The organism is Flavobacterium salilacus subsp. salilacus (assembly GCF_004634195.1).
Classification (GTDB): Bacteria; Bacteroidota; Bacteroidia; order Flavobacteriales; family Flavobacteriaceae; genus Flavobacterium; species Flavobacterium salilacus.
In genome coordinates, this window is record NZ_SKBP01000002.1 from 57672 (window position 1) to 173014 (window position 115343).

The 115343-nt window shown below is 38.5% G+C and carries 103 protein-coding genes, 1 tRNA gene and 1 pseudogene (1 of these 105 only partly in view); 45 read left to right on the forward strand and 60 right to left on the reverse strand.

All coding sequences use genetic code 11. The features are described from left to right. A protein-coding gene (gene nhaA, locus E0W68_RS03325; RefSeq protein ID WP_135217996.1) for a Na+/H+ antiporter NhaA crosses the window boundary here: on the forward strand, positions 1 to 487 show its end. The gene continues 713 nt to the left of window position 1, outside the view; 487 of the gene's 1200 nt are visible here — the last part of the coding sequence; its start codon lies beyond the left edge, outside the window; the stop codon is at positions 485 to 487. Here the strand turns inward: nhaA and E0W68_RS03330 are convergent. The 3 genes from E0W68_RS03330 to E0W68_RS03340 all read right to left on the reverse strand — a co-directional run bounded on the left by E0W68_RS03330 (position 484) and on the right by E0W68_RS03340 (position 3266). Beyond that, complete coding sequence (locus E0W68_RS03330; protein ID WP_135217997.1) at positions 484 to 1827, reverse strand: DUF389 domain-containing protein; 1344 nt, start codon at positions 1825 to 1827, stop codon at positions 484 to 486. The genes nhaA and E0W68_RS03330 overlap by 4 nt on opposite strands. A 166-nt stretch (positions 1828 to 1993) precedes the next feature. Then, on the reverse strand, positions 1994 to 2485 hold the full coding sequence (gene ribH / locus E0W68_RS03335; RefSeq protein WP_135217998.1) for a 6,7-dimethyl-8-ribityllumazine synthase: 492 nt from the start codon (positions 2483 to 2485) through the stop codon (positions 1994 to 1996). 1 nt (position 2486) lies between these two features. Then, positions 2487 to 3266 carry a tetratricopeptide repeat protein gene (locus E0W68_RS03340; RefSeq protein ID WP_135217999.1) on the reverse strand — a complete coding sequence of 260 codons (780 nt, stop codon included), beginning with the start codon at positions 3264 to 3266 and terminating at the stop codon, positions 2487 to 2489. Between the two features lie 144 nt (positions 3267 to 3410). On the opposite strand from E0W68_RS03340, the gene recF reads away from it, so the two are divergent. The 5 genes from recF to E0W68_RS03365 all read left to right on the forward strand — a co-directional run bounded on the left by recF (position 3411) and on the right by E0W68_RS03365 (position 8000). Beyond that, a complete protein-coding gene (gene recF, locus E0W68_RS03345; RefSeq protein WP_135218000.1) occupies positions 3411 to 4490 on the forward strand; it encodes a DNA replication/repair protein RecF in 1080 nt (359 codons plus the stop codon). A 48-nt stretch (positions 4491 to 4538) separates the two neighbouring features. Further along, entirely contained in the window at positions 4539 to 5210 is a 672-nt protein-coding gene (locus E0W68_RS03350; RefSeq protein WP_135218001.1) for a DUF2461 domain-containing protein, read from the forward strand. A 34-nt stretch (positions 5211 to 5244) separates the two neighbouring features. Continuing rightward, the gene (gene murB, locus E0W68_RS03355) at positions 5245 to 6258 is read left to right on the forward strand and encodes a UDP-N-acetylmuramate dehydrogenase (protein ID WP_135218002.1); all 1014 of its coding nucleotides are present in this window, start codon (positions 5245 to 5247) and stop codon (positions 6256 to 6258) included. A gap of 69 nt (positions 6259 to 6327) precedes the next feature. Further along, complete coding sequence (locus tag E0W68_RS03360; RefSeq protein WP_135218003.1) at positions 6328 to 7434, forward strand: glycosyltransferase; 1107 nt, start codon at positions 6328 to 6330, stop codon at positions 7432 to 7434. Further along, positions 7425 to 8000 carry an RNA polymerase sigma factor gene (locus tag E0W68_RS03365; RefSeq protein WP_135218004.1) on the forward strand — a complete coding sequence of 192 codons (576 nt, stop codon included), beginning with the start codon at positions 7425 to 7427 and terminating at the stop codon, positions 7998 to 8000. The genes E0W68_RS03360 and E0W68_RS03365 overlap by 10 nt, the downstream gene beginning before the upstream one ends. On the opposite strand, the gene bla is transcribed toward E0W68_RS03365, so the two are convergent. Then, positions 7997 to 8713, reverse strand: coding sequence for a BlaB/IND/MUS family subclass B1 metallo-beta-lactamase (gene bla / locus E0W68_RS03370; RefSeq protein ID WP_135218005.1), 717 nt, complete (start codon positions 8711 to 8713; stop codon positions 7997 to 7999). The two genes, E0W68_RS03365 and bla, sit on opposite strands and share 4 nt — an antisense overlap. A gap of 145 nt (positions 8714 to 8858) precedes the next feature. Between bla and E0W68_RS03375 the strand changes: the two genes are divergently transcribed. The 4 genes from E0W68_RS03375 to gap all read left to right on the forward strand — a co-directional run bounded on the left by E0W68_RS03375 (position 8859) and on the right by gap (position 12486). After that, positions 8859 to 9713, forward strand: a complete 855-nt coding sequence (locus E0W68_RS03375; RefSeq protein WP_135218006.1) for an energy transducer TonB — start codon at positions 8859 to 8861, stop codon at positions 9711 to 9713. Positions 9714 to 9815: 102 nt separating this feature from the next. Next, entirely contained in the window at positions 9816 to 10706 is an 891-nt protein-coding gene (gene lipA, locus E0W68_RS03380) for a lipoyl synthase (protein WP_135218007.1), read from the forward strand. Between the two features lie 7 nt (positions 10707 to 10713). Beyond that, the gene (locus E0W68_RS03385; protein WP_135218008.1) at positions 10714 to 11442 is read left to right on the forward strand and encodes a DUF1796 family putative cysteine peptidase; all 729 of its coding nucleotides are present in this window, start codon (positions 10714 to 10716) and stop codon (positions 11440 to 11442) included. A 3-nt stretch (positions 11443 to 11445) separates the two neighbouring features. Further along, entirely contained in the window at positions 11446 to 12486 is a 1041-nt protein-coding gene (gene gap, locus E0W68_RS03390) for a type I glyceraldehyde-3-phosphate dehydrogenase (protein WP_135218009.1), read from the forward strand. Here the strand turns inward: gap and E0W68_RS03395 are convergent. The 3 genes from E0W68_RS03395 to E0W68_RS03405 form a co-directional block, all read right to left on the reverse strand. Then, positions 12483 to 13295, reverse strand: coding sequence for a purine-nucleoside phosphorylase (locus tag E0W68_RS03395; protein WP_135218010.1), 813 nt, complete (start codon positions 13293 to 13295; stop codon positions 12483 to 12485). The genes gap and E0W68_RS03395 overlap by 4 nt on opposite strands. Beyond that, positions 13267 to 14292: a tetraacyldisaccharide 4'-kinase gene (lpxK, locus tag E0W68_RS03400; RefSeq protein ID WP_135218011.1), complete on the reverse strand. Its 1026-nt coding sequence runs from the start codon at positions 14290 to 14292 to the stop codon at positions 13267 to 13269. Before lpxK ends, E0W68_RS03395 begins: the two co-directional genes overlap by 29 nt. A gap of 98 nt (positions 14293 to 14390) precedes the next feature. Next, positions 14391 to 14819: a lipocalin family protein gene (locus E0W68_RS03405; RefSeq protein WP_135218012.1), complete on the reverse strand. Its 429-nt coding sequence runs from the start codon at positions 14817 to 14819 to the stop codon at positions 14391 to 14393. Positions 14820 to 14985: 166 nt separating this feature from the next. Between E0W68_RS03405 and E0W68_RS03410 the strand changes: the two genes are divergently transcribed. From E0W68_RS03410 to E0W68_RS03430, 5 genes are all read left to right on the forward strand, one after another. Then, positions 14986 to 16080 (forward strand): Nif3-like dinuclear metal center hexameric protein, encoded by a 1095-nt coding sequence (locus tag E0W68_RS03410; RefSeq protein ID WP_135218013.1) that lies wholly within the window; start codon positions 14986 to 14988, stop codon positions 16078 to 16080. Between the two features lie 2 nt (positions 16081 to 16082). Continuing rightward, complete coding sequence (locus tag E0W68_RS03415) at positions 16083 to 16862, forward strand: zinc ribbon domain-containing protein (RefSeq protein WP_135218014.1); 780 nt, start codon at positions 16083 to 16085, stop codon at positions 16860 to 16862. 41 nt (positions 16863 to 16903) lie between these two features. Beyond that, positions 16904 to 17749 (forward strand): alpha/beta hydrolase, encoded by an 846-nt coding sequence (locus E0W68_RS03420; RefSeq protein WP_135218015.1) that lies wholly within the window; start codon positions 16904 to 16906, stop codon positions 17747 to 17749. 74 nt (positions 17750 to 17823) lie between these two features. Further along, complete coding sequence (gene bshC / locus E0W68_RS03425) at positions 17824 to 19413, forward strand: bacillithiol biosynthesis cysteine-adding enzyme BshC (RefSeq protein ID WP_135218016.1); 1590 nt, start codon at positions 17824 to 17826, stop codon at positions 19411 to 19413. Positions 19414 to 19504: 91 nt separating this feature from the next. Beyond that, entirely contained in the window at positions 19505 to 19924 is a 420-nt protein-coding gene (locus E0W68_RS03430) for a nucleoside-diphosphate kinase (RefSeq protein WP_135218017.1), read from the forward strand. A 54-nt stretch (positions 19925 to 19978) separates the two neighbouring features. Here E0W68_RS03430 and E0W68_RS03435 read toward each other — a convergent pair whose 3' ends face one another. Further along, positions 19979 to 20275, reverse strand: coding sequence for a DUF721 domain-containing protein (locus tag E0W68_RS03435; RefSeq protein ID WP_135218018.1), 297 nt, complete (start codon positions 20273 to 20275; stop codon positions 19979 to 19981). Continuing rightward, complete coding sequence (locus tag E0W68_RS03440) at positions 20275 to 20691, reverse strand: hypothetical protein (protein WP_135218019.1); 417 nt, start codon at positions 20689 to 20691, stop codon at positions 20275 to 20277. The genes E0W68_RS03435 and E0W68_RS03440 overlap by 1 nt, the downstream gene beginning before the upstream one ends. Before the next feature lie 118 nt (positions 20692 to 20809). On the opposite strand from E0W68_RS03440, the gene E0W68_RS03445 reads away from it, so the two are divergent. After that, positions 20810 to 21880: a serine hydrolase domain-containing protein gene (locus E0W68_RS03445; RefSeq protein ID WP_135218020.1), complete on the forward strand. Its 1071-nt coding sequence runs from the start codon at positions 20810 to 20812 to the stop codon at positions 21878 to 21880. Positions 21881 to 21925: 45 nt separating this feature from the next. Here the strand turns inward: E0W68_RS03445 and E0W68_RS03450 are convergent, their stop codons facing one another. From E0W68_RS03450 to E0W68_RS03520, 15 genes are all read right to left on the reverse strand, one after another. Further along, a complete protein-coding gene (locus E0W68_RS03450; RefSeq protein ID WP_135218021.1) occupies positions 21926 to 22234 on the reverse strand; it encodes a hypothetical protein in 309 nt (102 codons plus the stop codon). A gap of 8 nt (positions 22235 to 22242) precedes the next feature. After that, positions 22243 to 23196, reverse strand: coding sequence for a signal recognition particle-docking protein FtsY (ftsY, locus tag E0W68_RS03455; protein ID WP_135218022.1), 954 nt, complete (start codon positions 23194 to 23196; stop codon positions 22243 to 22245). Positions 23197 to 23292: 96 nt separating this feature from the next. Then, positions 23293 to 23445, reverse strand: a complete 153-nt coding sequence (locus tag E0W68_RS03460) for a DUF4295 domain-containing protein (protein ID WP_135218023.1) — start codon at positions 23443 to 23445, stop codon at positions 23293 to 23295. An 11-nt stretch (positions 23446 to 23456) separates the two neighbouring features. After that, entirely contained in the window at positions 23457 to 23639 is a 183-nt protein-coding gene (gene rpmG / locus E0W68_RS03465; RefSeq protein ID WP_026981158.1) for a 50S ribosomal protein L33, read from the reverse strand. 27 nt (positions 23640 to 23666) lie between these two features. Continuing rightward, a complete protein-coding gene (rpmB, locus tag E0W68_RS03470) occupies positions 23667 to 23903 on the reverse strand; it encodes a 50S ribosomal protein L28 (RefSeq protein WP_135218024.1) in 237 nt (78 codons plus the stop codon). A 79-nt stretch (positions 23904 to 23982) separates the two neighbouring features. Further along, a complete protein-coding gene (locus tag E0W68_RS03475; RefSeq protein WP_135218025.1) occupies positions 23983 to 25230 on the reverse strand; it encodes a CinA family nicotinamide mononucleotide deamidase-related protein in 1248 nt (415 codons plus the stop codon). 8 nt (positions 25231 to 25238) lie between these two features. After that, positions 25239 to 25583 carry an Hpt domain-containing protein gene (locus E0W68_RS03480; RefSeq protein WP_135218026.1) on the reverse strand — a complete coding sequence of 115 codons (345 nt, stop codon included), beginning with the start codon at positions 25581 to 25583 and terminating at the stop codon, positions 25239 to 25241. Further along, positions 25583 to 26194, reverse strand: coding sequence for a fumarylacetoacetate hydrolase family protein (locus tag E0W68_RS03485; protein WP_135218027.1), 612 nt, complete (start codon positions 26192 to 26194; stop codon positions 25583 to 25585). The genes E0W68_RS03480 and E0W68_RS03485 overlap by 1 nt, the downstream gene beginning before the upstream one ends. A gap of 18 nt (positions 26195 to 26212) precedes the next feature. Next, positions 26213 to 26989, reverse strand: coding sequence for a 3'-5' exonuclease (locus tag E0W68_RS03490; RefSeq protein ID WP_135218028.1), 777 nt, complete (start codon positions 26987 to 26989; stop codon positions 26213 to 26215). 98 nt (positions 26990 to 27087) lie between these two features. Continuing rightward, the gene (locus E0W68_RS03495) at positions 27088 to 27732 is read right to left on the reverse strand and encodes a M15 family metallopeptidase (protein ID WP_135218029.1); all 645 of its coding nucleotides are present in this window, start codon (positions 27730 to 27732) and stop codon (positions 27088 to 27090) included. Between the two features lie 79 nt (positions 27733 to 27811). Further along, the gene (locus tag E0W68_RS03500) at positions 27812 to 30370 is read right to left on the reverse strand and encodes a lectin-like domain-containing protein (RefSeq protein WP_135218030.1); all 2559 of its coding nucleotides are present in this window, start codon (positions 30368 to 30370) and stop codon (positions 27812 to 27814) included. 380 nt (positions 30371 to 30750) lie between these two features. After that, a complete protein-coding gene (locus E0W68_RS03505; protein ID WP_135218031.1) occupies positions 30751 to 32040 on the reverse strand; it encodes a dihydrolipoamide acetyltransferase family protein in 1290 nt (429 codons plus the stop codon). Positions 32041 to 32147: 107 nt separating this feature from the next. Further along, complete coding sequence (locus E0W68_RS03510) at positions 32148 to 33302, reverse strand: glycosyltransferase family 2 protein (protein ID WP_135218032.1); 1155 nt, start codon at positions 33300 to 33302, stop codon at positions 32148 to 32150. Positions 33303 to 33623: 321 nt separating this feature from the next. Further along, positions 33624 to 33857 carry a hypothetical protein gene (locus E0W68_RS03515; RefSeq protein WP_135218033.1) on the reverse strand — a complete coding sequence of 78 codons (234 nt, stop codon included), beginning with the start codon at positions 33855 to 33857 and terminating at the stop codon, positions 33624 to 33626. A gap of 102 nt (positions 33858 to 33959) precedes the next feature. After that, entirely contained in the window at positions 33960 to 34397 is a 438-nt protein-coding gene (locus E0W68_RS03520; protein ID WP_135218034.1) for an Hsp20/alpha crystallin family protein, read from the reverse strand. Between the two features lie 174 nt (positions 34398 to 34571). Here E0W68_RS03520 and E0W68_RS03525 point away from each other — a divergent pair, with 174 nt between their 5' ends. Together E0W68_RS03525 and E0W68_RS03530 are read left to right on the forward strand one after the other, a co-directional pair. Then, positions 34572 to 36446: an ABC-F family ATP-binding cassette domain-containing protein gene (locus E0W68_RS03525; RefSeq protein WP_135218035.1), complete on the forward strand. Its 1875-nt coding sequence runs from the start codon at positions 34572 to 34574 to the stop codon at positions 36444 to 36446. Positions 36447 to 36456: 10 nt separating this feature from the next. Next, positions 36457 to 37089, forward strand: a complete 633-nt coding sequence (locus E0W68_RS03530; RefSeq protein WP_135218036.1) for a hypothetical protein — start codon at positions 36457 to 36459, stop codon at positions 37087 to 37089. On the opposite strand, the gene E0W68_RS03535 is transcribed toward E0W68_RS03530, so the two are convergent. Both E0W68_RS03535 and E0W68_RS03540 read right to left on the reverse strand, forming a co-directional pair. After that, positions 37086 to 37340, reverse strand: coding sequence for a Rho termination factor N-terminal domain-containing protein (locus E0W68_RS03535; protein WP_135218037.1), 255 nt, complete (start codon positions 37338 to 37340; stop codon positions 37086 to 37088). The two genes, E0W68_RS03530 and E0W68_RS03535, sit on opposite strands and share 4 nt — an antisense overlap. A gap of 156 nt (positions 37341 to 37496) precedes the next feature. Continuing rightward, positions 37497 to 38159 carry a hypothetical protein gene (locus tag E0W68_RS03540; RefSeq protein WP_135218038.1) on the reverse strand — a complete coding sequence of 221 codons (663 nt, stop codon included), beginning with the start codon at positions 38157 to 38159 and terminating at the stop codon, positions 37497 to 37499. Positions 38160 to 38396: 237 nt separating this feature from the next. Here E0W68_RS03540 and E0W68_RS03545 point away from each other — a divergent pair, with 237 nt between their 5' ends. The 6 genes from E0W68_RS03545 (at position 38397) to E0W68_RS03575 (ending at position 48194) form a co-directional block, all read left to right on the forward strand. Beyond that, positions 38397 to 41153, forward strand: a complete 2757-nt coding sequence (locus tag E0W68_RS03545) for a class I SAM-dependent DNA methyltransferase (RefSeq protein ID WP_135218039.1) — start codon at positions 38397 to 38399, stop codon at positions 41151 to 41153. 217 nt (positions 41154 to 41370) lie between these two features. After that, entirely contained in the window at positions 41371 to 42093 is a 723-nt protein-coding gene (locus tag E0W68_RS03550) for an ABC transporter ATP-binding protein (protein ID WP_135218040.1), read from the forward strand. Positions 42094 to 42159: 66 nt separating this feature from the next. Continuing rightward, complete coding sequence (locus E0W68_RS03555; protein ID WP_135218247.1) at positions 42160 to 42732, forward strand: cob(I)yrinic acid a,c-diamide adenosyltransferase; 573 nt, start codon at positions 42160 to 42162, stop codon at positions 42730 to 42732. Positions 42733 to 42896: 164 nt separating this feature from the next. After that, positions 42897 to 43118, forward strand: a complete 222-nt coding sequence (locus tag E0W68_RS03560) for a DUF2795 domain-containing protein (protein WP_002986941.1) — start codon at positions 42897 to 42899, stop codon at positions 43116 to 43118. Between the two features lie 94 nt (positions 43119 to 43212). Then, a complete protein-coding gene (gene secA, locus E0W68_RS03565) occupies positions 43213 to 46575 on the forward strand; it encodes a preprotein translocase subunit SecA (protein WP_135218041.1) in 3363 nt (1120 codons plus the stop codon). A gap of 377 nt (positions 46576 to 46952) precedes the next feature. Further along, positions 46953 to 48194, forward strand: a complete 1242-nt coding sequence (locus E0W68_RS03575) for a cation:proton antiporter (protein ID WP_135218043.1) — start codon at positions 46953 to 46955, stop codon at positions 48192 to 48194. On the opposite strand, the gene E0W68_RS03580 is transcribed toward E0W68_RS03575, so the two are convergent. The 3 genes from E0W68_RS03580 to E0W68_RS03590 all read right to left on the reverse strand — a co-directional run bounded on the left by E0W68_RS03580 (position 48187) and on the right by E0W68_RS03590 (position 51302). Next, complete coding sequence (locus E0W68_RS03580) at positions 48187 to 49596, reverse strand: FAD-binding oxidoreductase (protein WP_135218044.1); 1410 nt, start codon at positions 49594 to 49596, stop codon at positions 48187 to 48189. The genes E0W68_RS03575 and E0W68_RS03580 overlap by 8 nt on opposite strands. A gap of 70 nt (positions 49597 to 49666) precedes the next feature. Continuing rightward, complete coding sequence (locus tag E0W68_RS03585; protein WP_225990328.1) at positions 49667 to 50101, reverse strand: DoxX family protein; 435 nt, start codon at positions 50099 to 50101, stop codon at positions 49667 to 49669. A gap of 289 nt (positions 50102 to 50390) precedes the next feature. Beyond that, positions 50391 to 51302, reverse strand: coding sequence for an AEC family transporter (locus E0W68_RS03590; RefSeq protein WP_135218045.1), 912 nt, complete (start codon positions 51300 to 51302; stop codon positions 50391 to 50393). 127 nt (positions 51303 to 51429) lie between these two features. Between E0W68_RS03590 and E0W68_RS03595 the strand changes: the two genes are divergently transcribed. Both E0W68_RS03595 and meaB read left to right on the forward strand, forming a co-directional pair. Beyond that, the gene (locus E0W68_RS03595; RefSeq protein WP_135218046.1) at positions 51430 to 51837 is read left to right on the forward strand and encodes an Rrf2 family transcriptional regulator; all 408 of its coding nucleotides are present in this window, start codon (positions 51430 to 51432) and stop codon (positions 51835 to 51837) included. 46 nt (positions 51838 to 51883) lie between these two features. Next, the gene (meaB, locus tag E0W68_RS03600) at positions 51884 to 52969 is read left to right on the forward strand and encodes a methylmalonyl Co-A mutase-associated GTPase MeaB (protein ID WP_135218047.1); all 1086 of its coding nucleotides are present in this window, start codon (positions 51884 to 51886) and stop codon (positions 52967 to 52969) included. A 117-nt stretch (positions 52970 to 53086) separates the two neighbouring features. On the opposite strand, the gene E0W68_RS03605 is transcribed toward meaB, so the two are convergent. After that, positions 53087 to 53317: a hypothetical protein gene (locus E0W68_RS03605; protein WP_135218048.1), complete on the reverse strand. Its 231-nt coding sequence runs from the start codon at positions 53315 to 53317 to the stop codon at positions 53087 to 53089. Between the two features lie 50 nt (positions 53318 to 53367). Then, positions 53368 to 54744, reverse strand: coding sequence for an MATE family efflux transporter (locus E0W68_RS03610; protein WP_135218049.1), 1377 nt, complete (start codon positions 54742 to 54744; stop codon positions 53368 to 53370). A 234-nt stretch (positions 54745 to 54978) separates the two neighbouring features. Here E0W68_RS03610 and E0W68_RS03615 point away from each other — a divergent pair, with 234 nt between their 5' ends. The 5 genes and pseudogenes from E0W68_RS03615 (at position 54979) to E0W68_RS13940 (ending at position 59970) form a co-directional block, all read left to right on the forward strand. Then, complete coding sequence (locus E0W68_RS03615; RefSeq protein WP_135218050.1) at positions 54979 to 55347, forward strand: response regulator; 369 nt, start codon at positions 54979 to 54981, stop codon at positions 55345 to 55347. A gap of 71 nt (positions 55348 to 55418) precedes the next feature. After that, positions 55419 to 56261 carry a DUF6929 family protein gene (locus tag E0W68_RS03620; RefSeq protein ID WP_135218051.1) on the forward strand — a complete coding sequence of 281 codons (843 nt, stop codon included), beginning with the start codon at positions 55419 to 55421 and terminating at the stop codon, positions 56259 to 56261. 165 nt (positions 56262 to 56426) lie between these two features. After that, positions 56427 to 56939, forward strand: coding sequence for an RNA polymerase sigma factor (locus E0W68_RS03625; RefSeq protein ID WP_135218249.1), 513 nt, complete (start codon positions 56427 to 56429; stop codon positions 56937 to 56939). Positions 56940 to 57003: 64 nt separating this feature from the next. Continuing rightward, positions 57004 to 58194, forward strand: a pseudogene (locus E0W68_RS13935) (carboxypeptidase-like regulatory domain-containing protein); the annotation flags it as partial. Next, on the forward strand, positions 58189 to 59970 hold the full coding sequence (locus tag E0W68_RS13940; protein WP_368856527.1) for a vWA domain-containing protein: 1782 nt from the start codon (positions 58189 to 58191) through the stop codon (positions 59968 to 59970). The pseudogene E0W68_RS13935 and the gene E0W68_RS13940, both read left to right, overlap by 6 nt. Positions 59971 to 60058: 88 nt before the next feature. Here E0W68_RS13940 and E0W68_RS03635 read toward each other — a convergent pair whose 3' ends face one another. Then, complete coding sequence (locus tag E0W68_RS03635; RefSeq protein ID WP_135218053.1) at positions 60059 to 62602, reverse strand: T9SS type A sorting domain-containing protein; 2544 nt, start codon at positions 62600 to 62602, stop codon at positions 60059 to 60061. Between the two features lie 226 nt (positions 62603 to 62828). After that, positions 62829 to 64460 carry an ABC-F family ATP-binding cassette domain-containing protein gene (locus E0W68_RS03640; protein WP_135218054.1) on the reverse strand — a complete coding sequence of 544 codons (1632 nt, stop codon included), beginning with the start codon at positions 64458 to 64460 and terminating at the stop codon, positions 62829 to 62831. Between the two features lie 115 nt (positions 64461 to 64575). Between E0W68_RS03640 and E0W68_RS03645 the strand changes: the two genes are divergently transcribed. Then, positions 64576 to 64770, forward strand: coding sequence for a hypothetical protein (locus E0W68_RS03645; protein ID WP_135218055.1), 195 nt, complete (start codon positions 64576 to 64578; stop codon positions 64768 to 64770). A 1-nt stretch (position 64771) separates the two neighbouring features. Beyond that, the gene (locus E0W68_RS03650; RefSeq protein WP_135218056.1) at positions 64772 to 64972 is read left to right on the forward strand and encodes a hypothetical protein; all 201 of its coding nucleotides are present in this window, start codon (positions 64772 to 64774) and stop codon (positions 64970 to 64972) included. Here E0W68_RS03650 and E0W68_RS03655 read toward each other — a convergent pair. The 10 genes from E0W68_RS03655 to E0W68_RS03700 form a co-directional block, all read right to left on the reverse strand. Further along, complete coding sequence (locus tag E0W68_RS03655) at positions 64969 to 65484, reverse strand: GNAT family N-acetyltransferase (protein ID WP_135218057.1); 516 nt, start codon at positions 65482 to 65484, stop codon at positions 64969 to 64971. The two genes, E0W68_RS03650 and E0W68_RS03655, sit on opposite strands and share 4 nt — an antisense overlap. 13 nt (positions 65485 to 65497) lie before the next feature. Beyond that, positions 65498 to 65701: a putative signal transducing protein gene (locus E0W68_RS03660; RefSeq protein WP_135218058.1), complete on the reverse strand. Its 204-nt coding sequence runs from the start codon at positions 65699 to 65701 to the stop codon at positions 65498 to 65500. An 11-nt stretch (positions 65702 to 65712) separates the two neighbouring features. Then, a complete protein-coding gene (locus E0W68_RS03665) occupies positions 65713 to 66363 on the reverse strand; it encodes a DEAD/DEAH box helicase (RefSeq protein WP_135218059.1) in 651 nt (216 codons plus the stop codon). 24 nt (positions 66364 to 66387) lie between these two features. Then, positions 66388 to 67551 (reverse strand): sigma-54-dependent transcriptional regulator, encoded by a 1164-nt coding sequence (locus E0W68_RS03670; RefSeq protein WP_135218060.1) that lies wholly within the window; start codon positions 67549 to 67551, stop codon positions 66388 to 66390. A gap of 111 nt (positions 67552 to 67662) precedes the next feature. After that, the gene (locus E0W68_RS03675; protein ID WP_135218061.1) at positions 67663 to 68961 is read right to left on the reverse strand and encodes an ABC transporter permease; all 1299 of its coding nucleotides are present in this window, start codon (positions 68959 to 68961) and stop codon (positions 67663 to 67665) included. 1 nt (position 68962) lies between these two features. Then, complete coding sequence (locus tag E0W68_RS03680) at positions 68963 to 69889, reverse strand: ABC transporter ATP-binding protein (protein WP_135218062.1); 927 nt, start codon at positions 69887 to 69889, stop codon at positions 68963 to 68965. Between the two features lie 187 nt (positions 69890 to 70076). Continuing rightward, a complete protein-coding gene (gene dnaJ / locus E0W68_RS03685) occupies positions 70077 to 71207 on the reverse strand; it encodes a molecular chaperone DnaJ (protein ID WP_135218063.1) in 1131 nt (376 codons plus the stop codon). A gap of 32 nt (positions 71208 to 71239) precedes the next feature. Beyond that, positions 71240 to 71833 (reverse strand): nucleotide exchange factor GrpE, encoded by a 594-nt coding sequence (locus E0W68_RS03690; RefSeq protein ID WP_135218064.1) that lies wholly within the window; start codon positions 71831 to 71833, stop codon positions 71240 to 71242. 210 nt (positions 71834 to 72043) lie between these two features. Then, entirely contained in the window at positions 72044 to 72952 is a 909-nt protein-coding gene (locus E0W68_RS03695; protein ID WP_135218065.1) for a TIGR01777 family oxidoreductase, read from the reverse strand. Between the two features lie 113 nt (positions 72953 to 73065). Continuing rightward, entirely contained in the window at positions 73066 to 73518 is a 453-nt protein-coding gene (locus E0W68_RS03700; protein WP_135218066.1) for a DUF4442 domain-containing protein, read from the reverse strand. A gap of 157 nt (positions 73519 to 73675) precedes the next feature. On the opposite strand from E0W68_RS03700, the gene E0W68_RS03705 reads away from it, so the two are divergent. The 6 genes from E0W68_RS03705 (at position 73676) to E0W68_RS03730 (ending at position 78745) form a co-directional block, all read left to right on the forward strand. Then, positions 73676 to 74128 carry a DUF4870 domain-containing protein gene (locus E0W68_RS03705; protein ID WP_135218067.1) on the forward strand — a complete coding sequence of 151 codons (453 nt, stop codon included), beginning with the start codon at positions 73676 to 73678 and terminating at the stop codon, positions 74126 to 74128. A gap of 73 nt (positions 74129 to 74201) precedes the next feature. Next, positions 74202 to 74951, forward strand: coding sequence for a GIN domain-containing protein (locus E0W68_RS03710; RefSeq protein WP_135218068.1), 750 nt, complete (start codon positions 74202 to 74204; stop codon positions 74949 to 74951). A gap of 58 nt (positions 74952 to 75009) precedes the next feature. After that, the gene (locus tag E0W68_RS03715; RefSeq protein ID WP_135218250.1) at positions 75010 to 75342 is read left to right on the forward strand and encodes a PadR family transcriptional regulator; all 333 of its coding nucleotides are present in this window, start codon (positions 75010 to 75012) and stop codon (positions 75340 to 75342) included. Between the two features lie 2 nt (positions 75343 to 75344). Beyond that, positions 75345 to 77033 carry a PspC domain-containing protein gene (locus tag E0W68_RS03720; RefSeq protein ID WP_135218069.1) on the forward strand — a complete coding sequence of 563 codons (1689 nt, stop codon included), beginning with the start codon at positions 75345 to 75347 and terminating at the stop codon, positions 77031 to 77033. A 7-nt stretch (positions 77034 to 77040) separates the two neighbouring features. Then, positions 77041 to 77808 (forward strand): head GIN domain-containing protein, encoded by a 768-nt coding sequence (locus tag E0W68_RS03725; RefSeq protein WP_162845794.1) that lies wholly within the window; start codon positions 77041 to 77043, stop codon positions 77806 to 77808. Between the two features lie 106 nt (positions 77809 to 77914). Further along, complete coding sequence (locus tag E0W68_RS03730) at positions 77915 to 78745, forward strand: GIN domain-containing protein (protein WP_135218071.1); 831 nt, start codon at positions 77915 to 77917, stop codon at positions 78743 to 78745. A 68-nt stretch (positions 78746 to 78813) separates the two neighbouring features. Here E0W68_RS03730 and trxB read toward each other — a convergent pair whose 3' ends face one another. After that, complete coding sequence (gene trxB, locus E0W68_RS03735; protein ID WP_135218072.1) at positions 78814 to 79773, reverse strand: thioredoxin-disulfide reductase; 960 nt, start codon at positions 79771 to 79773, stop codon at positions 78814 to 78816. A gap of 246 nt (positions 79774 to 80019) precedes the next feature. Here trxB and E0W68_RS03740 point away from each other — a divergent pair. Then, positions 80020 to 80094, forward strand: a tRNA-Pro gene (locus E0W68_RS03740). Between the two features lie 61 nt (positions 80095 to 80155). Here E0W68_RS03740 and E0W68_RS03745 read toward each other — a convergent pair. The 3 genes from E0W68_RS03745 to E0W68_RS03755 all read right to left on the reverse strand — a co-directional run bounded on the left by E0W68_RS03745 (position 80156) and on the right by E0W68_RS03755 (position 92233). Next, positions 80156 to 84934, reverse strand: a complete 4779-nt coding sequence (locus tag E0W68_RS03745) for a T9SS type B sorting domain-containing protein (protein ID WP_162845795.1) — start codon at positions 84932 to 84934, stop codon at positions 80156 to 80158. A 170-nt stretch (positions 84935 to 85104) separates the two neighbouring features. Then, entirely contained in the window at positions 85105 to 89217 is a 4113-nt protein-coding gene (locus tag E0W68_RS03750; protein ID WP_135218074.1) for a T9SS sorting signal type C domain-containing protein, read from the reverse strand. A gap of 556 nt (positions 89218 to 89773) precedes the next feature. Then, positions 89774 to 92233, reverse strand: a complete 2460-nt coding sequence (locus tag E0W68_RS03755) for a T9SS type A sorting domain-containing protein (protein ID WP_135218075.1) — start codon at positions 92231 to 92233, stop codon at positions 89774 to 89776. Positions 92234 to 92664: 431 nt separating this feature from the next. Between E0W68_RS03755 and E0W68_RS03760 the strand changes: the two genes are divergently transcribed. After that, the gene (locus E0W68_RS03760) at positions 92665 to 92988 is read left to right on the forward strand and encodes a hypothetical protein (protein WP_135218076.1); all 324 of its coding nucleotides are present in this window, start codon (positions 92665 to 92667) and stop codon (positions 92986 to 92988) included. Between the two features lie 10 nt (positions 92989 to 92998). Here E0W68_RS03760 and E0W68_RS03765 read toward each other — a convergent pair whose 3' ends face one another. The 4 genes from E0W68_RS03765 to dapF form a co-directional block, all read right to left on the reverse strand. Beyond that, entirely contained in the window at positions 92999 to 93646 is a 648-nt protein-coding gene (locus E0W68_RS03765; RefSeq protein ID WP_135218077.1) for a peptidoglycan-binding protein LysM, read from the reverse strand. Between the two features lie 276 nt (positions 93647 to 93922). Beyond that, a complete protein-coding gene (mltG, locus tag E0W68_RS03770) occupies positions 93923 to 94963 on the reverse strand; it encodes an endolytic transglycosylase MltG (RefSeq protein WP_135218078.1) in 1041 nt (346 codons plus the stop codon). A 12-nt stretch (positions 94964 to 94975) separates the two neighbouring features. Beyond that, positions 94976 to 95506 (reverse strand): GNAT family N-acetyltransferase, encoded by a 531-nt coding sequence (locus E0W68_RS03775; protein WP_135218079.1) that lies wholly within the window; start codon positions 95504 to 95506, stop codon positions 94976 to 94978. Then, a complete protein-coding gene (dapF, locus tag E0W68_RS03780; protein WP_135218080.1) occupies positions 95500 to 96282 on the reverse strand; it encodes a diaminopimelate epimerase in 783 nt (260 codons plus the stop codon). Before dapF ends, E0W68_RS03775 begins: the two co-directional genes overlap by 7 nt. 122 nt (positions 96283 to 96404) lie before the next feature. Here dapF and E0W68_RS03785 point away from each other — a divergent pair, with 122 nt between their 5' ends. Continuing rightward, positions 96405 to 97796: a S1C family serine protease gene (locus E0W68_RS03785; protein WP_135218081.1), complete on the forward strand. Its 1392-nt coding sequence runs from the start codon at positions 96405 to 96407 to the stop codon at positions 97794 to 97796. A 162-nt stretch (positions 97797 to 97958) separates the two neighbouring features. Continuing rightward, positions 97959 to 98324, forward strand: coding sequence for a hypothetical protein (locus E0W68_RS03790; RefSeq protein WP_135218082.1), 366 nt, complete (start codon positions 97959 to 97961; stop codon positions 98322 to 98324). Between the two features lie 34 nt (positions 98325 to 98358). On the opposite strand, the gene E0W68_RS03795 is transcribed toward E0W68_RS03790, so the two are convergent. After that, positions 98359 to 101109 (reverse strand): T9SS type A sorting domain-containing protein, encoded by a 2751-nt coding sequence (locus tag E0W68_RS03795; protein ID WP_135218083.1) that lies wholly within the window; start codon positions 101107 to 101109, stop codon positions 98359 to 98361. 300 nt (positions 101110 to 101409) lie between these two features. Between E0W68_RS03795 and E0W68_RS03800 the strand changes: the two genes are divergently transcribed. Then, positions 101410 to 102858 (forward strand): glyceraldehyde-3-phosphate dehydrogenase, encoded by a 1449-nt coding sequence (locus E0W68_RS03800; protein WP_135218084.1) that lies wholly within the window; start codon positions 101410 to 101412, stop codon positions 102856 to 102858. Between the two features lie 470 nt (positions 102859 to 103328). Then, complete coding sequence (locus tag E0W68_RS03805; protein WP_135218085.1) at positions 103329 to 103688, forward strand: hypothetical protein; 360 nt, start codon at positions 103329 to 103331, stop codon at positions 103686 to 103688. A gap of 96 nt (positions 103689 to 103784) precedes the next feature. Here E0W68_RS03805 and E0W68_RS03810 read toward each other — a convergent pair whose 3' ends face one another. The 8 genes from E0W68_RS03810 to E0W68_RS03845 all read right to left on the reverse strand — a co-directional run bounded on the left by E0W68_RS03810 (position 103785) and on the right by E0W68_RS03845 (position 115312). Continuing rightward, on the reverse strand, positions 103785 to 106052 hold the full coding sequence (locus E0W68_RS03810; protein ID WP_135218086.1) for an aconitate hydratase: 2268 nt from the start codon (positions 106050 to 106052) through the stop codon (positions 103785 to 103787). Between the two features lie 323 nt (positions 106053 to 106375). Then, a complete protein-coding gene (locus E0W68_RS03815; RefSeq protein ID WP_135218087.1) occupies positions 106376 to 106765 on the reverse strand; it encodes a hypothetical protein in 390 nt (129 codons plus the stop codon). Between the two features lie 208 nt (positions 106766 to 106973). Beyond that, positions 106974 to 107927, reverse strand: coding sequence for an AAA family ATPase (locus E0W68_RS03820; RefSeq protein ID WP_135218088.1), 954 nt, complete (start codon positions 107925 to 107927; stop codon positions 106974 to 106976). A 106-nt stretch (positions 107928 to 108033) separates the two neighbouring features. After that, entirely contained in the window at positions 108034 to 109449 is a 1416-nt protein-coding gene (locus E0W68_RS03825) for a peptidylprolyl isomerase (protein ID WP_135218089.1), read from the reverse strand. Continuing rightward, on the reverse strand, positions 109433 to 110284 hold the full coding sequence (locus E0W68_RS03830; RefSeq protein ID WP_135218090.1) for a hypothetical protein: 852 nt from the start codon (positions 110282 to 110284) through the stop codon (positions 109433 to 109435). Before E0W68_RS03830 ends, E0W68_RS03825 begins: the two co-directional genes overlap by 17 nt. Before the next feature lie 4 nt (positions 110285 to 110288). Continuing rightward, on the reverse strand, positions 110289 to 112259 hold the full coding sequence (locus tag E0W68_RS03835; protein ID WP_135218091.1) for a peptidylprolyl isomerase: 1971 nt from the start codon (positions 112257 to 112259) through the stop codon (positions 110289 to 110291). Positions 112260 to 112430: 171 nt separating this feature from the next. Further along, the gene (locus tag E0W68_RS03840; RefSeq protein ID WP_135218092.1) at positions 112431 to 114368 is read right to left on the reverse strand and encodes an OmpA family protein; all 1938 of its coding nucleotides are present in this window, start codon (positions 114366 to 114368) and stop codon (positions 112431 to 112433) included. A gap of 11 nt (positions 114369 to 114379) precedes the next feature. Beyond that, positions 114380 to 115312, reverse strand: a complete 933-nt coding sequence (locus E0W68_RS03845) for a PorP/SprF family type IX secretion system membrane protein (RefSeq protein ID WP_135218093.1) — start codon at positions 115310 to 115312, stop codon at positions 114380 to 114382. Between the last annotated feature and the right edge of the window lie 31 nt (positions 115313 to 115343).

Here is a 115343-nt window from a genome sequence, read left to right on the forward strand (position 1 = left end):
CGCCCTTACATTACCTACAACTCCTGATGCTACCGAATCGCCATTGGAAAAACTGGAACATATGCTTGCCAAACCTGTCAACTTTTTGATAATGCCCATATTTGCAATAGCGAATACCAATATTACTTTTGAGGACGGCATGATTGAAGGGCTGAACAGTAACTTGGGTTTAGGTATTATATTAGGATTGTTTTTAGGAAAACCGGTAGGTATATTCCTGATGTCATGGTTATCGGTCAAGTTAAAAATAGCGCAGCTCCCGGTAGGGGCTAATTGGACTCATGTTCTCGGGCTTGGTCTTTTGGGCGGTATTGGTTTTACCATGTCTATATTTATAGCTTTACTATCGTTTGATGATATATTTTACCAAAAAGAAGCGAAATTTGCTATATTAATAGCATCTATAATTTCAGGTATTTGCGGTTACTTGCTTTTAAATATTTATAACAAAAAGAAAACTAAGAAAAAAGAGGCAACTATTGTTTAATTTTTCTTTGACTTTTCAGGTGGCACAGGTATAGTTTGCTTTCGCCTGAAAATTGCTACATTTTTTACTGACAATCGCTCATTAAGCCAGTTAGTGAGTTTTTCGCTGTCCTCTATCTGTAAGTCTTTATTGCTTTCATATATTACTGCGGTAACAGTTACGGTACTGTCTTTTTCGGTTGCCATACTATGATTAGAAACCGATAATGATGTTATGGCAGGAAATATGGCGCGAGCCTCTTTCAGCATCTTTTTGCTATCAAAAGTATTCTTGACTATCTCATTTTCAAGCTGCAATATGCGAAGGTCTTTTCGGCTCACCTCATTTTTGCTGCTTTTTATTTCGTTAAGTATATCCCCCTTTAGCACACTTAGCCTGTCAGTAGTATCTTGTCTTATTATAAGCTCTGCACCCCTCAGGTATTTATTTTCGTTTATCTCCTTCTGAAAGTTGTCTATCTGGTTTTTCTCAAAACGGGTAGAAAGAAAAGCAAGCTCTATAACTTTTGGCTTATAACTGGTTTTTTTATACACTACCGTACATCCCTTATTTGTAAAATGGCTTTCTATAAATATGTTGGTATTATTTTTAAACTGTTGCTCTCTGTATAACGAATAGGCAAGATAACTGCTGGGGACTATCATAACTACAATAAGTATAGTTATAATAGTTCGCACCTGTTTTTGCTGGCGATGGTCAACGTGCTGTTTAGGGGCGTAATTGAGATATTTAACAATAAGAAATGTGGATATACCTATAAATACACAATTAATGCAGTATAAATAAAAAGCACCTAAAAAGTATGACCATTGCATGGTTGCCAAGCCATAGCCTGCCGTACACAGGGGTGGCATTAATGCTGTGGCTATTGCCACACCGGGTATCGGGTTACCTTTCTCGGTACGGGTAACGGCAATAACTCCTACTATACCCCCAAAAAAAGCTATCAGGATATCATATATATTGGGAGAGGTTCGTGCCAGTAGTTCTGACTGCACGTCTTTAAAGGGGCTCAAAAAAAAATAGAGCGTAGATATTGTTAAACTTACCGCTGTAGAAGTTAGCAAGTTCATCAGCGATTTTCGCAGCAAGTCAAAATCATACACGCCAAGTGCAAAGCCTGCCCCCACAATAGGTCCCATAAGGGGTGATATTAACATTGCCCCGATAATTACTGCGGTAGAATTTACATTGAGCCCTACAGAAGCTATAAGGATGGCGCAAGCCAATATCCATAGGTTTGCCCCTTTATAACTAATATTTCTCTTTACGCTTTCAAAGACCTTTTCTCTGTCGTCTTCACCATCGTGAAGGTTAAATAACGATGTAAGTTTATTCATGTATAATTTGAGCTATAAAAAACTATATTGTCATAAAAATAGAAAATTATAAGACAGCTACAACTATTATGTAACAGTAGTAGTAAAATATTTTATGCTTTTAACATTAAAACAAAACCCTCTCCCCTGAAGCGGGAAAGGGTTTTTATAATTAAAAGCCTTTTATTTATGCTGTTTGTTGCCTCAGGTAAGCCATTTTTATGGCAGCTATGGCAGCCTCTGTACCTTTGTTGCCGTGTACTCCCCCGCTCCTGTCTATAGCCTGCTGTAAGTTATTATCTGTAAGCACGCAAAAAATAACAGGTACATCGGTTTGTACATTCAGGTCTTTAATACCTTGTGCCACACCTTCGCACACAAAATCAAAATGTTTGGTTTCACCCTGTATTACACTGCCTATGGCAATAACAGCGTCAACCTTTTGTGTTTGTATCATGCGTTTGCAGCCGTAAATAAGCTCAAAACTGCCCGGCACGTCCCATCGGGTTATATCGGCTTCGTTAACATCATTTTCCAATAATGCTTGCAGCGCGCCATTATAAAGCCCATAGGTAATGTTACTGTTCCATTCTGAAACAACAATCCCAAACCGAAAACCTTTCGCGCTTGGGATTGTGTTTTTATCGTATTGTGATAAATTTTTATTTGCTGTTGCCATACTATTCCTCTGTCATTGCAACATAGGCATCTATACTAACACCTTCTTGCGATGTACTGTAGTTGTCTTTAATTTCTTTGAAATGTTTATGCGCTTCCGATTTTTTATCAAGTGCCAGTGCAGCTTCTCCGGCTTTAAAAAGAAAACGCGGTGTAGTAAGCTCATTTTTACTTGCATTTGCAGCTTTCACATAATATTCAAGAGCGTCTTCGTTTTGTCCCAATTGTGCAAAAGCATCTCCTGTAGCACCTATAGCCATTGCTTTTAATACATCATCATCTGTACTGAATTCATCAAACTGTTTTACGGCTTCAAGATATTTACCTGTATTCAGGTAAGCCATTCCTGAGTAGTAATGCGCAAGGTTGGCAGCATCAGTACCCGAATAGTTTTCTATAATTCCTAAAAAGCCCAGTTTACCTTCGCCTCCGTTAAGAGCAAGGTTGTATAATGAGTCTTTTGCAGTTTGTGTATCAACAGCTTCTGCAAAGTACTGTTCTGCCTGAAACATTTCGTTGGCAGCTTCTTCTTCTTTAGGTTCAACCAAAAACTTGCTGTATAACATATAACCGATTGCTATAACTGCTATGGTACCTACCAGAGTAAAGATAATTTTTTGGTTCTTTTCAAACCATTCTTCCGTTTTTGATGCACCTTGGTCTAACGTATCAAAAACTTCAGCTGTTGTGCTGTGCCCATCAAAATCTTGTTCTGTAGGTTCCGCCTCATTTACATCTTTCGGTTTCGGAGCTTTATATCCTCTTTTGTTATAAGTTGCCATTTATATTATTTTAGTGAGCCGCAAAAATAAAATTTTTATTGAAAATTAAAATATCTTTTTGTCGTTATTTTTCGATAATTTGCACGTTCTTTAAAAAACACTCCCAATTTAGCAAGGTTCTCACAATCAGAAGCCATTTTTCAAATGTACTTAAAGAATTTATCAATACTCAATTATAAGAACATTGCCGAGTCAGATTATGAATTTGACGCTAAGATAAACTGTTTTGTCGGAAAAAACGGTGTAGGCAAAACAAATGTGCTCGATGCCATCTATCATTTGGCATACGGCAAGAGCTATTTTAACCCGTTGGCCGTACAAAACATAAGGCACGGCGAGGATTTTTTTGTAATAGACAGTGCTTTCGAAAAGGGCGACAGGACGGAAAATATAGTGTGCAGCCTGAAAAAAGGTCAAAAAAAAGTATTGAAACGCAATGGTAAGCCTTATGATAAATTTTCAGAACATATAGGGTTCATACCATTGGTAATAATATCTCCATCTGATAACGACCTTATTGTAGAGGGTAGCGAAACCCGCCGTAAGTTTATAGACAGTGTAATTTCTCAACTGGATGCTGCTTACCTGCAACAGCTCATCAATTACCAAAAAGTACTCTCGCAACGCAATGCCCTGTTAAAATATTTTGCTTTAAATCATACTTTTGATAAGGATACACTCAGTATATATAATGAACAGTTGAATGGATTGGGACAGGGGATTTTTGAAAAACGTAAAAAATTTTTAGAAAGCTTTATTCCTATTTTTAACCATCATCATGAAACCATCACAGGGCAGGCAGAAAATGTGAACTTAGTGTATCAAAGTCAACTGCACGAACAAAGCCTTGCAATATTATTAGATGAAAACCTGCAACGCGACCGCGTATTGCAATATACCGGTGTAGGCATACATAAAGATGATCTTTCATTCGAGATTGATGAGCATCCCATAAAAAAATTTGGCTCGCAGGGGCAGCAAAAATCGTTTCTTATTGCCCTAAAGCTGGCACAGTTTGAATTTATAAAAAAACAAAGCGGTATGTTGCCTATACTGCTGTTTGATGACATTTTTGATAAGCTCGACGAAACCCGCGTAGCCAAAATAGTGCAAATGATAAACGATAAAACCTTTGGACAAATATTTATAACTGATACACACCCCGAGCGTACCGAAGAAATAGTAAAAGCTACCCATCAGAGCTATAAGATTTTTAATTTTTGAGTGAGTATATTAAGATTAAATATTTATTTTTAAATAAAATTTGCAACCATGCTGTCACAACAAGTATTTGATTTCCTCGAAGACCTGAAAGAAAATAACCATCGTGATTGGTTTCAGGCACACCAAGACCGTTATGCCGATTATAAAAAAGCCTATAAAAATACCGTTGAGGCTTTTATAGCCGAAATGAGCAAAGGCGATGAGTCTTTAAAAAATCTTGAATTTAAAGATTGCTCTTTCCGTATAAACCGCGATATACGTTTTTCTAAAGATAAATCGCCGTACAAAACCAATCTGGGCATCTGGATGTCGGCAGGAAGCAAAAACACCAACTTGGGCGGCTACTATATACATATCGAAAAAGGAGCAAGTTTTATAGCCGGAGGCATTCATTATCCTGACTCGAACGACCTAAAAAAAATGCGCAGAGAAATAGCAGGGTTTTATGAAGACTTAGAAAATATAGTTGAAGATAAAAACTTTAAAAAAATATATGGCACACTGGATCGTGATGAAAATAACAGCCTGAAAACATCGCCAAAGGACTATGACAAAGACCATCCTGCTATAGAATTCTTAAAGTTAAAAAGTTTTACGGCAAGCGCAAAAATGGATGATAAGGAACTTACGGATAAAAATTTTGTAGAAAATACTTCCAAAAAACTCCTTGTATTAAAACCTTTAGTCGAATTTATAAACCGTGCGTTAACTACCGAATAAAACTTTACTTTTGCGGCATTGCAAAAATTACCTGATGGAGATACTTACACACTATCCGCTAAAAGCATATAATACATTTGGCATTAGTGCCTTTGCTAAAGAATTTATAGCGGTGCACACCACCGAAGAACTTGTCGAAGTACTTAAAGAAAACACGGGAAAAAAACTTTTTATACTGGGCGGAGGCAGCAATATGCTGCTGACACAGGATATTGATGCACTGGTTATCCATATTGATATAAAAGGTAAAAGAGTTGTAAAAGAAGAGGGCGACTATGCACATATAGAAGCTATGGCGGGCGAAAACTGGCATGAGTTTGTGTTGCATTGTATTGATAATAACTATGGCGGGCTGGAAAATCTTTCGCTGATACCCGGCAATGTAGGCACTACCCCCATCCAGAATATCGGGGCTTATGGTACAGAGATAAAAGATACTTTTGTTTCGTGCCAAGCTATGGATATTGCCACACAAGAGCTTGTAACTTTTACTAAAGAAGAATGCGAATTTGGCTATCGCGAAAGTGTTTTTAAAAACAGGCTAAAAGGCAAGTATATCATCACTTCGGTAACATTCAGGCTTACCAAAACCAATCATAAAATAAATACAGCTTACGGCGATATCACTGATAAATTAATTGATAAAGGTATAATAGTGCCCACTATTAAAGATGTGAGCAATGCCGTGATAGCCATAAGGCAAAGCAAGCTCCCCAACCCTAAAGAACTGGGTAACAGCGGCAGTTTCTTTAAAAACCCAATACTACCCAAAGTAGATTTTGAAAAAATTTATGCACAACATCCGCTAATGCCGCACTATATACTATCGGATACCGAAGTGAAAGTACCTGCCGGCTGGCTGATAGAGCAAAGCGGTTTTAAAGGAAAACGTTTTGGCGATGCCGGTGTACACACTAAGCAGGCATTGGTATTGGTTAATTATGGTACTGCCACAGGGCAGGAACTTTTAGCACTATCCAAAAACATACAGGACACTGTTTATAAAAACTTTGGTATCAACATAGATGCAGAGGTTAATATTATTTAAAAGTTTTTATAGTACAAATTAATAATTGAGCGTAAATTTGTCGTTACAATTCAAAGAGGAAAAGCCTATATGGTAACCATTATTTTTTATGTGTTTGTTGGTGTCAGTATAGTACAACTGGTGTATTACTTAGCTATATTCGGGAAATTTGCTTTTGCCAAATCTAAGCCTGCAACACCAAAAAAAATTCCAATTTCGGTAATAGTATGTGCTAAAAATGAAGCTGAAAAAGTAAAGCAGTTTGTGCCGCTGCTGGCTGCACAAAACTATCCTGATTTTGAAATTGTGTTAATTGATGACGCCTCTGCTGACGATACCCTTGACATTTTCGAAGAATTTGAAAAGCAGTACAGCAATGTAAAACTTGTAAAGGTAGAAAACAACGAAGCCTTTTGGGGTAATAAAAAATATGCCCTTACACTGGGAATAAAGGCTGCAAGCAAAGAATACCTGCTTTTTACGGATGCTGACTGCTACCCCGCCACTACCGACTGGATTACGCAAATGAGTTCGCACTTTACGCTGAACAAAACTATAGTGCTCGGCTATGGCGGTTACGAAAAAGTAAAAAACTCTTTCCTTAATAAAATTATACGGTTTGATACAATGCTTATGGCAACCCAATACTTTGCCTGGGCAAAACTGGGTAAGCCTTATACCGGCGAAGGCAGAAACCTTGCCTACAAGCGCGAAGAGTTTTTTAAAGTAAACGGGTTTATAGACCACATGAATATCCGTACGGGAGAAGATGCTTTGTTTATCAACCAGGCGGCAACACCAAAAAATACTACGGTATGTTATTCACCCGAAAGTTTTACCTATTGCGAGGCTAAAAAAACCTTTAAAGACTGGTTTGCCCAAAAACGCAGACACGATTATACCACTGCGTTTTTCAGTACTTCCGATAAATTGCAACTAAGGGTTTATACCATAACACAGGTTTTATTCTTTATACTGGCAATACTGTTACTATCACTTCAATACGACTGGAGGTTTACAGTGCCCGTTATTGCGCTGCGTTATCTTGCAAGCTGGGTAACTATTGGGTACAGTGCCGCAAAACTTAAAGAAAAAGATGTAATATACTGGTTTCCCATTATAGAAATAATTATTACCTTCACAAAGATTAATGTTTTCTTTACCAATATGTTTTCAAAACCGGTACATTGGAAATAAATTCGCAGCTTATACGAAGCAACATAGAAAAAGCCCAAAAAGGCGACCAGGTTGCCTTTACATTTCTGCTCGATTTCTTTTGGAACGAGGTGTATGGCTTTATGCTGAAACGTACCCAAAATGAAACCGATACTGAAGATATTGTTATTGAAACTTTTGCAAAAGCTTTCGACAGAATTGCAACCTACAATCCTGATTATGCCTTTAATACCTGGTTGATTGCCATTGCCAAAAATGCACATATCGATATGCTTCGTAAAAAAAAATCTTCTCTTTTTATAGATATCAACGAAGATGATGACAGGCAAGCCTATAATATTGCCGACGACTCCCTCTCGGCAGAAGATGAGCTGATACAGGAGCAAAACCTTTCCCGCCTGTTAGAATGTATCAAAAAACTGAAACCGCAGTATCAGGAAGTAATACAACTCAGGTATTTTCAAGAGCTAACTTATCAGGAAATAGCCGAGCAGTTGGGCGAACCTCTTAATAACATCAAGGTAAAACTGCTGAGAGCCAAAAAATTGCTTTCAGAAATTATCAAAAATAAAAAAGAAGACTGTTAGTCTTCCTCATGCTTTCGCAGTAACTTAATGGTATGCTTTAATGATTTTCTCCCTTTGCTCCACCCAAAGTGCCCGGGTATCACATACGCTATACGCGGATATTTCTCAAGCAGGGTTTCAATAGTATCATCCCACGCCTCAAGGTTGGCATCGCCTATATACCCCAGGCTGTTGTTTTCAACACTCTTTACCAGGCACCCGCCATACAGCACTTTATCTTTTGCAAACCATACGGTAATATTATCTTTTGTGTGCCCCTCTCCGGGATAAAATGTATCTATTTTATACCCTCCTACGGTAAAGGTGGTATCTTTTGTAAAATAATGCGCCGCCTGCTTCTCCTTATACTCGGCGCACAAATCATAGGTTGGTTTAGAGGAATAGGTTGCTATACCCCTTTTCCTGAAAAATTCTAACCCCGCCGTCCTATCGTCATGATAATGTGTGACAATGCAAAGTACCACATTTTTACTATGCCTCTTTTTAATACTGTCCAGCAGGGGCTCGAACTGTGCCTCATCCCAGGGTGTATCAATCAGCACTACCCCGTCATCTGTTACCATATATAAACTGTTGGAAGGGAAAAGGCTTCCCGAAAAGAGTTTATAAGTAGTATATATATAAATATTGCCCGACAGATGATTTATTTTCAGCTTAGAATGCTGGGCATGTACACCCGTAACCCATAACAAAAGGGATAGTAGATATTTCATCTTTATAATTTTTTCAAAAGTAAACTTTTTCACTAAATCAAAACTTTAAAAATTCATGAACATTTATGATTTTACCTACAATAAATGAATCAACTACAACGTTTTAGTAGCATATCTTTTACTAACAAACCTAAATCATCGTATTATGTCAAAAGTAAGTGTTTTCGACCAAGGATGGATTGACCTCGTTTTTGAGGGTCGTAATAAACAATATGGCGCATACCAACTACGCCAAGAACAATCAAGAACAACCATTGTAGCCCTCATTTCGGGTATTGCCCTAATTTTAGCATTAGTAAGCATTCCTGCCGCCATAAACTATTTTAACCCGCAACAAGCTGTTGCCGGCGGCGATTCAGAACCTACTATAATTGAACCAAAAATTATAGATGAAATTATTTATAAAATGCCGGAGCAGCCAAAACCAAAAGCTCCTGAGCCAAACCCTCAGCATACAGCAGCAGCCCCCGCCAGAACTCCTGAACCCACAATAAGGCTGCGACCTGTTGTGGCAGTTTCAACCCCGGTTATAGAAGAAATACCTACTACCGAGCAAGCAATAGCAACACAAACCTCATCCGTTACAAGCGAAGGCGATGGCAGTAATAATTTTTCAACAGGAGTAACAAGTCCTACAGGTATAGAAGGCGGTACAGGTACAGAAGCGAGTGGAGAAGGAACGGGTACTATAGATTCTACATTGCTTGAAGAAGCACCGGTTTTTCCCGGTGGTATGAAAAAATTTTATGAAAAAGTAGGAAGAAGTTTTAACATTCCTGAAACAGGAAACGCTACTACACTAAAAGTATATGTATCTTTTGTTGTGGAGAAAGACGGAACCATGTCTAACATACAAGTATTGCGCGATCCGGGTTATGGTGCAGGTGAAGAAGCTATACGGGTATTAAAATCGATTAAAACAAAATGGAAACCCGGCAAGATGAAAGGTAAACCGGTAAGAACATCCTACAACCTCCCGATAACCCTTAACATAAAATAACAAAAAGCTCCCAAAAGGGAGCTTTTTTTAACCCCTGTATAAAAGGTGACTTTTCGGCAAATCCATAAATAAACCTTATCTTTGCACTCTAAAGTTTTGAGTATGGAAAGCATTTTAGATACCGTAAAACCAACAGCCGTAAACGGACAATATACCCAGAAACCAAAATGGTTGAGAGTAAAGCTCCCTACCGGTAAAAAATATACTGAACTTCGTGGGCTTGTAGATAAGTATAACCTGCATACTATATGTACCTCCGGTAGTTGCCCTAACATGGGCGAATGCTGGGGCGAAGGCACGGCAACCTTTATGATACTGGGTAACGTTTGTACCCGTTCATGCGGTTTTTGCGGTGTTAAAACCGGAAGACCTGAAACCGTAGATTGGGATGAGCCTGAAAAAGTGGCACGTTCTATAAAAATCATGAATATTAAGCACGCCGTAGTTACCAGTGTAGATCGTGACGACCTTAAAGACGGTGGCTCTATCATTTGGGCAGAAACCGTTAAGGCTATCCGCAGGATGAACCCAAATACTACGCTTGAAACGCTTATTCCTGATTTTCAGGGTATCGAGAGAAATATAGACCGAATTATCGAAGTAGCTCCCGAAGTGGTTTCGCACAATATGGAAACTGTAAAAAGGCTTACCCGCGAGGTGCGCATACAGGCAAAATATGAGCGTAGCCTTGAGGTACTGCGCTACCTGAAAGATAACGGCATTAACCGTACAAAATCGGGTATAATGCTGGGGCTTGGCGAAACCGAAGAAGAAGTGATACAAACCATGCACGACCTGCGCGATGTAAAACTTGATGTACTTACCATTGGGCAATATTTACAGCCCAGTAAAAAACACCTCCCTGTTAAGGAATTTATTACACCCGATCAGTTTAAAAAATATGAAGAAATAGGGCTTGACCTTGGTTTCCGCCATGTAGAGAGCGGTGCTTTGGTACGCTCATCATACAAAGCGCAAAAACATATACTGTAATCATCTAATGAGAATACCATTAGTATATATTCCTAAAACCAGGATAAAGCTATTTTTAAATATTGATAAAAACTATAGTGCATCGCGGCAGGTTATATCTATAGGCTGTGATTGCCACCCCGCCTATTGCCTGCAAAAACTGCACATACGTCAACAAAGTTTTCCTTTTGACTGGCTCAATACAGTACCCGAAAAAGGCTTGCAATATGTGGTGGATAATATCGATACCAATTTTAGCAGGTTTACAGAGAATATAATAACTAATAAAGAAGGTAACCCGGTTGCTGCATCCTATCCTTATGCGGAGTTTATCCATGAAAGAGAACTGAATACCGATAAAGAGGCGCAACACAAAATGAAACGAAGGGGAGAACGGTTTATAAAAGCCTTACATCATGAGCCTGTCGATTTGTTATTTAACTTCCCTGCCTCGGAGATAAAAAGTGAAGAGTCAGTAAATTCAGTGGTTGCATCAGCACAAAATTTAAGTTCAAAAATTAAGGATTCCGACCGTATTTGTATTTATATACGATATGACGAAAACACAGATGAAAATGCTGTTTTAGCCAATAACCTCATTCAAAATTTAAAGAAAGTAAAGAAAATTACAGTAGCTAAATACTGTCGTAATTTAAGTAAGCAAGGTATATGGGGTAATCCTGCCGAATATCCTGCATTACTAAAATCATTAAACATTAAAATTGCTGTAAAATTTCCAAAAATATACATCCGTTAACGAATGAAAACAAAAATAGCCATTAATGGTTTCGGTCGTATAGGACGTAACCTTTTCAGACTCTTACTTAACCACCCTACTATAGAAGTTGCTGTTATTAACGACATTGCCGATGCTCCCACTATGGCACACCTGATAAAGTATGACAGCATACATGGTGTACTCCCCTTCGAGGTTTCCCATACCGAGAGCAGTATTATAATAGCCGGTAAAAGTTTTCCTTACACGAGGACTAAAAATATAGCTGATATTAACTGGAGTGAATTTGATGTTGATGTCGTAATTGAAGCTACAGGAAAGTTTAAAACCTATAAAGACGCTGAAAAACATATTGCTGCCGGAGCTAAAAGGGTTATCCTTTCTGCGCCGCCCGAAGACGACCGGATAAAAACCGTTGTATTGGGGGTAAATGAGGATATACTGGACGGTAGCGAAACCATAATATCTAACGCGAGTTGTACTACTAACAATGCCGCGCCAATGATGAAAATTATTAACGAACTGTGCGGTATAGAACAGGCATACATTACTACGGTACACTCCTACACTACCGACCAAAGCCTGCACGACCAACCGCACAAAGACCTGCGCAGGGCGCGCGGTGCATCACAATCCATAGTGCCTACCACAACAGGAGCAGCTAAGGCATTAACTAAAATATTTCCGGAGTTTAACGGTAAAATTGGTGGTGGCGGTATTCGTGTTCCTGTACCTGATGGTTCGCTTACCGATATTACCTGCTATGTAAAGCGCGAAGTTTCTATTGAGGAAATTAATAGTGCGTTTAAAAAAGCTGCCAATAATGAACTGAAAGGCATATTGGCTTATACGGAAGACCCCATAGTATCGGTAGATATAATAGGGAATACCAATTCCTGCCTGTTTGACTCATTATTAACTTCGGTTATCGACAAAATGGTAAAAGTTGTAGGCTGGTATGATAACGAAATTGGCTACTCATCCCGAATAATAGACTTGATAACCTATATTGAGAAAAATAACAGTTCCGGTAAAAAACAGGAAGAAATTGCAACTATTGATTAAGCAGTTGTTATAAATTCTTTAATCAGCAGGCGTACTTTGGGCTCTGCTTTTTGGGCAGCCTGTAATACTTCCTGATGGTTTACGTTTTCAATGGCCTCTTCGTTACCCATATCGGTAATAACCGAAACACCAAGGCATTGCATATCCATGTGGCGCGCTACGATAACTTCGGGTACGGTTGACATCCCTACACAGTCGCCCCCCATAGCTTTTACCATTCGATATTCGGATAACGTTTCAAACGTAGGACCTTGCAAACTAAGGTACACCCCGTCTTTAACCTCAATATCAAGTCGGTTGGCTATGGCTTTGGCTTTAGCTATCATATCGCGGCTGTATGGTTCGCTCATATTTACAAATCGAGGACCAAAACGCTCATCGTTCTTACCTCGCAGCGGATGTTCGGGCATCATATTGATATGGTCGTACAGCAATACAATATCGCCTACTTTATAGGAGGGGTTCACTCCGCCCGAAGCATTGGACACTATCAATTTATCAACACCCAGATGTTTCATTACCTTTATCGGGAATGTAACTTCTTGCATACTGTACCCTTCGTAATAATGAAAACGTCCTTGCATGGCTACTACCTTTTTAGTGCCAACAGTACCAAACAGCAATGCCCCTTTATGCCCTGCTACCGTAGAAACGGGAAAATTGGGTATGTCGCCATATGGCAAAGAAAACTCCACATTTATATCATTGGCAAAACCGCCCAGCCCAGATCCAAGTATTACGCCATATTCCGGTTTAAAGCCTGTTTTGTTGTTTATAAAATCAACCGTTTGTTGTACCTTTTCCCACATAGTCTAAAATAGTTTTATCAAATTCATTGCCTTCGCTTATAAAAGTACTTTTTATAGGCAAGTAAAACAACCTGTCGTCAGGCAGTTTACCGGCAAGGCGCATGTAATCTTTCTCGGTAGTTATAATAAGTTTATTTCTTGAAATGGTTTCCAATTCCTTTAGTTCCTTTTCGGTAAAATAATGATGATCCGGATAGGTAAGACAAACATCGTTGTCCTGTTTTAAATAATCGAAAAAGGGCTGTGGTTTGGCTATACCTGCCACAATAATTTTGGGTTGTGCTTTAATGCTCTCTATACTCATTTGTGTAGTAGTATTATACACCCTATCATCATAAGCGATATAAGAAAAATATACTTTTTGTCCCGACTTGGGGTTTAGCTTTTTGATTATCCGTTGTCGCTCCTCTACAGAAAGGTCGCGGGGACATTTCGTAACTATAATGCTATCGGCACGATTCGCCCCGCTCCTGCCCTCTCGCAAATTACCTGCGGGCAGTACATAATCATTGGCATAGAGGTCGCCATAAGCGGTAAGCACTATATAAAATCCTGCTTTTACACGGCGATGCTGATAGGCATCATCAAGGAGTATTACCTGAGGCTTTGGCAATAATTCCAGCAGCTTTTCAATACCGTTTTTCCTGTCGGCATCAACGGCAACGGTTATGTGAGGAAATTTTTTATAAAACTGATAGGGCTCATCACCCAGTATTTCAGCATCGGCAGTTGCATCTGCCAATACATAGCCTTCCGATTTTCGTTTGTACCCCCTGCTTAATGTAGCTACTTTATATGTATCGCTTAAAAGGCGAATAAGATACTCTGTTTGGGGCGACTTACCCGTACCCCCGGTACTAAGGTTACCAATAACTATTACCGGAACATTAAATGTATAGGATTTAAAAATTCCTGTATCATAAAATAAATTCCTGAGGCTCACTATGAATAGGTATAATAAGCTAAACGGTAATAGTAACAGCCGAAATATCTTCATAAATACAAATGTACTGCTTAGTTATATATCATAATATAACGTAATAAAAAAAAGTGTCCCTTACAGGACACTTTTTTAAAGATATGAATATAAATAAATTATTCTCTTGTGTACACAGTTACATAATTAAATGTCTGCCCTTCAAATGTTTCAGAAACAGTTATTTTTAGCGTAGAACCTGAAAGCGTAGCGATGTTTTCTGTTACTGCATCAGTACCTGTACCAATAGTAAGGGTATTACCATTCCTGGTCCATGTAGAAGTCTCAGTATCAAATTCACAATCACTATTAAAGAAGTCAACGTCTCTAAATACGCCTCCTTCTACAAACTCGATATAATCTTTCTCACAACCAGCTTCATGATCATCATAATCGCTAAGATCTTCTTGTCCAACAGCCGAAAAACCTTCTTCAGAGTAATACCATTTTCCTTCAATAGAGGCACTTCCTCCATCGTCATCGCTGCTACAAGAAGTAATTGTTAAACCTGCAAATGCAATCGCAGCAAGTAAAAATACTTTTTTCATAAATGTTTATGTTAATGTTAAGTTTGGAGCAAACATAAGTTATTATTTTTAAAAATCTAAATAAATCTCACAAACAATAATCATCATTATGTATCTTTTTATTAGATACAGGTTAAATTTTGGGCAATGATAGTGTAATAGCTATATTTGATTTAAATTCTACTTCATGAAAATTAAAGACATACTCGATATACTGGAAGAAATGGCTCCGCTTGCCTACGCGGAAGATTTTGACAACGTAGGATTACTAACCGGAAACCCTGACGATAATGCTAAGGGAATATTGGTATGCCATGATGCTTTGGAAAATGTTATTGACGAGGCGATTGCCAAAAATTGCAATATGGTAGTGTGCTTTCACCCCATAGTATTTTCAGGGTTAAAAAAAATAACAGGTGCAACCTACGTAGAGCGCGCTGTGCTGAAAGCTATTAAAAATGATATAGCCCTATATGCCGTGCATACAGCACTGGACAATCATAAACACGGTGTAAATAAAATATTTTGTGATGCTTTAGGGCTAATTAATACTAAAACACTTGTACCTAAGGAGGGTTTTATTCGAAAGTTGGTTACGTTTACCACCCCTGAAAATGCCGAAAAACTGCGTAATGCCCTTTTTGATGCCGGAGCGGGAAACATTGGCAATTATGAAAATTGCAGCTACAGCTCTCAAGGGATGGGAACGTACCAGGGAACTGCCGAAAGCAACCCAAGCATAGGCGAACCGGGCGAATTTGTAGAAGCGCGCGAAATAAAAATAGAAGTTACTTTTGAAAAGTATCTTGAAAGTAAAATTCTTAAAGCATTATTCAGCAACCATATATATGAGGAGGTGGCTTATGAGGTATATAGCCTCGAAAACCGCCACCAGAATATCGGTTTGGGTATGGTAGGAGAGCTGGAATCCGAGATGGATGCGAGAGAGTTTTTACTGTTTGTAAAAGAAAAAATGCAGGCAGGGGGCATCCGGCATAGTGCATTTACAGGAAAACCAATAAAAAAAGTAGCAGTATTAGGCGGATCGGGCAGCTTTGCCATAAAAAATGCAATAGCAGCAGGCGCAGACGCTTACCTGACTGCCGACCTAAAATATCATAACTTTTATGAGGCAGAAAACAAACTACTGCTTGCCGATATAGGGCACTTTGAAAGCGAACGCTACACAAAAAATTATATAGTTGATTATCTTACGAAAAAAATCGTTAATTTTGCAATCATTTTATCACAAGAAAATACAAATCCAGTTAAGTACTTATAAATATGGCGAATACCAAGGAGTTAAGTGTTGAAGACAAGCTAAGAGCACTTTATGATTTACAGTTAATTGATTCAAGAATAGACGAGATAAGAAATGTGAGAGGTGAACTTCCACTTGAAGTGGACGATTTGGAAGATGAAGTAGCAGGACTTACCACAAGGCTTGAAAAACTGAAAACCGACCTTGAATCTATCGAAAATCAGATTAAAGAAAAGAAAAACGCTATTGATGAGCACAAAGCAGCTATAAAAAAATATACTGAGCAGCAAAAAAATGTGCGCAATAACCGTGAGTTTAATTCGCTGACTAAAGAAATTGAATTTCAGGAACTTGAAATTCAGCTTGCCGAAAAGCACATTAAAGAGATGAAAGCCAGTATAGAGCACAAAAAAGAAGTAATTGAACAATCTTCTGAAAGGCTTGATGCTAAAAGAACTCACTTACAGCATAAAAAATCAGAATTGGATGCAATTATGGCTGAAACTGAGAAAGAAGAAAATTTCCTTATTGAAAAATCAACTGAGTATGAAGCGGCTATCGAACCAAGGCTTATTGCTGCATACAAAAGAATAAGAGGCAGCGTAAGAAACGGTCTTGCAGTAGTATCTATCGAAAGAGGCGCTTCGGCAGGTTCATTCTTTACTATACCGCCACAAACCCAAATGGAGATAGCTTCGCGCAAAAAAATCATTACCGATGAACACAGCGGAAGAATATTGGTAGATAGTGCACTGGCTGATGAAGAAAAAGAAAAAATGGAGCAATTATTTGCTAAAATGTAATATCTGAAAGCCTCCGCCACAACGGAGGCTTTTTTACTACTATGCAGAAAGTATTTACCTATCTTCTTACCAAACTAATAGGACTGTATATTAATATTATAAGCTACATCTCGCCTGATAAGGCAAGAAAACTTGCTTATAAATTTTTTAGTGAGCCACGCGAAGGACGACTCACGACAGAATTACTGCCAAAAATATTGCAGGAAGCCGAAGCCGAAATGGTAACCCATAACGAATATGTTTTCCAAATGTACACTTGGTTGGGCGGGAGTAAAAAAATATTGCTCGTACATGGTTGGGAAAGCAACTCGTCCCGCTGGGAGCAGTTTATACCCTACCTGCAAAAAGAAAATTATACCATTGTGGCACTTGATGCTCCGGCACACGGGCTTTCGTCAGGAAAAGAATTTAACATACCCCGCTATGCAGAGTTTATCAATATAATTATAAATAAAATTCAGCCTGCCTATATGGTGGGACACTCTGTGGGCGGAGCCACTGCCATATACTACCAATGGCGTTACCAAAGCAATTTTATTAAAAAAATGGTAGTACTGGGCGCACCAAGCGACCTTAATACCTTGCTTGCAAATTACAGGGGCTTACTAAGCCTTAACAACAATGTGTCCTTATTGCTCGAAAAGCATTTTATAGAGCATTTCAAAATAAAACCTCAAGAGTTTTCAGGAAGCCTGTTTGCTTCTGCCATAACGATTCCGGGACTGCTTGCGCATGATACCGAAGATGAGGTAGTTGATTTTACCGAAGGTGAAAAAATTGCACAAGCATGGCAAAGTGCAGAGTTTATTGTAACTCAAGGGCTCAAACACAGTATGCACGATGAGGGTTTATATCATAAAATCTGTGCATTTTTAAGCGAAGAATAGTTTTTGCATCATAACAAAGCATTAAGAATACAGCTTAAATTTTTTCTGTAATTTTACGGGAAAATAAATATTCAATGCCATCAGACTGTATAAGCTATCAAAGTTCAGGATATTTTACGCCTCTAATTGTAGATTACCTTAACCAAAAGGAAAACCTGAAACCGCTATACCACCGTTTCCCTACACTCGAAAATTTTAAAAATCAGCTTGAAGAAAAACAGCAAAGTTATCCTGCTTCCTTTCGCAGTGTATTGGTAAATGTGCTGTTGGAGCAATATAAAAACAGTGAAACCTCTGCGGTTACACTGCAAAACATACAACTGCTTACCGAAGATACTACCTTTACTATTACCACAGGGCATCAGTTAAACCTGTTTACAGGGCCATTATATTTTTTATATAAAATAGTTTCGACCATAAACCTTAGCCGTGAATTAAAATCGGCATATCCCAATCATAATTTTGTGCCTGTATATTGGATGGCTACCGAAGATCATGATTTTGAAGAGATTAACTACTTTAACTTTCACAGCAAAAAAATAAAATGGCACTCCGAAAGCGCCGGCCCTGTTGGCAGGCTTTCAACCAAAGGGCTGGATACCGTATTGGATGTTTTCAGCAAAGAACTTGGCGCAGGTAATACTGCCGAAACATTAAAATCACTTTTTAAAACAGCATATCTCAATCATGATAATTTAGCCGATGCTACCCGTTACCTTGCCAATGAGTTATTTGGCAAAGAAGGGCTGGTAATTATAGATGCTGATAATGCCGATTTAAAAAAACTGTTTGTCCCTCATATAAAAAAGGAGTTATTGCACCAAACATCGCACAGCAAAGTAGCGGAAACGACGGAGAAACTTAGCGAATATAACATTCAGGTAAACCCAAGAGAGATAAACTTGTTTTATATAGAAAATAACCTTCGGGAACGTATTATTTTACAGGATGGTATATACTATATCAATAATACCGACTTACAGTTTACCGAAAGTGAAATGCTGGAAGTATTGGAAAAATATCCTGAAAAATTTAGCCCGAACGTAATTATGCGTCCGTTATACCAAGAGGTTATATTACCTAACCTTTGCTATATTGGCGGGGGTGGCGAACTTGCTTATTGGCTGGAACTTAAAACTTTTTTCGAGGCTTCGGCTATCCCTTTTCCTATATTATTGTTGCGTAACTCTGTACTACTTGCTACACAAAAGCAAGCGGACAAACTGGATAAGCTTAACCTTAGTTGGGCAGACGTGTTTATGAAACAACAGAAGCTCATGAACAATAAAATTCAGCACTTTTCGAAGTTTCAACTGGACTTTACGGAGCAAAAAGAATTTTTAAAGCAGCAGTTTAAAAAACTGAACGAAATAGCCTCAAAAACTGATACCACATTTGCAGGGGCGGTAAAAGCACAGGAAGCCAAGCAACTAAAGGGGCTTGATAACCTTGAAAAACGATTGCTGAAAGCGGAAAAACGCAATCATGCTAATGCGTTGGGACGTATTGCTGCCATACAAAACGAGCTTTTCCCATCGCAAAGCTTGCAGGAACGAAAAGCAAATTTTGCCGAATTTTACCTTGATTATGATAAGCAATTAATTGATAAATTATTACAACAGTTAAAGCCTCTTGAACAGGAGTTTTCGATAATTGTGCTTTAAATTGGCTTGCATTAAAAAAATGGAAACATTAATAATTATTTAAAATTATTAATTATAAAACCACTATTTTTGCACCAAATTTAAACAAACTATGGCAACAAACAGAACTTTTACAATGATTAAGCCGGATGCTGTTGAAAAAGGACACATCGGTGGTATTTTATCAATGATAACAGAAGCGGGTTTCAGAATTGTATCGCTAAAACTTACACAACTTACAGTAGCTGATGCAAAAGCATTTTATGCTGTACACAGCGAAAGACCTTTTTATGGTGAGCTTGTAGAATTTATGTCGAGAGGTCCTATAGTAGCTGCTATCCTTGAGAAAGATAATGCTGTTGAGGATTTCAGAGCACTAATAGGTGCTACTAATCCGGAGAATGCTGCAGAAGGTACTATCCGTAAAAAATATGCTACCTCTATGGGCGAAAATGCTGTTCACGGTTCTGACAGCGATGAGAACGCTGCTATCGAAAGTGCATTCCATTTTGCAGGCAGAGAGCAATTCTAATAAATAGAATATCTTTTATATAAAAAATGCCGCTTGTACAGCGGCATTTTTATTTTATCGTAATATAACCTCTTTTACTACTTCTCGACCAAGTTCTTCATTAATCATCTTTACAATTTTTTCCTTACCATAGCTCAGCTCCTCTCGCAGCACCGCCGAAGTAAGAGCAACATACAGCGTACTGTTTTTCAGCATAATTTCGCTGGTGTAATTGTTCACTCCATTTCCCATAAGGTTTTTCCAGGCATCACGTACATTTATTTTATCAATACCTGACTGTAATTTATTCGCCTGAATAAATTCTTTCAGCACATCGCTTATAGCGTTATTATCGTTCAGTCGTTTTGCCATTATTTTATACTAAAGGGTTCTGGTTTTTTATAATGATATTCTATATTTTGCTCATTTTTCAATACAAGATGCTCTTCATCAATATCAAGTATCTGCTCTTTCCATTCAGAAAAATCAGTGGTGTAGCTGATATACGTTTTATCATCTTCCTTGATTATTGTTATATCTTCCGAAGTATCATTTACACGATACGTACCGTCAAACTGTGGCATTACCTTTTTACGAATTCCTTTATTATCTTTTACTTCAAAATAATCAATTATAGGATTCACTTTATATTCTTTTTCCGTACCGTCGGGCATTAGGGCCGTTTCTATTTCCCAGTATCCGTTTAAATGAACTATATCTTTATCTGCAATAGTTTTGCCACACGAAACAATTATAACAGCCAATAAAAGTAAAATACATTGCTTCATCCCCTTGATTTTTTTAGTACCCACAAATTTACTTAAAATAAAATACCTAAAAATTAAAAACATAATGAATATCAATTAAACTATTTAATACATTTATTGTCATATAACTAAAATAGATATGAAAAATATTTTATTACTGCTGAGCGTGTTTTTTATACTGTCCTGCAATTCTGATGATAACAATACTCCTGCTGTGGAAGGAGAAACGGAAGAAATGTATTTTCCGGATAATAATACGGATGTTTGGGAAACAAAATCACTTACCGAGCTTGGATGGGACGAGAGTGCCAAAAATGAATTGTTTACTTTTTTGGAAACAAAAAACAGTAAATCGTTTATGGTACTGGTAAACGGGCGTATAGTAATAGAAGAATATTTTAATGGGCATACGGCTACTACCCCTTGGTATTGGGCAAGTGCCGGTAAAACGCTTACCACTGCCCTAACAGGTATAGCCGAGCAGGAGAACTACTTGGATATTGATAATAAAGTAAGCGATTATTTGGGTACAGGATGGACAAGTGCATCTCTTGAAAAAGAAAACCTTATAACATGCAAACATTTACTTACCATGACATCGGGACTTGATGACAGCTTGGGAGATGATGTATCACCCGCTAACTTGCAATATATAGCCGATGCAGGCACACGGTGGGCATACCACAATGTATATGTAAAACTGCAAGATGTTGTTGCTGAAGCTACCGGGCAAAGCTGGAGCAACTATTTTGACAGTAAGCTAAAAAACCCAACAGGAATGACAGGCGCATGGATACAAACGGGCGACCTTAGCGTGTACTGGAGTACTACAAGAAGTATGGCACGTTTTGGGTTACTCGCCCTCAATAATGGTAAATGGAAAGAGAACCAAATAATAAACAGCAACTATTTTGCAAATGCTGTTACACCTTCGCAAAATATTAATAAAGGATACGGTTACTTGTGGTGGATAAACGGGGAACAAAGCTACCACCTGCCCCAATCGCAATTTGAATTTTCGGGTAGCATTATCCCTGACGGTTCTGATGATATGTATATGGCTTTGGGTAAAAACGACCAAAAGATTTATGTAATCCCCTCTAAGAAAATGGTTATTATCCGCATGGGCGAAGCTGCTGATGGAGAAAACTTTGCGCTATCAGGATTCGATAATGACCTATGGGTAAAAATAAATGCGATGATAAATTAAAACCAAGTCTTTTTTATCATCGCAGGATTATATTTATCAACTACATTATTTTATAAAATATTGGCGAAAGTGCTCATCTGCCAAAGCAGGAATAATGAATGTCAATGCAAGAAAAGCAATTATAACCCAAAAAAATCTTTCGGTTACTATGTAAAGGATAGAAAGTAATATTGCAAACACATAAATACCTGTAAGTAAAACTGTATAATCGTAAATGCCTTCTAATATAGACCTTGGAATAAGTGGGTTGTCAAGATTATAACTTGTTTGAAAATAGGAAGCCCAAAGAGTAATAATTTTGAGCAGAAAAATACCCGCCATTACTAAAACGAATATTTTTCTTTTCCCATTCATAATATTTATTACTTAAAGAATGAATCTACAAACTCATATTTGTTGAATACCTGTAAATCTTCAATTCCTTCACCAACGCCAATATACTTCACAGGAATTTGAAACTGATCTGATATCCCTATTACTACACCGCCTTTAGCAGTACCGTCAAGTTTGGTAACCGCCAGTGATGTAACCTCTGTGGCTGCGGTAAACTGCTTAGCTTGTTCAAAAGCATTTTGCCCTGTAGAACCATCAAGCACCAGCAATACGTCATGCGGAGCATCGCCTATTACTTTTTGCATTACTCTTTTTACTTTAGTAAGCTCATTCATAAGGTTCACTTTGTTGTGCAACCTTCCGGCGGTATCAATAATTACTACATCAGCATCTTGCTTTACCGCTGAATGCAATGTGTCAAATGCTACCGAGGCCGGGTCGCTGCCCATCTGTTGCCTTACAATAGGCACGCCTACCCTGTCTGCCCATACCTGCAACTGGTCTATAGCTGCCGCCCTAAAGGTATCGGCTGCACCAAGTACTACCTTGTACCCTGCTTTTTTAAACTGATAGGCAAGTTTACCAATGGTAGTAGTTTTACCTACGCCATTTACGCCTACAACCATAAGTACATATGGTTTTTTATCCGCAGGGATTTCAAAATCAGTTGCTTCTCCTGAATTGGTCTCTGAAAGCAATGCTGCAATTTCCTCTCTTAATATTTGGTTTAATTCATCTGTACCCAAATATTTATCACGAGATACGCGCTCTTCAATGCGCTCAATAATTTTTAGTGTAGTATTAACACCAACATCCGAAGATACCAGTACTTCCTCTAAATTATCAAGTACTTCATCATCTACTTTGGATTTTCCCGCTACGGCTTTAGAAAGTTTCGAAAAAAAAGAACTTTTTGTTTTTTCAAGCCCCTTATCCAACGTTTCTTTCTTTTCCGATGAAAATATTTTTTTAAAGAAATTCATATTATAAATAGTGTGTTTTTTCCAAGGGTAAATATAGAAAATAAAAAAGCTACTTTCTTTAACGGAAAGTAGCTTTTCTATATATGTTGGGGATTATTATTTCTTCTTAAGAAAATTATCCACTTCTTCAGGAGCCATCACGCTCTCAACAAAAGTATAAGCACCTGTTTTAGGTGATTTTACCATTTTGATAGCTTTGGTTAACCTCTTTGAAGATGTTTGTAACGTTGCTACGGTTTTCTTTGCCATGACTCAATAAATTATTTGATTTCTTTATGAACAGTCACTCTCTTCAAGATCGGATTAAACTTTTTAATCTCTAATCTGTCCGGAGTATTTTTCTTGTTTTTAGTAGTGATATACCTTGAAGTACCCGGTACACCGGAAGCTTTGTGCTCAGTACACTCTAAAATTACCTGGATTCTATTGCCTTTCTTTGCCATTTTTACTAATATATTATTTAGTGCGGATTATTTAATAAATCCTTTTGCTTTAGCTTCTTTCAAAACTGCAGCAATACCATTTTTGTTAATCGTTTTGATAGTAGAAGCGGCTACTCTAAGAGTTATCCACCTGTCTTCTTCAGGAAGATAAAAACGCTTCTTCACTAAGTTTACACTAAACTTTCTCTTAGTCTTGTTCATTGCGTGGGAAACATTATTTCCTACCATCGCTTTTTTACCTGTAAGGGCACAAACTCTTGACATTATATTTCGCTTTTATATCGTTATTCAAAATCAGGGTGCAAAGAAACGAAAAAGAAATATATTACACAAACATAATCAGTTAGTTTTTTAAAATTTCTTTATAAATTTTCTCCAGTGCTTTATTAACTGCCCTGTCTATTACTTTTTCGCGTGGTTGCCCTAGTTTAAACTCTTCGCTATAAACTCCTCCGGGTGTTGCAAACCCTATAAAAACAGTGCCTACATCGGCGCTGCCTTCTTCTTTTGTGGGACCTGCATTTCCTGTTGTGGCAAGTGCATAATCAGTACCAAAAAGAGCTTTGGCGCTTGCTGCCATAGCCTGTGCAACTTCGGCACTTACCACATCATTTTTATCTATAAAATCTTTATCAATACCCAGCAAAGCAACCTTACTTTCTATGGAGTAAGTTACCACTCCGCCTCCAAAATAGTTAGATGCTCCGGGAGCAGCGGTAAGTACCTGGGCAAGTTTACCACCTGTACAGCTCTCGGCCACCGCTATGGTTTTCTTTTGTTCTGTAAGTAGCTTACCTACTACTACTTCAAGCGTTTCATCTTCTTCATACCCCACAATAATATCGCCTATAAGGGCTTTTAGTTTTTCTGCTTCGGCAGCAATACCGGTAAGCAAAATAAGCTCATCTATTCCTCTGGCGCTAAGCCGTAAGCGCACTCTGCCCGGACTTGGCAGGTATGCCAGTTTTATATAATCCGGCAGGTTATTTTCCCAATCTTCTATACGTTCGGCTACAATACTTTCTCCCTGTCCGTATGTAAGTATTGTTTTGTGCAGTATATAGGGGCGTTTGTATTTGGCTATCAATCTTGGCAATACCTCTTTTACCATAATCTCTTTCATTTCATAGGGTACGCCCGGAAGGGATATAAATACGGTTCCTTCCTTTTCCATCCACATGCCGGGTGCTGTACCCACATTGTTAAACAGTACTGTGCTTCGTGATGGTACAAGAGCCTGGTCTTTGTTCATTTGCGAGGCTGCGCGTTGCAATACCTGCTCTATAAGTGTTACAACATGGGTGAGTACTTCCTGATTAATAACCAGCTCGTCATCAAAATACTCGCAAAGTGTTTTTTTGGTAATGTCGTCTTTTGTAGGTCCTAATCCGCCTGTAATAATTACAACTTCTACATGGTTTTGTAATGTGGAAAGTGTATTGAGTATATGCTGCCTTTCATCACTTACCGATCGCATTTCATAAACTCCTATTCCTATTTTATCTAAAGCCTTGGCAATATACCCCGAGTTAGTATCTGTTATCTGCCCAATGAGTATTTCGTCGCCTACCGTTACAATGGCTGCTCTCATATTGTATTTTAAAGATTAAAATCTTTTTTAAGTTCTTTGATGGTGAGGCTTACATAATCTTTCAGATTCTTGACTACCTCTTTTATCTCTTTCTTTTTCCCTTCTGCTCTTGTCCATTCTTCTATTGTCAAAACATCATGATAGGCAATATCCATGCCCAACAAATCAAGCGTAGGCTTTATTTTATGGGCAGCATAATATACTTTTTTATGATTCTTTTCTTTTAAACCTTCTTTTATATTTTGTATTTCCACAGGTACTTCTTCTATAAATAAAATCACTATCTGCTTTGCGAAATCTACATCATTGTCAGAAATCGCATATACTTTCGATAAGTTATAATTTAAAGCCATTATTTTACTTGTATCCTAAATAATTTTCTCCCTTCTAAATACCCTTCCAGCACATCATTATGGTTTACTTTTGCCACACCTTTTGGAGTACCTGTAAAAATGATATCGCCTTTTTTCAGTGTAAAGTATTGTGATACATAGGCAATAAGCTCATCTATTTTCCATAGCATTTGCTGTGTATTTCCTGTTTGTACCACACTATCATTATTGGTTAATTTAAAATTAAGATTATTTACATCTCTTAATTCTGATTTACTTATAAATTGACCTACTACGGCAGAACCGTCAAATGCTTTTGCTTTTTCCCAAGGCAAGCCCTTTTCTTTCAGTTTAGCCTGAAGGTCGCGCGCTGTAAAATCGATACCCAACCCTATTTCATCATAATACTTATGGGCAAACTTGGCATCTATATATTTTCCTACTTTATGTATTTTTACGAGCACCTCTACTTCATGGTGTACATCATTACTAAACTCCGGTATTACAAACGGAAATTTTTTGAGCACTACAGCCGTTTCGGGCTTCATGAAAATAACGGGCTCATCCGGTCGTTCGTTTTGCAATTCGCTTATATGGTCGGCATAATTCCTACCTATACAAATAATCTTCATCTTTATGCTCGAATTCGTTTATGCTAATTTATTATTCAATTTTCGCAGCTTTATAGCCGTCAGCACTTTTTTAGTATAAAGCGGAAAATCAGCATTTTGCATCCAACCATAATATCCGGGTTCTTCCTCCAGCACTTTTTCTACTTTAGCTCCTTTATTTTTACCAAAGCTAAATATTTCGTCGCCATCTTTATCAAGTGTAATAAACCCTGCAAAATCTACTGCTATCTTTCGGGTAGTAAATTCTGAAAGTGCTTTAATATCATTGGGCAAATCATCATAACGGTCGAGTTGCGATTTCAGTATCTCGTATGTAGCGTTGGTATCTGCTTCGGCACTGTGGGCATTTTCTAATGTTTCCCCACAATAAAATTTATAAGCCGCACTAAGGGTACGCTCTTCTTTTTTATGAAAAATGGTCTGTACATCTACCGAAACACGGTTTTTCATATCAAAATCAACTCCGGCACGAAGTAGTTCTTCCGCCAGTAGCGGAATATCAAATCTGTCCGAATTATATCCTCCCAAATCAGCGTCTTTCATCATATTATACACTTGGGCAGACAGTTCTTTAAAAGTAGGTTCATTAGCTACTTTTTCATCAGTAATACCATGAAACGCTGTTGTTTCGGGCGGTATCGGTCGTTCGGGGTTTACAAGCCACGTCCTGCTCTCTTTATTGCCGTTAGGATATACCTTTAGTATCGAGATTTCAACAATTCTGTCTTTAGTAATATCAGTACCCGTCGTTTCAAGATCAAAAAAGCAAATGGGTCTGCGTAGTTTAAGTTCCATATCTAATATTGTATAATTACAAATATAGCCTTAGAATATTTTAAAAAGAAACGGTATCAGTAATTTATTATCGTTTTGCACAGTAGTACCAAAAAACGCTACTCATCACAATCCCACACAAAATCGGCAACCGGATATTGTTTTTTTACATAATCAAAATGCCACCATTCATTATCATATGGGGTAAAGCCCGCCCGAATCATAATTTTACGGAGCAATTTTCTGTTTTTTTTAGCTCCTTTAGAAATGGCTTGTGCAGCGTAATGCGAAAGTTCTGAGAAATCGTCAAACTCATTACCCATATCCAATAAATTCCCCTCCTCGTCAGCCAAAGCTATATCTACCGCCAATCCTCTGTTGTGATTAGAGCCTTTACCCGGCTTGGCTACATAGCGCGGATTGTTTACTATTTCATACATTTTGTATTGAAACTGGTAAGGGCGGTAACAATCATAAATAACCAGTTTAAGGTTTCTTCTTTTAGCCAATCGGTTAGCATTATTCAACGCTTCGGCTGCTTCGGGACGTAAAAAACAGCGCGCACACGGGTAAATTTTTTGGTGCATAAAGTTAGCCGTATCAGCATACGCCATTTTATTTATAACATCAACACTGTCAAAACGTATTTCACTCCACTCTGTAGAAACAGAATCGACTATAGCGATATAAGGCTCCACAGGTACAGCGGATCTTCTGGGAGCATTCCCTATACTGAGCAGAATAAATATCCAATGAAAATCCATAATTACGTTTTTGTTATTCAAATATAGCCATAAAAAAGCCTGCTATTTAAGCAGGCTTTTTGTTTTATATAGTAAATCACTAATTAATCTCTCTGTTTATATATATCCAACCTGTTTTTTGCTCTCCGGACATTTGAGTTCCATTAGTATAACTCATACTATAAAAGTATGTGCCTGTTGGCAGTTCATTCCCGTTATCAGACTGCCCATGCCACTCATTCGTATAATTGGATGCGGTATAAACTTTTACGCCATATCGGTTAAATACGGATATTTCTTTTACATTGAAGCCTGTAAGATCGAAAGAATCGTTCATACCGTCGCTGTTAGGCGAAATACCTCTCTGAATGAAACATTTATTGACAATTATATCAAAACTTACAGATGTGCTGCATCCTAAGCTGTTCTCTGCGCTAATCCATATAGTCTGACTATCAGCTGTTGTATTTTGAAAAGCCTCAGGAGAACTAATTGTTATAAGCTCTCCATTATCCTCATAAGCATACGTAAGCGTGATATCGGGGTTATTACCTGTTACCTGGCTTTCTATTGTAGTTAAATCAAAAGTTATGAAGCCATCATTATCATCATCACAATCTTCAATGCTATCAGCCTGAGCAAGTACAGGTAATGGTTCTGCTATCAACTGTAAAGCTACTGTAGTGTAACATGCTGTTGCATTTTCAACACGCACCCATATCTGGCTTTCCTGAGCCGTTGTTGTATAAAGCAAAGGCAGTTGTGTTGCCAAATTTCCTGTTTCTGCTTCTGCTTGCGTTGCATAAAATGTTACTATAGTATTTGGATTTGTAGCTAAAACCTCATCCTGTGCTAAAGTAAGGTCGAAATCAACAGAACCATCATTATCGGTATCGCAGGAAATAAGGTCATTAAGCGCATTAACCACAGGAACAGGCTCTACTGTTACTTGCATGCTTTCTATAGCATAGCAGCCTGTATTTGAATTTTCGATTCTCACCCATATCATTTGATTAAAAGGAACTGTATTAGTAAATGCCACAGGGAGCTGATCTGTCGCAGTATTATTTTCAGCCTCAGTTTCGCTTTCATAAAAAGTAACAACAAGGTCAGTATTGCCACCTTCTATCTGATCAGCGGCTGTATTAAGATTAAATTCTGCGAAGCCGTCATTTTCATCACTATCACATACCATCAAATCTGAAGGTGTATTGTAGCTTACCGGAGGAAATAAAGTTACTGACTCAATAGTACTGGCGAGGCAACTGCCGTTTACAGTATATTCTACAAAATAAGTTGCACCGGGAGTTCCGCCGGATATTGTTCCGGTAGTACTATCAATTACAGATCCGTCAGCAGGTACAGGATTAAAGGCAAATGTACCTCCTGCATCTCCGGTTACTGTGGCTGTAGCTCCCTCGCAATCAGGAGTCATAGCGAATGAAGCACTGCCTGCTGCAATAGTAACTGTAGCACTGCCTGTGACATCAGCTTCGCAAAACGGAGCTTCTGTAAGCGCTACATTTACAAGCTGTACTATTTGTTGTGATGAAGCAGTTACCGCCAGGCTGGCTGCACCTGTATCATCAAGAAGTATGGTTTGTTCGTCTCCGCCATTAAGTGTATAAGTCACTTCACTATCCGGAGTACCGCTAAAATTGAAAACAGCATCTTCCCCACTACAAACAGGCGAAGCGGCAGCGGTAACGGTAACATCAGGGTTAGGTATAACAGTTATAGTAAAACTTTCTTCTGTAACCACTCCGCAGTTATCCGTTATGGTAAGGGTATAGGTTGTAGTGGCATCCGGTGTAAAAGTCGGGTCTGCTATATTAGTATTACTGACTCCTGTTGCAGGAGACCATTGATAGTTAGTTGCTCCGGGAAAAGTACCGTCAATATCTGTTACTGCTTCTCCTAAACATACTGTCTTATCGTCTAAAGGTGATTCTAAAAATGACAGGTATTGAAAACAAACTGATTGCTGGTTTGTAGCATCTCCTGTAGAGGCAGTGAAACCGAAGTAAACCGTAGATTCTCCTCCGAAAACGGTATTTATAATATCTCCCGTATAATTAATGCGCTCATTGCAATCAAAAATTACAATAAATCTTTGCTCTTGGGCACGCCATTTTATTTTCACTTCGTGTTCTGTATTATTTTCGATATTTACAGAGGTAGCCGAAGCCTGCACATAACTTGTAAGGCTGTTGGGAGAAAGATGGTTTGTATTACCGTTTTTTTGTAAAGCGATATGGTCGTAATACGGGTCATTTATAGCTCCTCCGGAGTTTTGATACGTATCAAATTCTACCGCAAGAGAAGGTGTTTCGGGCAATTGCTGGTATCCAAGCCCTTCTCCGGGAAGACCTATAACCGGATTGGCAGTGGTTTTCAATACAAAAGCCATCCCGTCTGCTCCGCTATCGCTTGAGCCAAAAAAACCATTAAAAACAATATCAAAATCCTGATTCAGGTCTATAGGATTATCATACCAGGCAGCACCTGCCTGCTGCTGTAAATTGGGTGTAATAACATAACAACCATCTCCTGTAGAATAAGCATTGCCTACATAGGATGGTACTAACTGTGCCCAAGTATGAGTTGAGAACATCAGCCCGATTGTAATGACTAATGTTTTAAGTAAAGATTTTTTCATAGCATTTTTCAATTTATTGGTTATATCATTTTATTAGCTTTTACTTTTTAGGAAAGCATACAAAATGTAAGGAAAAATAGTTTTTTTCATTGTTCTGCCATGCTGGGAGGGTTTATATACTTTCGCAAATCCTATATATATATCAATCAGTTAAAAATACATTTTAAAGACGGAAGTTAAATATATAAATATTCTTTAATATCTTTATGGTTATCATAACAATATTTCCGACATCAGGAACAAATAAGTAATAATTAATTATAGCTTTTAAAAATTAATTATAAATATCATTATATTTTAATATTAAAGAGTAAAATTGAGTATCAAAAAAAATCCCGCCATTGCTGACGGGATTAAATATACTGAGTTTTAAAATTTGACTATATATCTCTGTTAAGGTCAAAAGCTTCAAGATATTCTGCTACTCGTTTTACGAATGAACCTCCCAATGCGCCATCTACAACCCTGTGGTCATAACTGTGTGAAAGGAACATTTTTTGACGGATACCGATAAAATCTCCCTCAGGAGTTTCGATAACCGCAGGCACTTTACGAATAGCTCCCAATGCCAAGATACCTACTTGCGGCTGATTGATAATGGGTGTACCAAACACACTGCCAAATGTACCTACGTTAGTAACGGTATAAGTACCACCCTGAGTATCGTCCGGTTTTAGTTTTCCTGCTTTGGCACGGTTGCCTAAGTCGTTTACTGCTTTTGCCATACCTACCAGATTAAGCTGATCGGCATTTTTAATAACAGGTACAATAAGGTTGCCGTTTGGCAGGGCTGCTGCCATACCAAGGTTTATATTTTTCTTTTTAATGATATAATCACCTTCTACAGATATGTTCATACCGGGGAAATCTTTCAGCGCACGCGCTACAGCTTCCATAAATATCGGGGTAAAAGTCAGCTTTTCGCCTTCTCGTTTTTCAAATGTGTTTTTAACTTTGTCCCTCCATTTTACAATATTGGTAACATCAACCTCGATAAACGACTGTACGTGTGCCGATGTTTGTACGGATTGTACCATGTAACCTGAAATCAGCTTACGCATACGATCCATCTCTACAACCTCGTCCTGCCCGTTTACTGATACCGGAGCAGCTTTGGCTGCTGCCACAGGCGCGGGCTGCTGTACTGCCGGGGCTGCAACAGGCTGGTTTGTTCTGTTTTTAATATAATCGAGTATGTCGTTTTTAGTAACTCTTCCGTCTTTGCCTGTACCGTTTATGGCTTCAAGCTCAGTAAGGGAAACACCTTCTTCTTTGGCAATATTTTTTACTAACGGCGAAAAGAATTTCTCTGAGTCTGAGAAATCAACAGGCGCAGCAACGGTTTCTTTAGCTGTTTCTACTGATTGTTCAACTGCGGCAACGTTGGCTTTGGTAGTCGTTTCTGAAGGAGCATCTACTGCAACACCGCCTTCAATTTCTATATAGGCAATGGTTTGCCCTACCTGAACAACATCGTCAACCTGAAAAAGTATTTCTGACAAAACTCCGGAAACTTCTGATGGAACTTCAGAATCTACTTTATCGGTAGCGATTTCTAAAACTGCTTCATCTGCTTCAATGCGGTCGCCCACATTTTTTAACCAGTTTGTAATGGTTGCTTCTGCAACACTCTCACCCATTTTGGGTAATTTTAGTTCAAATTTTGCCATATCGTTAACCTAAAGGTAAAATTAATGTTTCTGTTTGCGAAATTAATAAAAAAAATAACTTATTACTTACCTCTCAATAATTATTCGTTGTGTATCACTACAATTTTTTACCATGTAAGTACACTGCCTCTTCCGTTACTATTGTTACTGCCTAAAATAAAGTTACATCCCGCAGGCTTTATCTTAAAAGTATAACCTTGATTTTTATGACACTCCATTATGGTAATAATTTCGCCAAACGAAAGCATCTCATTATCAAATATAACTTCTATTCTTTTTTTATGCGAATTTTTAGCCGAAAATAACATTGTCTGTTTATATTCGGCCAATCGGATTACTTTTTTACCTGTAGTCTTTTCAAGATGTTCTTTTAAAGATTCTTCTTTAGAAAACAAAAGGTATTCTTCGGGCTGTATTACCACTGTTTTTTTATTCTTTTTTGCGATGACAAAAAATGACACACTTGTTTTCATAAACAAATCGAAGGCTGCCGATTTTTTAAAATGCTTACGGTAAAACTCCTGCATGGCATCGTTAAAGCGTTTCATATACGTTTTATCCCGAACGGTGCTTTCTCCCTTATAATGCAGTATTGAAGTTCCCGGATAATACATGTTCTTTTTACCTGCTTTCAATACAGTATAAGAAATATCTACATCTTCGCCATACATAAAGTAATCTTCATCAAAACCGCCTACACTACGATAAAGCTCGCGTTCCATAAACATAAAAGCACCCGTTAATATATCAGTTTGTCCTGTTGTGTTCTCATCAAGATGCTGTGCATAATACTTATTAAATAAGGAAAGTTTCGGAAACACTTTATATAACCCGGCTATTTTGCTCATAGCAACCCAAGGCGTAGGTGTACCGCGCTTGCTTTCGGGCAGGAAGTTTCCTGTACCGTCTATCATTTTTACACCTGTAATACCTAAATTTTGCTGTGTGGATACAAATGCGAACAGTTTATGAAAGGTTTCCTCGCCCACCACAGTATCAGGATTTAGTATGCATACATACTTACCTTTTGCACGGGCAACACCTACGTTGTTACCAATGGGAAAGCCTGCATTTTCTTTTTGGGCTATAAGTTGTACATCAGGGAAGCGTTGCGCCATCATGGCACAACTATCGTCGGGGGAGTTATTATCTACAACTATAATTTCTCCGTCTATACCTTCAAGGGCTTTTTGTACACTAAGTACACATTGTTCTAAAAAATACCGGACGTTATAGTTAAGGATTATTACTGATAGTTGCATTGGGCAAATATAGTATTTATAAGTATTTGAGTAAATAATTACTATCGCGACTATTATTATGGAAGAGTAAAATGTCTAACTTTTTACTATCTGTATGCAATTTATAATATAGTGTTGTTTGTTTTGACATAACAAAACTATAAATATCTTTTGCTGTTATGCACCTACCTATCATGGGGGTTCTTTGAAGAATTGCTATAAAATTCTCAGTAAGATTGATGAATTTAACAACCTCTTGTGTGTTCCACTTCAACAATATAAAGTTTAACTCATCATTATAGGAACTTTCGGCAAGCGTAGTCCAATGTACACTATACTCCATTAAGCAATATTATACTTTTTCTTTATCGCCATCATTACCTCTTCATGAGCTTTTACTTTACCGGAAGTACTTTGCTCTAAACTTATATCGATAGCTTGTTTTATTTCGGGGTTCAATTCATCCCAAGCATTTCTCTTTTCATCAAGAATAGCTTCAAGTCGGTATAAAACCTCATCCTCTTCTACTTTAAGGAGCTTCTCTATCATTTTATATTTTCTTGATTCAATATCCATAATAGTATTAATTATTATCAAATATACGAAATATCATAAAGGAGTAATAAAAAAGCACCCTTTTCAGGATGCTTTCTCTCAACTAACCAATTCAAATTATTATTATGAAATCTCTATTAACCTTTTTGCTTTTGGTAATGCATCTTCTTTTTTAGGAAGCATTATTGTTAAAATACCATCTTGGTATGAAGCATTGATGTCATCAGTGTTTACACTTTCAGGCAATGTAAATGCACGCTTGAATGAGGAGTAACTAAACTCTCTTCGGGTAAACTTACCTTCTTCCTGCTCTGTTTTCTCGTTTTTAATTTCATAGGAAATAGTCAACAAGTCATTTTCCACCTCAATATTAAAGTCTTCCTTTTTAAATCCGGGAGCCATAAGTGCTACCGTAAAAGCGTTATCTGTTTCCTTAATATTTACAGGAGGTATCATTTTATTTACCATTTGCGAACCACCTGCCCAGTCCTTAAAAATTTCATCCATAATAGATGGAAATAAACCATTTACGTTGCTGTTGTTTCGTTTTACTAAGTTCATAATGCTATATTTTTTAATTAAACTTGAAATATTGTTTTACGATTTACCAATAGTCAAGTTTTGTTCCAATCAAAAAAATACCGACATAATGACACTTTAAGCGACATAATGTCATTTACAGATAATAATTGTAAGTAATTATAAATAGCCTATTTTTGCAAAAAAAGCGACATAGTGAATTACCTTTCAGTAGAAAACATATCCAAATCTTTTGGCGAACGTACCCTTTTCGAAAATATATCCTTTGGTATTAATAAAGACCAAAAAGTAGCCTTTGTGGCAAAAAACGGTACAGGAAAAACCAGCATATTAAAAATAATAACAGGCGAAGACATGCCCGATACCGGGCAGGTAGTGGTGCGCAAAGAGATAAAAATGGCTTTCCTGCCCCAAGAGCCTAACCTGAACCCGGAACTCTCGATTGAGGAAAGTATTTTTGCTTCGGATAACGAGGTACTGAAAATTATTGAACAATACGAAAAAGCACTGGAAAACCCTGAGGATGAAGAAGTGTACCAAAAAGCTTTTGAGCGAATGGACATGCACAACGCCTGGGATTTTGAAACACAATACAAGCAAATACTATCCAAACTAAAGCTTGACGACCTGAAACTAAAGGTTAAAAGCCTTTCGGGCGGACAAAAAAAGCGTTTGGCACTGGCTATTATCCTGATTAATAAACCCGATTTATTAATACTGGATGAGCCTACCAACCACCTTGACCTTGAAATGATAGAATGGCTGGAAAATTATTTTGCCAAAGAAAACATGACGCTGTTTATGGTTACGCACGACCGTTTTTTCTTAGAACGTGTGTGTAATGAGATAATAGAACTGGAAAACGGAAAACTCTATCAATATAAAGGCAACTACTCCTATTATCTTACCAAAAAAGAAGAACGTATTGCTGCCGAAAATGCGAGTATAGACAAAGCACAAAACCTGTTTGTAAAGGAACTGGCATGGATGCGCCGCCAACCCAAAGCGCGTACTACCAAGTCGAAATCTAGGCAGGATGATTTTTATGTTATTCAGGAAAAGGCCAACAGCCGCCGCAAGGAGCACCAAATTGAGCTGGAAATAAATATGGAGCGCATGGGCAGTAAAATTGTAGAACTGCACAACGTATCTAAAAAATTTAAGGAAAAAACTATACTCGACAATTTTAGTTTCAACTTTAAAAAAGGCGAACGCATAGGTATCATTGGTAAAAACGGAACAGGAAAATCGACTTTCCTAAACTTACTTACCCAAACCATACCCCCGGATGGCGGTAAAGTAGTAGTAGGCGATACTATAAAAATAGGCTACTACACCCAAAGCGGTATAAACCCGAAACCCGAACAAAAGGTTATTGATATTATTAAGGAATATGGCGAATATATACCCTTGGCAAAAGGCAGAATGATATCCGCAGGGCAATTGTTGGAACGCTTTTTATTCGACCGCAAAAAACAATATGATTTTGTAGAAAAACTAAGCGGTGGTGAGCTAAAACGCTTGTACCTGTGTACGGTATTGATACAAAACCCAAATTTCCTGATACTGGATGAGCCTACCAACGATCTTGATATTGTAACCCTTAACGTACTGGAAAGTTTCCTGCTCGATTATCCGGGCTGCTTGCTGGTAGTAAGTCACGACAGGTATTTTATGGATAAAATTGTAGATCACCTGTTTATATTTCGGGGAGAAGGTGTTATTGAAGATTTTCCCGGCAACTACAGCGACTTCCGAACGTATGAAGACAGTAGCGAGCCTAACAAAGAAACACTAAAGCCCGCAGGAGATACTACCGCTAAAAAAACGTGGAAACAAAATAACACCAAAGCAGGTTTAAACTTTAACGAGCAGAAGGAATACAATAAAATTGAAAAAGAGATAAAAGACTTAGAGCGCGAAAAAGAAGCCATAGAAGCACTTTTTGCCGAAGGTAAAATTGCAGATGCCGATATTGCCAAAAAAGCGGAGGAACTGCAAGCGGTGCTAAACAAAATGGATGAAAAAACAGAACGCTGGTTTGAACTCAGTGCAAAACTGGAGGAATAATTAATTGTTTATGAGTGTACAGCCCTATATACAATTCCTTTGGAATTCTAAAAATGCACACAACGTGCACTCCCCTTTTGTATATGGTATTGTTACCAAATGTTTCCATAGAAGAATACCTCAGCTTTATACCAAAAAGAAAAATATTCCGGTAAAAAACCTGAACTTACAAAGCGTAAATACACTACACAAAATAGTCGTAGGGCTTAAACCTGCAAAACTATATGTATTGGGAGATAAAGCTGCCGAAATAACCGAAATATTACGAATTTCGGGTGAAGAAGCAAACACCCGACCTTGGTTTTTCTCCACATTAGCCCCTATACCCGGTGCTATTGATTTAGCATATATATCCGAAAAAGATACCGCATCACTCCTACCCTTACTGGAACAAATACTACCCAATGCAAATGGCAATACAGTATGTATTGTGGGCAACATCCACGCTACCGAAGCAATGGAAAAGGCTTGGAAAACGATAAAAGAAAACCCAAATGTTACCGTTACTGTTGATACGTGTCATTTAGGATTAATATTTTTCAGGCAAGGGCAGGCAAAACAACATTTTATCATACGTCCCTTTAAGAACAGAGTTATTGATGCCGTCTTAGGCATCCGTACCCTGTGGGGATTACTGGCTTAGTTGTTTCGCAGTGCCTCAATCAGCTCCTGCTTATTCATTGCAGAGCGACCGCTTATACCCACTTTTTTAGCCTGTTCATACAAGTCCTGCTTAGTGCGCTCTTCATATTTAGAGGCTTTACCGCCCCGGTATCCGGAATCTTCGGTATTGGCTATACGTGCCGATTTTTCTTTGCTATAGCCCTTATCCCTAAGTGCTTCATACTGCTCCGGGTTTTTAACCCTCGAGTTTAATTTCTTTTCAGGTGCCATAATACAATATTTTATAGTTTAACACCCTTAAAGGTAGTAAACCTAACACAGTTAATGCGTTAAGCATCAGTTAAAAACAAAGAAAGCTGCTCTTGTACAGAGCAGCCTTTCTTTATGCAAACTAATAATCAACCTTCAAAATTATTCTTTGCAATGTTATTCCGCAGCTTCTTTCGCTGCCTCATTCTCATTACTTTTAGCGGTCATTCTTTCCCACTTAAACTGAGGAGCAAATTCTAACTTAAGACTGGCAATCTTACCATTATCTTCAGATGACAGACCTTCTTTTTCAACCGTGTTTTTTCTGGCATCAAGCGCTTCATACCAATTTTTTATTTTATCAAAATCCTCACGCGAATAATTGTCTTTATTAGCCTGGAAGGTGTTTACAAAATTTTGGTAAACGCTAAGTATGTTATCCTTGTTTACCCAGGTAAAGTCCATATCGTCACCCACAGCATTGGCTTCGCCAAAGTAGCTCACATAAAGCGAATTTCCGCTTTCTTTATTAGCCATTTCAGAAATATTGGTTTTAAGTTCTTCATATTTCTGTTTCGTTTCGTTTATTCTCTCTTCGGCATTCGCTCTGTCTTCCAGGTTTTCTATAGCAGTTTCTGCCTCCGAAAGCCTTCTTTGGTATTGCGCATCGATAGCATCCCAGTTAAACATTTTTTCTTCGTCGTCAAGGCTATATACAGAATCGACATACGCCTCGTAACTATCTACATTCTTCTCGGCAGCCATTTCGGCGTCATGCTTACAAGATGTTAGTCCCGCTGCAATTATAGCAGCTCCCAACATTACATTTAATTTTTTCATAATGGATTTGTTTTTTATGTTACTTTGATGGGGTAAATGTAGTTTTGATTGTTTAAAACTCAAAATATAAAGCAAAACATTAGTAATAATTTAGTATTTATAACTCAATATTAAGAATAATTAAGAATATATTAAGACAAACCACCGCAGCAAGAGGCATTTTATGTACATAAAAGCCAAAACCATTTTTATAGGTTACTATAATTTTTTATACATTTAAAAACTTAATCAATATACATGGCACTTAGCTGGAACGAAATTAAAGACCGCGCGGTACGATTTGCTAAAGAATGGGAAAATGACTTTAACGAAAATGCCGAGGCAAAATCATTTATGGATGCTTTTTTCAACGTGTTCGGCATACCCCGCAGGCGCGTGGCAACCTTTGAGCAACACGTAAAAAAAGAAGACGGCAGGCAGGGCTTTATCGACCTGTTGTGGAAAGGCATTATACTCATCGAGTTTAAATCCAGAGGCAAAGACCTTGACAAAGCCCACAAACAGGCAAAAGACTATTTCCCGGCACTAAAGGATGCCGAACTGCCCCGCTACATACTCGTTTCCGATTTTGAAAATTTCAGGCTGTACGACCTGGAAGAAGATATAACTATAGAGTTTAAACTCGCCGATTTGGTACACAACGTGCAGCACTTCGGGTTTATAGCAGGCTACCAAAAACAAGTATATAAAGAGCAAGACCCTGTAAATATAAAGGCTGCCGAGCTTATGGGCAGACTGCACGACAGGCTGGAAGAGATAGGCTACGAGGGGCATAACCTCGAAGTATATTTGGTACGGCTGCTGTTTTGCCTGTTTGCCGAAGACACCACCATATTTTTACGGCAGGAATTCCAGAACTATATAGAGCAGCGCACCAATGCCGACGGCAGCGACCTCGCCTCTAAGCTACAGGAACTTTTTCAGGTATTGAATACCCCGCCCGAAAAACGCTATAAAAACATCGATGAGCAACTCAACTCTTTCCCCTATGTAAACGGAAAACTGTTTGAAGAACCCCTTGCCATAGCGAGTTTTGACAGCAAAATGCGACAGGCGTTGCTGGATTGCTGCTATCTGGACTGGAGCCAGATATCGCCCGGCATATTCGGCTCCATGTTCCAGAGTGTCATGAACCCCGCAGAAAGGCGTAACCTTGGCGCGCACTACACCAGCGAAAAAAATATACTCAAACTCATAAAGCCTTTGTTTCTGGACGATTTATGGAAAGAGTTTGAAAGCATAAAAAGCAACAGTAAAAAACTGAACGAGTTTCACAAAAGGCTCAGTACCCTTACCTTTCTTGACCCTGCCTGCGGTTGCGGTAACTTTTTGGTAATTACCTACCGCGAGTTGCGCCTGCTGGAAATAGCCATACTGCGCGCCCTGAACAAAACAGGGCAGGGTTTCCTGGACGTGCGCGAAATAATATGGCTGGATGTGGATATGATGTATGGTATAGAGTATGAAGAGTTCCCCGCACGTATAGCCGAAGTGGCAATGTGGCTGATGGACCACCAAATGAATATGCTGATAAGCAACGAATTTGGGCAGTACTTTGCCCGCCTGCCGTTAAAAAAGGCTGCTACCATAGTACACGGCGATGCACTGGAAACCGACTGGGAAAGCGTTATTCCCAAAAACAAACTATCCTACATTATAGGTAACCCGCCATTTATAGGGTCTAAAATAATGACGGCATACCAACGCAACCAAATAGCTACCGTTTTTGATAACGCAAAAGGAACGGGCGTAATGGACTACGTAACGGGTTGGTACATAAAAGCAGCTAAATACATACAAGGCACAAAAATAAAAGCAGCATTTGTATCAACCAACTCTATAGTACAGGGCGAGCAAACCGCCATACTGTGGGGGCAAATGTTTAACAAATACAATATAAAAATACATTTTGCCCACCGCACGTTTAAATGGAGTAACGAAGCACGGGGCAATGCAGCCGTATATTGTGTAATTATTGGTTTTGCTAATTATGACACCAACGATAAACTAATTTTTGAATACGAAGACATTAAAGGCGAAGCCCATGAGGTAAAAGCCAAAAATATTAATGCCTATTTGGTAGATGCTAAAGAAGTATTGATTGAAAAAAGGTCTAAGCCATTATGTAATGTACCAAAAATGAGTTTTGGTAACATGCCTTTGGATGGTGGGCATTTATTATTGAGTGACGAAGAAAAAAATGAATTTATTACAAAAGAGCCTTTATCAGAAAAATATATAAAACCTTTAATTTCTGCTTCAGAATTTTTGAACGGTAAAAAAAGATGGTGTTTATGGCTTGTAAACAGTACCCCTTCAGAATTAAAAGCAATGCCCGAAGTTTTAAACCGTATAGAAGGTGTAAAGAAATTTAGATTAGCAAGTGTAGCTCCATCCACTCAAAAATTTGCAGCTACACCTGCCTTATTCCGAGATAGAAACGAACCCGAAACTTATATTCTTGTACCAAGTACATCATCCGAAAACAGAACTTATATACCAATGGGCTATTTCTCAAACTATGAAATAGCAAATAATAGCTGTCATACGATACCCGGTGCAACCCTATATCATTTTGGTATATTAACTTCTACCATGCACATGGCTTGGGTAAAAACAACTTGTGGAAGACTCGAAAGCCGTTTTAGGTACTCTAATGAGGTAGTATATAACAACTACCCCTGGCCCGAAAATCCTTCGGATAAACAGGTTACAGCCATAGAAAAAGCAGCCCAAAAAGTACTGGATGTTCGGGCACAGTTCGCTGACAGTTCCCTTGCCGACCTGTACCACCCGCTAACCATGCCCCCTGCTTTGGTAAAGGCACACAACGACCTCGATAAAAAAGTTGACCTCGCCTATCGCCCGCAGCCCTTTACCGGCGAAGCAAAGCGTATGGAATACCTGTTTGAACTGTACGAAAAATATACCGCCGACCTGTTTACCAAAGAAAAACCCAAACGCGGAGGAAAAGGGAGTAGAATTAAGAATTAAGATTATAGAATGTAGATTTCAGAATTGAGATAATAGATAATGGATGATAGATGATAGACTGAATACTGCGACTGTAAACTGTCAACCGTAAACTGCAACTGTAAACTACAACTGTAAACTACAACTGTAAACTACAACTGTAAACTGTCAACCGTAAACTGCGACTGTAAACTGCGACTGAAAAAAAATCATTACTTTTAAGGCTCAAAATAAAGCTATGGCACAACCAATAATAAATATAAAAGGCATAACACGCGATTTTCCGTTGGGTAATGAAATTGTTAAAGTACTCAAAGGAATAGACCTCACCATAAACAAAGGGGAATATGTAGCTCTTATGGGACCATCAGGTTCGGGTAAAAGTACATTAATGAACCTTTTGGGCTGCCTTGATACAGCAACATCAGGGTCGTATATCCTTAACGGTAAAGATGTAAGCCAGATGAGCGATGATGAGCTTGCCGGCATCCGAAATAAAGAAATAGGTTTCGTATTCCAAACCTTCAACCTCCTGCCCCGCACTACCGCGCTGGATAATGTGGCATTACCCATGGTATATGCCGGCTATAAAAAACCCGAACGCAACGAGCGCGCTACCGAAGTATTGAAACAGGTGGGACTGGCAGACAGGATGGATCATAAACCCAACCAGCTATCGGGAGGGCAGCGCCAAAGGGTAGCCGTGGCGCGTGCCCTGGTAAACCGCCCCTCCATCATACTTGCTGATGAACCTACGGGTAATCTGGACAGTAAAACCTCGGTAGAGATTATGAACCTGTTTAATGAAATACATGCCAACGGCAACACTGTAATACTGGTAACCCACGAAGAGGATATTGCCAAGTACGCACACCGTGTCATCCGCCTGCGCGACGGTATTATTGAAAGTGATAGTAGCCCCCTTGCCCCCAAAGGGGGATTGACCACTGAAAATTTATAAACCATAAAATATTCCCTCGGCATGAGCCCCCTCTCCTTTGGAGAGGGATGGGGAGAGGCATTAGTTATGAAAGTATATACCAAAACCGGCGATAAAGGAACAACAGCACTATTTGGCGGTACACGTGTGCCCAAGCACCACCTGCGCATAGAGAGTTACGGTACTGTTGACGAGCTGAACTCGCACATAGGGCTTATTCGCGATCAGGAAATGAACCCAATGTATAAAAAAATATTAGAACGCATACAGGACAGGCTCTTTACTGTTGGAGCCATACTGGCAACACCTCCTGATAAAGAAATGCTGAAAAACGGAAAAGAAAGGCTTAACATCCCTAAAATCTCCGATGCGGATATTGAGCTTCTTGAAAATGAAATTGACAGTATGGACACAGCCTTACCACAAATGACGCATTTTGTGTTACCGGGCGGACATACTACCGTGTCATATTGTCATATTGCGCGGTGTGTATGCCGCCGTGCAGAGCGTCTTGCAGTGCATTTAGATGAATTGGAGGGTATAGACAGCATGGTTTTGAAGTACCTGAACCGACTTTCTGACTACCTCTTTGTACTGGCACGGAAGTTGTCATATGACCTTAACGCAGAAGAGGTAAAATGGATACCCGAAAAGTATTAATTGTGCCCGCTCTACGCACTAATATTCAGGCTTTAAGCCTTAAATTTAGTACATATTTAGAGATACAGAATTACGTTCTTAACTTTTTTAATAAAATAAACAAATTTTTGCTTGACATTTTCAGCAGAAAAATTATTTTTGCATAAAATTAAACCTTTTAAAAGATGTATTGGACATTAGAATTAGCATCCTATTTAAGCGATGCCCCATGGCCGGCTACAAAAGATGAACTTATAGATTATGCTATCAGGACAGGAGCACCTTTGGAGGTGGTAGAAAACCTTCAGTCTATTGAAGATGAAGGCGAAATATATGAATCTATGGAAGAAATATGGCCGGATTATCCTACTGATGAAGATTATCTTTGGAATGAGGATGAATACTAGCAAAAAATAAATTTCAATTGAAAAGTCTCTTTCACGAGGCTTTTTTTTTGGTTAAATTTGTACACTTTCGAATAACATAAGTAATTATATAATAATGAGTTTAATAAACAGCATACTTAAAGCTTTTGTAGGCGATAAATCTGAAAAAGATATCAAAGCCATACAGCCGCTCATCACAAAGATACAATCTTTTGAAGCAGCTTTGGCAGCACTTTCTCATGATGAACTTAGAGCAAAGACTATCTTTTTCAAAGAAAAAATAAAAGAAGCGAGAGCCGAAAAAGATGCCAAAATAGCATCATATCTTGAAGAAATAGAAAAAACAGAAGATATTGATAAAAGAGAGGACATATATGCCTCTATTGATGCGCTCGAAAAAGAAGCGTATGATATTTCGGAAAAAGTATTAATGGATATTCTTCCCGAAGCGTTTGCAGTTGTTAAAGAAACCGCCCGTCGCTTTAAGGAAAACACCCATATTACCGTTACCGCAACACCTTCTGACAGAGAGCTGTCGGCTACAAAATCGTATGTAACCATTGAGGGCGATAATGCCGTATGGGCAAACTCATGGGATGCGGCAGGTAAGGCAATTACCTGGGATATGATACACTATGACGTACAGCTTATAGGCGGTGTGGTACTGCACGAAGGCAAAATTGCCGAGATGCAAACAGGTGAGGGTAAAACACTGGTGGCTACCCTTCCGTTATACCTAAACGCACTTACCGGTAATGGTGTGCACCTGGTAACCGTAAACGACTACCTTGCCCGAAGGGACAGCACATGGAAAGCACCCTTATTTGAGTTTCATGGTATGAGGGTTGACTGTATAGACAACCACCAGCCTAACTCGGATGCAAGAAGAAGAGCTTATGCTGCCGATATTACTTATGGTACAAACAACGAGTTTGGTTTTGACTACCTGAGGGATAATATGGCACACTCGCCGGATGATTTAGTACAACGCAAGCACAATTTTGCTATAGTAGATGAGGTCGATTCGGTATTAATTGATGATGCCCGTACACCACTTATCATATCAGGACCTGTACCACAGGGCGACCGCCACGAATTTAATGAGCTTAAGCCAAAAGTAGATCACTTAGTAAACCTGCAAAGAACCTTGCTTAACGGTGTACTTGCCGAAGCCAAAAAACTGATAAGGGAAGGTAATACCAAAGATGGCGGTTTTCTGCTCCTCAGAGTTCACAGAGGATTACCAAAAAGCAAAGCACTGATAAAGTTCCTTAGTGAAGAAGGTGTAAAACAGATATTACAAAAAACCGAAAACCAGTACATGCAGGACAACAACCGAGAAATGCATAAAGTGGATGAGGCGCTGTATTTTGTAATAGAAGAAAAAAACAATCAGGTAGAACTTACTGATAATGGTATCCAATTCCTTTCGCAGGATACCGATAAAGAGTTTTTTGTACTTCCTGATATTGGCACAGGGATAGCTAATATAGAAAAGCAAAATTTAGAAAAAGAAGAAGAGGCGGAACGTAAAGAAGAGCTTTTCAGGGACTTTGCCGTAAAAAGCGAGCGTATCCATACCCTTACACAATTATTAAAAGCCTACACCCTTTTTGAAAAGGATGTGGAATATGTTATTGAGAATAACAAAATTATGATTGTGGATGAGCAAACGGGTCGTATTATGGACGGAAGGCGTTACTCTGACGGTCTTCACCAAGCAATTGAGGCTAAAGAGAATGTAAAAATTGAAGCCGCTACCCAAACCTTTGCAACCATTACACTGCAAAACTATTTCAGGATGTACAATAAACTTGCAGGTATGACAGGTACTGCCATTACCGAAGCAGGTGAGTTTTGGGAAATATACAAACTTGATGTGGTAGAGATACCTACTAACCGACCTATTGCCCGAAAAGATGAACATGACCTGATATATAAAACTACCCGCGAAAAGTTTAATGCCGTTATTGAAGATGTTACTAAACTTTCGGCAGCAGGAAGACCGGTACTTATTGGTACAACATCAGTAGAAATATCGGAATTGCTGAGCCGAATGCTTAAAATGAGAAATGTAGCGCATAACGTGCTGAATGCAAAACTTCATAAAAGAGAAGCGGAGATTGTAGCCGAAGCCGGTAAACCGGGCATAGTAACCATAGCTACCAACATGGCAGGTCGTGGTACGGATATTAAACTCTCGAAAGAAGTTAAAGATGCCGGCGGTCTTGCCATTATAGGTACAGAACGCCACGATTCAAGACGTGTGGACAGACAGCTTCGCGGTCGTGCCGGACGTCAGGGAGATCCGGGAAGTTCGCAGTTCTATGTATCGCTCGAAGATAACCTTATGCGCCTATTTGGTTCTGAAAGGGTTGCTAAGGTTATGGACAGAATGGGACTTAAAGAAGGTGAGGTTATACAACACTCTATGATGACAAAATCGATAGAGCGTGCACAGAAAAAAGTGGAAGAAAACAACTTTGGAGTACGTAAAAGACTATTGGAGTATGACGATGTTATGAACGCGCAACGTGAGGTAGTATATAAACGCAGACGACACGCATTGCGTGGTGAACGTCTTAAAGTGGATATTGCCAACATGATGTATGATACTGCAGAGGAAATTGTAGTATCGAATAAAGAAATTAACGATTACAAGAATTTTGAATTCGAAATCATCCGTTATTTCTCTATAAGCGCTCCTGTCAGCGAAGCAGATTTTTCAAAAATGTCTGAAAAAGATATTACTGCAAAAGTATATAAAGCTGTAATGGAGGCGTATCATGAAAAAAATGAACGTGATGCTTCGGAAGCTTTCCCCGTTGTTAAAAATGTTTATGAAGATAAAAACTCGCAATACGAGCGCATTGTAGTACCATTTACCGATGGTATAAAAACGCTGAATGTGGTTACCAATCTTGAAAAAGCATACCAAACACAAGGAAAATCGCTGATTGCTGATTTTGAAAAGAATATAACACTTGCTATTGTTGACGAAGCGTGGAAGAAACACCTCCGTAAAATGGATGAGTTAAAACAATCAGTACAGCTTGCCGTACACGAACAAAAAGATCCTTTGCTTATTTATAAGTTTGAAGCCTTTAACCTGTTTAAGAAAACCGTAAACGGTATTAATAAAGATGTAGTTTCGTTCCTGTTTAAAGGAGACCTGCCATCGCATAACGTTAGTAACATACAAGAAGCAAAACAGGTAAAACAAAAAGAAGATTATAAGACCAGTAAAGAAGATGTTTTAAATACGGATGAAATGGCTGCTCAGGCTCGCGAGGTATCGCAACAAAGCCAAAGTAACAGACCACAGGTAACTGAAACCATCGTTAGAGAAACTCCTAAAATAAACCGCAATGATACCGTTACTATTAAGCATGTAATGAGTGGTAAAACGGAAAACATGAAGTTTAAGAAAGCAGAAAGTATGCTTGCAACGGGAGAATGGATTATAGTTAACGAATAAACTTTATATTGTTACGATTATACAAAATCCCCATAGTAAATGGGGATTTTGTATTTATACTTTTTGATAATTTTTTGCACGATATGTTAATTAAAATTAAGTACGTGCTATTATCACTACCTTACATGAACATAAATAAAGTAAAATGTCAAAAAGCCTCGACCCAAAAAAAAGCAGTAAAAAAGTCCCTTTAAAGACTGCCAAAGAGAAAAAAGAAGAAAAACGGGACAAAAAAAATAATAAAAAAGATTTTAGTTAATCTTAAAAAAAGCTTCTTATACAAGGAGCTTTTAACATAATAGCTGCCTGCTGCTGTACAAAATTATCTTCCTTTTTTTAGTAATTTTATCCCAATTTAAAAGCTGCTTCACCACCCTATGGAATTGTATTACTCGCTATCTGTAATGATTGTTATAGCATCGTTTTTCGCTTACCTGAATGTGCGCTTCCTCAAGCTGCCCTCTACCATAGGCGTTATGATTATTGCAATGGCAGCCTCTATAGTACTGGTTACCTTTGGCAGTTCTATACCCAATATAGAAAACCGTGTTTCAGCATTACTTCATAGTTTTGATTTTACGGAAGTATTGATGGGGGCTATGCTTAACTTTATGCTTTTTGCCGGAGCCATACATATTAACCTGCGCGACCTTAACGAACAGCGTACACCCATAATGACCTTTTCTACCGTAAGCGTTATTATATCAACTTTGGTGGTGGGTACACTGGTCTATTTTATACCCATGCCGGGGCTAGAAATACCTTATATATACTGCCTGCTCTTCGGGGCTTTAATATCGCCTACCGACCCTGTTGCGGTACTCAGCATACTTAAAGGCGCAAAAGTCAGAAAATCGCTGGAAACAAAAATAGCAGGCGAGTCGCTTTTTAACGACGGTATGGCGGTTGTGGTATTTGCGGTAATATTACAGCTCGCCGAAAATGAAAATGCGAGCTTCAATATTTTTAATATAATATGGCTGTTTATAAAAGAAGCCGGCGGCGGTTTCGTTCTGGGTGTTATACTGGGTGTAACAGCCTCTAAAGCCATGCGAAAAATAGATGATTATAAAGTATCGGTACTCATCACGCTGGCAGTAGTTATGGGAGGCTATCTTATTGCCCATGCTTTGCATGTATCAGGACCGCTTACTATGGTATTTGCCGGTCTTATTATTGGTAATTTCAACAGAAAGTCTTCGAATATGTCTTCTACTACCAAAGATTACTTAGATAAATTTTGGGAATTGAATGATGAAATATTAAATGCTATTCTTTTCCTTTTCATAGGACTCGACCTTTTGCTGATACCCGACCTTAATGCCTACTGGATTCCCGGTATTGCCAGTATTGTAATAGTACTTGCTTCCCGCTTTATTTCGATATGGCTTCCCGGAAAATTTATTAAGCTGAAAGAACGGTTTGGTCCCGGCACCATTAAAATACTGGTTTGGGGTGGCTTGCGTGGCGGGGTATCTATCGCACTGGCATTATCTATAGCCGATAGTCCTTATACTAAAACTATTGTAGCGATAACCTATTTTGTAGTAGTGTTTTCTATTATTGTACAGGGACTTACCATAGGCAGGGTTGCCAACAAAGTATTGGAAACTAAATAACATCTGGCAATATCTTCCCAGGGTTCAAAATATTATTAGGGTCAAATATTCCTTTTATGGCTTTCATCAAGCCGAGCTGCTTTTTATCAAAAGCGATATCCATATAATTTTTCTGTACATAGCCTATACCGTGCTCGCCCGAAAGCGTTCCTTTTAGCGATACTGTTAGTTCAAATATTTCCCTGATACCTTTAGGCACTTCATTTTTCCAATTATCATCACTCATATCACCTTTAATGATGTTTACATGCAGGTTACCATCGCCCGCGTGCCCATAGCAAACTGACTTAAAGCCGTATTTCTCCCCTATTGCTTTTACACCTTTTAAAAGTGTGGGGAGTTCATAACGGGGTACTACGGTATCTTCCTCTTTATATATTGAGTTCGATTTTACCGCTTCGGCTACCGTTCGGCGCAACTTCCATAAGGCATTCTTCTGCTCTTCGGTATCAGCATAGAGTACTTCATCAATATCGAATTGCTCCATTACATTCATTATTTTTTCCGCTTCCGCAAATAATATATCAGGGTAGTTACCATCTACTTCTATCAGCAGGTGTGCCTGTACTTCGTCTTTAACATTCAGATTTACATTATCCAGAAATCGTAACCCCCAGTCAATGGCATCGCGTTCCATAAACTCCAGCGCACTGGGCACTACCCCTGCCCTGAATATAGCTGCCACTGCTTCGCAAGCCTGCTCGGCTTTAAAGAAGGGAACAAGCATCAGCACATTATGCGTATTTTTAGGGAGCAACTTCATCACAATTTGGGTTATAATGCCCAATGTGCCCTCACTTCCTACCATAAGCTGCGTAAGGTTATAACCTGTCGAATTTTTCAATGTATTAGCCCCTGTCCGGATAATTTCGCCTGTGGGCAAAACCACTTCAAGATTCAGTACATAATCTTTAGTAACACCATATTTTACCGCTCTTGCCCCGCCTGCATTTTCGGCAACGTTACCGCCTATGGTACAACTCCCCCTGCTACTGGGATCGGGCGGATAAAACAGCCCCTTTTCCAAAGCCGCTTCCTGAAACTGCTGCGTTATTGCGGCAGGACCCAATATAGCCTGTAGATTTTTTTCGTCAATAGTTATACTGTTTAATCGTTCCGTAGAAAGTCCTATACCTCCATAAATACTTAATGCGCCACCGCTAAGCCCTGTACGCCCCCCTATGGGTACTACAGGAATTTTGTAGATATTGGCAAGTTTCATTATCTCCGAAATTTCCTGTGCATTGGCAGGCTTTACCACTACAGATGGCGGAAAGTTATAATCTTCAGTTTCGTCATGCCCGTAGTGTGTGCGGGTTGCTGTATCTGAAAAAAGAAATGACTGCCCAACTATGTTTTCAAGTTGTGCAATCATTTGCTGTGGTAGTGTTGTAGTATCCATAGTATTTTATAAAACTGCATTGCTGCCGAATTTCAAAAATACTATAATTTGCAGTAACGTTTTTTAAGCTTTAATAATTAATTTTTTTCTTTTTGCCCGTAATAAGTCTGTCAACCGAAAAACGACCACTGCCAATTATCAGTAATAGCACATATATGGCAAGATAAAGTCCGGGCAACTCTTTATTGCTAAAGTTGTCCTCGCTGTGTATTACAAATACGGCAATAAACATAGTTATGATAAGGGGGATGGCTGCCAGCCTTGTGGCAAAACCCATCAGAATAAGGAAAGAGCAAATAAGTTCGGCAAAAACAGTAAGTATAAGCGAGGCTTGCGCGCCTACACCCAAAGGATCTACAAACTTAACAGGACCGCTTTCCATAAGCATATCCAGTTTTTGCAAACCATGTGTTATCATAAAACATCCTACCGTAATACGCAATAAAAGAATTGTGAAATCATACAAATTCTGATTGTACGAAGTATTAAAGAGTCTCATCATCATTGTCCTGAAAATTGGATGTTGACAATAGATGATAAATAAGTAATTCTTGCGGAATTTACTTTAAAATTAAGATGTGAATGCTCCGGGGGTAAAGACCATTGTAGTGTAATCATAATGTAAGGTGTTTTTTTATATTTTTTAGGATTTAGTTTAGGTACGTAAAGTTACACAAAACACAATTAACGAGCAGTTAAAATAACGTAAAGTGTTAATTAATTATTAAATTTTTAAAAATAAATAATTTTATCGCGCTTTACACAAACAATTGATTGCAAAAATATCCGAAAAATCAATAATTATGCAATAACCAGTACCAAAATGCAAGGGTAAGGAATGATAAAGGTATCCCTACTCCTATCATCATACCCGAAAGGCGGGGTTTTAAACCGTGCGAAGAGGCAAGTATCGATGCAGTTATCATGGGTGCCATAGCAGCTTCCATGACAGAAACTTCGGTTTCTATTCCCTGCCCTTTTAATACTAACTTATATAAGATGAAGAAAAAGGCAGGCATAATCATCAGCTTGAAAAACAAACCGATTGCAAGAAAATTCCAATGCTTGCTTTTAACATCTATTTTCAGTTGCATACCTACTGCTACCAGTGCTACAGGGGTAACCGTACTGCCAAGCCTTAGCAGTACCGACTGTACAGCTTCAATAAAATCAAAGTTAAAAACATTCATACATGCCCCTGCAAAAAAGGCGACAAAGGGAGGGAAAAGTATTATTTTCTTTGCTATTGATGCAGTGCTTGTTACTCCTCTGGAATAGGCTGTGGCTACAATAATACCCAAAGTAGCCATTACCACAAATGTACCGGGCTGATCGACTATAATAGCTGTTTCCAGTCCTTCTTTTCCGTATAATGCCTCTATAACAGGAAAGCCTACAAAGGCAGTGTTCCCCAATCCTCCCGTAAGGATAAGGCAGCCCGTAAGTTTGCGCGACCATCCGAAAATTTTACTCAGCGTGATAAAAAATACTAAAGCAAGCGCAAAGCTAAGCCATGCTACTCCCAAAGGATATAACAGTTTTATACTAACAGCTATTTTAGGAATGTAATATAATGCTAAACCCGGCAATGATATATAAATAACAAATTGATTGAGCGCCACATAAGCATTAGGCGGAAACGCCTTTACCCGCTGTAAACCCACACCGGCAAGCATACAAACAAATATGAGAATAATACTGTCCAACTGATTTTATTACAAATTGCAGCCAAATTTACAGTTATTACGCAACACCATACAGAAAAATATAACAAAATAGGGAGCTATTTAATAAAACCCTTTATTTTTGTAATGCAAAGTTCAATAAATTAAAATGATATCAGGTAAGTTCGCCATTACACTCCATATTCTTACGCTTTTGTCAAAATTTCCCGAAGAATATCTTTCATCGGATTTTTTGGCATCCAGTATGAATATTAACCCTGTATTGGTGCGAAAAGAAATTGCTAACCTGAAGAAACATAATATTGTAGAAAGCCGCGAGGGTAAATACGGAGGTTCGAAACTTTGTATAGGCTCTGATACCATTACGCTCGATGATATTTTTAAAATAACTTTTGAAACTGTTTCGCTTGGTTACTGCAAAAAAGACCCGAACCCCGAATGCCCCGTAGGCAAAAAAATAAATGAAAACCTCGACAAGCTATATACCGATATTAATAATAATATTAGCGACAAACTTTGCCAAATATCCTTAATGGAATTTACTGAGGAATTTTAGCAATCCCAATCAAAATGCCTATTTTTACTGTACTTAAAGTAATACAGTGGATAAACCCAAACACCATACCGCCCTGCATGAAAAGGATGGCATAAGCCAGCCCGAGAATATTAGTGCGGCATCTATAGCAAATATTACACAGTTAAGAAAAAAGCAACCTTCTGCTGATGAATTGGTTAAAGGCATTCTTGATGGTAACAAAACCGCATTGAGCAGAGCTATAACTTTAGTAGAAAGCACCAACCCTGCCCATCTTGAAAAAGCAATGGCGGTAATAAACCAATGCCTTCCCCATGCCAACAAATCAGTACGCATAGGTATTACCGGCGTGCCGGGGGTTGGTAAAAGTACCTTTATAGAAGCTTTTGGTAAACACCTTACAGGTTTGGGGCGCAAAGTAGCCGTACTGGCTGTTGACCCCAGCAGCTCTATGTCGCATGGCAGCATATTGGGCGATAAAACCCGAATGGAAGAACTGGTAAAAGATGAAAATGCCTATATCCGTCCTTCAGCATCGGGCGATACATTGGGTGGTGTGGCTCGCAAAACACGCGAAGCCATCATACTCTGCGAAGCCTGTGGCTTTGATACCATAATAATTGAAACGGTTGGTGTAGGACAAAGTGAAACCGCCGTGCATAGTATGGTCGATTTTTTCCTGTTGCTTAAAATAGCGGGTGCAGGTGATGAACTACAGGGTATTAAACGCGGTATTATGGAAATGGCAGACCTGATAGTTATTAATAAAGCTGACGGCGATAATATCAAAAAAGCAAAACTTGCCAAAACAGAGTTTAACCGTGCGTTGCATTTATTTCCTGCTAAAAATTCAGGTTGGCAACCTAAGGTTACTACTTGCAGTGCTATTACTCATGATGGTATAGCCGATGTGTGGCAAGTAGTAAACGATTATTTTGAAATGGCTAAAGGCAATCGTTATTTTGAAGCAAAACGCACCGACCAAAACCGCTACTGGCTTACCGAAACAATTAACGAACAACTGAAAGCCAACTTTTATGCCCGTGAGGATATTGCTGTTCTACTGGAACACTATAAAAAAGCAGTACAAAACAACGAACTTTCGCCGTTTGCAGCAGCACAATTTTTATTGGAGAAATATTTTGAGAAGTGAATCTTCATCATTCTGAATGTAGCATAGCGGAATGAAGAATCTAAAGCCAGTAAGAGATTCTTCACTGCATTTCATTCCGTTCAGAATGACAAACTGAATACTGTCACTATAAACTGTTTACTGCTTCTCGTAGCGCTCCATTTCGCGGTCATAAAAAGCATTTGCCTGCTCTATCAACTTTTCCATTTCGGTTTCCAACTCATTCTCGTCAAGGTCTTCCGCTTCTTCCATAATCTCTACCTCATCATCTTTAAGATTGATTATAAAACGAGGATAATCTAAATGAATGATGAATATATCTTCAGGGTGGTCAGTATTGTCGGCAAGTACAAATTTTGGTAATTCCATATCAGTCGTAAAGTTTGAACGTCTAAAGTCATAAAGTCAGTTTTCTGAAATTATTTCCCGAGACGAATAAGTTTCTTTGTTAAATAATTAAAGCGAATATACAAAAATAATGCTGCGGCTGTAAGCCCTGCCAGCAAGCCTATCCATATTCCCGTTGCTTCCAGCGAGGTATATAACCCTAAATATAATGATATAGGAAAACCGATAACCCAATAGGATATAAAGGTTATTACAGTTGGTATTTTTACATCCTGTAAACCGCGCAATGCCCCAAGCACTACTACCTGTATGCCATCGGAAATTTGAAACACCGCAGCCACAATCAATAGTTGTGCTGCAATATTTATAACTACCGTGTTTTCGGCAAGCAATGCATCATCCGTCATGTTCAGGAAAAACTGGGGCAGATAGTTGTGAAAAATTATAAACAAGGCTGCAAATACTATTTCCAGCAATACTGCCAACAGGAAAATAGAACGTGCTACGAGCAGTAATTTTTTATAATCTTTCAGTCCTTTTTGATTTCCCACACGTATCATAGAGGCTACACTTAGCCCCATGGCAAACATAAATGTCATCGAAGCAAGACTCAAGGCTATTTGGTTGGCTGCCTGACTTGATTTACCAATAGAGCCTGATAGCCATACCGCCATAGTAAACAAAGCTACTTCAAAAAACATTTGCATGGACGAGGGTATCCCCAATGCAGTGATTCTTCGGAGCATTGATTTTTTAATTTCGCTGAAGCTGAAATTGGTAAAATATATTTTTAACTGCTCGTTTTTAGCCAATATATAGTGGATGTACACTACCATGAATATTCTGGAAATTACCGTACCCAAAGCAGCACCTACAATACCCATTTCGGGGAAAATCCATATACCATATATCAACAGGTAGTTTACTACTATATTAATAACATTCGATATAATTACTGCATACATGGCATATTTGGTAAGCGACAAACCGTCGGCAAACTGCTTATATCCCTGAAATATAACCATTGGCAGTAATGAAAACGCAACCCAGTCAATATAAGGTGCAGCAAGTGTTACCACCTCTTCGGGCTGGCTCATAAGGTGCATTAATGGTTTGGAAAAACACACTATTGCAAATAAAAAAACGCCGAGTATAGTGCACAAAAACAACCCATGATGAAAAACAGTGCGTACTTTAGCAACATTTTTTTCGGCATCATACTGTGCTACTATAGGTGTAATAGCGGTAGAAAAACCAATACCTACGGACATGGCTATAAATACCATACTGTTACCTAACGAAGCTGCTGCCAGCTCTGCTGCACCAAGCTTGCCCACCATAATATTGTCTATAATACCCGTTATGGTATGCCCCAGCATACCCAATATTACAGGCCAGGCAAGGAGGATATTGTATCGGAATTCTTTTGTATAAGCGGATAGTTTCACTATTCCTGAATTTTTTTGGCAAATGTAAGCAGAAGAAACGAATGGCATGGGTGGTGCAAACATAAATAATTGTAAATATCAAAATGCCTTGAATATCTTGCTTGACAGAGAAAAACTACAATACGCTGGTTAACAAATTGTAAACTCTGTTATAAAAGCCAATCTTTACAAAAGGCTGCCTTATTATTGGTGCAGGTTTTTTATTTTTGTTGTAACATCACATCCTAGAAAAAAATGAAATTGTTTATTATTGACTGGACTAAAGAGAGTACAACACCGCTTATTGAGTATTGCAAAAAGACATCTCATAAAATTGTAGGTACGCAAATGGCAGACGGAGGTACTGCCTATAAAGATACCGCACTAAGCAAACCCGATGCCGTTGTAATTAATTATGCCGTTAAACCCTCGCATGGCAGGGAAACGGCGCAGCAAATACGCAAACGGAAGTCAACCTCCGCAATACCTATCTATTTCATTAACGGCGATGAGGATGATAATGAAAAAGCCGAAAATATAGGGATATGCCTGTCCGAGGAAGAGTTTAAAGATTTACTTGATACCGATCATTTAAATACTTCACTCGAAAGTTTCATGCTGTAGGCAATAGTAAAATTATTACATCACTGTAAGAATTCATACATTTACTACGTTCTACTATAAAAACCCAAATTATGCAAAAGTTTCAGTTGCAACTACTTTTCCGCATTATTGGCATCGGCTCAGCTTCAGGACTTTTCTTCAATGGCAGTTCGCTATTCATACTATCCGATAATAGCCATATGCTTTATGAATATCATATTGACAGTAAAAAGCTGAGCAAAACGGCTTTGGTTGCCAAAGATTACAACGGACCTATGGAAAATGTACCCAAAAAAGATAAGCCCGATTATGAAGCTTTGGCTGTAAAAGGTAACGACCTGTATCTGTTTGGCTCAGGCTCTACCGAAAACCGAAACAGTATAGGGCATATTGATATGAAAACTAAAGAAGTTTTCCCACACCTTGACGCTACCGATTTGTATCTTGCTATGCAAAGCTTTAGCGAAATAAGACCGGAAAATTTTAATATAGAAGCTGCCGTTAACGATGGCGATACTTGGTACTTGTTACAACGTGGCAATGGCACATCCGGACAAAACGGAATTTTTACGCTTGAAGGCAATATATCCGATATGTTTTTTCAAATTATATACAACCCTATCGAGTTACCCGAAATAGGTGGTGCGCAGGCAGGCTTTACTGATGCCGTTAAAGTAGGCGACCGACTTTACTTTTTGGCTGCCGCCGAAAAATCAGCCTCTACCTATCTGGATGGCGAAGTAACCGGAACAATTATAGGAAGTATAGATATTGAAACCATGAAATTGGGCGATACCCAAATTATAGGAAAAAACAAATTTGAAGGTATTACACTATATAAAGACAATGGCAAAAAACTTGAATTTTTATTGTGTGAAGATAACGACAGCCCGGAAGCTGTATCCGATATATACAAATTAACGATTGATAAGTAAGCCTCTCTCCATCCCTCTCCTTTGGAGAGGGAGTGTTCCCCCTTTGGGGGTTAGGGGGCTTGAAAAATTTTCGCTCCTCTCCCAACCTTTTGCAACTTTTGCTGCTCTATATAAACAAAGAGACATATTGTGATAGACGAAAAACTCATAGCAGCATGCAAGAAAATGCACCGGGATGCCCAAAGGCAGGTGTATGAACTTATGGCACCCAAGCTGTACCATACTTGCAAAAGGTACTTAAAACGGGAAGAACTGATAGAAGAGGCTATGGCCGATGCCTTTTATACCATTTTCACCAAACTGGATCAATTGAAAGAAAGTAAAGCTTTTGAAGCATGGGCACGCAAAATTGCGGTAAACCAATGCTTACCGAGCCTAAAACGAAACGTGAACTTTAATATTTATATTGAAGATATGGCAGCCGCAGCCGAACCTTCGGAAGCTCAATCGGTCGGGCTGGAAGAAGAAGACCTGCTGCAATTGCTGACACACCTGCCCGAAGGATGCAAAACTGTATTTAACCTTTTTGCCATCGAAGGCTATTCGCACAAAGAAATAGCCACTATGCTGAACATTAGTGAGGGAACTTCCAAATCACAATTAAATGTCTCCCGAACAAAACTTAAGGAATTAGTAAACAATGTTTATTATCAAAACGTGAACAGCAATGGAAAATAGAGATAAAATATACGAACAGTTTAAAGAAGCTGTGGATAAAGCCGAACAAAAAGGTTTTGACCGTATGGAAGCGGTATGGAACCATGTAGAGGAAAAACTGGACAACAAAAAGAAACGCCGTGCCATAGCATGGTGGAAATATACAGGCATTGCCGCACTGCTCCTGCTGTTCATCAGCATAGGGAATCTTCTTATCAATAACAATCCTGATGTTATAACAACACCTAACGTAACACCCGAAAATAATGTTACCGTTATAGACACCCAAAAGATAAAGGAGACTTTTAATCCTAAGCATGAAAAAGTGATTGAGGAAGAGGTTGTTGTAACAGAACCTGCCGTTATACCTAAATCTGACAATAGAAATATTTCAGATTCGGTATATTACGAGAAAGTAGCTCGCTTTACAACTGCTGAAGAAGTAAATAATCCTAAATACCCTCTTAGAACAAAAACAATAAAACACAAAGGCGTTATTCAATCATATTCGAAACAAGTAAACCCTGACGGTACAATTACATTTACAGGTACTGTAGCTGATAAAATAGGTCGTTTACCTGGCGCATCTATTGCTATAAAAGGAACCAATAATACAACTAAATCAGATATAGATGGTAAGTTTACAATAAATATTAAGCCGGGCGATACTTTACAAGTATCCTATGTTAGCTTCGATTCAAAAGAGATGGTAGCTGATTTATCAAACAATAATACTAACATAGTTTTGGATGCTCAGCCATTATCATCAGTCATTGTAGACAAATACCGAGCAACTGTGCAAAGAAAAAAGGCTACTACAGCAACAACATTATCTACACAAGGATATGTTAACCAATCGTTATCCAACTCAGCAACCATAAGCCAAAATCCCGGCAATCAATATCCGGCAGTTACTACCAATCGTTATCCTGTAAAAAGTGCTGATGCAAAAGAAAAGTCTGCTGATGCGGTAGCCTCAGTCGAAGCAGTCGAAGACAGAGCCAACGCATCCGTAATTCAAAGCCTTCAAGGGCAGGTAGCCGGACTTAATATTGCCACAGGTTCAGGACAACTGGGTGCAGACAGTACTATAATACTACGCGGTGTAGGCACTATAAACGGTAACGCAGAACCCCTGTTTGTTGTAGATGGTATTCCTGTAGATGAAGATGGGTTTAGGAGTATCAGTCAAAATGACATAGCTTCCTATAGCATTCTAAAAGATGAAGCAGCAACATCAATATACGGTAACAGAGGGGCAAACGGAGTTATTGTTATTACTACTAAAAACGGAGCAGGTTATTACTTAGGAAAAAGCATAAATTCTCAAAGCAGAGAAGAAATAAAAATAGAACTTAATAATATTAGTACTATACCCAACGGTAAAAAACCGCTTTATATAATAGATGGTATACCGGTAGATGAAGTAACCTACAAAAATTTAAGTCTTGACGATATTGCCAACTGTAAAGTACTTAAAGATGGGGCATCAACAGCTATATATGGTAGTAAGGGAGCTAATGGTGTGGTAATAATAAATACTATAAAAGCTTTTAGAGATATAACTTCAAATTATAACAGTAACGAGCAAAGTAGTGAAACTAAAGATGAAGAAACCAATTTTAATCCAAATGCTAAAATCCAAATAGATAGTGAGGATTACGAATCTTTTGAGGAAAACCAGTTTGAAAACACTGCTATAATGCCACTTTCAACATTTTCTATTGATGTAGATAACGCTTCATACACCAATATACGTCGTTTTATTAACAATGGGCAAACTGTACCTAAAGACGCAGTAAGAGTTGAGGAAATGATTAACTTTTTTAAGTATGATTACAAGCAACCTACACTTGGTACGCCCTTTTCCATGCACACCGAATATAGCGATGCGCCATGGAACTCCAAACACAAATTACTAAAAATAGGTTTGCAAGGTAAAGATATACCAACCTACAACCTTCCTGCATCTAACTTCGTCTTTCTAATTGATGTATCCGGTTCAATGGGCGATAGCAACAAGCTACCGCTACTAAAAGAATCGATGAAACTGTTGGTTAACCAAATGCGTGCGGAAGACAGGATTGCCATAGTAGTATATGCAGGAGCAGCAGGTTTGGTACTGCCTTCTACCAGCGGTGCCGAAAAACAAACAATAATCCGAGCTCTTGATAAACTTGAATCGGGTGGTAGTACCGCAGGGGGTGCAGGTATAGAACTGGCTTATAAAACGGCTCAGGAAAACTTTATCAAAAAAGGGAATAACCGTGTGATACTGGCTACCGATGGCGATTTTAACGTAGGTGCATCATCTAACACTGATATGCGGACACTTATTGAACAAAAGCGTAAAAGTGGTGTTTTCCTTACTTGTTTGGGCTACGGTATGGGTAATTATAAAGACTCTAAAATGGAAATACTTGCCGATAAAGGTAATGGTAACTATGCCTATATTGACAATATGCAGGAAGCCGACCGATTTTTACAGAAAGAATTTAAAGGCTCGATGTTTGCCATAGCTAAAGATGTGAAGATACAAATAGAGTTTAATCCTAAACACGTACAGTCGTATCGATTAATAGGGTATGAAAACCGCAAACTGCGCAATGAAGATTTTGCCAATGACGCTATTGATGCAGGCGAACTGGGCAGCGGGCATACCGTTACCGCATTATACGAAATAATCCCTGTGGGTGTAGATAGCGATTACTTTACCCCTGCTCCTGAACTAAAATACAGCCAGCCGAATACCGCACCAGGAAGTCACAGCGATGAACTCGCCACTATAAAATTCAGGTATAAAAAACCGGATGAAGATGTTAGTAAGGAAGTTGTGAAGGTAATTCCGAATACATTAGTACCATCGGAACTGACAACTCCCGACTTTAAGTTTGCTGCTGCGGTAGCATGGTTTGGGTTAAAATTGAGGGATAGTAAACTGATACCGAACAAAGAAACCGAGGCTATTATAAAACTGGCAAAAGAGGGATTGAATAACGACCCGGAGGGCTACAGAGCAGAATTTATAAGGCTCGTGAACAGGATAGAATAATCAATAATTTTAGTTCTATAGGTTTAGTTAATTAAAAAGCCCCTGCAATAATTGCAGGGGCTTTTGCTGTTTTTATTTTTTGAGGAATTTATTGTTTGATAAACTTGCGTGTATATACATTTTCGCCTGATGTAAGGCTGATAACATACACACCCGGTTGCAGTGCACTAACATCAACTGTATTATTACTAACATTACCTGATAAAACCGTTTTTCCTAAAACATCAACAACGGTAATTGCAGTAATATTTGCATTGGTATTTATGTTTAATAAAGATGTTGCAGGGTTAGGATATAACACTACATCACGCTGTAGTTTGTTATCATTTACTCCCAGTATTTCACTAACCGTTATACAATCACTAATATCCTCACAACCGTTAAGCGTTACAACAACAGCATATTCCCCAACAGCAGTAGCTGTATAGCTTTGCTCTATAGCACCGTCTATGGGTTGGTTATCGTTATTACAATCCACCCACTGATAGCCTGCTCCTTCCTGAGCTACACTAAGGGTATTCCCTGTTAAATCAGCAGTAGTATCAATAGTAACTATAGTAACATTTACTGCTTTTCTTTCGCTTTCGCAAGCGTCTATAGTTTGTGATACATAATAAATACCTCCATCTGTTAGCTCTGTCGTAAGTTCTAAAACAGAACCTTCGGTTTCAGCATCATACCAAACTAAATCAGTTCCTGTAACTACAAGATCGCTCAATACAGCACCTGCACATACCATTTGGTTTTCATCTCCTTCAGGCAGCGGGGTATTACATGGCACTTCATAAGCTCCCATATCTATACTTAAGCTCTGCACCCTTTCATTACCTGCAATATCGGTAGTTATTTCTGAAAGATCAGGAGTTTGTCCTGCCTCATAATATGTAAAACTACCTGCATTAATAGTCACACTGGTCGCCTGAGGTGTATAATCGCCTCCGGTAAAAGGAGCTGTACTAAAATCAGGAGCATCAGTAAACAAAGGGTCAGTATCACCGCTTATGTTTCCGTTATCAGTATCGGTCAATCCTTGTACAAGGCTATACTCATAGGTAGGTGCAACGTCTGATTCTACCCCGCTGCTGTTACCATATATAATACTGTTTCTTACAGCAATATCCGAACCGGAATTAAGTAAACCTCCTCCTACATTCGCAGATGAATTACCCGCTATGGTAACATTAGTAAAAGTAGCTGGAGCATTGGAGTTATATATACCTCCTCCAACAGGGTTTGTAGTCGTGTTTCCTGTTACTGCCACATTGGTAAATATTGCAGCAGAATCAATATTATAAATACCCCCGCCCGGTCCTCCGGTAGCTGCATTACCGCTTACAACTATATTGGTAAATTCAGCATCAGAATCATTATATATACCGCCGCCAATAACTGCTGCATTATTGCTTACAGTTCCGTTTTCAAAAGTTAAAGAAGTAGCATTGTTATAGATACCTCCACCCGGTCCGCCGGCTGTATTATTGGTTAAGGTTACATTAAAAAGAGTAGCCTCAGAGGTAACTGTACATATAGCGCCACCGGGTGCACTGGCTGAATTTCCATCCATAGTAGCATCTGTCAGCTCAAGAGAACCTCCTGTAATATATATACCTCCTCCGTTTGCAGAATTAGAAGTATTATTATTGATTGTTGCGGTATTAATTACCAATGAAGAATTTTCGATATATATACCACCCCCGGGAGAGTTGGCTGTGTTATCATTTATAGTAGCATTGTTAAGCACAAGAGTAGAAGTACCCGTATTATACATACCTCCTCCTACTGCTGTAGTTGTATTACCACTTATAGTTACCCCATTTGCAGTAAATGTACTACCATCGTTATATACCCCTCCACCCGGAGCTTGTGCCTCATTATCATTAATAATAACATTCGTTAATAAAAGTACAGAGCCTGCTGTATTATACATACCCGCTCCAAAAGCCATGGTAGTATTATCGGTAATTTCTACATCGGTAAGTACCGGAGAAGAATTACTATTATACATACCACCACCAAAAATACCTGAATTATCGGTTATTGTTACGTTAGTAAATGATGGAGAGGAGTTAAGGTTATATACACCCGGTCCGTTAGCAAAAACAGTATTATCGGTTATAATTACATTGCTTACGGTTGGCGAGGCATATGCATTATACATACCACCGCCATCGGCTACCTGCCCACCGTTGGATAGGGTAAAGCCATCCAAAACAGCCGTATCATTAAGTACTGCGCCCTCGGTAAAGCTGTTATTTATAACGCGGGTTACATCATTTCCTGAAAGTATAGTTGTGTAAACTTCCCAATCGCGATCATCCATTACCGGAGTTCCTGTAGCAGGGAAGCCACCATATAGGGCTACATTGTTTTTCATGATAAGACCGTTGTTCTCACTATTATAAGTGCCTTCGGCTATCCAGACTTGTTCTGTTCCATCAGCATCAATCATAGCCTGAATGCCGGCAGAAGCATTTTCCCAGCTGCTGCCTGAGCCATCGCCTTCAGCTACGGGTTTTACATAACGAATAGTTTGCCCGCATAGCGGTGCCGTGAATAAAAAGGCCGTAACGACCACAACTGCACGCCATAGAGCCGACATGCTAAAAAAATTTGTAAGGTTTTTCTTTCTCATAATTATTATTAAATTTTTATAATGCCTTAAACTATTTAAGACGTTCAAATCTATCGTTAATAACAATTACTACGATTGTAAACCCTAATACTTTTTTGTCAAAAAACACACATATTTTGTTATAATAGGCTTGAAGAATATTATTATAACAAACAATAGATTAATTAGTTACATTTTTAACAATAACCTAATCAGGTTGCTCCAAAACCTAATCAGGTTGCTCCAACTATTTTTCTATCTCCCTCAAATTCTCCATCTTTTTACACTCTAAGAAACCTTTTATATCTTCAAAATGTTCTTTAACCCGTTTGTTGCCAAACTCAAATACTTTGGTTACCAGCCCATCAAGAAAATCCCTGTCGTGCGATACTAATATCAATGTACCGTCAAATGCTTTCAGGGCATCTTTAATAATATCCTTTGTTCGCATGTCCAGGTGATTGGTAGGCTCATCCAGTATCAGCACATTTACAGGTTCGAGCAGCAGCTTTATCATAGCAAGCCTTGTTTTCTCTCCACCCGAAAGCACTTTAACTTTCTTGGTCGTATCATCGCCACTAAACATAAAAGCTCCTAATAAATTTTTTATCTGTGTCCTGATGTCACCTTCCGCAATACGGTCAATAGTTTCAAATACGGTCAGGTCTTCGTCCAGCATAGCAGCTTGGTTTTGTGCAAAATAGCCTATCTGTACGTTATGCCCTACCTCCAGCTTGCCTTCAAAGTCAATTTCGCCCATGATGGCCTTTATCATAGTCGATTTTCCTTCACCATTTTTACCTACAAAAGCCAGTTTTTGTCCCCGCTCTATAACCATATCAGCATTTTTAAACACAACATGGTCGCCGTATGATTTAGATAATTCATTAACTACAACAGGGTATTGCCCTGAACGCGGTGCAGGTGGAAATTTAAGACGAAGTGCCGATGTGTCAACCTCATCCACCTCTACCAGTTCCAGTTTTTCGAGCATTTTTACGCGCGATTGCACTTGTAAGGTTTTTGAGTATGTTCCTTTAAAACGTTCTATAAACTCCATATTCTCAGCAATCATTTTTTGCTGCTCTTCATACGCTTTTTGCTGATGCGCCCGGCGGTCTTTACGCAGTTCTAAGTAGTGCGAATATTTGGCTTTATAATCATATATGCGCCCCATGGTGACCTCTATAGTACGAGTGGTAATGTTATCTACAAAGGCGCGGTCGTGACTGATAACCACTACGGCTTTGGCATCGTTTACCAAGAAATCTTCAAGCCACTGGATGCTTTCAATATCCATGTGGTTGGTAGGCTCATCCAGTAATATAAGGTCGGGTTTTTGTAATAATATCTTTGCCAACTCGATACGCATACGCCATCCTCCGCTAAATTCAGAGGTTGGTCGGGTAAAATCTTCGCGGGTAAAACCCATACCCTTCAGTACCTTTTCTACCTCGGCTTCATAGTTTACTTCTTCTATAGAATAAAACTTTTCACTGAGTTCTGATACTCTTTCTATAATTTTATAATACTCGTCTGACTCATAATCGGTACGTACCGTAAGCTCTTCGTTCAGTTTGTCTATCTCATCTTTCATTTTAAAGGTTTCCGCAAATGCTTTTGAGGTTTCTTCAAACACGGTAGCATTATCTTCTGTCAGCAAGTGCTGTGGCAAGTAGGCTATAACCGTACCTTTGGGTGCAGAAACGGCTCCCGAAGAGGGCTTGCTAACGCCTGCTATTATTTTTAGCAGGGTCGATTTTCCCGCACCGTTTTTACCCATTAGGGCTATTTTATCCGTTTCGTTTATTGAAAACGAAACATCGCTGAAAAGTGTAGTACCTCCAAACTGTACCGAAAGTGCATCTGCTGTAATCATTTACATCAATTTTTAAAGCCGCAAAGATAGAATAATTAGCCTACTAAGCAATTGGAATTGCTTTGATAAAGCCACGAAAAACAATTATATTTGTTAGCCTGTAAACAATGGTATTGTGACGAATAATTTTTATAAAACGGCTTTATTTTTTGGGCTAAGTATGTTTATTATGAATGGTGTTATTTTCCCTTTACTGGATGGTAAAGAAATGACTATTCAAAAACTCGCTTTAGGATTACTTATTTGGGGAGGGTTAAGTGGTTTTACATTTGCTTATATAGTGCATCGAAAACCAAAGAAAAAGAATTGACATGAAAAAACAAGTATGGTTAGGACTGCTTTGGGGTGTATTGCTATATACAGCTACTATGGTTTTATTTCCGCTTATAGACGGAGAGAAATTTTCGCTCTACAAATTACTTATGGGTATTCCGTTATGGCTTGTGGTAGGGCTTAGTATAAGTTATCTTTTTAGAAAAAAAGGTAAGACTGCGAAAACAAGAAAGCGTTAATGAGGATTATTAATTTCATACCACGCGCATATTTCTCCATCTCCATAATCAAAATCTTCTATAAACTTTAATCCTGATTTTTCGAGTGCACGTCGAGAGGCAATATGCCCTACCATGGCACAAGCATTTATTTTTTCTAATTTCAGTTTATTAAAACCATAGTTTACAAAAAACAAGGCAGCTTCGGTGGCATAACCATTGCCCCAATATTTTTTCATAAAACGATACCCCACGTCATAAAACTTATCATGCCCGTTTACATTGCTTTCCAGCTTTAGTCCTGCCCAGCCTATAAACTCATTCGTCTCTTTCAGTATTACAGCCATACGACCAATACCATTATCTTGATATTGCTGTCTTATGTTTTTAATATGTGTTCTACTTTGCTCAATATCCGTTAACGGATTATTACCCAAATAAGTGTGTACTTCGGGATCAGAATCTAAAGCAAACATAGCTTCATCGTCAGAAGCATCTAATTCGCGATAGTAAAGGCGTTCAGACTGTAACATGAGTAGTACAAAATTATGCCCCTATAATACCTGTTGCCTTTGCAACATCCTCCTCATTCACAAATATCTGTACCGTTTGCCCGAAAGAGCCAAACCCGGCAAGTGTAGCCGATTCGATATTATCTTTTATAATGGTGCTTATACCTGCCTCTTCCAGTTTAATTTGCACTGATTGTGCCATAATTTCGCTGCCTCCATATACTTTTACCATTGCCATATCGCTATAATTTATTTGGTTACTTCTTCTTGTTCTTCCTGCTCATCGTGTTCGTCAAATTCAAAAAATAATGGTTCTATCATTATTCTGTCGGCTAACGATTCTATACGTTCGGTAATTGCTTCTGTAAAAAACAAACGTTGTGTTTTTATAATACCGTCAGACATTCGCATTACCTTAGTATCATGCCTTGCTTTAAGTATGACATTGGCATCATCTAATATAAACATTTTAAGCCGGTTTACATCAAATCCTGCCGAAGAAAACATATTGTTAAGCCTGCCCGGCGTACCGATAAGTACATCAATACCTACCGATATTTGATTCTTATCATAATCTATATCGCCCTGTTCATACACACCATACACTCTCAGGTCGGTATGTTTAGCATATTGTTTAAACAACTCTTCCATTTCGAGTACTTTAGCTTTGTCCTGCACTATTACCAGCGCGCGTGGCGATTGTTCAAAAGCTTTTTCCAGTCGTTGTATAACATTAATAACAATAGTAACAGTCTTGCCCATACCGTCAGGAGCAGCAATTACACAATCAACGCCACTCTTTATAGTACCAAACGTTTCTTTTTGTACTCCAGTTGGTTTTGTTAGCCCCGCTTCTTCAAGACCTTGTAACAGGCTTGGATTTATTTTTTTTAAAAACACGTAATATAAAATTAGTCTGTATTATTATTTACTTGCAAAAAGTTTCACGTCATTTTCAGAAATTTCAGCTCCGCCCAAAATGATAAGACGCTCTACCACATTGCGCAATTCGCGAATATTACCCGTCCAGTCATATTCCTGTAATAGCTTAATAGCTTGATCGGAAAATCTCTTTTGTGCCGTTCCCTGTTCGGTTGCTATTTTTTCGGCAAAGTGATTTATCAGTAACGGAATATCATCGCGCCTGTCATTCAATGCAGGTACTTTTACCAATATTACCGCAAGGCGGTGGTATAAGTCTTCGCGGAAACGTCCTTCTTCAATTTCTTTTTTAAGGTCTTTATTAGTCGCAGCAACTACCCGAACATCTACTTTAATATCTTTTTCTGCGCCTACCCTTTGTATCATGTTTTCCTGTAAGGCACGTAATACTTTAGCTTGTGCCGACAGGCTCATATCGCCTATTTCGTCAAGGAATATAGTACCCTTATCGGCAGCTTCAAATTTACCCGCTCTGTCTTTTACAGCACTGGTAAATGCACCTTTAACGTGACCGAAAAGTTCGCTCTCTATCAACTCCGAAGGGATTGCAGCGCAGTTAACCTCTATAAATGCCGCACCGGAGCGTTCGCTTTTTTCGTGCAGCCAATGTGCCACAAGCTCTTTACCCGTTCCGTTTGGTCCGGTTATCAATACACGGGCATCGGTTGGGGCTACTTTTTCTATTATTTCTTTTATATGGTTGATAGGCTCACTGTTACCTACCATTTCATAATTTTTGCTTACTTTTTTTTTCAGCATTTTGTTTTCTACCACCAGTACTTTACGGTCGAGCGCATTGCGTACGGTATTTAGCAATCGGTTTAAATCGGGTGGTTTCGATATATAATCAAAAGCACCTAAACGCATGGTTTGTATTGCCGTTTCAAGGTCGCCATGCCCCGATATCATTACAAATGGTATTTCGGGTTTTATTTTTTTTACAGCTTCCAGCACTTCTACACCATCCATTTTAGGCATTTTAATGTCGCACAGTACTAAATCATAATCGTCATTCTTTATCATTTCAAGTCCTTGCACACCATCTTCGGCTTCTTCTATGCTATATGTATCGCTTTCTTCTGCAAGTATTTTTCCTAATACTCTGCGGATGGCAGCTTCATCTTCTATAATTAGTATTTTAGGCATTCTTGTTTTGATTATTGGATTGTTAGATTATCTGATTTTAAAATTATGAAACACAAGACAAACTAAACATTATTTAACTCATTTTTGGGACTGTAAGCCGTTACTGACAGCTTAATACTTCAGCCATTTAAATATCTCTTTATAGGTTGGCTTTTTGCCATACATCAGGATACCGATACGGTATATTTTGGCTGCAAACCATACTACACCAAAGAATGTTCCGAAAAGTAGTACCATAGATACTATGATTTCCCATAGCGGTACGCCAAAGGGTATGCGCATCATCATTACTATGGGCGATGTAAGCGGTATCATAGAGAATACTGTTGCTACAGTGCCGTGCGGATCGCTTATTACGGTAAAGAACCCTACATATACACCAAGCATTAAAGGCATGATGATGGGCAGCAGGAATTGTTGCGAGTCGGTTTCGCTATCTACGGCTGCACCGATAGCGGCATATAGTGAACTGTATAAAAAGAACCCTCCTATGAAGTAGATGATAAATGAAAGGAATATGGTAAACAGCGGCAATTTCCATACCTCGCTAAGGTAGAGCTGTGCGCTGTTCATGGCTTCCGCCGATGCTGCCGCTGCATCCGGCTGTGCTGCCGCGCCTACCTGCACTCCAAACACATTGCTGAGTATAAAAAACAGTCCGAGTCCTAATATTGTCCAGATAAGGAATTGTAATATTCCTGCAAATGAAGTACCTATTATTTTACCCATCATCAGTTTAAACGGCTTTACTGATGAGATAATGATTTCGATAATACGATTGGTTTTTTCTTCGATAACGCTGCGCATTACCATATTGCCGTAAATAATTACAAACATCATGATGAGGTAACCGAACAACCCGCCTATTATAATTTTTATAATGCTGCCTTCTTTAAAGGTTTCCTCACCCGAAAATTTACTGAGGTGTATAACAGCTTTTGTTTTTGCTTTTTCAATCTTATCATAATCAAAACCTAATTGTTTAAGGTTGTGTTTTGTTATCTTATCGTTTACAACATCTTCTATATTGGAAACAAAATCGAGATTAGGGCTATCGTTACTTAGGTACTCCACTTTTGTGGCAAGTGCTGTTATACTATCGGCTTGCGGTACATAAATCAACCCTTCATAGCTTTCGCTTTCAGACACTTCTTTCTTAGCTATGTCAAGGGGCATTGCCGAAAGATCGGTATATTTTATATTCTTGGTATCTTTAAAATCATCTTTAAACACGCCTGTCACATCGTGTATGGCTATTTGGCTAACCTCGTCTTTATTTACATTGGCAAGATAGGCAACCAGCGTACCCATAGCAACAATGAGCAACGGGCTGAGAAACGTCATGACAATAAACGACTTGTTGCGTACCTTGGCGTTAAATTCTCGTTTTATAATAAGGGAAAGGCTCATACTATTTCTGGCTTACGGTTTGAATAAATATATCGTTCACACTGGGTATTTTTTCTACAAAATGGGTTATGTTGCCATGCTGCATAAGGTAGTTAAGCAAATCGCGCGATGTACCGCCTTGCGGTAATGACACCTCCAGTTTAAGCTCGTCATCAAGTGTTTTAAAGTCGGCTTGCTGCGTTTTATATTTTGTATTGATGTCTGCCAACAACCCCTGAAAGTTATATGGTGCAATACCTACTTCAAACGTATTGCTTCTGTACTGCTTTTTTACATCGTGCAGTTTACCCTCAATAAGTTTATTCGATTGATGGATGAGTGCAATATCATCGCAAAGCTCCTCTACACTCTCCATTCTGTGGGTAGAAAAAATAATGGTAGCTCCTTTATCACGTAGTTCTAATATTTCGTCTTTAATTAAGTTGGCATTAACAGGGTCGAAACCGCTGAAGGGTTCGTCAAATATCAACAGTTTGGGTTGGTGCAATACCGTTACCACAAACTGTATTTTTTGTGCCATCCCTTTTGAGAGTTCCTGAATTTTTTTGTTCCACCAGCCTTTTATCTCCAGTTTATCAAACCAGTATTCCAGTTGCTTTTTGGCTTCGGCTTTGGATAATCCTTTGAGCTGTGCTAAATAAAGTGCCTGTTCGCCCACTTTCATACTTTTATACAGCCCCCTTTCTTCGGGCATATAGCCTATATGCCCTATATGGTTTGGGTTCAGCTTTTCGCCATCCAGGAGTATCTCGCCACTATCGGGCATGGTTATTTGGTTTATAATGCGTATCAGTGATGTTTTTCCGGCACCGTTAGGACCAAGCAATCCATATATACTGCCTTTGGGAACTTGTAGTGAAACGCTGTTAAGCGCAGTGTAATTGCCATACTGCTTTACAACGTTGTTTACTTCTAAAATTGGTTTCATTCAGTTTGAATTGTGATTGGTAAAAATAACAATTATATGGCGTATAAGTACCGAATAATGTTACAGATTAAAAATAACCTAAATAAAAAAACCCATCCTTATGTACATAAGGATGGGAAAAATTGCTATGAAAAAGAAAAATCCACTAGTTAACTAGTGAAAACCAAATATATAAAATTATCTTAAATTATGAAAACATATCTTTAACTTTTTCAAAAAAAGATTTATCGGACTTTTCTGGGTGTGGTACGAAGTTATCGTCTGTAAGTGATTTCTCAAAAAACTGACGTTGTTCTTTACTTAAAGTCTTGGGTGTCCACACGTTAACATGTACCAACAAATCGCCGTTACCGTAGCTGTTTATGCTTGGAACTCCTTTTCCTTTCAGCCTTAATATTTTGCCAGACTGTATTCCTTCTTCCAATTTTATCCTTACTTTTCCATTTACTGTCTCTATCTCTTTAGAAGTGCCCAGGGCTGCCTCTGCAAAACTGATGTAAAGATCTAAATGTAGGTTTTCACCTTCACGTTTCAGTGTATCGTGTTCTACTTCTTCTATTACAACAATGAGGTCGCCCGGTATGCTGTTGGCTCCCGGCGCATCGTTACCCTTGCCCGAAACTTTAAGCTGCATACCATCTGCAACGCCTGCCGGTATTTTTATTGATACTGCATCATCTTGCAATATCATACCCTGCGCGTCAGCCTGTGGTGGTCGGCTTTCTATAATTTGTCCTGTACCGCCACACACATGGCAGGTAGATGCTGTTTGCATCCTGCCCAGTATGGTATTGGTTATTTTCATTACCTGACCACTACCATTACAGGTAGAGCAGGTTTTGTAGCTAACGCCTTGTGCTCGTACTTTTCGTTTTACTTTTACTTTCTTTTCTACTCCATTGGCAATTTCCTCCAATGTGAGTTTTACTTTTATCCTGAGGTTGCTTCCTTTCATTCTGCGCTGTCCGGCGCCTCCGCCAAAACCACCGAAGCCTCCGCTGAAACCGCCTCCGCCAAAAGCACTGCCGAATATATCGCCAAACTGACTGAATATATCATCCATATTCATGCCGCCTCCATTAAAGCCACCTCCGTTTTCAAAGGCTGCATGACCGTATTGGTCATAACGTGCTTTTTTGTCGGGGTCGCTCAACACTTCGTATGCTTCTGCTGCGAGCTTAAATTTTTCTTCCGCTTCTTTATCTCCGGGATTCTTATCAGGGTGATACTCAATGGCTTTTTTCCTATAAGCTTTTTTTATCTGCTCAGGAGTTGCACTTTTATCTATACCTAATATTTCGTAAAAATCTTTCTTCATTGTTTTGTTTACTTACACTTTCAGTATCATAATTAATTGCCCAATACAACTTTAGGGAAACGTATTATTTTATCGCCCAGTTTATATCCTTTTTCTACAACATCTACAATTTTGCCTTTCAACTCTTCCGAAGGTGCCGGTATTTGGGTTATAGCCTCAGCAAAGTCAGCATCAAAATTATCTCCTGCTTTTAGTTCTACCTGCTCCAATCCTTTAGATTTGAGCGTATCTCTGAATTTGTTATGTATCAACTCTACGCCTTTCAGTAATACTTCATCTTCTGTTTTTACAATTTCTGCAAGTGCCCTGTCAAAATCATCCATTACAGGCAGCAGTGCTACAAGCACCTCCTGGTTGGCTGTTTTAAAAAGTTCGATTCTCTCTTTAGAGGTTCGTTTTTTATAATTTTCAAATTCTGCAAAAAGGCGTAAAAATTTATCTTTTTCTTTAGCCAGCTCTTCTCTCAACTTTTCTTCTTCAGTAAGTTCTTCTGCCGATGGTATTCCTGCTTCGGGTTCTGATGTTGTTTCGTTTTCGTTGTTCGTGGCTATATCTTCGTTTATACTGTCTTTTTCTTTGTTTTCAGAATTATCCTGGCTCATGTTTTTAAATATTTTCTTGAACATTTAGTGTTTATATTGCTTTATCGGGATTGCAAAAGTATTGCCAAAAGTATAAAAATGTCAAATTGGCATAGCTATTATTTACTTTCTTAAAAGCTTATAATTGCCATGTTACTAATGGGTATATAATGAGTGCAAATATACTATTAGGTATTTTGAATATTATAAAAGAGGGTATAAAAAAGTAGTAATATTAAAGAAATATGTATAATATTATTTTTTTAATGCTTGTCGCACTGCCTTTTCAAGTGAAAGGTACTCAAACTGATATCCTTCGCTTATTATTTTTTTTGCGCTGACATTCTGGCTGCTAAGTAGTATTGTATGCATTTCGCCAAGCATAAGTTGCAGTATAAACTTTGGTATATTAGGCAGGAAATAAGGTACTCCCAATACTTTGGCAATGGTTTTCATCAACTCATTGTTTGTAACCGGGTGGGGCGAAACAGCATTATACACACCATCCAGTTCCTGCTGTAGCACAAGGGTGTACATATTTACCAAATCGTGTATGTGTATCCATGACTGCATTTGTTCTCCGCTGCCCAGTGCTGCGCCAAGCCCGTATTTTACAGGTTTTGCCATTTCAATAAGCGCACCGCCCTTACCGGAAAGCACTATGCCGGTACGCATTTTAGCTACTTTTATATTTAGTGTGGCTATTTTATCTGTGGCTTGCTCCCATTTTTCAACTACATGACCTAAAAAAGAGTCATCTACATCTATATCTTTTTCTGAGTAAACCCTGTCCAAACTATCAGGATATATACCTATGGCAGAAGCTGCTATAAAATGATTTACGGTGTTTTGTGTATTTTTAAGGATATTAAAAAGTACATTAGTAGATAGCACCCGGCTTTCTACTATTTCCTGTTTGTATGCTTTAGTCCAACGCTTAGCGACCGAAGCTCCTGCAAGATGTATAACAGCATCTACATCAGTTATACATTTTTCGTCTATAACTCCTTCTACGGGGTTCCAGTAATAGCCTTGGTACTCGTGCTTATTTTGAATTTTACTTTTTGAAGTAGTAAGGTAATTAATGTGAATTTCATTTTTACGCAGCAGCGATACCAGTTCGTTACCAACAAGACCCGTAGCTCCTGTGATTAAAACTCTCATAATGTGATTAAAACTCTCATAATTTATTTTTAAACAAAGATAAGGTCAGTAAATTACAATTACTTACCTATACAAGGGTTTAACTATTGTTTATGATTTGTTGTATAATTATACTATTTCGATTTTATACTCCATTCAAACTCCATTTGCGATACCTGGTCGCCTTTCTCATCAATTCCCACAGATGTCATCCAGAAGGTTTGCCCCTCGCCTGTTGCAATAGCCTTTTGTATTGCCTCTTCCAGTTTGTCGCCATCATTACAGGTAAAAGTAATACGCCCCGTGGCTTTTTTAGTAAAATTACCTTTGTTATTGGCTACCAGCATCGATATTTTTTTACCGCTTTTCTTTATCTGATACATTACCAGTGCACCGGTAGTAAGCTCTGCCGCCATAGCCTGCACGGCAAAATACATTGAGTTGAAAGGATTCTGATTAAACCACCTGTGCTTTACCGTAGTAACGCATTTTGCTGTAGTAATTTGTTTTACCCTTACCCCACTCCAATAAGCAGAGGGAAGTTTAAAAAAAAGAAATGTATTTAATTTTGCCGGTGTAAATTCCATAAAGCATCTGATTTTACTGCTAATATAACGATATTAGTCCAATTTTAATAAAATTTAAATTTGTTAAAATTATGTTAATTTATAGTACTTTGTATTGCATAATACCTTTTTAACACCATATATTTGCATAGAATATTAATAGCTAATATACTATACCATGACAACAACAACCGATAAAAACATAGCAACACTAATGCAAATCAGCGCATTATCGCAATATTTTATTCCATTTGGCAACTTGATTTTACCAACTTTAATATGGAGTTTAAAAAAGAAAGACTCGGAATTTATAGATTCAAACGGAAAACAAGCTATCAACTTTCAGCTAAGCCTGTTAGTTTACTTCATGACTTTACTGGTAATTTCTGTTCCTGCTATATTGTACAGCATTTTTGACGGTGTTAACCTAGCGTTGGCAAGTGAGCAGGAATGGGTTATGGAACAATTTACAGCCGGAAAAATAACAGGTATAGTGGTAATAGCTGTAGTGACAATAATTTTACTTGCAGCATTAAAAGTAATGGAGTTCTTTCTTATACTGTATGCTGCAGTAAAAAACAGCAATGGCGAAGTATATAATTATCCTATAACTATAAAATTTATAAAATAATCAATCGCCTCCCGCAGGCAAGTTCAATCATCAATCTCAATCATCATCAATCATCAATCAAAAACGAACAATTATGAAAACAATGTTATTTATGGCTGTAGCAGCCTTAACAGGAGCAATGGCAACAGCACAAAACGAAGAAACAAGAAACGTGAAAAATTTTACTAACATCGAGGTTCAAAGCGGTATCGAAGTAATTTTTACTCATAGTGATACAGAGTCGGTAATGGTGTCTTCTGCCGACAGGAATAACTTACATTATGTAATTACAGAGTGTAGCGGAGAACAATTAAAAATTTACATTAACGATAAAGCTAATGATGCAGCATCAAAAATATCGGGAAATATAAAAGTATATGTTTCCGATAATAATATTGCATCTATTACAGCTACATCAGGCGCTGTGGTAAAAGTTTCCAACCAAATTAATGTTCCCAAGCTTACGGTAACATTAAAAACAGGAGCTACATTTTCAGGAAATATAAATACTACAGAGGTATGTACTATTAAAGCAGCTTCAGGTTCCGGGTTTAAAGGCAGTATTATAACGGGCGAACTTAAAACCGACATTACAGGAGGAGCTTATGTACAACTGAACGGTCATGCAGAAAAAACTGAAGTATTTTGTAGTGGCGGTACTTTAACCGCAGGTAAATTTACATCGGAGAATGCAGAGGTATGGGCAAGGCGAATGTCGTCTGTAGCTATAAATGTAAAAGAAAGTATTACTGCCAATACTGACAAATCATCTGCAATTACTTATTACGGGCAACCTGATAAAATAAACTTTGGAGATGATACCTTTGCACTAAGAAAAAACTAAAACAGTGGTTATGGAAACCACTTTCATATATAATGAATCGACAGTAAATATAGAGCCTATGAATATTGAGAATACCAAGGCACAGATGCGTAAAGGGGTTTTGGAGTTTTGCATCCTCTCGGTACTAAAAGAGAAAGATGCTTATACATCCGAAATACTGGATACCCTAAAAAACGCTAAATTGCTTGTTGTAGAGGGTACTGTGTATCCGCTGCTCACAAGACTGAAAAACGACGGTTTACTCAGCTACCGCTGGGAAGAATCAACATCGGGACCGCCAAGAAAATATTACGGTCTTACCGATGAAGGAAAAGAATTTTTAAAAGAACTGAGTGTAACCTGGACGGAGCTTTCCGATGCAGTAAATATAATAACCAGCCAAAAAGCATAGCCATGAACAAAACAGTAAGTATAAATTTAGGAGGTCTGTTCTTTCATATAGATGAGAATGCCTATCAAAAATTAAATCACTATTTTGATGCTATAAGACGTTCTCTTTCACCCGATGGTAAAGACGAAATAATGAGCGACATCGAAAGCAGGATTGCAGAGCTTTTAATCGAGAAGCTAAAAAACGACAAGCAGGTAGTGGGTATGCGCGAAGTTGAAGAAGTAATCGAAATAATGGGACAACCCGAAGATTACAGACTGGACGATGACGGCTTTGCAGAAAAAACGGAAAAAAGCAATGACTACTACGTGCCGGGTTATAACCCAAAACGTACCCGAAAATTTTATCGTGATAACGACAAAGCCATTATAGGCGGGGTATGTGCCGGTATTGCCCACTATTTCCGTATAGATCCGCTATGGGTAAGAATCCTGTTTATAATATCTCCGTTTTTATCCTTCGGTAGTACTTTAATTATTTATATCCTGTTATGGATACTTATCCCTCAGGCTATAACTACTACAGAAAAACTGGAAATGACGGGCGAGCCCATAAACATATCAAACATAGAGCGTAAAGTGCGCGAAGAGTTTGATGCATTAGGAAAAAAAATACAAAGTGTAGATTATGACAAGTTGGGAGCTAATGCAAGATCGGGGGCAGAGAAGTTGGGAAACGGATTCGAAAAAGTTTTAATGGCCATTTTTAAAGGCTTTTCCAAACTGATAGGCGCTGTTATAACTATCATGGCTGCCTTAGCAATGGTGGGCATACTTATTACTTTTTTCACCATGCTTTTCACCTCTTCTACAATAGGACCTGTATGGTATCCTTATGCTGAGGGGTTTAATTATACCGATACTCCTATATGGATAATAGCAATACTGGGGCTCCTCACAGTTGCAATACCCTGTTTAGCGTTATTCCTGCTCGGACTTAAAATTTTAGTAGAAAACCTAAAATCTGTAGGCGGTACAGTAAAATATACATTACTCATTTTATGGATAGCCTCGTTAGCCGGACTAACTTATATCTTGCTTAGTGAAAGAATGGAGATTAGTAACTCCGGTAAAACCTTTATCAGAGAAGACATAAACATTGCTGAAAATGACACCCTGAATATAAAGTTTAGGTATAACAGCTATTATGACAAATCATGGGGGAATGGTATGGGCTTTAAAATAACACAGGACAGCGTGGGTAATAATATAATATATTCTAACAACGTTAGGATGTATGTAATGAAAACCGATGAGCCGCAACCTTACCTACAGGTAGAAAAAATTTCGCTGGGCAGGTCGATGTCAGAAGCACGAAAAAGAGCAGAGTACATAAAATATGATTTTGAAATTAAGGGAAATAACTTAATTTTAGATAATTATCTTACTACTGATACTCAGAATAAGTATCGCAATCAAAGAGTGGAGCTTTTCCTGTACCTGCCACAAGGAACTTACTTCAAGCCGGATGACAGTGTAAAACATTATGATGATACTGATAATTCGTTCTTCGACCTTTGGTTTGACTCTGAAAACCTGTATCGTATGGATAAAAATAATGTGGAGTGTATTACCTGCGATGATGGTGAGGACGAGGACGTAAAAGTTGACTATGAAACCTCTACCCATGCCGAAGGACATATACATATTAATAATGATAGTATTAATGTAAGCATCAATGCCAATAAATAATATAATTATGATAAAAGTGATAATCCATATAACCAAAGTAATTATTGCAGTAATAACTGCTTTATTATTCAGCTCCTGTGTATTTAGTGGAGAAAACGGTAAAAATGGTAGTAATGGTGTTTTTTCTCAACGAGTAAGCGGTAACGGTAATGTAATAGAACAGGATCGTAATATTACTCAGAGCTTTACCTACATAGCTGCCGGTAACGGTCTGGAGGTACTATTGGAGCAAGGTAACCAAACAACCGTTACCGTAGAGGCTGACGAGAACCTGCAACAATATATAAAAACAGAGGTAGAGGATAATGAATTAAAAATTTATACCGATGCTAACATTACCAATGCAAAAGCAAAAAAAATAACAGTACGTATGCCCGAAATAAAAGGTATATCAACTTCAAGCAGCGCATCAGTAACAAATAAAACGTTGATAAAGGCTGAAAACCTCAACCTGTCGTCCAGTAGCGGGAGTAACCTGAATGTTACTATTGATACCGAAAATGTTGCCTGCGAGTCCAGCAGTGGCAGTACAATTACAGTACGTGGTAACACAACTCAACTGACAACAGATTCATCGAGCGGAAGTTCATTAAACGCAAAAGGGCTTACCGCAAAAAGTGTAACAGCCGAAGCATCGAGCGGTAGCAATACAAGCCTTAACCCACAGGAAAGCTTAAATGCCGATGCATCAAGCGGAGCCAACATTCAATACATAACAGTGCCAAAACAACTTAATAAAGAAACATCTTCCGGAGGAAGCATATACAAAGGTTAGCCTTTATCATTAACCTGTCATATACATGATAATCATAAAAAAACATCAGCATACGCTGGTGTTTTTTTATATATTTGCCAAACAACCTACACCAAAAATCTATAAAATGAAGAATATATATATACTGCTGCTCGCGGTACTTTGCTCTACGGCTGCACTCGCACAGAAAAAAGAAAAGATAAAAGGTTCTAAAACCGTAACAGTTACCCAAAAAGAAGTAGGCAGTTTTGACAACGTAGAGATAGAGGATAATTTTGAAGTTTTTTTGGTAAAAGGCGATACCGAAGCACTGGAAGTAGATGCTGACGATAACCTGCATGAAGTAGTGGCTGCCGAGATATATGGCAGTACCCTGAGAATAACAACAACCAAGAATGTAACCGGTTATAAAAAGCTAAGCGTAAGAATAACCTATACTGATAAACTAACAAGTATTACGGCTAAACACGAAGTGGTGCTCAATGCACTTACAAGTCTTGAGCTTACTAATATCACTGTAAAAAATTTAGATTACTCAAAATCATACCTAAATGTAAAGTCTAAAAATTTTAGCTTGATAATGGATGATAAAACAAAAGCCGAAGTTAATATACAATCAGACAGCACTACTGTTATACTCAGTAAGAATGCTGAATTGAAAGCGTTGGTAGCCACACAAAACGCAAAAATAGATTTATACCAAAAAGCCACTGCGGTTATAGAAGGCGATGCAACTAAAGCCCAGATACGCCTTGATAATAATGCCGAATTGGAAAGTAAAAAATTTACTGTAAAAACTATGGATATTTTGGCGGAAGGTTACAGCACCTGTAATGTAATGGCTGCGGAGTCCATTAGTATTTCGGCTAAAGGAAAAACTGAAATTCAGTTATACGGAGCTCCAAAAATAGAGATGAAAGCTTTTACAGAAAATGCAGCTTTGTATAAAAAAGAATAAAAACACAGGCTATAAATCATAAAAAAAGCAGTACTGACAGTACTGCTTTTTTTATGACTTCCAAATAGTTATGAATGATCGTCAAGTGTTGTTAAATAACGCTCTGCATCAAGTGCCGACATACAGCCTGATCCTGCTGCTGTAATAGCCTGTCTGTAATCTTTGTCCTGAACATCGCCACAGGCAAAAACACCGGGTAGTTTCGTTTTAGTGGTTTTACCCTGTGTAAGTATATATCCGGTTTCGTCCATGTCCAGTTGTCCTTTAAAAATATCGGTATTGGGCTTATGCCCTATTGCAATAAACAATCCTGTTATGGCAATCTCTGTTTTTTCATTAGTTTCATTATTCACAATCCTAAGTCCCTCTACCACTTGATCACCAAGAACCTCATCAACCTCGCTGTTATAAAGTACCTTTATATTAGGAGTGTTTTCTACACGGTGCTGCATCGCTTTAGAGGCTTTCATATAATCTTTACGTACCAACATAGTAACGCTTTTACATATATTAGCCAAGTATGTAGCCTCTTCGGCAGCAGTATCCCCTGCCCCTACTATGGCAACATCCTGTCCTTTATAAAAGAAACCATCGCAAACGGCACATGCCGAAACACCTCCGCCCCTAAGGCGTTGCTCGCTGGGCAAACCAAGATATTTTGCCGTTGCGCCTGTTGCAATTATTACTGTATGGGCATGCACTTCTTTGTTATTATCTATTGTTACTTTGTGCCATCCGCCTTTTTCTGTACTAAACTCAACAGCGGTAGCCATACCAATGCGCACTTGCGTACCAAAACGCTCTGCCTGCTGCTGTAGGTGTATCATCATGGTAGGGCCGTCTATACCTTCAGGATATCCGGGAAAGTTATCCACCTCGGTTGTGGTAGTCAACTGACCTCCGGGTTCCATCCCTGTGTACATTACAGGGTTCATATCAGCTCTTGCGGCATATATTGCTGCTGTATATCCGGCAGGACCGGAACCTATAATAAGGCATTTAATTTTTTCTATAGTTGTATCAGTCATAGTATATTATTGCTAGTGTTTGTAGTGATGCAAATGTAAGTTTTTAATTAAATAACACCTACGCAAACTAATCAGTTTTCATTATCAATAAATAAAATAACTCTATCGCTTTGCAAAACAAATATAAGTAGTATATTTGCATCCTCTTATTGCATTACATTTTGTAATACATTTTGTAATACATTTTGCATTACATTTTGTAATACATTTTGTAATACATTTTGTAATACATTTTGTAATACATTTCGGGGTGTAGCGTAGCCCGGTTATCGCGCCTGCTTTGGGAGCAGGAGGCCGCAGGTTCGAATCCTGCCACCCCGACAATAAAAAATCCTTTCTGCAATGCAGAAAGGATTTTTTGTTTTTACTTAAATCTTTATTACTAGCGTATAAGTGAAAAGTGCGCTTTAAATTCTTTACTGCTACCATCAAATGACTCATAGGATATGGTAAACCAATAATCGGTAGCCGGCAAGATTTCACCATCAAGTGTACCATCCCACCCTACCATACCGGGTATAACAGAGCCTACCACTTTACCATAGCGGTCAAATATATAGATACTGGCATTGCCTCTTTCCGACAAGCCGTCTATAAACCACGTATCGTGAACACCATCGCCATTAGGACTGAAGAATCTGGGATAGTTAAGTGCATATACTATTGCAGTTACAGAGCCACAACCGTTTTTATCTCTCACTGTTATACTATATTCTCCTTGTGTTATTCCTGTAAATACAGGGCTATCTTGGAAATCGCCATTGTTCAGTTGGTATTCATAATCACCGGAGCCATTTATAATATTGATGGTTATCGATTGCAGATAGTCAAAATCTGCACCTACCACTACATTTATTTCTGCCTGAGACGAGGTTACTACCGTAGCTGTTACCGTACCGGTACATCCCGTAGATAAGCTGGTAACATCTACACTATATTCTCCCGGCTCTGTTACTGTAATATAACCCTCAGTATCGGGCAATGTGGTAGTACCTTTGTACCAAACAAAACTATATTGCGCAGCAGAAAGTCCTGTATTCAGTTCAGCAGAGGCATACTCTCCTGTTTCTATATCAAGACATAAAGAAGTATCATCAAGGTCAGGCGTCGGAGCACCCACTACCCAAACAGACAGTTCGGCTACTGCAGCACATTCACCGGGGTTTTGCACGGTATAATACACAATAACGTTGCCCGACGAAACAGCCGTTAATTCGCCTAAGTCATTTATAGTAGCTCTGCTCTCATTACTTACCGACCATACTCCATCCGGTGTAGTATTAGTATATTGCACTATATCAGTTTCACAAACCTGTGAGGGTCCGTTTACAACACCGGAGTCTGATGTTGCAGGCTGTGGGGTAACCACAGCAGTATCACTTGCAGTACAGCCATCGGCACTCCTTACGGTTATTGTGTAAGTTCCCGGTACTACATTAGTAAACACAGGGCCTGGTTGAAAATATATGCCGTTTATACTATATTTAAATCCTGCCCCAACGGGTGCATCTACCGTTATAGTTCCTCTTGACTGCTCGCAATCAGGCTGCAATATGGTTATAGTAGGTATTGCGGGCACTTCAGGAGCATCGTGTATTGTTAACGGTAATGATATTGCAGTACATCCTACAGCATTTTGTACTGTAACATTATATGTTATACCCGGCGTTAGCCCTGTAAAATTAGTATTGGGTTGATAATTTATTCCATCTATACTATAAGTAAGTCCCGCCCCTGTTGGCGAAATAACTGTAATTGTTCCCGTAGGCGTATCACAAGTGGGTTGTATGGCTGTAATAACAGGTTGTTGCGGTATCGTGAGCGGAGAATTTATCGCTATTGGATTGGTTACCGAAATACATCCTGTATTGTTTTTTACAGTTATGGTATAATTACCCTGCACTAAACCTGAAATCACAGTACTCATCTGGAAATTAATTCCATCTATACTATAGGTAAGCCCTGCTCCTGTAGGATTGTTTATAGTAATTGTACCAAAAGGGGAACTACAGTCCGGTTGTGACACTGTGATATCGGCTACAGCCGGCGTATCCGGAGCAGGATATATATTAATAGAAGACCCTGCTATACAACCATCTACGCTTTTAACCAAAATAGTATAAGTTCCGGGTATAAGTCCTGTAAATAAAGTTCCGTTCTGGAAAGTAACACCATCTATACTGTACGTATAGCTTCCTAAAGGTGAGCCTACGGATATAGTGCCCAACCCTGTAGCACAATCAGGTTGTGATGCTGAAAGCTGTGGCGACGGAACGGGTGCAGGCGGCGCATCTATTACATAATTACCCGATGTTGAGATACAGCCAAAACCATTCATTACTGATACCAAATAACTACCCTGCGGAAGCCCTGAGAATATATTACTGATTTGATAATTCACTCCGTCTATACTGTAAAAGAATACCGCTCCTATTGGTGAGGTTACCGTTAATGTTCCTGAAGATGCGCTACAGTCGGGTTGCGATACCGAAACATTAGGCACATTTGGTGTAGGCGGTTGCGGATTCACTACTATATCAGTAGTAGCCATACAGCCATCAGTGTTTTGAATTGTTATGGTATAATCGTTAGGTAATACATCATTAAAAACAGGACTGGATTGATAATCTGTACCATTGATGCTGTATGTATATTGTGCTCCAACAGGCGAGTCTATAGTAACCGTTGCTGTAGCTACGGCACAAGTGGGTTGTATTATTGAAACTTGTATTACGGGTACGGGCACAGGCGCCAAATTTATATCAAAACTACCCGAGGTGGAAGAGCATCCGAAGCTGTTCATTACTGTTACTGAATAACTGCCTTGCGGAAGTCCTGAAAACACCGCGCTTGTCTGATAATTTACTCCATCTATACTATAAGTAAGTCCCGCTCCTGTTGGCGAGTTTACCGTTAATGTCCCTGAAAGCACATCACAGTCAGGTTGGGTTGCAACTACATCCGGTACAAGGGGTGTAGGCGGTTGCGGATTGACTACTATATCAGTGGTAGCCATACAGCCATCTGTATTTTGTACTGTTATGGTATAATTATCCGGTAACACATCGTTAAAAACAGGGCTGGGCTGAAAATCTATACCATTAATGCTATATGTATATTCTGCGCCCACAGGCGAGTTTACAGTAATAGTTGCAGTAGCCACAGCACAAGTAGGCTGGGTTATAGTTACAGCAGGAACAGCAGGTGTTACCAATGCAGGGTTTATAGTAACGCTATCATAGGTTGTTATACATCCTGACGTATTTTGCACATATAATGTGTAAATTCCGGGTAATACGGTAGGAAATACAGCTTCGGGCTGATAATCTGTACCATTTATACTATATGTATAATCTGCACCTAAAGGGCTGTTTATAGTTATACTACCCGTAGCCGTAAAACAATCAGGCTGCACCAATGTAAAATCAGGTGTTTCCGGTACAGGGTTTATAGTTATCGGCACAATATTGCTGCCTTCCGTATTACAAGAATTAGCTTCTACTGTATAAGTTACATTATAATCTCCCGGAGTGCTGGCAGAAGGGTCTATTGCTCCCGTTTCGGGGTTTATAGTAAGACCGCTCTCGGCACTATAAGTGCCTCCGGCAGTAAATCCTGTGGTAAGCTGTGGTTGTACTTCATCACTGCCAAAACATACTGATGCCGGCAGTGTAAAATCAGTAACCGGATCGCCAAGAGCATTTACCGTAACTACTATAACGGCAGGAATGCTCTCACAGCCACTTGGTGCTACCTGACTTACATAATAATTGGTAGTTCCTACTACAGCCGTATTGGGTGTGGGTGCAGAACCTGCAAACCAACTGGCATAATTTCCGGGCAGTACTTCTGCCGTAAGTTCTGTAGCTGTTTCGCCTTGACAATATACTACATCTGCCACCACAGGGGGTGGTACAGAATCTCCCGAGAATGATATTTCGAGGGTGGTAACACAATATTCTGTTACCCAATCGTAATAATAAAGCCCTTCTGAACCAAAACCTGATATCGTTGTACTGTTGCTCGATATATCGGCTATCGTAGTCGTTGACGGATTATCATCATGGGCTACCCATGTACCTGTACCTGCTGCCTCTACACTGGCTATTAAATCGCCGCAATCCATACTATACGGATTAGGTGAAAGTATACCGTTATTGGCTGTAAAGGTTATAGCATCCAGATAATTCCCTACACTCGCGCCTCCTACACTGGAAACGGACTGAAATATGAAGCGGGTTACTGTTTGCCCTGCCGGTACATCATACGTACCGGTATTGTAGCTCCAGGCAGTATTGCCTGTTGTAACAGGAGATCCAACCGGAGTATAAGGTCCGCCCGGTGGTCCTGCCAAAAGTTGACAAGTATCTGTTCCCTGACGACCGCGATGTGCAAAACCATAGGAAAAAGTAGTAGTTTCCGGTGTTTGATAATCCTGATATACTCCTGATACTAAATTTGCATTAAGCTCTATAAATTGATTGCCACTATATGATGGCACATTTTCATAGTTGGGCACAGGCCAAAATTCCATCATTTGGTCTGACGCTGTGGTACGCCACCCCTGCACTACATTATGATTAAGAAAAATGGGATAAACTGTTGCTATGGGAACAGGCAGCTCAAAATCGTAGTTAATAGTTGTTATAACACAATCTGACTGATTACTATCTGATGGCGGGGGCGGCGTATTAACACATACCCGAAATGTAGTAGCGGTAAGCGAAGGGTTTGCAGCATTAAAATACAGCCTCAGTTTATAGGTCTCTCCTACAATAAGCGAGGTAGCGTTTATTACATTATTAATACTGCAATAAACTTGGGTAAATGTGCTGCAATCGGCTCCTTCATAAAGCACCATTGCTACAGGTTGTGCTGTTCCTGTAAAATTAGACAATGCTATTGTATGCGATGTTGCCGTTGCTGTAAACTGATACCAAATATCGCCTGTTGTGGTAGCTGTACATGTATTTCCTTCCGGTGAAACCGTTGCAGCAGAGAAAGACGTTAAAGTTGTACTGCTACAGTTTTGCCCGGAATTTACCGTAAGCGTCGTAGCATTACTACAATCATCATTTACAGGAGCAAAGGTTTTTGCACTTACAATGCTATTTCCTATTATAAGAAGTAAGGTATATAAAAACAGAGTAGTTTTGTTCATAGTTAGGCAATTTGGTATTAAAATTATGTTAAAAACATAACATAAACAAAATACCCTACCCATATTAACAAATAAATCGTAAAAAGTTATAGTTTTCTAACAATAAAAAATAAAAAAGCCCTCCATCTGACTGATGAAGGGCTTTTTATTATGGGTAAAAAACTTTGTTTTTAGTACACTACTTTTTTACTTACAGTGCCTTTATTTGTGGTTATGTTAACTATAAGTACTTGCTGTGCTGACTCTAAGTTATTTATTACCATCTGGCTTGCATTAACATCATTGTTAGTATATAATGCTCTTCCTCTCATATCATAAACAGTTACCGCAGTAATATCATGTGTTCCGGCATTAATGTTTATATCGCCGTTAGTTTGGAAAACTACAACTTCATTTGAAGCTAATACAGGATTATCAGTATCTAATACACCTTCTATGGTATATATTACTTTAAACCTATCATTAAATGTACCTGTTTCAGTAGTAAAGCTATAGCTGCCTTCGGTAAGGTTATGAGTAATATTTAACAGGTTGTCAATAATGTATATTTCCTGCCCCTCTGTAAATAATCCATCTACATGGTCAAGGCCTATTGTATAGTTGCCCGGCGTTTCTACATAAATACCTAAGGTTACCTGGTCTTCCAAATCAAATTCAGGTCTTGCCTGTATAGAAAGAGTTTCATCTTGCGCCATTGTATATACTGTTAAAGGATCGCTGCCTATAAGAGCTTTACCATCCCAACCGTAGTCAATACCTAATGTCATATTAGGATTATATACTATTGCAGTTTGGCTAAATTTACCTTCGGTAGTAAGGTTTAACCATAAGCGTGAGCTTTGTTGTTGTGCTTCTTCTGTAGTTCTAAAAAACTGATTGTTGTTCACTTCTTCAGCACGCATCTCGTTATTAAATTCAAGCGTTCCGCCTGTTGCCTGTACAAAGAAGCCCTGACCTGAGTTGATAACCCAGTTATTTGAATCTGTTTCGTTAAACCATGTACCTGTGTCACCACCTGCAGCACTGTTTGCGGTATAAGCACCTTTAGTCATAACACAGTAAGTAGAAGCATTTGGATCGTTACGTTTTCTCCAGAAGTATAGTGCCGAACCCGGCACGATAGTACCTATATTAGCAGCATAAAAATCAGCAACATTTATTGGCGATGGGTAGGGGTTACCTACAAGGTTATATCCGTTTAATGCATTTTCCATAGTAACGGTTACAGGACCATTAATTGGCTGTCCTTCAAAAACTCCTGTCCAAGCTGTGCCCGGTGTACTTTCTTCAACAAAAGCAGGATGAGTATTCGACATACGGATAAGATATCCATAACCCGGTTGGAAGTTATTTGTGCCCGGCGCTATAGTAGTAAAAAGGTCTGTTGACTCGTCATAATCATAAAAACGATTAGTTAACGTTTGTGGTGAAAAAGCGAGTAAGTTTTGATTTAATACGGGCGATGACCATAGTGTATAGTCCAGCCTGTATAATGGCGAACTGTTTTTCTGTACTTGTATTTCACCTGTATTTATAACATTACTTTCCTGTATAAGGTTAGCATTATTCTCTATAACGAATGCTGATGCTTCGGCATTATTTACCACTTCACCAACAATAGTAATATTGTCGCCTGATGCTATAACCATGCTGCCTCCTGTATTCACAGTAAGTGTCGCAGCAGTAAAAGTACCTTCGTAAGCAGTGTTATATAATCCTGTTATAATGGCTTCATCAATTTCAGTGGGCACATAGCCTGCTGACCATTCCGTACCATTCCATACATTAATAACACCTGTTGCTGCAGTAATAACATTAGAGTTTGCAGAGGTAACGTTATAATCTGTATTCTCTGCTCTCACTCTGTAATAGTATGTAGTACCCGCCTCAAGTCCTGTAACTTCATAAGAAGTTACATTGCCTACTGAAAGGTTTTCGTAGCCATCTACATATAAGGAAACTGTTATGGCTGATGATGTATAAGCCAAATTATCAATTATTGGTCTTGCTGATGTGTTGTTGTCAATTCTTATTTTATAATCCCCTGTTATACCACTAATTACACCACTATCATAAGATCCTTGTGTAGTAGAATAACTCATGGTATCTACAAATGATTCAGTTGTAAAACCGGCACCTGTTAATACCTTTATTGTTAGTTGACCTCCTGTACCTGAAAATACCTGTTGTACATCAAACTGTATATTTGTTATTCCTCCACTTATAGTACTTGAAACAAGGTATGATCCTGATGCATTTTGAAAAGTAATTGTAGTTCCAGAACCAAGGTCTTGGTCTGTCCTTACTTTATATGCTGACCATGTAGTTACACCATCATCTCCTGTCCAAGTCCTATCCAAATAAGTTCCCGCAGTTCCAGTAACATTTGCAAACCCCTCTATAGTTGTACCTCCAGGTGTAATAGTTTCAAAATCATGGCTTGTACTCACATCCAGTCTGTATCCTGTAGCTCCGGCTACTGCGTTCCAGTTGGCAAAGAAACTGCTTGTTGTGGCAGATGTTTCTTCAGTAGCTACAGGAGCATTTAGTACATAAGCACTGGTTGTAAAAGTTACCTGATTACCATATACAGTACCACCATTGTTCACGGCATACGCTCTTACATAATATTGTGTAGAAGGCATAAGACCTGATGCATCTACTGTAAACGGAGTTGTTTCCGGTAGTGCTGTGGCAAGTTGCGTTACACCATCACCACCTATTACGGGAGTTGTTGTTGTAGCATATACTACTCCTGTAGCAGTTACGGGGCTACAACCCTCGTTAGTTACTGTACCGCCCATTGTAGCGGTAAATTCAGTAAATACAGATACCGCAGCAGTTGTTATACTTGCAGCAGTATTAATACCTGAACCTGATGCAGCTACAAAAACGGATGCTGCCCCTCCGCCTGATATTTCGATATCACCATTATATGATGTTGCATCTGTTGGTGTAAAACGTACAAATACATCGGCAAGCACTTCTCCGCCTACAGGTGTAAAGCTAACGGTGCTTGTATAAGTTCCGCCGGCTGTTGCCGAAAAAGTATAGCCCGCAAGAGGTCCTACAACCACATCGGCACCAGTAAGGTTTTCTCCATATAATCCAAAAGAATTTTCGGTAGTAGTTGTATTGATACATACAGCTCCGAATGCATTAAGCGGGTCTGCCGAAAGTATAGGTGCTGTGTTAGAAAGTGTGGTTATCTCAGCTCCATCAGGGCTTAATGCTGTTTCAACATTAGCACCGTTTCTTGCTTTTACATAAAACGCATAATCCGTTTCAGGCGTAAGCCCAGTTAAGTTAACAGTACCCCATTGTGCGGCAGTACGCCACACGGCTGTAGCACCCAGTGTACCATCTGTCTGTACATAAAGCTCACTATATAAATCGTATATAATATATTGTGTAGTAGCAGGGTTACTATCTGCACTCAGTGCAAGGTCTGCCGTTGTAACACTTACGTTACTTGCTATAGGCGCGTTGGGCACTGCTGCCAGTGTCCAGAAAGAAGCATTTGCCCCGTTTGTAGCTGTTGACTGTGTACCTACCGCTCTGAAATAATATCGTGTATTTACAGAAAGTCCGGTTATAGTTCTAATAATGCCAGTTGCCGATGACCCTGTAACTGGGGATGGTGTTGCTGTAGTGTTAGTACCGTATGATGTGGTTAAACCATATTGGAAGGAAGGGGTTGTAGAAGTACCATTAGCGTTAATTGTACCATTAAGCTGAGCCCCTGTTGTAGAAATATTAGTAGCAGTACCTGTTGTTACCGTTGGAGCACCTGCGGTCCACGAGATATCATCAATTTTTATTTGTGCCCCAAAAGTCTTAATTTCTAAAATAACATTGCCCGATACATTTATAGTATTGGAGTACTGTTGCACTGTATTTGAAGTGGAACTAACTGTTATAGTTGAGCCAATTTTAGTACCATTTACCCAAACCTCCAAAGAACGGCTAGAGGTTCCAGTAAAAGCCCTTACATAGTTAAATGTCAAAGTTCCCATGCCTCCCGAATAAGTAGGAGATGTAACAGTACCACTATTGTTCGTCGCTATTGCTTTACCGTTAATAGTTTGATCGGTTCTTGCATTAGTCGCAGTCCAAGTAACACCATTTGTACCTGTCCAACTTCTACTTTGATAACTCCCTGTATTTGTTGTTGGTATATTACTAAAGTTTTCTGTTGCTTGTCCCCAAGACATTACTCCCATGAGCAAAAATGCTGTGGTAAGTAAAATTTTTGTTAAGTGTAACTGTAATTGTTTTAGCATATTCAAAAAATTAAAATGTGACTATTTTATATGTATTCACCGAATGCGCAAAGATATTTATAATTTCAATAGATTTTTTTTAAAATCTTTATCTATTTATCACATTACCATTAAGTTAACGTTAAGCAAAAATCATCAATCTTAACAAATAGTTAATATTTAGATTAAATATAACTAACATAAAATAAATTAATATTTATATTTTATACTGACTACCAACAAATTAACAATCCTATAGATTATTCAAATTTTGGATATGATGTTAAATAAAAAACCCTTCTTTCTTTTAAAGGAAAGAAGGGAAGCCATTAAACCACACCTTACTTTAATTTGAATGGCTTTTTGAATTTTGGAAACACATTTATTTTATATCGGGGTATTCTTTACAGTCATAAATTATCTACGGAAATTTTCAATCTTTGGTTTTTTATTTTTCAATTTTTTATAAGTACTTATCTCACAATACTATTTAGCATACAAAAGCCTGCATTGTTCAATACAGGCTTTTGTATAAACAAGGATTTTAAATCCAAAAAAATATCACATGCGGTAAACCTTACATGATTAGCTTTTTAGTCACCAAGCCATTATCGGTAATAATGTGTAGTACTATAACTTGTTGCTGCACATCAAGATCTGTTATTGTAACTATGTTAGCGTTTATATCGGACTTGGTATAAATAAGCCTTCCTCTAATATCGTATATGCTAATCTGCTTCACATTAACAGTACCGCCATCAATGGTTATTAAATTATCTTTTTGATATACCGCAATAGTATCGGGTACTAATACAGTATCTTTAATGCCAAGTGTTTCCGTAGTATATACTATCTCAAAACGATTGGTAAACTGCCCTGCCTCGGTAGTAAACATATAATTTCCCTCTTTAAGGTCGGCTACCTCTCCTGTTATATTATCTTTCAGATATATATTCTGTCCCTGTTCAAAAACCCCATCAAAATGATCTAAACTAATGGTGTAGCTCCCGGCATCAGTAACCTTATATGCCAAGGGAACTACGTCATTCTCATCAAACTGGGGTCTTGCCTGTATGCCAAGCTCCACTCCGTCAACAACAGAGTATAAAGCTATCGCACCGTCGTTAGTAAGCATTTTACCATCCCAACCGTAATCTAACCCCAAAGTAGCTTCATTACTATATGTTACAGCGGTTTGTTTAAAACCACCTTCATTACTTGTAATGTTAAGCCATAACCGCGACATTAAAGAGGTATTCTGTTCATTTTGTTCCATTCTAAAAAATTGCCCGTTATTAACCCCCATACGCATACTGTTATTAAATGTAACGCTACTGCCTGTTACTTGCACAAAGAAGCCTTGCCCCGGGTTGATAACCCAGCCGGAGGGGTCGCCAGTAAAAGTATCTGAACCCGTATCGCCTCCTGAAGCAGCATTCATCGTGTATGCCGATTTGGTTATGAGTGCATATGTGGTAGCTTCAGGGTTGTTGCGTTTCCTCCAGAAATAAAGTGCCGATGTTTCATTTACCGTGCCCGCATTTGCATCAAAAAAATCATGAATATTAATTGCTGAAGGATATGGGTTTCCTATTAAGTTATAACCGTTAAACGAGCTGGTTGTGGGTACCGTTATATCGCCATTATTAGGTATTCCTGTAAATGTCCCTGTCCATACCGTGCCGGGCGTGCTCTCATCTACATAAGCCGGATGATTGTTAGGCATGCGTATGAGATAGCCCTGCCCGGTTACAAAATCATTTTCTGCGGGCGATATCCCGTCATAAAGATCGGTAGCTTCATCATAATCATAAAAACGATTAGACAGTGTATTAGGGGAAAACTCCTGTAGGTTTTGCCCCGCGACAGGCGAAGACCACAAGGTATAATCGAGCCTGTATAACGGTGATGATTTTTTTTCTACTGAAATAACTCCACTATTAGCCACATCGTTCACCTGTATCAGGTTAGCATTATCCTCTACAGTAAATGTAGCATCTGATGCTACGGAAACTGCATTGGTAACTGTAAGATTCGCTCCGCTGTTCACAACCAATGAGCCGCCCGAAAGCAATGTGATACTTTCTACTTCAATAGCGGCTCCCGAATTGATTATTGGTTCGTTATCCTGCATCCCTATCATTACCGCATCAGTAGGCGCAGGAACACCTCCACACCAGTTAAGTGGCTCATTCCAGCTACTGTCTATAGCCCCTGTCCAGGAATTAGGATTTATAGTAACTGCATGCACTGAAGAATATTGCTGTAAACATTCGTTGCTCTGAACAACCACTCTGTAATAAGTGGTAGCGGTAACATTATTTAAACTGAGAGATGCTGTTGTGTTGGCAATTTGGGTAACTGAGGCACTAAAATCCAATACGGGAGATGACTCCCAACGAATTACATTACCCATATGTCCTGAAAGCATTAATGCTCCACTGTTCACAGTACTGCAAAACTCAGTATCTCCAGACAGTGTACCTCCTACAGTAGTGGGACTTACGGTAAAAGTAGCTTTATAATTTGCACCGTTATTACCGGCATATACAGTACCCGTACCACAGGTTATGGTTGCATCGGAGTACACCTCTATAGTATAATTTCCGGCGCTTAATCCTGATAGTAAGTTGGTATTATAATCTAATTTCTCCCAACGTTGATCCTGCCCTCCGCAACCATTATTAAATCCGCTAAAATAATTAAGCGAATTACTTACAAAGTTTCCCGAAGCACCATTACCGGTTAAATATATTCTGTAATAAATTCGTGTACTGGTAAGGTCGCATCCGCCACATTTATATATATTGTGTTCCCCACCTTTAAAAATTAAGCCTGTACCACCTTCGCAAAAAGTCCCTAACGACTGACCATCAAAATCATAGTTAGCCGTAGCTGCATTAAGATCATAATACAGATTTAAGCTACCATTGATACTGAATACAATAAAAGTATTATTAAAGCCCGCGCTTTGCGAAAACACTTGTGAACAAAATGTACTCGTGAAGATGAAAAATAAAAGTAATTTGATTTTCATATCTCAATTATTAAAATTTTAATTAAAATTAGATTATTTAATTGTTTTATTAATAATATAAAAACTAAAAACTTAAACTACAACGTTTTCGTGTTAATAAAAATATGTTTAAATACTCATTTTCAGTGATAAAAAATGGGTTTATAGTAATTCATTTTTTTTAATTAATTAATATCTATAATATTTATAGTATTCTGCAATCTTTCGTTAAAAAGATGCAATTAATCGTCGAAAAGATACTGTTTAAAGGAAGTATAATATTTAATAACTGTATATAAAAATATTTTGTGCTATATTTACAATTGAAAAACCTACTAAACTAAATAACACAAAACCTCATGAATTTTATACCGGAATTCACAATAGTTACTATACTTTTAATTAGTATTGCAGTATACATATTTACAGCTCCAAAGTATAAAAAAAAGAAAATGAAACTACTTGCAAAATACAGAAGAGCAAGAAGCAAATCTTTATTTTACCAAGATAAATTAAGTTCATACATACTTAAACACGATGCACAAAACGAAATCATTACACCGGGAGTAACTTATGGACAATTACTAAAAGAGCTTCAAAAACACCATTCAGTTTATCTTTCTGAAAGACGCTATAAAAGACTGAGACGTAACCCCATATTAATAGGTAAAAACGAAAAAGTAATACAGGAGCAAGAACAACGCCTGAAAGAAACAGAAGAAAAAATTGCAGTATTAAAAGTGGAAAAGCCCCGCATAAAAAACGGGGCTGTATAAAAATGGAAAATTAATCTAATTTTACTTTGGCAGAGCGGTTGGCTACAATATTAGAAGTGTCATAACCTCCGAATTTTTTAATATAGCTTTTAAGAGATGTACCAAAGCCATCCTTAAACCCTCTTGTACCATTACTCTTTAAAAATTTTTTTACAGAACCCGCCCCTGCAAGGTGCGCAGCGGCAAGAAGCCCCGATTCGGTAATTTTAATACCGTTAATAACCTTACCTTCATATTTGGGTATCTCCTTTCGAAGTTCCCATTTGTTTTTGGCTAAAAGCGCTTTAAAAGCCCTCTCCTGAAGTTGCGGGTTGTTTAAAAACTCTTGCGTGTCAGTTATCCCTATCGCTCTCAAGGTAACTTTACCAAACTGGTATTTACCCATATAACCGTAAGGGTTAACTAACTTATATAGCCCTTGTGATTCTTTAATGGCTATTGCCTGTTTAAAACCGATATACGATTTTCCGGTAAAGGGAACTGAAATTTTTGCAGATTCGTTTACTGCAGCAACAGTATAATTTAGAATTTCATCTTCCGCCAAATGAAATCCTTCTATTTTACCAAATTGTTTTGCTTTGTTGGGCTTAAAACCCGAACTTACAATTGAAATAATTAGGGCTAAACCCAAAAAATACATCCATTGTTTTTTTATCATAAAGTTTTATTTCTCATAGTCTGTCACCCTGATGAAATTTATAGCGGGCAAAGATATGAAAAAAAATAAACCTGATTTACAATGAGTTAACTTAAACTTAATCTTTTAACATAATTTACATGCTGTAAATGACAGTTTAAATCTTGCTGAAACCCTATAAACAATAGTGTTAAGCCAATGTAAAGCAAACTGTAATTCAAGAAATAAATTTTAACATAAAAGTACCGGCAGAAAAGTGATTCTTGCCCTGTTTTTAGCAAGAATAGTTAAGGGTGTTTATCGTTTTATACCCATTTTTTCTACCCAAGCTACATACTTTTTACGATTGACTTCATGTTGCGCTGCTGTAACTGCAAACTCATGATAACCGAAGTTTGTTACACTTGCACAAAAATAAATATAATTGTGCTGCTCGGGGTTTAATACCGCATCCAATGCCGAAATATCGGGCATAGCTATAGGTCCCGGCGGTACCCCTTGGTACATATAAGTATTATAGGGCGAGTCTGTAAGAAGGTCTTTAAACAAAACTCGTTTTATTACTTGGTCAAAATCGCCCGATTCTTTTTTCATGGCATATATAACTGTAGGGTCAGCCTCCAGTTTCATTCCTTTTTTAAGTCTGTTCAGGTAAACTCCTGCCACTCTGGGGCGTTCATCTTCTTTTACCGTTTCTTTATGCACAATAGCTGCTAATGATGATACCTGTAGTGGTGTAAGGTTTAAAGCCTCTGCTTTGGCAACCCGTTCGGGTGTCCAGAACCTTCTGTATTCTTTTGCTAATTTCTCTCTGATTTTTCGTGGCGAGGTATCCCAAAAAAATTCATAGGTATTGGGTATAAAAAGGCTCAGCACATTATCTTCGGTAAAACCATTTTCAGATAAAAAGGTTTCATCAGTAAAAGTCTTTAATAAAGCAATGCTATCGGCTTCTATCTGTACGGCAATCCTTCCTACGGCACGTTCCAGTGTTTCCTGATTGTTAAACGATACATTTACAGGCACTGGCTGGCGAAGCGCGTTAATAATATCATTACTGTTCATTCCTCTTTTAAGTATAAACTTTCCTGCTTTTACATATTGCGGATATGACTTTTTATCGGCTACCATTTTAAAACGTTCCATATCCTGAATATAGGGTCTCACACTGTCTTCTACCTGTGCATATGTTGCTCCCGTTGGGATATATATGGCAACTTTGCTGTCTGAAAATGAGGTGTTTTCTGAGAATATATCTTTATAAATAAGATAACCGTATATAGTGCCCGCTGTTATAACCACTAAAGAGAAAATAGCTACAAATCGTCTGAATTTCAAAATGATATGATATTAAAGTTGGTGAATTAATTGATACATTGCTTCATCGGCATACTGATTTTCTTTTTTAACCCAGTCTTTTTTTATGCCTATGCAAGCAAAGCCAAAATTAGTAAAAAGAGCTATACTCGACACATTGTCAGGATTAATATTTGCATAAAGCTGATGAAGCTGTAATCGTGTAAAAGCATAGTCTATTAAAAGTGCTAAGGCCTGGCTGCCGTAACCTGAATTTCTGTTATCGGTTTCCTTTATTATTATGCCCACTCCCGCCCTTTGGTTTAACGGATCGAAATCAAAAAGGTCAATAAGTCCTATGGTTTCAAAAGTTTGATTTTTACAAATGGCAAGGCGCAGTTGTTTGGCTTCAAAGATATCCTGATGTGCATTTTCCAGATATTGCCTTATCAGAAAACGACTGTAAGGCGTTATGGTATTACTAACATCCCATACTTTTTCATCGTTTTCCATTTGGTAGATAAATTCCAAATCATCCGGTTCTAAAGCTCTCAGGTATATATTTTCGCCTTGTAAAGTTACCATTGTATTTCGCCTTTAAAAACAAATGTTGCCGGCCCTGTAAGATAAATTTCTGTAAACTGTTTATTGTTTTGTTTAAACGAAACTTCAAGTTCGCCACCCTCTGTAGTTAGCAAAACAGTAGTATTGCCTGTTTTATTAAGCACTTTCATGGCTATAGCTACGGCTGTTACTCCTGTACCGCACGAAAGGGTTTCATCTTCTACCCCACGCTCATACGTACGTACTGAAAATTTGTAAGCCTCTACTTGCTTTACAAAGTTTACATTAGAACCTTTATCGCCATACAAACCGCTGTAGCGAATGCCCGCCCCTATGGTTTTTACATCAAAAGTATCCAATTCATCTACCAACTCGACGTGGTGTGGCGAACCGGTATCGAGAAATACATAATTTTCATATACGGTAACAGTATTAACGTCTTTCATTTGTAAAGACACAATACCGTTTTCGTCTATCGTTGCATAATGCCTGCCGTCTATTGCCTTAAAGGTGGCATCGTCATCTATTATATCCAGTTTTTTGGCAAAAGCTACTATGCATCTGCCACCATTACCGCACATACTGCTCTCATTTCCGTCGGAATTAAAATATACCATACGAAAATCGGTATCATTATCGTTCTCTAATAGTATTAACCCATCAGCACCAATGCCAAACTTACGGTCGCAAAGTTTTTCAATCAGTTTGGTATCATTTTTGGAAAAGGTATCTGTACGATTATCAATGATAATGAAATCGTTTCCCGTGCCTTGATATTTATAAAATGTGTGTTGCATTATTTTTTAAACTATTAAGCAAAAATACAAATAAATGGTTGGGTAACCATTGCAAAAAATTTACCCGCAAAAAATTTTATTTTTTACTATAACCGTTAATAAATTAAATACTGTTTAGAACTATGAAAAGAATTTCAAGCCTTTTTCTTGTAGCATTACTCAGCGGAGCTACTACGCTTGGAGCTTATAAACTGGTATTTGATGAGGATACCATAAATACCTCTGCTTTATCAGTTGCTCCGGCACAAACAAATTATACACAAACAGTGGCACTGGGTGCCGAAAATGTAGATTTTACTAAAGCTGCCGATGGGGCAGTGCATACTGTTGTACACGTTAAAAACGTTTCGTACTCCAGGACACCATCCAACCCAATACTGGAATATTTTTATGGCTATCGCGGTGGCGAGCAGCAAGCACAGGTAGGCACAGGATCGGGGGTTATAATTACCGAAGATGGGTATATAGTAACCAACAATCACGTAATACAGAATGCTTCGGAACTGGAAGTAACGCTTAACGATAACAGATCATATAAAGCACGCTTGGTGGGTACTGACTCTAAAATGGACATTGCCCTGCTTAAGGTAGATACTGATGAGAAGTTACCTTATGCTACTTTTGGCAATTCTGATGATATTAAAGTAGGCGAATGGGTGCTTGCCGTGGGTAATCCTTATAATTTAACCTCAACAGTTACGGCGGGTATCGTCTCGGCTAAAGCACGTAATTTAAGTAAGGATGGCATACAGTCTTTTATACAAACCGATGCAGCCGTTAATCCCGGTAACAGCGGTGGTGCTTTGGTAAACACTCGCGGTGAATTGATAGGTATTAATACACTAATATCCTCTATGACGGGGTCTTATGTAGGGTACTCTTTTGCTGTACCCTCTAATATTGCCCGAAAAATTATAGAGGACATCATGGAGTTTGGTAATGTGCAACGTGGGGTACTTGGTGTGCAAGGTGGCGAGCTTAACAGCACAGTATCTAAAGAGTTGGGCATTAGCGAAACACAAGGTTTTTATGTAAACAGCGTGGTAAAAGACTCCGGAGCTGATAAAGCCGGAATTAAAAAAGGTGATATTATTACTGCCATAGATAACAAACCTGTAAATGGTTTTTCTGACCTTAACGCTGCTATAGTTACCAAACGACCAAATGATGTGGTAAAAGTAGGCATTAGCCGTGATGGCGATAAACTTACTTTACCCGTGCGCCTTACTAAAAATGAAATTTACAGCTATAGCGGGCTTGAACTTGAAGACTTGAGTGCAGCCGAAAAGAAAAGAATGAAACTGAATTATGGCGTGAGAATAAAAAATATTACGGATGAACGCTATATGCCTTATTATGATGAGTTGAAAGACGGTATTATACTGAGCATTGATAATGTAAAAGCTAAAGATATAGAAACGGTATCAGATGTGCTTTCGGGTAAAAGCCCCAATCAGAAAACTCGTGTGGAAATGCTTACCAAAAATGGTGAATTGGTTCGATTCTTAATATAATAAGCTTATCCTTATATAAGAAAAGCCCTGTGTATGTTTGATACACAGGGCTTTATTTTAATGTAAAAAAATTATAACAAAATGCAACTTAATGATAACATTAGGGTAAATATTATGTTATTTTGATTTGAGTATTTTTGGCAAAACTACGAAAATTGGATAATGAAAAAGAAAACTGCACGAAAGCTGGAATACTTTTTACATTTTATTACTGCGCTGTTACTTATTTTAAAAGGAATTGATGAAATAATTAAAGAACTCTATTATCCCGGAGTAATTATAATAGGATTGGCTACTACGGTATTGATAATCAGTTTTTTTTGGCGTAATCTTAATATAAAGCCCAAACAAGCCCGAATTATATGTTGGTATCTTGAGTCGCCCGCGCTTTTGGTGACATCATATATGTTACATCTTGAAAAGAAAGAATTTATGCCTCATATATTTTTGCTTGCTGCAATAATGTATCCGGCAATGGGTTTTATTTCCTCTAAAAAGTTTAAAAAAATAAGAAAGTCGGCTATATAGCCGACTTTCTTTTATATTCTATAGCAGTTATTATTTACTGCTTAACAACTTTAATAGTTTTAGAAACTCCTTCAGAAGTTACTTTAACAAGATAGGTTCCTGCCGAAAGTTCAGTCATATTAACAATCATTTCGTTTTGGTTACCGTGTTTTTCTGACACTTTTTGTCCTATCAGGTTATATACTTCCACCCTTTCTATAACATTTGTGTACGATAGATTTAAAATATCGTTTACAGGGTTAGGATGATAGGTAAAGCTACCTGCAACAAAATTCTCATTACTTAATATTATATCAACAGTTACTGCAAACGGCTCACTTTCGCAACCATCAACAGTTTGAGTCACATAATACGTTGCACTTTCTGTCATTTCAGTATCTGTACTAATAGCATTTTCACCTGCAATTGCATCCTCTTCAGAAGCATACCAGGTAAACTCAGCACCATCAACTCCTTCAACTACAATTTGATCTACTATAGGATAAACCAACATATCAGAATCGTATTCAAATTGCTGTGTGCTTTCTCCCGTAGGTGCAGGTACAACATTTATAGTAACAGTTACAGCAGTTCTCTCTGTACTCTCGCATTCACCATCGGTTTGGGCTGCATAATAAGTAACGCCATTGGCAAGCATCATTTCTTCATCCAGAATCTCACCGTCTGTAGCGGCTGCATACCATACCACATCACCATCTGCCTCAAGATCGTCTATAACAGCAGTGTTACAAAACAATTGTTCTGCATCGGCGGTTGGAGCATCAATTGCCTGTACAGGTTCAATTACTGCTGTAAACGGCTCACTAATACATCCTTCACTATTTTGAGCAGTAACTAGATAATTACCGGGATTTAAACCTGAAAATATAGGTGATGCCTGATAGATAGCTCCATCTATAGTATAAGTCATATCTTCTCCAAGAGGCGAAGTTACTTCTATAGTTCCTGTCGGATTATCACATGTAGGTTGGGTAATGCTCACGGTAGGCATTTCGGGTGTTTCCGGCGCAGGGTCTATGATTACATCAACAGCATTAGAGTTACACCCATCTACACTTACAACGACATTATAACTTTCGGGTAAAACATTTTCAAACACCGGAGATGATTGATAGTTTTCTCCATCTATGCTGTATTGATACGCTGCACCCAGCGGAGCAATAATTTCTATAACACCAAAAGAATCGGTACAAGTTGGTTGAGTAGTTTGAACTGTAGCACTCTCAACTGTTGTTATGTTAGCCGTAACAGGCGTACGCTCTGTGCTTTCACAACCTCCCTCAGGTGTTAATGATGCATAATAAGTAGTTCCGTCAACTAACATTGTTGATGCCTCAAGAGGTTCTCCTCCTGTTTCATCTGCATACCATAATATAGTATCTCCCAATGTACTGCCGGTAACAAGGTCTTGTATCGATGCTTCCAGGCAAAACGTTTGGTCTGCTTCAGCTATCGGTGCTTCTGTAGTACACGGACTTATATTTATAAGATAATCTTCTGCCTGACCATATCCTACACCATCTTCGCTTGAACATGGGTCGGTAGAATATTCATCAAACAGTTTTAATACTCTCATATAAGTTAATCCTTCCATAGCCGTAGCCGGTATTGTTATTTCTGTAATAGCTTGTTGTCCATCTACCCCAGTAGAGCTATCAACAGAGCCTGCCTGGAAAACTTCTCCTTCATCATCAAGCACTCCATTCTGATTAAAATCTATATAAACGGTAAAAGGAGTTTCATAAGATCCGGCTGTATTCCCTTCAAGAGTAATAGTGTAAGTCTGACCTACCGTTACCTCAGCAGGAGGCAAAGAAGTAAAATTCTCTACGCCGGGTGTTCCGTTAATAGTAGCTGATGTTTCATTATCTATACCGGCAAAATTCACATATGTTATTGGTTCAACATCTCCGTCAAACACTATATCACAATAGCAAGGCAATCCGGTAGAAGTAACCATAACAGGCTCACTAATAACTTCATCTCCACCCGAAGGGCAGCTCACTACAGCTCTGTACCAGGTTGTTTCCGTTTGGGTAGTAACATATCCTGCATCACTACCGCCTGTTGCTACATCTGTAAAGTTTGTTCCATCGGTAGAAGTTTGCCATTGGTAGTCTAAACCAGCTACATCATAACCAGGACTAAGACCAAGAGAAATTTCTTGTGTTTCACAAACAGTAGTAGAAGACGCTATTGCTGCTGATGCGGCAGGAGTTCCCGTACAATCTGGCGCAGCATCAATATTTATATCATCTATAAATACATAATAATCATTATCCCAATAGTCTAATTGTGCAGCTATACCAATATATACCTGGCTTCCCGCCGGCGGTGTAAACACCACTGTTCTGGTTTCACATGAAGCAGATTCGGTATGGTTTGTAGTATTTACCTCATCAATAGGTATAAAAGGACCTGTAGGAGATGTCGCATAAAATACTCCTATTGCGCCCCAATCGTCTTCATTTAATACAGGTTCGGTAGGTTCAGTCGAATCGTATTGCAATAACTTGTATTGATAAGTAAAGATTACAGGATTACCATCTGCTGTACCTAAAGAGGGAGACAACATATCGGCATAATCCTCCCACTCATATATATTCGCTAAAAGTCCTCCTGCACCCTCACAAGGAACCATATCGCTTTCCCCAAAGGAATACAGCCCCCACCCATGATCATCATCATCAAAATTTTCTGAATACGTTATTTGTGCATTTCCATTAGAAATAAAAAGCACACAAAATAAAAGGCTGTAGCCCAGCCATTGTAAATGTTTTTTCATATATAACAATTTTATGTTGGTTAAAGAATAAAAATAACAAATTTTAACCCTGAAAGGAATTAAAATAACAATTATAACATAATTTTATGATAAATTTAACAATCGTGAATTTTTAAAACCCATAGATATTATTACGTAATGAGCTGATTTTACTTGTCAAATAACGTATTACTAACAGGAGTATAAGGCTGTAATTATATTGTGATTAATGAAAATAAAAAAAGTGAATTTTATTTTACGAAAACGTTTGAAATATATACTTTTGCACCACGATACAACACTAATTAATCTTTTATCTTCATGAACAATAATGTTTTATACGAAAAAGAACTGTCTTTCCAGGCCGACAGAAGGAGAGCGGGGGTAGAATTCATTAAAATTGTGAGCGACCTGTGGTATGATAAGTCCATAGAGCTTGTACTATTCAGAAATCAGCTTATCGACAGAAACGTAAGCGACATTATTAACCTGCATGAATATGCCGTTGAGTTTGTAAACAAACCCATTAACATATTCGACTCTGTAGAAATAGCAAGAGCCATTCAATCGTTAGACCTTCCGCCTTCGCGTATAGACATCGGTAAACTTACCTACGAGTACCATCTTGAAGATGACAAGTATAACGATGCTACCGCTTTTGTACTCGACAAACTGAAAGATGCCAAAGCAAGCCCAAACATAGAACCCAAAGACGTGGTACTGTATGGTTTTGGTCGTATAGGAAGACTATTGGCAAGAGAAATGATGTCAAAAATAGGCAAAGGCAACCAGTTGAGGCTAAGAGCCATTGTTACCCGCGATAAAAACGATGCCGTACTACTCGAAAAAAGAGCTTCGTTACTGCGTTATGACTCTATTCATGGCGATTTTGAAGGCTCGGTAGCTGCCGATCCTGAAAACAATGCACTTATTATAAACGGTACTACCGTACATATCATCAGTGCCAACACACCCGAAGAGATAGACTATACTAAATATGGTATTAACAATGCCCTTATTATAGACAATACCGGAGCATTTACTACCGAAGAGGCACTGCAACGCCACCTAAGCTCAAAGGGTGCCGAAAAAGTATTGCTTACCGCACCCGGCAAAGGCGTACCCAATATAGTATATGGTGTAAACCACAATGAATATAACCCTGATGAAGTGGATATTTTCTCGGCAGCATCCTGTACTACCAACGCTATTACCCCTGTGCTTAAAGCAGTAGAGGACACACTGGGCGTGGTAAAAGGGCACTTGGAAACCATACACGCCTATACCAACGACCAGAACCTGGTTGACAACATGCACAAAAAATACCGTCGTGGCAGGGCTGCGGGGCTTAACATGGTTATTACCGAAACAGGTGCCGGCAGCGCAGTTGCCAAAGCCTTACCGGCATTAGCAGGAAAGTTAACCTCAAACGCTATTCGTGTACCCGTACCCAACGGATCATTGGTGGTACTGAACCTTGAGGTAGAAAAACCAACCACAATAGCCGAAGTAAACGATATTATGAAACACTACGCGCTGGAAGGGCAACTGGTAGAGCAAATAAAATACTCGCTCAGTAACGAGCTGGTATCTTCTGATATTGTAGGCACGGCACAGCCTGCTATTTTTGACAGCAACGCCACCATAGTGAGCGGAGATGGCAAAAACATAGTACTGTATGTATGGTATGATAACGAATATGGCTACAGCCACCAGGTTATCCGACTGGCAAAATACATATCTAAAGTAAGGAGATATACATACTATTAATAGGAGAACATAGATGCGGACAGAAAGACTAACCATTTTTCTGTACAGAATCCGGCTCAGTTGAGCCGGATTTTTTTGTTTATTTCTACGAGGAACGTCGTACACGTCATTGCGAGGAGGAACGACGAAGCAATCCAAAAAACTACACTAAAACAGATTGCCTCGCTCCGTTGCACTATACCCGTAATGACGCGGTAACACTTCCCCTCCTTTGGAGGGGTGGCTGAAAGCCGGGGTGGTTACATAATGATACTCCAAATTAAAAACAGATTGCCACGCTCCGTTGCACTACGCTCGCAATGACACACGCACACCGTCATTGCGAGGAGGTACGACGAAACAATCTTCCTTAACCTTTTCATTATTTAAAATATGATTAATTCGATTTTTTTAATAAATCATTGACATTTATTTAATAAATAAAAAATATATGTTAATATATATCGTATATTTGGTTAAATATTTGTATTATGAAAAATTATTTTATACTTCTTGAATTACCGGGTGGCAAGGAACTAAAATTTACGATAGGCAATAAAAGTCCGAAAAATTTTTGGCGTAATGCCATAAGAGCTATCCGTAAAGGAAGGGCAAACCTGATATGCCGCAGGCAGGATACAGGCATAAGTGAGGCACTGCGCTCGTATATGACGGGTGCAAATCGCTTTACTACCTTTATGCTCACCAATTTGAAAATGAACTCACATGAAAGCCGCGATAAAAAAGCGATACTGAACAAAACAGTACAATCTATATCAGACATGGAACGGGAAACGGTTATAGATACGAACAAAAACTTTCAACTGGTTACATGTGATGACAAGCCGTAAAGCGCCATAACAATCATAGTAAGAAATGACTGTAACAACAAACCCCTCTAACCTTTCGGCAGAGGGGTTTTATATTTAAAACTAAATTTACTTTATTTATGCCCTGCTTGCCGCAGCAATAAGGTTTAGCGCACTACCGGCTACAAACCAGCCTATTTGCCCAGCGTTATACGAGTGGTTTACCATGATAACATCTTTAGAACCATCATTGTGCAGTACCTCCAGCGTAAGTTGTTTGCCCGGTGCAAATGCGGTAAGATCTACAAAGTTAAAGGTATCGTTTTCCTGTATTTTATCATAATCTGCCTCGTTGGCAAAAGTAAGTGCCAACATACCTTGTTTTTTAAGGTTGGTTTCATGAATACGTGCAAACGATTTTACCAATACCGCCATTACACCAAGATGTCTTGGCTCCATAGCAGCATGCTCACGGCTGGAGCCTTCGCCATAGTTATGGTCGCCCACAACTATGCTTGGTACACCCGCAGCTTTATAAGCACGTGCCACAGCAGGCACGGCATCATACTCGCCTGTAAGCTGGTTTTTAACGTTGTTTGTTTTTTGGTTATAGGCATTTACGGCACCTATAAGCATGTTGTTTGATATATTATCAAGGTGACCGCGAAAACGTAACCAAGGCCCTGCCATAGAGATATGGTCGGTAGTACATTTACCAAAGGCTTTAATCAGCAGTTTTGCACCCATAATATTTTTACCATCCCAAGGGGTAAACGGAGCTAAGAGTTGTAAACGCTCTGAACTATCGCTTACTACCACTTCTACATTGGAGCCGTCTTCTGCCGGAGCCTGATAGCCTGCATCTTCAACAGCAAAACCGTTTGGCGGAAGTTCCCATCCTGTCGGTTCGTCAAGCATTACCTCTTCGCCATCCTCATTTATCAATTTATCCGTCATTGGGTTAAAGCCCAAATCGCCCGCAATGGCGAGTGCCGTAACCAGCTCAGGAGAACCTACAAATGCAAGGGTGTTTGGGTTACCATCGGCACGCTTAGAGAAGTTACGGTTGAATGAGTGAACGATAGTGTTACGCTCTTCTTTTTCAGAACCCTCTCTGTCCCACATACCAATACATGGTCCGCAGGCATTGGCAAATACGGTAGCTCCTATTTTATCGAAAGTATCAATAAAACCATCGCGCTCTATAGTATATCGCACTAATTCTGAACCCGGTGTAATGGTAAATTTCGATTTTGGTTTCAGTTTTTTATCGGCTGCCTGTTTGGCAAGCGATACGGAACGTGAAATGTCTTCGTAAGAAGAGTTGGTACACGAACCTATCAAACCTACTTGTATGTTTAGCGGCCAATCATTCTTGATAGCTTCTTCTCTCATTTTAGAGATTGGTGTAGCTAAATCGGGAGTGAAAGGACCATTAAGGTAGGGTTCCAGTTCGCTTAGGTTTATTTCGATAACCTGATCAAAATATTGTTCAGGGTTTGCATATACTTCATCATCAGCAGTAAGGTATGATGCTACTTCGTTCGCAGCATCGGCCACATCGGCTCTGTCAGTAGCACGCAGGTATCTATCCATAGACTCGTCATACCCGAATGTTGATGTGGTTGCACCAACCTCGGCACCCATGTTACATATAGTACCTTTACCGGTACAGGACATTGCCTTTGCGCCTTCGCCAAAATATTCTATAATAGCACCTGTTCCCCCTTTTACAGTAAGGATGCCTGCTACTTTAAGTATAATATCTTTAGGGGCTGTCCAGCCCGATAGTTTACCTGTAAGTTTTACACCTATCAGTTTCGGGAATTTAAGTTCCCATGCCATACCGCTCATTACATCTACGGCATCGGCACCTCCTACTCCTATTGCTACCATACCAAGACCACCGGCATTAACAGTGTGAGAATCGGTACCAATCATCATTCCGCCGGGGAAAGCATAGTTTTCAAGCACCACTTGGTGAATGATTCCTGCTCCCGGTTTCCAAAATCCGATACCATATTTATTGGATACAGAAGAAAGGAAGTCAAACACTTCGTTACTTTGCTCTTTCGCTCTCTTTAAATCGGCGTTTGCGCCTACTTTTGCTTGTATAAGGTGGTCACAGTGTACTGTAGTGGGTACTGCAACTTTTGGTTTACCGGCATGCATAAATTGTAATAATGCCATTTGTGCCGTAGCATCCTGGCATGCTACTCTATCAGGAGCAAAATCTACGTAATCTTTACCGCGTGTAAATGCCTGAGATGGTGTTCCGTCCCAAAGGTGTGAGTATAAAATCTTTTCAGAAAGTGTAAGCGGACGACCTACAAGTTCGCGTGCTTTATCTACACGCTCAGCCATATTCGCATACACTTTTTTGATCATTTCAATATCAAAAGCCATAGTAAGTTGTATTAATGTTCGTTTGTAAAAATGTGGTGTAAAATTACTAATTCTTAAATCAATTAAAAAATTTTTAGGGTTTCTTTAGTTTACGGGAATTATTATTTATAAACATTCTATTTTGATGCAAATAATGCAATAAGTTTATATAACAGCATGTTTTTTTTACGAATTATCAAAATATCAATTTTATTTTGATAATTTGAGAATAATAAGCCCTTACTAAATAAAAATAGCTATTTGCAGAAATGAGCAAATAGCTATTTTATAGTATAAAATCTTCTAAAACGATATAGTAAAATTAGTTTACCTACTATAGATTATTATATCTTAATAGATACGGTAAACTCGTTATCGGCATGATTTTTATCGGTTGTAAGGTAATTGTACAGCATTCTTCCTGCCATAAAAATACTGATGCCAAACATTCCGCCGCCAACAACAAGAAGCATTATGGCATTGGTAGTAATTGTTTCAAACTCTGAAAATTCTGAATATACAGCACCGAGCATATATAATGAAAACATGCCGAGCAAATTTCCATATAATATTCCTGTAATCCTGTTTTTGTAAATAAGTTGTAAAAATAAAAGCCAAATAACTAAAAGTGCAACATAATTGACATGATTACTAGAATATAAATTCTCTATTAACCATGCGCCACCCAAACCTATAAAAAAGATTTCAGGTAGATTAGTAAGGAGTGATTTCATTTCTTTTTTAGATTAGATAACAAATATATAACGTTGAATTGATGTTTTTATTTTATTTATTAAAATTTTATCAATAAAATATTAACAATACAGTAATAAACCAGCTATTTAATTGCAGTATTATGATTATGTAATATACATTCCGGCTAATAAAATAAGGGATTTTGAAGTAATACCGCAGGAATATAAGGGCATAAAAAAAAGCTGTTTAAAACAGCTTTTTTATTATCATTTCTTCCGTTATGCCTTCGGCATCGGCTTTGTAGTTTTTAATAATCCTGTGTCGTAATATACCGGTGGCAACAGCCTGTACATCTTCTATATCCGGAGAGTATTTACCTTTTAGTGCCGAATTGGTTTTTGCGGCCAGTATTAGGTTTTGTGATGCACGTGGTCCTGCGCCCCAATCGAGATAGTTATTAACAAAATCATCCGCCAGTGGGTTACCCGGTCTTGTTTTACTAACAAGTCGTACTGCATACTCAACAACGTTGTCGGCTACAGGTATTCTTCTTATTAATTGCTGAAAATCTATAATTTCCTGAGCTGTAAATAGTGGTGATACTACTTCATTTATATCTGCTGTAGTACTCTTTACTACTTGTACCTCTTCTTCAAAAGAAGGATATTCCAGTTTAATGGCAAACATAAACCTGTCAAGCTGTGCTTCAGGCAGTGGGTATGTTCCCTCTTGTTCTATTGGGTTTTGTGTTGCCAAAACAAAGTAGGGTAATGACAGCTTATGATGATGCCCTGCAATGGTTACGGCTTTTTCCTGCATCGCTTCCAACAAGGCTGCCTGCGTTTTTGGTGGTGTACGGTTTATTTCGTCTGCTAAAATAATATTAGAGAAAATAGGACCTTTTATGAATTTAAACTGTCTGTTTTCGTCCAGTATTTCACTCCCCAGTATATCCGAAGGCATCAGGTCGGGCGTAAACTGTATCCGTTTAAAATCAAGCCCCAACGCTTGTGATATGGTGTTTACCATAAGCGTCTTAGCTAAACCGGGTACACCTACAAGCAGTGCATGACCTCCTGAAAAGATACTTAACACAATTTGGTTTACAACCTCGTCTTGTCCTACAATTATTTTTGCAATCTCTTTTTTAAGATCTTTTTGTTTCTGCACTAAATGCTGAATAGCTGCTACGTCTGACATGGTATCTTTTTATTTATATAAATAAAAGCTAAGGAACTTTCCTTAGCTTCAAACTTAAAAATATTTTTACTCTTTACCTAACATTTATGATAGGGCGGGATAAAAATTATTTAACCCAGTTGTTGGCAAAATCACAATCACGATACTCAGGGCTCACTTTTACATAGGTTTCCTTAATTTTTTCGTCACTCCATTTGGCAATCGCCTGTATCTGTTTTTCTTTAAGAGCGAGGTCTTTAATCTTTGTATAATCTAATGCATAATCTGCTGTGTGCTCATTATAACGGTTAGTAACTGTCATTATTTTCCAGCTTTTTCCTGTTGCCGGATCATCATTAAGTAATACAGGGGTTATTTCTCCTTCTTTTAAATCAACCACGTCACTGTATATTTCGGGTGGTAATTTGGTTAATTCAAAGCGTGTTTCAAGCGTTCTTGGGTTTAATAACAATCCGCCGCTGTTTTTGGTTTCTTTTTCATCAGATTCAGACCTTGCTGCTTCGGCAAATGATATTTCTCCATTTTGTATGCGTTGTCTTATCTGTAATGTTCTATCTTTTGCTTTACTTAAGGCTTCATTGCTAACTTTTGGCTTCATCAGTATATGCCTTACGTCCAGCTCTTGCCCTCTTATTTTTTCTACATATATAAGGTGGTAACCAAACTCTGTTTCTACAGGTTCAGAGATTTCTCCTTCGTCAAGACTAAAGGCTGCATCTTTAAACTCTTTTACAAAAGGGGTTTTACGAGTCATTTTATAATATCCTCCGTTCGACCTTGAACCCGGGTCTTCAGAATATAAAACGGCTTTACTATAAAAACTGGCTCCGTTTTGCAATACATCATTTTTAATTTCCTTAAGCCTGTCTATTACTTTTTGCTTTTCTTCTTGAGAAATTTCGGGTTTAATCACAATTTGTGCTACTTCCATTTCGGCACCGAATACAGGTATTTCATCACCTTTGAACTTAGAGAAAAATATTCTTACCTCTTCGGGAGTAATGGTTACCTCATCTATTATTTTCTTTTGCATTTGCTCAGTAAGCTTCTGCGTTTTTATCATTTCGGAAAGCTCTGCTTTAAATGAGTCTATATCTTTCTTTTTGAAATAGGATACCATCTTTTCTTCCGATCCTATTTGCTCTACAAAATAGTCTATTTGCTTACTCATAGTCTCCTTTACCTCTGCATCGGTAACAATAATACTATCTTGTATTGCTTGGTGGGCATATAGTTTATCTTCCATCAATTTACCCAAAAGTTCACAACGCTTAACGTCTTTAATAGGCACGTTTTGCGCCTGAAGCTCTCTGTACATCAAATCAATATCTGAATCCAGCACTACATAGTCTCCCACTACCGCCACAATACCATCTACTTTTATCCTGCCGGTTGGCTTTGCTACCGCAGGTTTAACAGTATCGGTTTCTGTTTCCTTAATAATTTCCTGAGCCTTTGCGGGTGCAAAAGCCAGAAATAAAAAAGCCAGGACAAATTGTATCCTGCTACTTATAAATTTCATATTTGTTATTTTTAATCGCATCGTCTGTTATTTCCTTTTCTAACTTCTTTATTAACTCCAGTTTTCTACTATTTATTATAAGCTGCTGCAAAGTAGGCTTAATATAGCCGTAGGGAGATATGCTGTTCTTTCCTAACACTTTTACAACTTTTACCATATATACATCAGTAGAGTCAGGATATTGGTATGATATAGCGTTATCGATATATTTATCACGATTATCAGGGGTGATAAACGGCAGTTTGGTATATACCTGATTCATGTTTACCCAAGTACTGTCGTTAAACGCAAAACTTTTAAACTGTATTGATATATCATTAAGGGCTTTAATGTCTTTTTTATTGTTGCTCAAAAATTTTGTCCTGATATTATTAAACTTAGGATGGTTCTTATCCAGTTTTATATATTTCAGTCTTACCAGTGTTTCGGTAGTCCTAAAGTTGTCTTTGTGCAAATCATAATAGGCTTTTATATCTGCATCTGTTACCAAAGTATCTACGCTCCGCTTTACAAGTTCTTCGATATATGCCTTGGTATATAAATCAATTTTATACTGATTTACCAAATTGTCGTATTCTTTTTGCTTGTCCTCACTAAGGTTTACTTCTGCTGCATTGTACAGGAGCTTTTGCGAAGCCCAACGGTTTATAAAACTATTTACTATTGCTATACTGTCTTCTTTTGAAGTACCGTCAGGTACTATGCCTTTAATATCGTCGGGGTAAAGGTACGAATTATTAACCCTTGCTACGGCTTCGGGTTTTTGCTCTTCTTTAAAAGAATCGCATGACGAAAAAACAAGTACTGAAAGAAACAGAACGGCATTTTTTATCATACTGTTAACGGAGTTCTTTTTTTACTTTTTTAAACGCATCTTCATTTACTTTTACGGTAAATTCAGCTTTAAGGTCATCTACCCACTTACTTTCAAGATACTGCTGATAATCGTTTACAACACGACCTTTGCTTTCGTCGAGTGTTTTTGGCCCGGCAGGCAATACTTTATTAGTTTTTACCACATAATAATATTCACCTGCTTTTATAATATCCGAAATACCTTCTTTGTATTTATCCTGTTTGGGCAGTACATCGCTGTCTGTTTCAAAAACACCTGTTTTTTCAATAACATTAACCTGGTCTGCTGTGTTCAGTTGTTCCTTAATATAGGTAGCGTCTTTACCTTTTTTAAGGTATTTTCTGGTTTTCTTTATCACATCTTCGTCAGTAGAGGAATAAATATCTGCATCTACTCTTTCTTTCCACTGGTAGTTCGCTATGTTTTTATTGTAAAACTGCTCAAGTCCGATAGTATCTGTTTTTGCTTTTTCCCAAATTTCTTTCTCCATCAGGTCAAAAAGTAATAAACCGTCACGATATTCCTGCATTATTATACCAAACTCAGGAAATTCCCTTTCCAAGTTTTCATCATAGTAAACCGCAACCTGCTCATCCAGGTATTTCTCTGAAACAGCATCTGCATATTTAGATAGTGGTTTAACGGGTGCCATAACCGTTTGGTGTGAGGCGATATAATTTAAAAATGATTTTGCGCTAAGCTGTTTCTCCCCGTTAATTGTAAACAATGTTTTGTCATAAACATCGCTTTCCGCAGGTGCTTCCCAAGTTTTTTCATATAGCTTATCATTAAGCATCTTCAGTACTTTAGCATACAGCTTGGCATCTTTATCTACTTTATATCTCGCTCTGAGCTTCTCATTCATAGAGGCTGCTATAAGCTTAGATCGATCATCTCTTTTTATCCTGTTTTCAAACTCGTCTTTCACATCATCAAAAGGTTTGGCAGGATGTTTTTCTATCAACTTAACAATATGCCAACCATACTCTGACTGAAACGGCTCGGAGTATTCTCCCGGTGTCTTTAATGCAAATGCACGGTCTTCAAAAGTAACGGAACTTAATTCGCCTGAATTAAATTTGTTTAGCTTTCCTCCTGCCGGCGCAGTCGATTTATCTTGAGAGAATTGTTTGGCAAGGCTCTCAAAATCTTCTCCTTGTTTTAATTTTTGATATATCTCTTCGATAGTTTGTTTTGCTTTGGCTTCTTCTGCTGCATCTTCTTTTCTCGGCTTTAGTATCATTATGTGTGCAACGGTAATTTCGCCTCTGTTTTTTCTTACATCATTTACTTTGATTAAATGATAACCAAAACGAGTACGTATCGGCATAGATACTTCTCCTTTCGGAGTATTATATACACCATTTTCAAACTTATATACCATCCTGAAAACAGAGAAATAGCCTAAATCACCTTTGTTTTCTTTGGCAGAAGGATCTTCAGAGTATTGTGCGGCAAGTTTGCCAAAATCTTCACCTGCCAAGGCTTTTTTACGCACATCCATAGCTTTGTTATAGGCTTTAAGCGTATCGGCCGGTGCTGCATTTTCGTTTAGCATGAACAGTATATGCGAAGCTTTTATTTCTTTTTTAGAGCGCTCATAAGCTTCTTCAATAAGTTCGTCGGTTACTTTGGTATCGGTAAGGTAATTTTTAGCCAGTTGGGTTCGGTATGATTTTAACTCGCCTTGGTATTTTTTACCCTCTTGCAAACCCAGTTTGTTTGCCTTATTCACTTTTAATTTATACCCTATAAAAAGGTCGAGGTAATTATCTAAATCTTTTTGAGAATCATCTTTTACCAAATCGAGGTTTTTGTTGTACACCCTTACAAATTCTTCAGTATAATAAGGGTTTCCGTCTATGGTAAATAAAACCTCTTTTTTTTCCTGTTGAGCAAACGATGTTGCAGCAATAAATAAGGACAAACCTAAAAGAACCTTTTTTAATTTCATTGTTGTTAAAATTTATAACTCTTAAACTCGGTTAGTAAACGTATATAACTATATGTTAGTATAAATTATCCGCAGCTTTTTTGCGACCAACAAAAGTAATAATTCACAAAGATTATACAACAATTTAAACCCTAAAACATTAAAATAAAAAGCCCTGAAACCTACTGTGGGTTATTTTTGCACAATTATAAAATCAGACCGCCTGTTGTAAAGGTGCTCTTCTTCGGTACATTCTATACCGTTGCTACACTTATTCCTTAGTTGCGACTCTCCATAACCTTTTACGCTTTCTATACGTTCCGGAACTATACCTTTTGACATGATATAGGCATAAGTAGCTTTAGCCCTGTTGTCGGAAAGTTTCATATTATAGTCATCATTTCCTCTCGAATCGGTATGCGATTCTATTTTTATAACAATATCAGGGAAGTTTTCCAGTACAAAAACCACCTTATCCAGCTCGGTAGCTGCCTGCGGTGTAATGTCATATTTATCAAAGTCAAAATAGATAGGTTCTATTTTAATCTTCTCTACATTATCTTCCTTAACTATAAGGTTGTCATACTTAACCAACTCAAAATCCATTATTACCTCTCCTGATGGAGCGCCCGGTGTGGTAACATCATCCGTGTCTGTACTATACCCCTTCTTGAAAGCCCCTGTCATAATATAAAAATTACATGGTACTTCTTCTAATATGTATCTTCCTTCCGCATCCGTAGTTACATCGCCTGTACCTACTACTTTTCCATATATATCGCCTACTTTTATTGTGACTCCTTCAATTGGTTTTTTGCTGGTGGCATCAGTTACAATTCCTGTAAGGATATGGATGCAGGCAGGCTCTTTTCGGGTAAAATAGTAAATATCATCGTCACCCTTACCACCTGCACGATTCGACGAAAAATAGCCGTAACTATTTTCAAAATCCGTTATATAGGCAAAATCATCAAGGTTGCTGTTTACGGGTTTGCCTAAGTTTTTAGGGGCTGTAAAATTCATTTCGCCTGTTATTGTACTTTCGAATATATCAAGACCGCCCAGCCCGTAATGCCCGTTGGAAGCAAAATACAATTTATCGCCATTTACAAACGGAAACATTTCTTTGCCTGATGTATTTATGGTTTCGCCAAGGTTCACGGGATTACCGTATGTGCCATCTTCATTAATTGCTACGGCATAGATATCCGTTTCGCCAAAGCCTCCGGGCATATCACTCGTAAAAAACAGCCAGTTGCCATCGGCACTCAATGCAGGGTGTGCCACCGAATAGCTAATATTGTTAAATGGCAACAGTTGTGTGTTCACTATAGCATCATCAGCTATTGTGCCTTTTACAATGCGTATGTTATTTGTGCCATCTTCTGCGCTATCCAGCCTGCCATGTTTTTTTACGGTATTAGTACTGTAATATACTTTTTGCAAATCGGGGGTAAAAACCAATGAAGCATTATGATAGCGTGTTTGCGCTTTTTTCATAAACTTGGTTTCTTCCTGCAGAGCACCATCATCTGGATTACGCTCGGCAACAAATAAATCTAAAAAAGGCTGTTCGTTCCACTGATAAATTTTACCGCCTAAATGGGTAGTATCTTTACCTGATGCATATACTATTTTATTGCCATAAAAAGCAGTACCAAAATCAGCTTTATTGGTATTACTATCAAGATTTGAAATAGTATATAACGACTCTGTATTGTTAATACTGTCAAGGTGTACTTTTTGGTTTTCAAAACGGTTCAAGGCTGCTTTATCTCCTTTAGCTGTAAGATGATTTCTCATTATCTTGTCGGCTTTATTATATTGCTCGGTAATGCGAAGTGTATGTATATAACGGTTAAAATGAGTATCATCAAGAGCATCAGCTCCATACTTTTCATACCAGCTTTGGGCATTTTCATAATTGCTGATGTAGTAATAGGTATCGGCAATTTTCAGTATCGTTTGTTTTGTGGGAGTATATTCTGACTTTATATATGCCTCATAGGCTTTTGCTGCATCAACATAAGCCATTTCATCAAACAACTTATCAGCCTTTTTCAATTTATACTGACCAAAGCAAGCCGTTATACTGAAAAATAAAACGATTATAGGTACTATTCTTTTCATAGCTGTTGGGTTTAAAAGAATCTTGGCGATTTAATACGGGTAGTTTTCGGCTGCAACTGAAAGCGTACTATAATTTCGTGCGAACCATCATTATACTTGCTCAATTCGGTTGTCGAATAATCGTAGGAATATCCTAAAAATAATTCTTGGGTTACTTGAAAGCCTGCCAGTGCGCTCACGGCATCGTCCCACCGGTAACCGGCTCCCAGTGTAAATTTTTCCTGAAACAGAAAATTTGCCGAGCCATCAACCGTTACAGGCGAACCGGTAACAATTTTACCCAAAAAGGCAGGTTTAAATTTTATACTCTCCGAAAGGTCAAACACATAGCCACCCATTACATAATAATGTAACCTGTCCGATACTACCGTTTCCTGTATATCGTCATAATAATTATCTTTTATAAAATTGGGTATTGATACGCCTGCATACCATTTATCGGTATAATAGTAAATACCCGAACCTATGCTTGCCGCTACCCTGTTGTTGATGTTAGTATTCAGCAACGGGTCGCCCTCCTGATAAAAACGTCCCCGCGACCAGTCGATATTCAACACCCTCGCACCTGCTTTCATACCAAAAGCCAGCCTGCCCTGCATCCCTAAATACAATGTGTACGAAAAATTACCATCGATATAAAATTCATCTGCAGGGCCTATCCTGTCGTTTATGGCACTAAGCCCCAACCCTACCTTATCATTCCATACGGGTGAGTGTACGGTAAATGCCTGCGTGCGTGGTGCGCCGTCTATCCCTATCCATTGCGAGCGGTGCAGCAACACGGCATCTATACCTCCCGTAGAGCCGGTATAACCGGGATTTACCGTAAGCGTGTTATACATATACTGCGTATATTGCGGGTCTTGCTGCGCAAAAATATGCTGCATGGCAAGAATGAGCAACAACGGTAAGTGGCTTTTTAAAATGGTATAAAAGAACCTCATTTTTTTTTCATATTATTTTTCTTTTCCTTAG

Bases quoted from the DNA above. Each gene is read 5' to 3' on its own strand.
- E0W68_RS03515 (WP_135218033.1), bottom strand. From the start codon at position 33,857: ATGGATATTGAATCAAGAAAATATAAAATGATAGAGAAGCTCCTTAAA.
- E0W68_RS03680 (WP_135218062.1), bottom strand. From the start codon at position 69,889: ATGAAACCAATTTTAGAAGTAAACAACGTTGTAAAGCAGTATGGCAAT.
- E0W68_RS03845 (WP_135218093.1), bottom strand. From the start codon at position 115,312: ATGAGGTTCTTTTATACCATTTTAAAAAGCCACTTACCGTTGTTGCTC.
- E0W68_RS03440 (WP_135218019.1), bottom strand. From the start codon at position 20,691: ATGAAGCAATGTATTTTACTTTTATTGGCTGTTATAATTGTTTCGTGT.
- E0W68_RS03520 (WP_135218034.1), bottom strand. From the start codon at position 34,397: ATGAACTTAGTAAAACGAAACAACAGCAACGTAAATGGTTTATTTCCA.
- E0W68_RS03745 (WP_162845795.1), bottom strand. From the start codon at position 84,934: ATGAACAAAACTACTCTGTTTTTATATACCTTACTTCTTATAATAGGA.
- E0W68_RS03420 (WP_135218015.1), top strand. From the start codon at position 16,904: ATGCAGAAAGTATTTACCTATCTTCTTACCAAACTAATAGGACTGTAT.
- E0W68_RS03605 (WP_135218048.1), bottom strand. From the start codon at position 53,317: ATGGAATTACCAAAATTTGTACTTGCCGACAATACTGACCACCCTGAA.
- E0W68_RS03585 (WP_225990328.1), bottom strand. From the start codon at position 50,101: ATGATGATGAGACTCTTTAATACTTCGTACAATCAGAATTTGTATGAT.
- E0W68_RS03700 (WP_135218066.1), bottom strand. From the start codon at position 73,518: ATGGAATTTACACCGGCAAAATTAAATACATTTCTTTTTTTTAAACTT.
- E0W68_RS03835 (WP_135218091.1), bottom strand. From the start codon at position 112,259: ATGAAATTAAAAAAGGTTCTTTTAGGTTTGTCCTTATTTATTGCTGCA.
- E0W68_RS03500 (WP_135218030.1), bottom strand. From the start codon at position 30,370: ATGAAAAAATCTTTACTTAAAACATTAGTCATTACAATCGGGCTGATG.
- E0W68_RS03545 (WP_135218039.1), top strand. From the start codon at position 38,397: ATGGCACTTAGCTGGAACGAAATTAAAGACCGCGCGGTACGATTTGCT.
- E0W68_RS03395 (WP_135218010.1), bottom strand. From the start codon at position 13,295: ATGTGGGAAAAGGTACAACAAACGGTTGATTTTATAAACAACAAAACA.
- E0W68_RS03555 (WP_135218247.1), top strand. From the start codon at position 42,160: ATGAAAGTATATACCAAAACCGGCGATAAAGGAACAACAGCACTATTT.
- E0W68_RS03485 (WP_135218027.1), bottom strand. From the start codon at position 26,194: ATGAAGATTATTTGTATAGGTAGGAATTATGCCGACCATATAAGCGAA.
- E0W68_RS03750 (WP_135218074.1), bottom strand. From the start codon at position 89,217: ATGCTAAAACAATTACAGTTACACTTAACAAAAATTTTACTTACCACA.
- E0W68_RS03375 (WP_135218006.1), top strand. From the start codon at position 8,859: ATGTCAAAAGTAAGTGTTTTCGACCAAGGATGGATTGACCTCGTTTTT.
- E0W68_RS03840 (WP_135218092.1), bottom strand. From the start codon at position 114,368: ATGAAAAGAATAGTACCTATAATCGTTTTATTTTTCAGTATAACGGCT.
- E0W68_RS03775 (WP_135218079.1), bottom strand. From the start codon at position 95,506: ATGGTAACTTTACAAGGCGAAAATATATACCTGAGAGCTTTAGAACCG.
- E0W68_RS03755 (WP_135218075.1), bottom strand. From the start codon at position 92,233: ATGAAAATCAAATTACTTTTATTTTTCATCTTCACGAGTACATTTTGT.
- E0W68_RS03435 (WP_135218018.1), bottom strand. From the start codon at position 20,275: ATGGCAAAACGACTGAACGATAATAACGCTATAAGCGATGTGCTGAAA.
- secA (WP_135218041.1), top strand. From the start codon at position 43,213: ATGAGTTTAATAAACAGCATACTTAAAGCTTTTGTAGGCGATAAATCT.
- rpmB (WP_135218024.1), bottom strand. From the start codon at position 23,903: ATGTCAAGAGTTTGTGCCCTTACAGGTAAAAAAGCGATGGTAGGAAAT.
- E0W68_RS03800 (WP_135218084.1), top strand. From the start codon at position 101,410: ATGAACAATAATGTTTTATACGAAAAAGAACTGTCTTTCCAGGCCGAC.
- E0W68_RS03475 (WP_135218025.1), bottom strand. From the start codon at position 25,230: ATGAGAGCAGCCATTGTAACGGTAGGCGACGAAATACTCATTGGGCAG.
- E0W68_RS03430 (WP_135218017.1), top strand. From the start codon at position 19,505: ATGGCAACAAACAGAACTTTTACAATGATTAAGCCGGATGCTGTTGAA.
- gap (WP_135218009.1), top strand. From the start codon at position 11,446: ATGAAAACAAAAATAGCCATTAATGGTTTCGGTCGTATAGGACGTAAC.
- E0W68_RS03655 (WP_135218057.1), bottom strand. From the start codon at position 65,484: ATGTTACAGTCTGAACGCCTTTACTATCGCGAATTAGATGCTTCTGAC.
- E0W68_RS03720 (WP_135218069.1), top strand. From the start codon at position 75,345: ATGAACAAAACAGTAAGTATAAATTTAGGAGGTCTGTTCTTTCATATA.
- E0W68_RS03595 (WP_135218046.1), top strand. From the start codon at position 51,430: ATGATATCAGGTAAGTTCGCCATTACACTCCATATTCTTACGCTTTTG.
- E0W68_RS03710 (WP_135218068.1), top strand. From the start codon at position 74,202: ATGAAAACAATGTTATTTATGGCTGTAGCAGCCTTAACAGGAGCAATG.
- E0W68_RS03790 (WP_135218082.1), top strand. From the start codon at position 97,959: ATGAAAAAGAAAACTGCACGAAAGCTGGAATACTTTTTACATTTTATT.
- E0W68_RS03360 (WP_135218003.1), top strand. From the start codon at position 6,328: ATGGTAACCATTATTTTTTATGTGTTTGTTGGTGTCAGTATAGTACAA.
- E0W68_RS03580 (WP_135218044.1), bottom strand. From the start codon at position 49,596: ATGGATACTACAACACTACCACAGCAAATGATTGCACAACTTGAAAAC.
- E0W68_RS03670 (WP_135218060.1), bottom strand. From the start codon at position 67,551: ATGCCTAAAATACTAATTATAGAAGATGAAGCTGCCATCCGCAGAGTA.
- E0W68_RS03825 (WP_135218089.1), bottom strand. From the start codon at position 109,449: ATGAAATTTATAAGTAGCAGGATACAATTTGTCCTGGCTTTTTTATTT.
- E0W68_RS03815 (WP_135218087.1), bottom strand. From the start codon at position 106,765: ATGAAATCACTCCTTACTAATCTACCTGAAATCTTTTTTATAGGTTTG.
- E0W68_RS03830 (WP_135218090.1), bottom strand. From the start codon at position 110,284: ATGATAAAAAATGCCGTTCTGTTTCTTTCAGTACTTGTTTTTTCGTCA.
- E0W68_RS03620 (WP_135218051.1), top strand. From the start codon at position 55,419: ATGCAAAAGTTTCAGTTGCAACTACTTTTCCGCATTATTGGCATCGGC.
- E0W68_RS03765 (WP_135218077.1), bottom strand. From the start codon at position 93,646: ATGATAAAAAAACAATGGATGTATTTTTTGGGTTTAGCCCTAATTATT.
- E0W68_RS03675 (WP_135218061.1), bottom strand. From the start codon at position 68,961: ATGAGCCTTTCCCTTATTATAAAACGAGAATTTAACGCCAAGGTACGC.
- E0W68_RS03660 (WP_135218058.1), bottom strand. From the start codon at position 65,701: ATGGCAATGGTAAAAGTATATGGAGGCAGCGAAATTATGGCACAATCA.
- ribH (WP_135217998.1), bottom strand. From the start codon at position 2,485: ATGGCAACAGCAAATAAAAATTTATCACAATACGATAAAAACACAATC.
- E0W68_RS03405 (WP_135218012.1), bottom strand. From the start codon at position 14,819: ATGAAAAAAGTATTTTTACTTGCTGCGATTGCATTTGCAGGTTTAACA.
- E0W68_RS03795 (WP_135218083.1), bottom strand. From the start codon at position 101,109: ATGAAAAAACATTTACAATGGCTGGGCTACAGCCTTTTATTTTGTGTG.
- E0W68_RS03805 (WP_135218085.1), top strand. From the start codon at position 103,329: ATGAAAAATTATTTTATACTTCTTGAATTACCGGGTGGCAAGGAACTA.
- E0W68_RS03640 (WP_135218054.1), bottom strand. From the start codon at position 64,460: ATGATTACAGCAGATGCACTTTCGGTACAGTTTGGAGGTACTACACTT.
- dapF (WP_135218080.1), bottom strand. From the start codon at position 96,282: ATGCAACACACATTTTATAAATATCAAGGCACGGGAAACGATTTCATT.
- lpxK (WP_135218011.1), bottom strand. From the start codon at position 14,292: ATGAAGATATTTCGGCTGTTACTATTACCGTTTAGCTTATTATACCTA.
- E0W68_RS03330 (WP_135217997.1), bottom strand. From the start codon at position 1,827: ATGAATAAACTTACATCGTTATTTAACCTTCACGATGGTGAAGACGAC.
- E0W68_RS03820 (WP_135218088.1), bottom strand. From the start codon at position 107,927: ATGTCAGACGTAGCAGCTATTCAGCATTTAGTGCAGAAACAAAAAGAT.
- dnaJ (WP_135218063.1), bottom strand. From the start codon at position 71,207: ATGAAGAAAGATTTTTACGAAATATTAGGTATAGATAAAAGTGCAACT.
- E0W68_RS03460 (WP_135218023.1), bottom strand. From the start codon at position 23,445: ATGGCAAAGAAAACCGTAGCAACGTTACAAACATCTTCAAAGAGGTTA.
- E0W68_RS03785 (WP_135218081.1), top strand. From the start codon at position 96,405: ATGAAAAGAATTTCAAGCCTTTTTCTTGTAGCATTACTCAGCGGAGCT.
- E0W68_RS03725 (WP_162845794.1), top strand. From the start codon at position 77,041: ATGATAAAAGTGATAATCCATATAACCAAAGTAATTATTGCAGTAATA.
- E0W68_RS03810 (WP_135218086.1), bottom strand. From the start codon at position 106,052: ATGGCTTTTGATATTGAAATGATCAAAAAAGTGTATGCGAATATGGCT.
- E0W68_RS03340 (WP_135217999.1), bottom strand. From the start codon at position 3,266: ATGGCAACTTATAACAAAAGAGGATATAAAGCTCCGAAACCGAAAGAT.
- E0W68_RS03490 (WP_135218028.1), bottom strand. From the start codon at position 26,989: ATGGAACTTAAACTACGCAGACCCATTTGCTTTTTTGATCTTGAAACG.
- E0W68_RS03690 (WP_135218064.1), bottom strand. From the start codon at position 71,833: ATGTTCAAGAAAATATTTAAAAACATGAGCCAGGATAATTCTGAAAAC.
- E0W68_RS03705 (WP_135218067.1), top strand. From the start codon at position 73,676: ATGACAACAACAACCGATAAAAACATAGCAACACTAATGCAAATCAGC.
- E0W68_RS03760 (WP_135218076.1), top strand. From the start codon at position 92,665: ATGAAACTACTTGCAAAATACAGAAGAGCAAGAAGCAAATCTTTATTT.
- bla (WP_135218005.1), bottom strand. From the start codon at position 8,713: ATGAAATATCTACTATCCCTTTTGTTATGGGTTACGGGTGTACATGCC.
- murB (WP_135218002.1), top strand. From the start codon at position 5,245: ATGGAGATACTTACACACTATCCGCTAAAAGCATATAATACATTTGGC.
- E0W68_RS03535 (WP_135218037.1), bottom strand. From the start codon at position 37,340: ATGGCACCTGAAAAGAAATTAAACTCGAGGGTTAAAAACCCGGAGCAG.
- trxB (WP_135218072.1), bottom strand. From the start codon at position 79,773: ATGACTGATACAACTATAGAAAAAATTAAATGCCTTATTATAGGTTCC.
- E0W68_RS03615 (WP_135218050.1), top strand. From the start codon at position 54,979: ATGAAATTGTTTATTATTGACTGGACTAAAGAGAGTACAACACCGCTT.
- E0W68_RS03560 (WP_002986941.1), top strand. From the start codon at position 42,897: ATGTATTGGACATTAGAATTAGCATCCTATTTAAGCGATGCCCCATGG.
- E0W68_RS03625 (WP_135218249.1), top strand. From the start codon at position 56,427: ATGCACCGGGATGCCCAAAGGCAGGTGTATGAACTTATGGCACCCAAG.
- E0W68_RS03730 (WP_135218071.1), top strand. From the start codon at position 77,915: ATGAAGAATATATATATACTGCTGCTCGCGGTACTTTGCTCTACGGCT.
- E0W68_RS03575 (WP_135218043.1), top strand. From the start codon at position 46,953: ATGGAATTGTATTACTCGCTATCTGTAATGATTGTTATAGCATCGTTT.
- E0W68_RS03445 (WP_135218020.1), top strand. From the start codon at position 20,810: ATGAAAAATATTTTATTACTGCTGAGCGTGTTTTTTATACTGTCCTGC.
- E0W68_RS03495 (WP_135218029.1), bottom strand. From the start codon at position 27,732: ATGGATTTTCATTGGATATTTATTCTGCTCAGTATAGGGAATGCTCCC.
- E0W68_RS03510 (WP_135218032.1), bottom strand. From the start codon at position 33,302: ATGCAACTATCAGTAATAATCCTTAACTATAACGTCCGGTATTTTTTA.
- bshC (WP_135218016.1), top strand. From the start codon at position 17,824: ATGCCATCAGACTGTATAAGCTATCAAAGTTCAGGATATTTTACGCCT.
- E0W68_RS03505 (WP_135218031.1), bottom strand. From the start codon at position 32,040: ATGGCAAAATTTGAACTAAAATTACCCAAAATGGGTGAGAGTGTTGCA.
- E0W68_RS03650 (WP_135218056.1), top strand. From the start codon at position 64,772: ATGAAAAAACAAGTATGGTTAGGACTGCTTTGGGGTGTATTGCTATAT.
- E0W68_RS03715 (WP_135218250.1), top strand. From the start codon at position 75,010: ATGAATATTGAGAATACCAAGGCACAGATGCGTAAAGGGGTTTTGGAG.
- recF (WP_135218000.1), top strand. From the start codon at position 3,411: ATGTACTTAAAGAATTTATCAATACTCAATTATAAGAACATTGCCGAG.
- E0W68_RS03530 (WP_135218036.1), top strand. From the start codon at position 36,457: ATGAGTGTACAGCCCTATATACAATTCCTTTGGAATTCTAAAAATGCA.
- E0W68_RS03415 (WP_135218014.1), top strand. From the start codon at position 16,083: ATGGCGAATACCAAGGAGTTAAGTGTTGAAGACAAGCTAAGAGCACTT.
- E0W68_RS03350 (WP_135218001.1), top strand. From the start codon at position 4,539: ATGCTGTCACAACAAGTATTTGATTTCCTCGAAGACCTGAAAGAAAAT.
- E0W68_RS03480 (WP_135218026.1), bottom strand. From the start codon at position 25,583: ATGGCTTTAAATTATAACTTATCGAAAGTATATGCGATTTCTGACAAT.
- E0W68_RS03450 (WP_135218021.1), bottom strand. From the start codon at position 22,234: ATGAATGGGAAAAGAAAAATATTCGTTTTAGTAATGGCGGGTATTTTT.
- E0W68_RS03540 (WP_135218038.1), bottom strand. From the start codon at position 38,159: ATGAAAAAATTAAATGTAATGTTGGGAGCTGCTATAATTGCAGCGGGA.
- E0W68_RS03635 (WP_135218053.1), bottom strand. From the start codon at position 62,602: ATGAGAAAGAAAAACCTTACAAATTTTTTTAGCATGTCGGCTCTATGG.
- lipA (WP_135218007.1), top strand. From the start codon at position 9,816: ATGGAAAGCATTTTAGATACCGTAAAACCAACAGCCGTAAACGGACAA.
- rpmG (WP_026981158.1), bottom strand. From the start codon at position 23,639: ATGGCAAAGAAAGGCAATAGAATCCAGGTAATTTTAGAGTGTACTGAG.
- E0W68_RS03550 (WP_135218040.1), top strand. From the start codon at position 41,371: ATGGCACAACCAATAATAAATATAAAAGGCATAACACGCGATTTTCCG.
- ftsY (WP_135218022.1), bottom strand. From the start codon at position 23,196: ATGAATTTCTTTAAAAAAATATTTTCATCGGAAAAGAAAGAAACGTTG.
- E0W68_RS03695 (WP_135218065.1), bottom strand. From the start codon at position 72,952: ATGAGAGTTTTAATCACAGGAGCTACGGGTCTTGTTGGTAACGAACTG.
- E0W68_RS03410 (WP_135218013.1), top strand. From the start codon at position 14,986: ATGAAAATTAAAGACATACTCGATATACTGGAAGAAATGGCTCCGCTT.
- E0W68_RS03385 (WP_135218008.1), top strand. From the start codon at position 10,714: ATGAGAATACCATTAGTATATATTCCTAAAACCAGGATAAAGCTATTT.